Origin of the sequence: Saccharothrix sp. HUAS TT1, assembly GCF_040744945.1 — a bacterium.
Classification (GTDB): domain Bacteria; phylum Actinomycetota; class Actinomycetes; order Mycobacteriales; family Pseudonocardiaceae; genus Actinosynnema.
Genome location: NZ_CP160453.1, coordinates 799,579 through 909,545, shown reverse-complemented (window position 1 = coordinate 909,545; position 109,967 = coordinate 799,579). Strand labels below are relative to the sequence as shown.

The window sequence follows — 109,967 nt, the reverse complement described above, 5'->3', positions numbered from 1 at the left end:
AGTCGACCCTGGCCGCGATCGCCGGCCGGTCGATCAACGCCTACCACTCCGAGGGCGCGGGCGGCGGGCACGCGCCGGACATCATCCGGGTGGTGTCCGAGCCGAACGTGCTGCCGTCCTCGACCAACCCGACCCGCCCGCACACGGTGAACACGCTCGAAGAGCACCTGGACATGCTCATGGTGTGCCACCACCTCAACCCGTCGGTGCCCGAGGACCTGGCGTTCGCCGAGAGCCGCATCCGGCCGACCACGATCGCCGCCGAGGACGTGCTGCACGACCTGGGCGCGATCTCGATGATCAGCTCGGACTCGCAGGCCATGGGCCGGGTCGGCGAGGTGATCATCCGGACCTGGCAGACCGCGCACGTGATGCAGCGGCGGCACGGCGAGGTGGCGGACAACCTGCGGGCCCGCCGGTACGTGGCCAAGTACACGATCAACCCGGCCGTCGCGCACGGCATCGACCACGAGGTCGGGTCGGTGGAGGTCGGCAAGCTGGCCGACCTGGTGCTGTGGGAGCCGAAGTTCTTCGGCGTGCGGCCGTCGGTGGTGCTGAAGGGCGGGTTCATCGCGCACGCGGCGATGGGTGACGCGAACGCGTCCATCCCGACGCCGCAGCCGGTGTTCGCCCGGCCGATGTTCGGCGCGCACTCGGCGGCGCGGAGCAGCGTGCACTTCGTGTCGCAGCAGGCGGTCGACGCGGACCTGGCGGACGTGCTGCGGTTGGCGCGGCCGTTGGTGCCGATCCGGGACACGCGGGGCGTCACGAAGGCGGACATGGTGCTCAACGACGCGATGCCGCGGGTGGAGGTCGACCCGGACAGCTTCGCCGTGCGCATCGACGGCGAGCTGGTCGAGCCCGACCCGGTGGCGGAGCTGCCGATGGCCCAGCGCTACTTCCTGTTCTGATGAACCTCGCGGCGCTGATGCTCGCGGACTCCCGCTTCCCCGGCGGCGGTCACGCGCACTCGGGCGGGCTGGAGGAGGCCGTGGCGCGGCGGCTGGTGACCGACGAGCCGTCGCTGCGGTCGTTCCTGCTCGGCAGGCTGCGCACGGCGGGCGCGTTGGGCGCGGTGTTCGCCGCCGCCGCCACCCGCGGCCGGTGGGCGGAGCTGGACGCCGAGCTGGACGCCCGCACGCCGTCGCCCGCCCAGCGCGACGCGTCCCGCGTGCAGGGCCGCGGCGTCGCACGCGCGGCGAGGCGGGCGTGGCCGTCGGCGGCGTTGGACGAGCTGCTGCGCGTCACGCCCCGGCCGCACCACCCGATCATCGTCGGCGTGCTCGTCGGCGAGCCGTTCGAGGCCGCGCAGACCGTGGCCTACCACGCGGTGACCGGACCGGCGACCGGCGCGATCCGGCTGCTCGGCCTCGACCCGCTCGGGGTGAACGCGGTGCTGGCGCGGCTCGCGCCGGAGATCGACGCGGTGGCCGCGACGGCCGCCGACCACGCGGGCGCCCCGCCCGAAGACCTGCCCGCGCCGAGTGCGCCCGGCCTGGACCTGCTGGCCGAGTCGCACGACCGGCACCACTCGGAAGAGGTGCGTCTCTTTGTCAGCTGACCACGTGCACCCGGTGAACCTCGACCCGACCGACGCCGGTCACGACCCGCACCACCCGCACGACCACGGTCGTCGCGCGGTCCGGCTCGGCATCGGCGGACCGGTCGGCAGCGGCAAGACCGCGCTGACCGCCGCGCTGTGCCGCGCGCTCGGCGGCGAGGTGGACCTCGCCGTCGTCACCAACGACATCTACACGACCGAGGACGCCGACTTCCTGCGCGCCGCCGGGGTGCTCGACGTCGACCGGATCGAGGCGGTGCGGACCGGCGCGTGCCCGCACACCGCGATCCGCGACGACATCACCGCCAACCTGGACGCGGTCGAGCTGCTGGAGCACCGGTTCCCTGGCCTGGAGCTGGTGATCATCGAGAGCGGCGGCGACAACCTGACCGCCGTGTTCAGCCGCGGCCTGGTGGACCGGCAGGTGTTCGTGGTGGACGTGGCGGGCGGCGACAAGGTGCCGCGCAAGGGCGGCCCCGGTGTCACCACGGCGGACCTGCTGGTGATCAACAAGACCGACCTCGCGCCCATGGTGGGCGCCGACCTCGGTGTCATGACGGCCGACGCCCACCGGATGCGCGGTGAGCTACCGGTGATCTCGCAGTCCCTCGTGGACACACCGGGCGCGCCCGCGGTGGCCGAGTGGGTGCGCGCTCAGCTGCGCACGCTCGCGACGGTCAGCTGATGCCCGAACGGGCTGACGTCGCCCGCGCAGCCGTGCTGGTCGGTCATCGGCAGGTGCAGCGGCACGGTCGCGTCCGGCGGGTACACGCGGATGCCCCGCACGGCCGTCTTGCGGCACGCGTCCGGGTCGAAGTTGTCGACCCGGGCGAACCCGACGTCCGAGACCGCCCGACCGCCGGGCGCGAGGGTCAGCAGCGGCCCCCGCGCGCCGACCCGTTCGGCCGCCGCGCCCACCCGACGGCCCTGGTAGTCCACATAGGACACACCGGGGAAGCCGCGCAGCACGCACGCGCCCGGACCCCGGTTGGTGAGCACGACCTCCCGGTACACCGTGCCCGCCGCGCCTTCCACGCGGCCGAACGCGATGTCGAGGTCCGCCGACCCGCACGTGCCGACCTCGGCCGCCTGCGCGACGGCGGTTCCCCCGGTGACGAGCACGGCGGCTGTCACCGCGACTGTTGCGACAAATCTCCTCATCACGATCTCCCCCGAGATTCGCGGGTGGAAGTTCCACCCGATCCGGGGACGTGTCGGGGGTCACTGGGGTTGCCCCGATGAGGGCACGGGCTCACCTGGTCGTGGAACGCGACCCGAACGGGCGAACCGTGGTGCGCCAACTGAGGTCCATGGCGCCGCTGCGGCTCGTGCCGCGCCGGGGTGACGGCGGAACGGCGCTCGTGCACCTGGTGAGCGCGGTGACCGCGCCGCTGGGCGGTGACGACCTGGAGCTGCGGGTGGTGGTCGGCCCCGGCGCGTCGCTGGAGCTGCGCGGGGTGGCGGCGACGCTCGTGCTGCCCGGTCGGCACGCGGGCCCCGGCCGGGCGCTGGTTGAGGTGGAGCTGGGCGACGGCGCGTCGCTGGCGTACCTGCCGGAGCCGACCGTCGTCACCGCGCGGGCGTGCCACGAAGCGGTTTTCCGGGCTGTGCTGGGCGATGGCGCTCGGCTGCGGGTGCGGGAAGTCCTCGTGCTGGGTCGCTCGAACGAGCGGCCGGGCTCGCTCGCCTCGACGCTCGACGTCCGCCGGGGCGGGCCCCTGGTCAAGCAGACGACCCGGGTCGGAACGCCCGAAGTGGACGAAAGCCCCGCCGGGCTGGCCGGTCGCCGGGTGCTCGGGACGGAGCTGCTGTGCTGGGGCGAGGACCCGCCGGGAGCGGTTTCGGAGCCGTGGTGGTCGCTGGTCCCGCTGGCCCGCGGCGGCAGCCTGGCCACCGCGCTGGGTGACGACGCGGTGACCGTCGACCGGGCGCTGGCCGCCGCGCGGGCCAGGCACCCCGGGTTCAGCGCGTTCTGACTCGATCTCGTACTCGATTCCGAGACGGGGACCACACCGAAAGTCACGGATCGGGTGGCGGTCATCACCACGCAGGCGGTTTCGCCCTGGGCGCGAAACCCGTACGGTCGCGGGATCGCCAAAGCGCCACAAGCGCCTTGGCCAGGCCGAAAGCACGCTCCGGGAGGTCGGGATGTCGGAGACGACGAACATCGCGTTGCCGTCGATGCGGGTGTCCTACGAACACGGCTCGCTCACGGAGAGCGACCTCGCGGCCAGCTGGCACGAGCAGTTGCAGCTGTGGCTGGACCAGGCGGCCGGCGCCGGCCTGCCCGAGCCGAACGCGATGGTCCTCGCCACCTCCGACACCCAGGGCCGCCCGTCGTCCCGCACGGTGCTCGCCAAGGGCCTGGACGCGCGCGGCTTGGTGTTCTTCACCAACTACACGTCGACCAAGAGCCACGACCTGATGGCCACCCGGTACGCGTCGGCCACGTTCCCGTGGTTCGCGATGCAGCGGCAGGCGCACGTGCGCGGCACGGTCGAGAAAGTCGGTCCGGCCGAGACCGCCCACTACTGGGAGAGCCGCCCGCGCGGCTCGCAGCTCGGCGCGTGGGCGTCCCCGCAGTCCCGCGTCGTCGGCGGGCGCTCCACTTTGGAGAGCGCGCTGAACAAGGTCGAGCGCCAGTTCGCCGACGCCGACCGGGTGCCGGTGCCGCCGCACTGGGGCGGCTGGCGCATCCGCCCCGAAGAGGTCGAGTTCTGGCAGGGCCGCCGCGACCGCATGCACGACCGCCTCCGCTTCCGCCTCGGCCGCGACGGCTGGGAGCTCCAGCGCGTCGCCCCGTAGGTCTGCTGTGCCGGACGAGCCCCGTGGCGCCACACCGCCGCGGGGCTCGTTCGACGTCGGCGGCCGTGCTCGCCCCCGACCGCGTCAGAACTCCAGCGCCCAGCGCACGTACCGCATCGTCGGCGTGAAACCGGCCTCCTCGAACACGCCGGACGCCCCGGACGGCCCGCCGCGTCCACGCTCAGGCTCGCCCGGTCGTAACCCCGGTCGGCGGCGGCCCGCAGCGCGTGCCCGACCAGCGCCCCGGCGGCGGTGCTCCCTGAGCGTTCCGACGACCATGAAGCGCGCGTCGCGGACGCCGGTCGCCGCCGTGTCGGCCTCCCACCACATGGTCACCAGGACGCCCACCGCAGTCCCGCCCGGAAGTCCTCGTCAGCGCCCTCCGACCAGGGCTCGACCCGCAGCCCGTCGGGGATCGGCGCGTCGGGGATCGCGTCGCCGAGCGGGTGCTCCATGTGCCGGTAGTGGCGGACCGGCGTGAAGCCCCGGGAGCGCACGAGGTCGGCCAGGCCGGCGATGTGCTCGGGCTTGTGGACGTCGATCGCCAGCCTCAGCGCCGGGTGGTGCAGGGCGTGCGGGGCCTTCGCCGACTCCACCCCGGCCTCCAGGAGCTTCGCGCCGACGCCCCGGCGGCGGTGGTCGGGGTGGACGCCGCCGTCCAGGAAGACCCGGTGGACCTCTTCGGCGACCGGCTTGTAGCGGACCTTCACGTAGCCGACCATCACGTCGCCGTCGAAGGCGGCGAGGCTGTCGCGCTCCAGGTCCGCACAGGGGTCGACCAGCTCCTGGAGGGTGTCCGCCGCGGTGTAGTTCTCGCCGATCCGGTCCACGACCTCGATGGCGTTGAGGAGGTCGGCCGACGCCTCGGCGTCCGCGGTGGTCAGCGGGCGCCAGGTGAGTCCGTCCACCCGCCGGACGGTAGTGCCCGCACCTCCGGCTGTCGCTTCCTCTTACCTCACGCAGCGTGTTCGACATCTCGATAAAGAAGTTGTTAGTTGCCGTACGCTAACGACCGTGCGGAGAGTGCTCGGGAAGATTGCCATGGACACCCGACCGCTGAAGGTCGTGGCTTACCGGCGGCTGTGGCTCTCGACCATCGTCACGGCCATCGGCAGCCAGTTGACCGCGGTGGCGGTGCCCAAGCAGGTGTACGACCTGACCGGCTCGTCGGGCTGGGTCGGGGTGTCGGCGGGCGTGGCGCTGGTGCCGTTGCTGGTCTTCGGCCTGTACGGCGGCGCGATCGCGGACGTGGTGGACCGGCGCAAGCTGCTCGTCGTCACCAACACCGGCATCGCGGTGACGTCCGTGCTGCTGTGGCTCCAGGCGGCGTTCCACGCGGACTCGGTGTGGCTGGTGATCGCCCTGCTCGGCCTGCAACAGGTCTTCTTCGCCGCCAACGCCCCCGCCCGCACCGCGTCCATCCCCCGGCTCGTGCCCGCCGACCAGGTCCCGGCCGCCACCGCGCTCGGCGCGACGGTGATGATGTTCGGCGGCGTCTTCGGGCCCATGCTCGCGGGCGCGCTGATGCCGGTCGTCGGCCTCTCCACGCTGTACCTGGTCGACGCCATCGCGCTGACCCTGACCATCTGGGCGGTCTGGAAGCTCCCGCCGCTGCCGCCGCTGAGCGGGACGTCGCGGCGGGCCGGGCTGCGGGACGTGGTCGACGGGTTCCGGTACCTGGCCGTGCAGAAGATCCTGCTGGCGAGCTTCCTGCTGGACATCATCGCGATGGTGTTCGGGATGCCGCGCGCGCTGTTCCCGGAGATGGCCGAGAACACGTTCGGCGACCCGCCGGGCGGCGGGTTGGCGCTGGGCCTGCTGTTCGCCGCGATCCCGCTGGGCGCGATGCTGTGCGGCCTCACGTCGGGCTGGACGTCGCGCGTGACGCGGCAGGGCATGGGGGTGGTGCTCGCGATCGTGGCGTGGGGCGTGGCCATGATCGGCTTCGGCCTGTCGCACGCGCTCTGGCTGGCCGTGGTGTTCCTGGCGATCGGCGGCGCGGCGGACATGATCAGCATGGTGTTCCGCAGCGCCATCCTGCAGTCGGCGGCGACGGACGAGATGCGCGGCCGGATGCAGGGCGTGTTCATCGTGGTGGTCGCGGGCGGGCCGCGGTTGGCGGACCTGCTGCACGGCACCACGGGCGCCGTGATCGGCCCCGGCAACGCGACCGCGCTGGGCGGCGTGCTGGTCGTGGTGGCCACCGGGCTGGCCGTGGTGGCCATCCCGGCGATCAAGCGCTACCGGTTCACGCCTGAAGCCGTTGGAGGAACCGGGCCCACGAGTGCGCCGGAACGGTGATGGTCGGCGTGGGGTTCTTCGAGTCCCGCGCCGCCACCCGTGCCTCGACGTGCGCCACCTCGACGCAGTTGGCGGTGCTGTTGCTACGAGAACTCTTCCGCCACAGGGTCATGCGCCTATCTTGTCACGCGAGCCCCTTCAGGTAAGTCGCTGTTTCCTCGACGCTGAAGGCCACGTCGCGCAGGACGCCCCAGGTGTCCTCGTACAGCCTGATCTGGTCCGGCTCGTCCAGGAAGTGGCTGGCGATCTTGTTCTCCAGCAGCACCAGGCTGGGGTCGTCGTCGTACTTCAGGATCACGAACGCGCCGTTCAGGCCGGGGTGCAGGCCCGCCTCGGTCGGGATCACCTGGACCGTGATGTTCGGCATCGCCGCCATGTCCATGATGTGGCGGACCTGGCGGCCGTACGCGTGCGGGTCGCCGAACTGGCGTTCCAGGGCGCCCTGCTCGATGATCGCGTGCAGGCGGAGCGGGTTGGCGCGGGTGAGCAGGCCCTGGCGGGCCATCCGGCTGGAGATCAGCCGCTCGATCTGGTCGTCGTCCAGGGCGTGGCCCGTGGCGAAGATGATGTGCCGCGCGTACTCGGCGGTCTGGAGCAGGCCGGGGATCGTCAACGGCTCGTAGTTGAGCAGTCCGTTGGCCTCGTCCTCGAAGTCGGCCCAGGTCTGCCAGTCCTCGGGGAAGTGGGCGCTGCTCACCCGCAGCAGGCCGCGCTGCTCGGCGTGCCGGGCCAGGTCGAGCAGCTGCACCCGCTGCTTCTTGGTGACGTTGTAGAAGTCGAGCAGCTTCTCGACGTCGTCCAGGTAGATGCCGCTCTCGGCGCTCTCCACCCGGCTGATCTTGCTGGCGGACATCTCGACCGCCTTGGCGACGTCCGCCCCGGTCATGCCGGTGGCCCGGCGCAGCTTGCGCAGGGTGAACGCCAGGCGGCGCGAGCGGACGGACGCTTCGGAACGACGTGGCATGTGATCAACGGTAGGGATGTGCCGCCCCACTCGGAAGGGTGGTCACCCGATCGGGTAGTTGAGAGAAATATCGCAAGCTTGCATGATTCGGGCCATGGGTGAATCGATGATCAAGGTGACCGTGCCGAAGCGGGAGTGGCTGCTGCGGTGCTACTCCGACCACGAGGACGTGATGTCGCTGGAGGTGCAGGACGGCGGGATCGACCTGTTCCTGCCCACCGGCTCCGACACCGTCCGCCTGGAACCGGCTCAGATCGCGGCGCTGCGGGAGGCGTTGGACGAGGCCGTCTCACGTGTGGAGGCGGACCTGCGTCACGACTCGTGACCTGAAGTATCAAGACTTGCCCAAGCTGTGCGCGTTCGACTACCCGGCGCAATTGTGGTCCGGCACACTCACTCGGCATGGCGGAAGCGACGAGCGCACCGGCGCAACCGGAACTGAAGCGGGCCATCGGTCCGAAGTTGCTGTTGTTCTTCGTGGTCGGTGACATCCTCGGCACCGGCATCTACGCCCTCACGGGCAACGTCGCGGGCAAGATCGGCGGCGCGCTGTGGCTGCCGTTCCTGGTCGCGTTCGTGGTGGCGTTCCTGACCGCGTTCAGCTACCTGGAGCTCGTCGGCAAGTACCCGAGGGCGGCCGGCGCGGCGCTGTACGCCAACCGGGCTTTCAAGATCCAGTTCCTCACCTTCATGGTGGCGTTCGCGGTGATGAGCTCGGGCATCACGTCGGCGTCGTCCGCCGCGCTCGCGTTCGGGCGCACCTACCTGCAGTCGGTCATCAAGGAGTTCTTCTCGGACACGTTCACGGTGTCCGCGAGCCTGGTCGCGGTGCTGTTCATCATCGGCCTGGCCGCGATCAACTTCCGGGGCGTCTCGGAGTCGGTCAAGGCCAACGTCGTGCTGACCTGCATCGAGCTGTCCGGCCTGGTGATCATCATCGCGATCGGCGTCTACGCGGTGCTGGCGGGCGACGGCGACGCCTCGCGGCTCACGCAGGTCGACCCGGCGCCCGGCCAGAGCGCGCTGGTGGCCGTCACGTCCGCCACCGCGCTGGCGTTCTTCGCGATGGTCGGGTTCGAGGACTCGGTGAACATGGCCGAGGAGTGCCGCGACCCGGTCCGCATCTTCCCGCGCGCGATGCTGTGGGGCATGGTGATCGCGGCGTTGATCTACGTGCTGGTCGCGATCACGTCGTCGCTGCTCATCCCCGCCGACGAGCTGTCCAAGGCCGGGTCCTCGGCGCTGCTCAAGGTCGTCCAGGTGGGCGCGCCGGGCTTCCCGCTGTGGGTCTTCTCGCTGATCGGCCTGTTCGCGGTCATCAACTCGGCGCTGATCAACATGCTGATGGCCAGCCGGCTGCTCTACGGCATGTCGAACGAGCGGATCATCCCGAAGGCGTTCGGCACCGTGCACCCGTTCCGCCGCACGCCGTGGATCTCGATCGTCTTCACCTCGGGCGTCGCGATCATCCTGGTGCTCACCACCGACATCGCCAAGCTCGGCGGCACTACGGCGCTGCTGCTGCTCGTCGTCTTCACCATCGTCAACGTCGCCGTCCTGGTGCTGCGCAAGGACAAGGCCGACCACGAGCACTTCCGCGCGCCGACGTGGGTGCCGGTGCTCGGCGCGATCACGTGCGCGTACCTGGCCAGCCCGCTGTCGGGTCGGGCGTCGGCGGACTACGAGATCGCGCTCTACCTGCTCGCGGCCGGCGTGGTGCTGTGGGTCATCAACCGGCTGGTGCACGGCAAGGTCGAGTTCGACGCGGAGAAGCTGGCCAAGTAGCCACCCGGCCGGCGCGACGAGGTGGCGGCGCAGGGATTCCCGGCGCCGCCGCCCCCCGCCGACCCGATCGCCCCCCAACGGCGTCGGGTCAGGCCGCTTCCACCCGGTAGGGGTCGTGCTCGGCCAGCAGCTTCTCCAGCCGGGCCTGGTCCACGCGGCTCACCACGTAGGTCTCCTCCTGGCGGTCGCGGACGCACTTGGCCAGGGTGAAGGCCGACGTGACGGTGAACAGCAGGCCGAGCGCCAGGAACGCGCGCACCCAGCCGTCCACCGGCAGGTAGGCCACCCCGAGGCCGACGGCGGCCAGGGAGATGGCGAACGAGATCACCGCCTGCGCGTAGAAGGCGTTGGTGGTCGGCGAGTGCGGCTTCGCGGTCATGGGTGAAGAGTCCCCGCCGACCGGCCCCGGTGTCATGAGTACGACTACTCGATCAAGCGGTGACGCCCTGGTGTCGGCGCAGGTGGGTGGCGTCGTGCGCGTTGAACACGTCCACCACGTCACCGTGGTCGCGCACCAGTTCCCGCAACCGCTCCTGGTTCGCCAGGCGCAACGCCGGCGCGACCTCCATCCGCTTCTGCACGAACGCCAACGCGGGCGGGCAGTGCGGAGCCGCCTCCACCTCGCCGTGGAAGAAGTACGAGTCGCCCGCGTGCAGCAGCCATCGCTCACCGACGCGCACCGCCACCCCCGCGTGCCCGTGCGTGTGCCCGAACAACGGCACCAGCAGCACGTCCGGCCGGACCTCGCGCACGCCCGTGAAGCCGAACCACGCCTCACCGGTCGTCTCGTGCGGCACCCACCGCGGCCCGTGCTCCCACTGCCCGTCCGGGTACCGCACCCGGTCGTTGCCGGTCCTGCCCGGCCGCGTCGCCGCCGCCAGCTCCTCCGCCGACAGGTGCACCCGCGCGCCCGGGAAGTCGCGCAGACCGCCGCCGTGGTCGAGGTCCAGGTGGGTCAGCACGACGTCCCGCACGTCCGACGCGGCGAACCCCAGCGCCTCCACCTGCCGCACGGCCGTCTCCGACTCGTCCAGCACGGGCCGGGACACGACCCGCCAGCCCCGCGTCAGCGTCTCTGAGGGCCGCCGCACGTCGTCCACGCCCAGACCGCTGTCCACCAGCACCAAGCCGTCGTCGGTCTCCAGCAGCAGCACGTGGCAGACCAGCTCGGCGGCGCCGAACCAGGAACCGCCACCGCTCACCAGCCCCCCGCCGAACGGGCGCAGCGTGCCGCAGTTCAGGTGGTGCACCCTCATGGTCACGGCCTTCCCAGCAAGGCGCCCAGGCGGGCGCCGACGGCGTGCAGCGGGTCGAGCGAACGGCGGGTGCGGGCGAGCAGCAGCGCGCCCTCGATGGCGGCCAGCGCGACCGTGGCGAGGTCGTCGTCGCCCACGTGCTCGGCGATGACCTGGTGCCACGACCGGTAGACCTCGTCGCACGCGGCGCGGATCGGCTCGCTGTCCGACGCCGCGTCCAGCGCCACCGTGGCGATGGGGCAGCCGTTGCGGAAGTCCGAAGCCAGCAGCTGTCCGCCGAGCAGTTCCAAGGCTTGGGAAAGCGCTTTCGCCGGGTCCGGCTCGGCGGCGAGGACGGCGGTGAGCGCGGCGCGGAGGTCGTTGCCCGCCAACGCCACCGCCTCGACCGCCAGCTGCTCTTTCCCGCCCGGGAAGTGGAAGTAGAGCGACCCCTTGGGAGCACCGCCCTCGGCGAGGACCTGGTTCAGGCCCGTCGCGTGGTAGCCCTGCGACCGGAACAGCTCGGCCGCCGTGCGCACCACCCGCTGTCGGGTGTCGGTCCGTTTCGGCATGGTTTTACTATAGAGACCGGTCTAGTAACCAAGTCAAGCGCAGGTCCGCTCGGATACGCTCCTGACCCATGCTGGAGATCGCCCACGGCGCGGCGCGCGCCGTCATCGCACCCGAGGGTGCGGGACTGAAGTCCTACGAGGTCGGCGGCGTGCCGTACGTGGAGGCGTACGACGCGGACGAGCCGCCCATGGGCAGCGGCGCGGTGCTCGTGCCGTGGCCCAACCGCACGGCGGGTGGCAAGTGGACGCTCGACGGCGTCGAGCAGCAGCTGGAGATCGGCGAACCGGCCCGGGGCAACGCCATCCACGGCCTGGTGCGCCGGGCGATCTGGGGCACCGTCGAGCACACCGGGTCGCTGATCTCGCTGGAGACGCCGGTGGTGGGCTTCGGCTGGCCGGTCGAGCTGCGCACCACCATCACCTACGCGCTGGACGAGAACGGCCTGTCCGTCTCGCACGGCGTCACCAACGTGGGTGACAAGCGCACCCCGTTCGGGGTGGGGACGCACCCGTACCCGCGCGCCGGGGCGTCGGCGACCGACGAGACGTCCCTGTCGCTGGCCGCCTCGACCGTGCTGCCGGTGGACGCGCAGACCATGATCCCGAACGGCCCGGCCGTCCCGGTCGAGGGAACCGAGTACGACTTCCGGGTGGCACGGCTGCTCGAAGGGGTGAAGCTGGACACCGCGTTCGGCGGCTGCGAGCCCGTCGACGGGCTGGTGCGGCACGTGCTGAAGGGCCCGGCGGGCGGCGTCGAGGTGTGGGCGGACCCGGACTTCAAGTGGGTCCAGGTCTACACGCCGGACGACTTCCCAGGTCGGGGGCGTGCGGTGGCCATCGAGCCGATGACGTGCCCGCCGGACGCGTTGAACAGCGGGATCGACCTGCTGTGGCTGGAGCCGGGCGAGTCGTGGGCCGGCCGGTGGGGTTTGCGCCCGCTGTCGTAGGCCGTTAGCGTCGCTAACTATGAACGTCGCAATCACGGGTGGGCACGTCGTGCCGGTGGTCGGTGAGCCGATCGACGGCGGCACGGTCCTGGTCCAGGACGGGAAGATCGTCGCGGTCGGCGCCGACGTCGAGGTGCCGGCCGGCGTCCCGGTCGTGGACGCGGCGGGCTGCTGGGTGCTGCCCGGCTTCGTGGAGGCCCACGGCCACCTCGGCGTGCACGAGGAGGGCGAGGGCTGGGCCGGGCAGGACACCAACGAGATGACCGACCCCAACGGCGCCCGGCTGCGCGCGTTGGACGCGATCAACGCCGCCGACCAGGGCTTCGCCGACGCCCTGGCGGGCGGCGTCACGACGGCGGTGGTGAAGCCCGGTTCGGGCAACGTCATCGGCGGCCAGACCGTGGCGGTGAAGTGCTGGGGCCGCACGGCCGACGAGATGCTGCTGCGCAACCCCGTCAGCGTGAAGAGCGCGCTGGGCGAGAACCCGAAGCGCGTGTACGGGGACCAGAAGAAGCTGCCGTCCACCCGTCAGGGCGTGGCGGCGGTGATCCGCGACGCGTTCACCAAGGCGCAGGACTACGTGGCCAAGCGGGACGAGGCGGACGGGGCGTTCGAGCGGAACACCACGTCCGAGGTGCTGGCCGAGGTGCTGTCCGGCGAGTTGCCGTGGTGCCAGCACTGCCACCGCGCGGACGACATCGCGACGGCGTTGCGGCTGGCCGACGAGTTCGGCTACCGGCTGATCGTCAACCACGGGACCGAGGGTCACCTGATCGCGGACGTGCTGGCGGAGCGTGAGATCCCGGTGATCATCGGGCCGCTGTTCACGTCCCGCTCGAAGGTCGAGGTCCGCAACCGCTCGCTGCGCAACCCGGGCATCCTGGCGCGCGCCGGCGTGCAGATCGCGATCACCACGGACCACCCCGTCGTGCCGATCCACTTCCTGGTGCACCAGGTGACGCTGGCGGTGAAGGAAGGCCTGGACCCGAAGGTCGGCCTGGAGTCCATCACCACCAACCCGGCCCGGATCATGGGCCTGGACGACCGCGTCGGCTCCCTGCGCCCCGGCCTCGACGGCGACGTCGTCATCTGGTCGGGCGACCCCCTGGACGTGATGAGCCGCGCCCTGAAGGTCTACGTCGAAGGCCGCGAGGTCTACCGCTACTCCGACGGCGAGGAAATCGTCACCAACCCCTTCTACACCGAATAACCCCGCGAGAGTCCTACCTCCAGCCCGCGAGAGTCCTACGTCCAGAGCACCTGAGTTCAACGCTGAGCGTTGAACTCGGGTGTCGCGAACGTAAGACTCTCGCGGCGTGAAGGTAGGACTCTCGGGTCAGCGGAGGGAGCGGCCGATGACGAGGCGTTGGATCTGGTTGGTGCCCTCGAAGATCTGGAGCACCTTGGCCTCGCGCATGTAGCGCTCCACGGGGAAGTCGCGGGTGTAGCCGGCGCCGCCCAGCACCTGCACGGCGTCGGTGGTCACCTTCATCGCCGCGTCGGTGCAGACCAGCTTGGCGATCGCGGCCTGGCGGCGGAACGGGAGGCCGCGGTCGCGGCGGCGGGCGGCGTCCAGGTAGGTGGCGCGGGCCGACTCGACGGCGGCGGCCATGTCGGCCAGCAGGAACTCCAGGCCCTGGAAGTCGATGATCGCGCGGCCGAACTGGGTGCGCTGCTTGGCGTACGCCACCGCCTCGTCCAGCGCCGCCTGCGCCAGGCCCACGCCGCAGGCGGCGATCCCGAGCCGACCGGAGTCCAAAGCGGACAGCGCGATCTTCAGGCCGTCGCCCTCGGCGCCGATCAGGCGGTCGGCGTCCACCCGGACGTCCTCGAACGTCAGCTGCGCCGTCACCGAACCGGTCAGCCCCATCTTGCGCTCCGGCTTCGCGGCGGTCAGGCCGGGGACCCGGCCCGGGGCGAAGAAGCAGCTGACGCCCTTGCCGCCGTCGTCGGACGTGCGCGCCATCAACGTGTAGAAGTCGGCGACGCCCGCGTGCGTGATCCACGCCTTCGTCCCGTTCACCGCGTAGTGGTCACCCGACCGGACGGCCCGCGTCGACAACGCCCCCGCGTCCGACCCGGCGTGCGCCTCCGACAGCGCGTACCCGCCCAGCTGGTCGCCCGCCAGCGCGTCCGGCAGCCAGCGCGACTGCTGCTCCTCGGTGCCGAACGTCGCCAGCGCGTAGCTGGACATGACGTGCACCGACAGCCCGACCGCGACCGACATCCACGCCGAAGCGACCTCCTCCAACGCCTGCAGGTACACCTCGTACGGCTGCTCCCCGCCGCCGAACCGCTCCGGGTACGGCAGCCCGAGCAGCCCGGTCTTGCCGAGCAGCCGGAACTCGTCGCGCGGGAACCGCTCGTGCTCCTCGGCGTCGGCCGCGTGCGGCGCCAGCTCGTCGCGGGCGATCTCGCGCACGAGGGCGAGCAGGTCCTCGGCCTCGGTGGTGGGCAGCAGGCGTTCGGCGGGCATCGTCGACCTCCGGGTGCGGCGTCGGTGGCGTCCAGGTCGGGACGGTACTCTCGACAGTACTGCAGGACGTACGTCAGTACTGTCCCCCGGCACTGTGAAAGAGTTCCGCTCGTGACCTCGATCGCACGTCGACCGCCGACGCCCAGGCAGGTGGAGCTGCTGGGCAGGCTCGAGTCGCTGGTGCTCGCCGAGGGCTTCGCGCACTTCACCCTGGACGACCTCGCCGCGCGCCTGCACTGCTCCAAGTCCACCCTGTACGCGCTGGCCGCGAGCAAGGAGCAGCTGGCCGTCAAGGTCGTCGGCCGGTACTTCAAGGGCGCGGCCGAGCGGATCGAGCACCGCATCGCCGGCGTCACCGACGTGCGCGCCCGCGTCGGCACGTACCTGGCGGGCGCGGCGGAGGAGCTGCGACGCGCGTCGGCGCAGTTCATCACCGACGTGTCCGCGTTCGCGCCCACCCGCGCCACCTACGAGCGCAACGCCCGCGCCGCGGCCGAGCGGATCAGCGAGTTCATCCAGGAAGGCGTGCGCGACGGGGTGTTCCGGGACGTGCATGCGACCCTGATCGCCGAGATGGCCGGTCTGCTCATCGAGGGCATCCAGACCGGTGTGCTGACCAGGCGGGCGGGCGTCTCGGACGCCGAGGCGTTCACCGCGCTGGGCGAACTGCTGCTGGACGGGTTGCGCAGAGAACGGAGCCAGTCGTGATCGTCGTCGCAGGTGAGGCACTGGTCGACCTGGTGCCCACGGCGGAGGGCACCCTCGCGCCGCGGCTGGGTGGCGGGCCGTACAACGTGGCCGTGGCCGCCGGGCGGTTGGACGCGCCGGTGAGCTTCCTCTCCCGGGTGTCGTCCGACCTGTTCGGCGACCGGCTGGTCGAGCGGCTGCACGCCTCCGGCGCGCGCACGGACCTCGTGCAGCGCGGTGACCAGCCCACGACGCTGGCGGTGGTCGGCCTGGCCGACGACGGCTCGGCGCGCTACTCGTTCTACGTCGAGGGCACCGCGGACCGCCAGGTGACCGACCCGGGCCCGCTGCCCGCCGGCACCAGGGCGGTGTCGTTCGGCACGCTCTCGATGGTCCTGGAGCCCGGCGCGAGCACCTACGAGCGCGTGCTGTGGCGCGAGGCCGAGCGCGGCGCGCTCACCGTGCTGGACCCGAACATCCGTGCGAGCCTCATCCACGACCCGGTGGCCTACCGCGACCGGTACGACTCGTGGCTGCCGCACGTCGGTCTGCTCAAGGTGTCCGTGGAGGACGCGCGGTGGCTGGCGGACCTGCCGGAGGACGCGCCGGAGGACGACGTGCTGGACGTCGTGCGCGACTGGCAGGGCGCCGGACCGGCCGCCGTCGTGCTGACCCGGGGCGGTGACGGGCTGGCGGTGCTGACGGCCGCCGGTGACGTGATCCGCGTCCCACCGACGCCGGTGGACGTGGTCGACACGATCGGCGCGGGCGACACCGTGCAGGGCGCGCTGCTCGCCTGGCTGCACCACCACGACGCGCTGTCCGTCGAGGCCGTCCGGGGTCTCCCGGGCGAAACGTGGCGTGCGGCACTGTCCTACGCGGGCGCCGCCGCGGCCATCACGTGCTCCCGCGCCGGCGCCGAACCGCCGTTCAGCCGAGAGTTGGGGATGACCTAGCTCTCACCCCTCGTGAGGTGGAGGAACAGCCCCGAAGGGCTACGGTGGGGGATGCACGCTAGCCACCCATGCATCCGGATGTGATGCCGGTCCGGCCTCGCAGAATCGGTTCACACCGCGGCTGCGCGGCGGGTCGTCCTCTGACTAGCGTGGGAGAACTGACAGGACCCCAACGGGGTGGTGCTGCGGTGCGGGGCGGTCCGACGTCCGCGCGCCCGCGTGCGAGACCCGCATGAGCCACCCCGCCCTAGCGTGAGAGGGACTCTGCATGCCCGACGCGACGACTGCGCCGAACGACACCCGTACCGTCGCGCTGCGCCATCCGGGCGGAGAGCACGAGATGAAGGTCGTGCCGGCCACCGAGGGTGCGCCCGGTGTCGATCTCGGCAAGCTGCTGGCCAACACCGGTCTGGTCACGCTGGACAGCGGGTTCGTCAACACCGCTTCCTGCTCCTCCGAGATCACCTACATCGACGGTGACGCGGGCATCCTGCGCTACCGCGGCTACCCGATCGAGCAGCTCGCCGAGAAGTCGAACTTCAACGAGGTCAGCTACCTGCTGATCTACGGCGAGCTGCCGACCCAGGCCCAGCTGGAGGAGTTCTCCTCCAAGATCAACCGGCACACGCTGCTGCACGAGGACCTGAAGCGGTTCTTCGACGGCTTCCCGCGTGACGCCCACCCCATGCCCGTGCTGTCCTCGGCGGTGTCCGCGCTGTCGACGTTCTACCAGGACAGCCTCAGCCCGTTCGACGCCAACCAGGTCGAGATCTCCACGATCCGCCTGCTGGCCAAGGTGCCCACCATCGCGGCGTACGCCTACAAGAAGTCCGTGGGCCAGCCGTTCCTGTACCCGGACAACTCCCTGGGGCTGGTGGACAACTTCCTGCGCATGACGTTCGGCTTCCCGGCCGAGCCCTACGACGTCGACCCCGACCTGGTGCGGGCGCTCGACCTGCTGTTCGTGCTGCACGCCGACCACGAGCAGAACTGCTCCACGTCGACCGTTCGCCTGGTCGGCTCCTCGGAGGCGAACCTGTTCGCGTCCATCTCGGCCGGCATCAACGCGCTGTTCGGCCCGCTGCACGGCGGCGCGAACTCCGCGGTGCTGGAGATGCTGGAGAAGATCCGGCGCGAGGGCGGTGACGTCTCCTCGTTCGTGAAGAAGGTCAAGAACAAGGAGGACGGCGTCCGCCTGATGGGCTTCGGCCACCGGGTCTACAAGAACTACGACCCGCGCGCGGCGATCATCAAGAAGACCGCCGACGAGATCCTGGGCAAGCTGGGCGCGTCCGACGAGCTGCTGGACATCGCCAAGGCCCTGGAGGAGACGGCGCTCGCCGACGACTACTTCGTCGAGCGCAAGCTGTACCCGAACGTCGACTTCTACACCGGCCTGATCTACCGCGCGATGGGCTTCCCGACGAAGTTCTTCACCGTGCTGTTCGCCCTGGGCCGGCTGCCCGGCTGGATCGCGCACTGGCGCGAGATGATCTCCGACCCGGCCACCAAGATCGGCCGCCCGCGGCAGGTCTACGTCGGTTCGCCGGAGCGCGACTTCGTGCCGCTCGACCAGCGCTGACCCACCGCGCCCGGAGGCCCGCGCCGACACCCGTCGGTGCGGGCCTCTCCCGTCGGCGGGCACTGCTCGACGTCGGCGCTGCCCCGGGCGCGACCGGGCGGACCGTCCGCTGTGGACCGGCGAACTAGCGCAGCACGTCCCGCAGGCGCACCCGGGCGCCCGTGCGCAGCACGGCGTTCGCGTACACCTTGCCGCCCAGCCAGTTGATCGCCGCCGCCGCCGCGATGGCGAGCACGACCGCCAGCAGCACCTGCCACGTCGGCGCGACGCCCATCGCCATCCGGCCGGGCATCAGGATCGGCGCGAACGGCGGCAGCAGCGACAGCGCGGTCACCACCGGGCCGGTCGGGTCGTTGATCATCAGGTTGAAGCCGACCACGAACGCCAGCGCGACCGACGCGCTGATCGGCGTCAGCACCGACTGCAGCTCCTCCTGCCGCGACACCAGCGACGCCGCCGCCGCGAACACCGTGGCGTACAGGAAGAACCCGAGCAGGTACCACAGCACGCCGGTCGCCAGCGCGCCGCCGGCCACGCCCGTCACGTCGATCACCCCGGACACCGACGCCAGCACCAACCCGATGCCGCCGATCAGCACCAGCTGCAGCAGCCCCACCGCGCCCAGCCCGGCGACCTTGCCGAGCAGCAGCTGCCACGGCCGCAGCGTGGCCAGCAGGATCTCCACCACCCGGCTGGACTTCTCCTCCACCACGCCCTGCGCCACCATCGTCCCGTAGACCAGCAGCGAGTAGTACAGCAGCGCCGCGACGACCAGGCCGATCGCCAGCCGCTGGCCCTCCAGCGGATCGCTCGGCTCCAGCGCCACCACGTCCACGCCCGCGCGTTCGACGTCCTGCGCCACCGCCGCCGGGTCCAGGCCGGCCCGCGCGAACTCCGCGTCCAGCACCTGCTGCCGGACCAGCAGGTCGATCGAGTTGCGCAGCCCCTCGGCCAGCGACTCCTCCACCACCACGCGCAGGTCGTCCGACGCGCCGGTGACCAGGGCGTCCACCTCGCCCGAGCGCACCTGCTCCTCGGCCGCCGCCGGGTCGGTGACGTCGACCGTCTCCACCTCGCGGCCGAACGACCGGGCGGTCTCCTTCAACGGCTCGGCGAGCGCCGTGGCCTGCCCGCTCAGCGCGACCCGGTCGCGGTTCGAGTCGTCGAACAGCAGGCCCTGCAGCACCAGGTAGCCCGCCAGCACGGCGACGATCACCAGCGTCCCGAGCACGAACGACCGGGTGCGCACCTTGCCGAGGAACTCCCGGCGCGAGACCAGGAACACCGCCCGGCCGGGGGTGAGGTCGCTCATGCCGCGCTCTCCTCGGTCACCACGCTGCGGAACAGCTCGGCCAGCGACGGCCGCTGCCGGGCGAACTCGTGCACCGGGCCAGTGCCCAGGGCGGCGCGCAGCACCGCCTGGTCGTCCACGTCCGGCCCGACGTCCAGCACCGTGCGGCCGGCCGACGTGTGCGCCGACCGCACGCCCGGCAGGTGGTCGGCCCAGCCCTCCGGCGCCCCCGGCGCGTCCACCACCAGCTTCGACTCGCCGCCGGCGCGCAGCTCGTCCACCGGGCCGCACGCGACGAGCGTGCCGCTGCGCACGATGCCGACCCGGTCGCACAACCGCTCCACCAGGTCGAGCTGGTGGCTGGAGAACACCACCGGCACGCCCTTCGCGGCCTGCTCGCGCAGCACCTGGCTCATCACGTCCACCGCGACCGGGTCCAGGCCGGAGAACGGCTCGTCCAGCACCAGCACGTCCGGCTCGTGCGCCAGCGCCGCCGCCAGCTGCACCCGCTGCTGGTTGCCCAGGCTGAGCTTCTGCACCTCGTCGCCGCGGCGGTCGCGCAGGCCGAGCCGGGCGATCCAGTCCTCCGCCGAGCGGTGCGCCGCGTTGGTCGACATGCCGTGCAGCTCGGCCAGGTAGACGAGCTGGTCGAGCACCTTCATCTTCGGGTACAGGCCGCGCTCCTCGGGCATGTACCCGATCCGGCGACGGGTCCGGAAGGTGATCGGCTCGCCGTTCCAGCGCACCTCGCCCGAGTCCGCGGCCAGCACGCCGAGCACGATGCGCATCGCGGTGGTCTTGCCCGCGCCGTTGCTGCCGACGAAGCCGAACAGCTCGCCCGCGCGCACGTCGAAGGTCATCCCGTCGAGCGCGACGACCTCCCCGTAGCGCTTGGAGACCCGGTCGATCTCCAGCACTCCCTGTGCCACGCTGCTCCCCTCCTGTCGCGACGGCGGCCCGGCGTGCGGCCGGGCACCGCCCCGGCCGGTCCCGCTCTCGTCATACCCCGTTCCGGCCGGTGCGCCCCGGGTGAACAATTCACACAATAGGCCGAATGGCGGTATCGGCGGGCGGTGGTCCCGAAAATCACGATTCGGTGAAACGATACGTCGCCGGGAACCGAATCGAGGAGTCGACGGGTCGAATTGCGCAGTAGGGCCGCAAGCCCCGTTGCCGTGAGGGGTGAACATGGAGCCGGACCAGTGGCTCGCGCAGTACGGAGAGAAGATCGAACAGGCCAAGCGGAACGCCGCTCAGGCCGAGTCGCAGCTCGGGGGCGTCGGCGGCAGCGCCACGTCCCCGGACGGCCTGATCACGGTCACCGTCAACGCCTCGGGCGCGTTGACCGACCTGATCCTGCGCCCGCAACTGCGCGGTGAGGACCCCGAGCGGATCTCCGGCGCGATCATGACCGCCGTCGCGCAGGCGCAGCGCACCGCGGCGGGCCGGGTCGTCGAGATCATGACCGAGTTCGTCGGCGACAGCCCGGCGCTGGAGTTCGTGAAGGCGAAGATGCCCAACGGCTATTCGGGTGACGGCACGGACGCCGCGGAACCGGAGCCGGAGATCCAGCGTCGAGACACCAGGCCCGATGACGACTACTTCACCAACCCACCCGATGTCATGGCCTGAGCAGGGGGTAGATGACCATGTTCCAGTCGTTCAACGTGAACCCGGGGGAGATCCGGGCACACGCTGGCACGGTCGACCAGCTGACGCAGCGGATGCTCTCGGCCACGCAGACCGCCGACCCGTCGCTGTCCACCGACGCCTTCGGCGTGTTCGGCTCGTTCCTGGCGCAGTTCCTGCTCAAGACGGCCGGGTCGTCACAGGACATCCTCGGCCAGGCCACCGAGACGGTCGCCGACATGTGCCAGGGCCTGCGTGAGGTCGCCGACCTCTACGAGAACGTCGACCTCGACAACGCGTTCGGCTTCACCGGAAAGGCACGGGGATGAGCGGGCAAGCCACCACCACCCAGGGTCGTGACCCCTCGCACCTGATCGGCGACGTGCAGGGCACCGTCGCGGCGGTCGAGCGGGGCGACTGGGTCCAGGCCGGCCTCGGCATGGCCAACACCGCCATGGGCATCGTCGGCCTGGCGGCCAACCCGCTGTCGGGCTTCCTGTCCGCCGGGTTCAGCTGGGCGATGCAGCACGTCGACTTCCTCAAGGAGCCGTTCGACGCGCTGCTGGGCAACCCGCAGGCGATCCAGAAGATGTCCGACAGCTGGAGCTCGGCGGCCAAGCAGATCGAGGGCATCGTCGCGGACTACCGGCGCACGTCGGTGGAGGAGACGCGGACCTGGCACGGTCGTTCGGCCGACGGCTACCGCGCGGCGAGCAAGCAGCACGCCGCCGGGTTGGAGACGCTGTCGAAGGCGACGCAGGGCATCTCCCGCGCGGCCAAGGGCGCGGGCGAGCTGGTCGCGACCGTCCGCAAGACGATCATGGACCTGATCAGCCAGGCCGTGTCCGAGATGGTCATGAAGATCATCCAGTGGCTGGCGGCGTCGTTCCTGACGTTCGGCGCGGCCATCGGCGCGGCGATCGCGGACATCGTGCAGATGGCGTGCAACTACGCCAAGAAGCTCGCGGACTTCCTGCAGAAGCTCGCCGGCTCGCTCAAGAAGCTGATCGACCTGATCAAGTCGGTCGCGCAGATCGCTCAGACCGCCAAGCAGATCCTGCAGGCGATCACCGCGATGACGTCGTCCAACAAGGGCGCGGGCGGCGGTGGCTCCGGGCCCCGGTTGACGCAGGGCGGTGTCGGGCTCGACGCGGGCCGGCTGGACGGCGTGTCCCGGGACGCGGGGCAGCGGTTCACCAACAACCCCGGCGGGTCGACCAACCCGTCCGGCTCGGGCGGCGGCGGCACGGGTGGTCCCGTGGTGAGCCGGCCGCCGACGCTGAACGGTGACGGCGGCGCGACGGACCCCAGCCGGTACTACCCGGCGGTGCCGGGTGGCCAGGTGGTCAGCGGTCCGCCGACGCTGGGTGGCGGCTCCGGTGGTTCGGGCGGGACCGACCCGGGTCGCGCGTACCCCGGTGGTCCGGGTGGGCCGGTGGTGAGCCGTCCGCCGACGGTCGGCGGCGGTTCCGGCGGTTCGGGCTCCGGCGGCGCCGGTGGCCACTGGGAGCCGGGCCGGTGGGTGCCGGCCGGCGGCTCGACCGGTGGCCGGGTGCCCGAGGTGCCCTCGTTGCGCGACACGACGTACACGACGGGCGGTTCGGGCGGCACGCCGTCCGTGCCCCCGATGCCCACGGTCCGCCCCGTGTCGGCCGACCTGCCCCCCACGCCCGGTGGCGGCGGTGGCGGTGGCTTCGCCGGCGGTGGCGGTGGCGGCGGGTTCGCCGGTGGCGGCGGCGGTGGCGGCTTCGCGGGCGGGTCCGGTGGCGGTGGCGCCGGCGGCTCGACCCTCCAGGCCGGTGGCTCGTCCGGCGTGCTCGGCGGCGCGGGCGCGACCAGCGCCGCGGGTGCGCCCGGCGGTGCGGCCGGTGCGGCCGGCGGACGTCCCGGCGGGGCCGGCGGCATGGGCATGATGGGCGCGCCGATGGCGGGCGCCGGCGGCCAGGGCGGCGACGGCAAGGACCACCAGCGCAAGGTGCGGATCGAGGGCCAGCCCCTGATCGAGGACCCGCCGAAGGCGTCCAAGCCGGTCATCGGCGAGTGACCCGACCGAAGGGGGACCTCCACCAGGAGGTCCCCCTTCCGCATACCCGACCGTAGAACTCGGGGTACCTGAATGTTCGACTCGCGGCACGTGAGCGTTCGACTCGCGCGGGCTGAACGCAGGACTCTCGCGCGAGTCGTACGTTCAGGTCGCGAGAGTCGAACACTCGCGTACCCCGAGTTCTACGTTCAGGGGTGGGGGAGGGCGGCCAGTTCCTCGGCCACGGCGGTGGTGACGGCGGGTTCGGCGGCGGCGCGGTCGGTGGGGACCAGGCCGGTGCGGGTGCGGCGGTCCAGGACGTCGTCGGCGGACAGGGCGCCCTCGTGGCGGACGGCCCACGCGACCTCGCCGACCTCGGCCACGCGTGCCGCCTCGGAGCCGTAGCGGGCGACCAGTTCGGGTGGGCCGGCGGCCGGGCCCGCGCCGACCAGGGGCAGGTCGGCGGTGCGCGAGCGGGTGGTGGTGAGGCCGGTGGCGTCGACGGCGTCGGCGGCCATGCGGCGGTACGTGGTCAGCTTGCCGCCCACGACGGTGGTCACGCCGTCACGGGTCAGCACGGCGTGCCGGCGCGAGAGGTCGGCGCTGGGGCCGTCACCGGTGTCGAGGAGGGGGCGCAGGCCCGCGAAGCTGCCCAGCACGTCGGCGGCGGTCAGCCGGCGTTCGAGCACCGAGGACGTGGCGGCCAGCAGGAAGTCCACATCGGACTGCGGCACGGTCGGCACGTCGGGGATCGGCCCGGTCACCGGCTCGTCGGTCAGCCCCGCGTACACCCGGCCGTCGCGTTGCGGCAGCACGAGCGCGAAGCGGTTGCGGGAACCGGGGATCGGCACGGTGAGGGCCGTCCCGGCCAGGCCGACGGTCGCCGCCGACAGGACCAGGTGCGAGCCGCGGGACGGTCGCAGCGCGACGTCGTCCACCAGACCGCCCGCCCACACGCCCGCCGCGTTCACCACGGCCCGCGCCCGCACGTGCAGCGAAGCACCGGTGAGCACGTCCAGCACGTCCGCGCCGCGCCCGGTCAGCGAGGTCACCCGGGCCCGGGTGACGATCCGGGCGCCGAACCCGGCCGCGGTCCGGGCCAGCGCCACCACCAGCCGGGCGTCGTCCACCAGCTGGCCGTCGAAGCTCAGCAGCCCGCCGCGCAGGTCGGCCCGCCGCAGTCCGGGCGCCAGCGCCAGCGCCTCCACCGCCGACACGCGCCGCGGCCCCGGCAGCACGCGCGACGGCGTGCGGGCCAGCCGGCGCAGCGCGTCACCGGCCCGCAGCCCCGCCAGCACGACCGGGTCGTTCGACCTGCCGTGCAGCGGCACGAGCTGCGGCAGCGCCCGGACCAGGTGCGGCGCGGTGCGGGTCATCAGCACGCCCCGCTCCACCGCGCTCTCGTACGCCAGCCCGACCTCGCCCTGCGCCAGGTACCGCAGGCCGCCGTGGACCAGCTTGCTCGACCACCGCGACGTGCCGAACGCCAGGTCGTGCGCCTCCAGCAGGCACACCGACAGCCCGCGCGACGCGGCGTCCAGGGCGACACCCGCGCCGGTCACCCCACCGCCGACGACCAGCAGGTCCACCGACGACGACGCCAGGTGGTCGAGGTCCGCGCGCCGCCGGGCGGCGTTCAGCGAGGTGTTCGGCGAGGTGTTCGGCCAGGTGTTCGGCGAAGTGCCGGCAGGAGTGCTCGCGGGGGTGCTCACGACAGCGCCGCGTCGAGGTGGGCGGCCAGCTCGGCCAGCAGGTCCTCGAAGTCCAGGTCGGTGGTCGCGGGCCGGATCGAGAGCACCAGCGACTGCGTGGTCAGCAGCACGAGCCGGGCCTGGACGGCCGCCGAACCCGCCCGGATCGAGCCGTCCGCGTGACCGGCCTCGACCTGCGCCAGCAGGAACGCCTCGACCAGCCGCTGCGTGCTGCCCAGCCGCCGCACGAGGTAGGGCAGCATCAGCTCGGCGTCCAGGTCGAGCACGCGCCGCATCAGCGGGTCGGCGGCCAGCAGCCGGATGCCCGCGACGGCCTGCGCCACGAGCCGCTGCCTGGCGTTGTCGCCGGTCACCTCGATGCGCCGCAGCAGCGTGGTGAACTCCCTGGTCATCAGGGCGCGGACCAGCGTGCCGACGTCCGGGAACCGGCGGTAGAGGGTCATCCGGCTGACGCCGGCGCGCTTGGCGATGTCCGTCAGCGTGGTGCGGCGGACCCCGACCTCGACCACGCAGTCGCGGGCGGCGTCGAGGAGCGCGTCATCACTGTGACGTTGAGACGTCATGTGTCACACTGTAGCGGTGACCGAGCACATCGACCACACCCTCCGGGGCACCTGGACCGCGACCACGGGCGAACTGCCGCCGCACGCGCTGAAGTGGCTGCGCGGGCGAACCGGCCTGGGCCAGGTCCGCACCCCCGAACGGGCGCCCGCCGTGCCCGGGTCGGCGTTGAGCGACGCCGCCCGCACCGCGCTGGACGCCGTCGTCGGACCCGGTCACGTCCGGGTCGACCGGGACTCGCGCCTCGGCCGCGCCGGTGGTCTGTCCTACGTGGACCTGCTCAAGCGGCGCGGCGCCGGTGACCCGGCGGTGCCGGACGCGGTGGTGCTGCCCGCGTCACCGGAGCAGGTGGTCGAGGTGCTGAGGACGTGCGTCGAGCACGACGTGGCCGTGGTGCCGTTCGGCGGCGGCACGTCCGTGGTCGGCGGCGTGACCGCCCTGCGCGGCGACAAGGCCGCGGTGATCGCGCTGGACCTGCACCGGCTGGACCGGCTGGTGGAGGTCGACCCGGTGTCCCGGCTGGCCGTGCTCCAGGCCGGCCTGCCCGCGCCCGAGGCCGACCGGCTGCTCGCCGCGCACGGCCTGACCACCGGTCACGTGCCGCAGTCCTACGAGCGCGCCACCATCGGCGGGTTCGCCGCGACCAGGTCGGCCGGTCAGGCGTCCTCCGGCTACGGCCGGTTCGAGGACCTGGTCGAAGGCGTGCGGCTGGCCACCCCGGTCGGCGAGTGGCGGCTGGGCGGCGCGCCCGCGTCCGCCGCCGGGCCGGACCTCAAGCAGCTCGTCATCGGCAGCGAGGGCGCGTTCGGCGTCATCACGGAGGTCACGCTGCGCGTGCGGCCGCGGCCGGTGGTGGAGCGGTACGAGGGGTTCGTGGTGGACGGGTGGGAGCGCGGCTCGGCCCTGGTGCGGGACCTGGCGCAACGCCGTGCGCTGGCCGACGTCACCCGACTGTCCGATGTGGACGAGACCGAGGTGTCGCTGGCGCTCGCGGGTGGTTGGAAGATCAACGCGCTCAAGGCGTACCTGAGGGCGCGCGGCGTCCACGAACCGTGCCTGCTCGTCCTGGGCTGGCACGGCGCGTCGAAGGCCGAGGTCGGGCGCAGGCGCGCGGAGACGTTGCGCGGCGTGCGGGCGGTGTCCCTGGGCCGGGCGCTCGGCGAGACGTGGCGGCACGGCCGGTTCAACGGTCCGCGCCAGCGTGACGCGCTCATGGAGGTCGGCGTGTGCGTGGAGACGTTGGAGACCGCCACGCACTGGTCCAAGGTGTCCGAACTGCGTGCCGCCGTGCGCGGGGCGCTGGTCGACGCGCTCGGCGAGTGCGTGGTCATGTGCCACATCTCGCACGCCTACGAAACCGGCGCGTCCCTGTACTTCACCGCCCTGGCCGCCCGGGACGCGGCCGACCCGGTCGGCCAGTGGCAGGTGGCCAAGGCCGCCGCCAGCGAGGCCATCGCCGGGCTCGGCACGATCAGCCACCACCACGCGGTCGGCACGGACCACGCGCCGTACCTGGAGGCGGAGGTCGGCGGGCTCGGGCTGGAGGTGCTGGCCTCGGTCAAGCGCGCGCTCGACCCGACCGGCGTGCTCAACCCGGGCAAGCTCATCGCTGGCGACTTCACCCCGGCGGGGCTAGCGTCGCCTGGTGACCGGTGACCTGCTGATCCGATCCGTGCGGCCGTGGCCGAACGCCCCCGGCGCACCCCTGGTCGACGTGCTCTGCGAAGGCGGGCGCGTCGCGGCGCTCGCCCCGGACCTCGACCCGCCGGCCGCGGTGCCGGTGGTCGACGGCCGGGGAGGTGTGCTGCTGCCCGCGTTCACCGACGCGCACGCGCACCTCGACTCCACCCGGCTCGGCCTGCCGTTCCGCCCGCACAGCGCGGGTCCCGGGCTCGCCGAGCTGATCGACGACGACCGTCGCAACTGGCGCTCCGCGGAGGAGTCGGTGGCGTGGCGGGCCGCGCACACGCTCGGCCGGACCATCGCCTCCGGCGCGACGCACGTGCGCAGCCACGCCCAGGTCGACGTCGACTCCGGGTTGGACAAGCTGGAGGGCGTGCTCGCGGCGCGGGAGGAGCACGCCGGCCGGGCGCACGTCGAGGTGGTGGCGTTCCCGCAGTGCGGCATCCTGCGCGAGAAGGGCACCGCCGACCTGCTGGACGCGGCGCTGCGGGCCGGTGCGGACCTGGTCGGCGGGCTCGACCCGGCGGGCTACGACCGGGACCCGGTGCGGCACCTCGACGTCGTGTTCGGACTGGCCGAGAAGCACCAGCGCGGGGTGGACGTGCACCTGCACGACGCGGGCACGCTGGGCGCGTTCCAGGTGGAGCTGATCTGCGAGCGGGTCAACGCGCTCGGCATGCGGGGCCAGGTGACGATCAGCCACGCGTTCGCGCTGTCCACCGTGGACGGCGATCGCCGGCGGCAGCTGGTCGAAATGCTGGCCGAGCACGACGTCGCGGTGACCACGGTCGCGCCGGGCGCGCGCGACCCGCTGCCGCTGCGGGAGCTGCGGTGGGCCGGCGTGCGGGTCGGCCTCGGGCAGGACGGCATCCGCGACTACTGGTCGCCCTACGGCAACGGCGACATGCTCGACCGCGCCTGGCAGTTGGCCTACCGCAACGGTTTCCGGCGCGACGACCTGGTCGAGATGTGCGTGGACATCGCCACCCGCGGCGGCGCGGCGGTCATGGGGCGGGCCCTGGGCCTCACCGAGAGCGCACCCGCCGACCTGGTCGTCGTGCCGGGCGACACGGTGACCGCCGCCGTGATGGACCGCGCGCCGCGCACGCTGGTCGTGCACGAGGGCCGGGTCGTCGCCGCCGACGGCGAAGTCGTCTGAATTGTCGGTGGTCCTCGGTAACCTCCCCGCCATGGTTGACATGTGGCACGCGCTGGAGGCGACACCGCTCGCCGAGGTCCGCAGACGGGCCGCGATCGTCGACGAGATCACTGAGGTGGCGCCGGTGGCGGTCGAGGGCGCGGAGCGGTTCGCGTGGAACGACGGCGGTGGGCAGTCGGCGGTCTGGTACTTCACGCCGGACGGGCGCGCGCTGCTGCTGACGTTCGACCACGAGTCGGACCTGAACCTGTACGCCGAGGGCGACTACGCGCTCCAGGAGTCGCTGTACCGCGGTGTGCCGGAGGACCTGGTGCGGCTGGTGCGCGACCGCCCGGAGAACTACGAGTCGCTGAACCTCGTGGACGACGCGACCGGGCGGACGATCCACTACGCGGGCGGCGTGTTCTGGTTCGACGGCACGCGGTGGCAGGAGGCCGAGGGCTTCCTGGCGTACGCGGCGGCGGAGGGGTTGGACGCGGTGGCCGAGTCCGGTTTCGGCTACTGCACCGAGCCCTACCGGTTCGGCCACGAGTTCACCGCCGAGTCGGTGGTCGAGCGGCGTGCCGTGGACAGCTGGTACGCCGACGACACCGAGCGGGCGGCTGAGCTGGTCCGGATCAGGGGGATCTTCGCCAAGCACGCGGTTGGCGGTGGTGCTCATTGATCCACTTTGATGAGCGGGGAGATCCGGACGCGCGCTGTTGACGACGTTCGGGCGCGGGTTGCCGGGTCGCCGTGGGGCCGAGGTGTTGGGGATCGGGACACCGGGTGCCGGGTCGAGGGGAATCGGGACCGCGACGACGCGGCGCGTGACGTCGCGTCCGCCGCGATCCGGAGGTCTTCGCCCGGCACGCGTGGGAGCGGCGCTAGTCGCACAGGGCGAACAGCTCGGCCCACTGCGCGGCCGTGAGGTCGCGCGGCAGCGTGCGGTCGGTGACGCCGTGCCGCCGCAGCCACGCCGTGAGCCGCGCTGACGGGTGGGCGGCGCGCACGATAGCCGGCACGCCCCGGCCCCGGCCGGTGAACACGCGGTGCACGAACGACTGGTAGCGGCGGCGGTCGAGGTGGTCCACCAGCGGCGCGGGGCGGCGGGTGACCGTCATCAGGCCGCCGTCCACCGCGGGCCGCGGCCGGAACGCCGCCGCCGGCACCCGTCGGACCAGGGCGAACGAGTACCACGGCCACCACTGGGCGGTCATCATCGTCGCGCCGCCGACACCCGCGCGGCGGCGGGCGACCTCCCACTGGACCAGCAGCACCGCGTCCGTCCAGTGGTCGGCGTGCACGACCCGCCGCAGCAGCGCCGTGGTCAGGTGGAACGGCAGGTTGCCCACCAGCACGTGCGGCGCGCGTGGCAGGCGGTGGCGCAGGAAGTCCGCGTGCACGACCGAAGTGCCCGGCCCCACCCGGCGGCGCAGCTCGCGCACCCGGGCGAGGTCGACCTCCACCGCCGTCAGCGGTCGGCCGAGGGCCTGGAGGGGCAGGGTCAACGCGCCCGAACCCGGGCCGATCTCCAGGACCGGCCCGTCGGTGACGCGGACGAGGTCGACCACGGCGGTGATGACGCCCTGGTCGACGAGGAAGTTCTGGCCGTTCTCGTGCCGGCCGTCGTGGTGGGTGCGCACTGTGGGCTCCGCGGCTGCTGTGAGGCGAACCGGGCAGCACTGGGTGACCGCCCGGCGAGGACTCGCTGGAGCGGCGGGGCTTCGAACCGAAGGTCGCCGCCGCTAGACGCGGCGCAACCGGGTCACTGCCGGAGCGGCACACACACCTGCGCACATGCCGGCGACGCTAGCGCATCGCCGGCCGTGCCCCACAACGGTTTTTACAGGGTCACCAGGGCCTTGCCGGTGTTCTCGCCGCGCAGCATGCCGATGAACGCCTCCGGCGCGCGGTCCAGCCCCTCGGTGACGGTCTCGTGGTAGCGCAGCTCGCCGCCGGCGATCCAGCCGCCGACCTCGCGCACGAACTGCTCCTTCAGGTGCCCGTGGTCACCCACGATGAACCCGCGCAGGGACAGCCGCTTGCCGATGGCCAGGCCGGTGTTGCGCACGCCGGTCGGGTTCGTGGTGTTGTAGTTCGAGATCGCTCCGCACAGCGCGGCGCGGCCGTGCGCGGTGAACGAGTCGATCGCGGCCTCCAGGTGCTCGCCGCCGACGTTGTCGAAGTACACGTCGATGCCGTCCGGCGCGGCCTGCGCGAGCAGTTCGCCGACCGGGCCGTCCTTGTAGTTGAACGCCGCGTCGAAGCCGAGCTCGTCCAGCAGGTACTTCACCTTCGCGTCGCTGCCCGCGCTGCCGATCACCCGCTTCGCGCCGCGCAACCTGGCCACCTGGCCCGCGACCTGGCCGACCGCGCCCGCCGCGCCCGAGACGAACACGACGTCGCCCTCCTTGAAGGCGGCGACCTCCAGCAGCCCGGCGTAGGCGGTCATGCCGGGCATGCCGAGCACGCCCAGGTAGGCGCCCAGCGGCGCGACGTCGGGGTCGACCAGGGTCGCGCCGCTCGCGCTGACCGCGCTGTACTCGCGCCAGCCCAGGCCGTGCAGCACCTTGTCGCCGACCGCGAAGCCGGGCGCGTTCGACGCCACGACCTCGCCGACCGCGCCGCCGTCGAGCGGCTTGCCGAGCTGGAACGGCTCCACGTAGGACTTGCCGTCGTTCATCCGGCCGCGCATGTAGGGGTCGACGCTCATCACGACGTTGCGGACCAGCAGCTGCCCGTCGCCGATGGTCGGCACGGGCGCCTCGACCAAGTCGAAGTTGTCCGGGGTCGGGAAGCCCTCGGGGCGGGAAGCGAGGCGGATCTCGCGCGCGTTGTTCGGCAGCGTCATACCGCGTGCAACAAGCCGAACACGCACCGCTGTTCCGCCGTTCAGGTGTGAGCTGAGTCCCGCAGTGCCGTCACGCTTCGGTAGTCGAAGCCGAGCCGCCGGTAGACGGCGATGGCGGGGGCGTTCGACGCGTCCACCATCAACGCGCACGTGCCGAGCTCGGCCAGCAACGCGCTCACCAGGAACGCGCAGACCTGCCCGGCCCACGACCGGCCGCGGTGGTCGGGGTGGGTGGCGACGCCCCCGACGAACCCGACGTCCGTCGCGGACCACGCGTCCGCGCCCACCGCCACCAGCGCGCCGTCGACGTGCGCGCCCGCCCACCTCGTCGGGCCGGGCTCGCGCGGCCACGTCCACGAGTCCGGGTTCGCCTTGCGCAGCAACGCCTCCACGTCGTCCCACTCGTCCTCGCCCAGCCACCGCGCGCCCGTGGCGCCGTCGAGCGACCCGCCGCGCTGCATCCACCCGAACGTGCCGCGCTGCGGCCAGTCCAGCTCGTCGGCGACGGCGGTCGTCACCAGGGGGCGCAGGCCGGGCCGGACGTGCGCCCGCAGCAGCACCGCCACGTCGGCCGCCGGTCCGGTGAGGACCAGCCGGTCGAACCGGTTCAGCGACGGCGCCAGCACGGCCACCCCGTCGCCGTGCGCCCACGCCGCGCCGCCCCGACCGGGTGACAACGTTTGCGCGGCCCAGCGCGCGAGCGGATCGGCTCCGGCGGCTCCGGCGGTGGCGACGTCGGCGGGTGTCGGCAGAACGCGCATGACCGCATCATCACCCAGGAGCTACCCTCGCCCGCATGGACATCCGCCGGATCACATCGCTGGACGCGGTGGTCGCCGCGGGACACCTGTTCGACGACCCGCCGCGCGAGGACGCCACCCGCGCGTTCCTCGCCGATGACCGGCACCACCTGCTGATCGCCTACGTCGACGGTGAGCCGGCCGGGTTCGCGTCCGGTGTCGAGACCATCCACCCCGACAAGGGCGTGGAGATGTTCCTGTACGAGCTGGGTGTGGACGATGCTTACCGCCGCCGCGGCATCGCGACCGCTCTTGTACGGCAGCTGATCGAACTGGCCAGGGAACGCGGCTGCACCGGCGTGTGGACCGGCACCGAAAAGGACAACGCCGCCGCCCTGGCCACCTACCGCCGGGTCGACGCGGAACTGGACTTCGACACGGTGGCCGTGTCCTGGGGCTTCTGAGCCGCAGGCATCACTGCGCTAGTAATTCTAGCGCCGCTAGAAGAGCGGCCAACGCTAGCAAAGCGGCCAACGCTAGCAAGGCGGCCGGCGCTAGCTGGGTGGGTTGCGCAGGTAGGACGCGGTTGGCGCTGGTGGCGTGGTCATGCAGGCGGCGCGGGCTGCGCTAGCGATGCTAGAGGTACGGGCAGTGCTAGCGGCGCAGACAGCGCTGCGGTGCAGGCGGCAATGGCGGCGCAGGCGGCAATAGCGGCGCAGGCGGCACGGTCGGCGCGGGTGGCGATAGCGGCGCAGATGGCATGGTCAGTGCTGCTCAAGATAGCGGCGCAAGTGATTCTAGCGGCGCTAGGGGGACTGGCGGTGCTAGCGGAACAGGCTGCGCTTTTGGAGCGCTTCCTCCATCGCCCGGTAGGCCAGGTCCAGTGCGGTGTTGTACTCGCGCTGGTCGCGTGGGGGCACCGTCTCGTCCGGCGCGGGCACCGTTTTCATGGTGAACCACCGCTCGTCCCACAGCAGGCGGACCACGGCCTCCCAATGCTCCCCGACGACCTGCTTGACCAGCTTCTCCTGGTCGATCGCATCGGCCATCCGGTCCTGCGACTCGGCCAACCTGGCCAGCAGCCGACCGACCACCGCTCGATCGGCGGCGCGCATCCGCTCCACCGACTCACCGGCCAGCGCGACGACCTCCCGGTACCGCTCGATCGCCGAGACCGCCTCGACCTCCGCTGTCCCGTCCCCGCCACTGCGCTGCGCGGGCACGACTGAGGCGTGGCTGATCATGGTTCCTCCCCGGTGTCGAACGGGATGACGACCTGCGGGCGGGAGTGCTCGAACCGGTCGAAGAACAACGCCCGCCGCGGCCTCGGTGACCACGCCATGACCTGTTCCGGTCCGAACGACAGCAGCTCCTTGCCCTGGATGTCGAAGGCCACCCAAGCGCCGATGTCGTCGTAGACCCCCGGCGGCAGGCTGCTCTTGAGCCGCTGCGGGCCGCGCCACCAGCCCAGCACGTGGGTGCGGTTCTCCGGGCCGTGCTTGAGCACGGTGCGCAGGTGGTCGAGCCCGGAGACCCGCGTCTTCGGGTCCTTCGCCTCCAACAGGGTGTGCGCCGCGTCCACCGCGTAAACCACCACGTAGTGGGGTTCGGGCGGTGCGCCCGTCTCACCGGTCATGCTCGCGGTGATCCCGCCGGCCGTCCGCTCGACGAAGTCCTGCACGCCTTCCAGGCCGAACACCTCGACCGCGTGGCCCGCGTTGCCCAACTGCTTGGACAGCCGCTGCGCGTGCGGCCAGGCGTCCTCGGCCAGGCACGCCAGGGTGAACTTGGCGGCGCCCGGCTCGTGCTGGCGGGCCAGCGACAGCGCCGCGCCGCCCAGCACGTCGGCCGCGTCGTCGGCCAGCGAGCCGAGCACCGCGATGTTGCGCCCCGGCGTGCGGGCGAACCGCACCCGGGCCGCGCTGCCCGCCACGTCGATCACCTGGCCGAGCAGCACCGTGGGGCTGCCGCCGTCGCCCGGCCGCAGCGCCCGGAAGTCCGGCAGCGACCGCAGCGCGGGCACCTTGCTGCCGTCGAACAGGATCGGTTCGGCCAGGTCGGTCGGGCGCAACCGGTGCAGCTCGGACTGCAACGCGTCGAACGTGCCCCTGGCGGTGGCGTCCGGCACGCGCGCCACCTCGTTGCCCGGCCGGACGCCCGACTCGTGGTTGACCACCGCGTGCCAGCGCGGCAGCTCCACCGCGGCGTCGTTCAGCTCGGCCAGCACCCGCCGCGCCTTGGGCAGCGCGATCCTCACGGTGAACTGCTCGAAGATCGCCGACTTGCCCCAGAACCCCTCGATGCCGGACACGTCCTGGCTGGACAGCACCAGGTGGATGCCCTGCGACCGACCGCGCCTGGCCACGTCCTCCAGCAGCTGGGCCGCCTGCGCGGTCACCTGGTCGCGCTCGCCGAACAGGTACTGGAACTCGTCCACCACCGCCACGATCCGCGGCCAGTGGCCCCTCGGGTCCTCCTCGCGCAGCTGCTCCAGCTTGGTGACCTCGTGCCGCTTGGCCGCGTCCGCCCGCCGGCGCATCTCGTCGGCCAGGAACGCCAGCAGCGCCACGCCGAACTCGCGGTCGGTGTTGACGTTGACGCCGACCAGCCGGGCGTGCGGCAGCCACGTCGGGTCCTTGCGGCCCGGCGCGAACTGGGCGAACGACACGCCCTCCTTGAAGTCGAGCAGGTACAGCTCCAGCTCGTCCGGCGCGTACCGGGCGGCGAGGCTGCCGAGCATGGCGTAGAGGAAGTTCGTCTTGCCCGAGCCGCTGGGACCGCCGATCAGCGCGTGCGGCGACGTGTCGCCCAGCGCGACGTGCACCGGCTCGCCCTCCAGGAACCCCACCGGCGCGACCACGCCCGCCGCCGAGGACTCCCGCCACAGCCCGTCCGGCAGCAGGTCGGCGAACGTGCTGAGCCGGTTGCGGCGCTCCTCCCGCCGGTCCGCGATCGCCGCGCAGGCGCGGGGCACGGCGGCGCGCGGCAGCGGCGGGTCCAGCGCGACGACCACGTGCTTGCCGGTCATCGTGCAGGTCGCGGACTGGTCGGCGGCGATCGTCACGGTCTCGATCGGCGAGTTCACCGTGACCGGGATGTCGACGATGAACAGCTGGATGCCCGCGGCCAGGCCGTTGCGGGCCACCCGCTGCAACTGCTGCTGGTGCTCCTCGCGCAACGGCTGCCGGTTGCCGAACAGCACCGCCACCCGCCACGGCTCGGTGCGCCGCCCGCCCGCCGCCCGCACCGACTGGTGGCCCTCGGTCAGCACCCCGGTGTGCACCCGGCGGATGTGGTCGGACAGCTCGTCCAGCACCTCGTGCAGCCGGGCCGGGTCGTGCACGGTCAGCAGGCCCGCCCTGGTCAGCGGGTACAGGCCGGGCAGCGCGCCGGTCAGCTGGCCGACGTCCCACACGTGCACGTGCACCAGGCCGGGCTGGAAGTGGCTCAGCACCCGCAGCAGCAGCGTCTCCACCAGCGCCTCGGCCGTCGCGCGGCTCTCGTGGGTGGAGGACACGTGCAGGTGCGAGTGGTCGAGCAGCGGCACCGCGACCGGGAACCGCCGCGGCTCGGGCGCGCCGCGCACCACGCCGGTGCCGATGCGCCACAGCTCGGGCGCGCCGTCCGCGCCGTCGGCCGTGCCCGGTGTGCCCAGCCACGACTCGTGCGGCCACGACGCCGGACCGGCGGCGGCCGTGTCGACCAGCGCGGTCAGCTGGTCCGGCCCGCGCTCGGACCACTCGCGGAACGCCTCGATCCGGTCGATCAGCGCCCGCGCCACCTGCTGCTCGAACAGCGGGTTGGCCAGCGCGCCCGCCAGCAGCGGGTCGGCCAGCGCCCGGTCGACGCCGTCGCCGCGCAGCATCACCTCGAACATGTCGCGGGCGCGTTCGTCGGCGAGCAGGCGGTGCTCGCGCGAGGCGTTGCCCAGCGCGGCGGCGACCGCCGTGCGGAACTCCTCGAAGGAGTCCTCGATCCTCCTGCGGCGCTCGTCACGCCTGCTCACGTCACAGCTCCACGGCTAGGCGTTGGACCAGTTCCAGGCTGCCGACGATCAGCTCCAGCTCGTCGGCGAACCGCTCGCCGGCCGCCACGAACCCGGCGGGCACCAGGGACTCGTGGTGGTCGGCGCTCGCCTGCAGCAGGATGTCGACCGCCTCGTCCAACGCGTTCTTGGCCTCCCGGACGCTGCGGTAGGCGTCCCGGAGGAACTCGCAGCTCTGTTCGAGCGCGACCCTGACTTCGCCTACCGAGGCCACGTCACAACCTGGAATTGATGCTCTCGGCCTGGGAGATCCCGGCGCCGAGGTGCTGCTGCAGGTCGGAGACGCCGCTGACGACCTCGGCGAACCGCGCGTTCGCCTGCTCGACGTCGGCCTGGACGCTGCCCTGGGTCGCCGTGCTCAGCAGGGCCTGCGCGTCCTCGGCCAGGTCGGCCGCCTGTTGCAGCGCGTTGACGCTCTGGCCCGCCTTCTCGACGGCCTGTGCGATCGCGGCGCGGACCTCTTCGATGCTGGCCATGTCGGTTCCCGACCCCTCCGGTGAAGTGCCCTGAGTCCTGTAGTTGAAAGTAGTACCTAAAGTTTCACGATTCACAAGCAAGATCGGCTGACCGGGTGGCGTTCCGAATCCACTCGATCGGGCCAGCGATGTGGATCTCAGTCGGGCACCGTCCACACGAATGCCGAAGCCGGTGTCGCTGTCAGTTCCAGGGCGGCGATGCCCGTGGTCGGCGCGGGTGACGCTGACCAGCGCACCGATCCGGCGCCGGCCGACCACCCGATCTCGGACCACCCCGAACGGCCCAGCGCGGACACGGCGTCGTGTAGCGCGACCGTGGGGGAATTAACGCTTGAGCCCAGGTCGATGTGCACGCTCAGTAGGTGCCCGTGGGGAGCCACTCGGGTGATCTTGCCACTGCGGGAGACCCTGCTCGCTACCGCCCGCGCCTGCCACTCCGCGTTCGCCGACCGGTCCGCGACCACGTCGACGCGCAGCGACAGCCGCGAACCCGGGTCGGGATCGGCCGTTCGGCCGCCCGGCGCGCCGCCTTCCGGAGCCCCGGTCGGCGGGGTGTCGTCCTGCGGCGGGGTGTTCTGCCGCTGCGGGTTGTCCTGCGACGCGGTGCTCTGCTTCTGCGGGGTGCTCTGCCGCTGCGGGTTGTTCTGCTGGGGGTCGCCGCCGGACCACGCCTCGACCAGCAGCCGCTCCGCGCCCGGCACCAGGCCGTCGAGCAGCGCCGGGTCCTCCAGCACCGTCCACGCGGTCGGCGGCTCGCAGGCCACCCGCGGCGTCGGGAACTCGTCGCCCAGCCGCCGGACGAACGCGCGCACCGCCCTGGCCAGCGCGCCGGCCACGTTCTGCGTCGCGCGCTCGCCGCTGACCAGGCTGATCGTCACCGACCAGCAGCCCGGCTCCTCGTCGGAGCAGTCGGTCGCCCGCACCACCCGCCCGCCGACCTGGCGCACCAGCGCGGCGCAGGCGTCGTGCGCCTGCCGCTCGTCGTCGGCCGCCACCACCGCGGTGATCAGCAGCTCCAGGTCTTCTCCCACCATCGCAGCGGAATTGTCCACGACCCGCGTGTAGCGCGTGAGAGTGCCACTGATGTCACCCATAAGCAGGGGGTTGCGCCCACCCCTCGTGATGGCCCCTGATCAGGACGTTTTCGCTGGTTCAAACCACCGTCACACGATGCGGTCGGCGACGGTCGGTGCGGGGCTGTCCGAGGTAACGATGTGAACGCATGGCCCACTACGCCAAGGAGGTAACACCATGCGCAGCATCATCCGTCTGGTCGCCGCGAGCGCCGTCGCGTTCCCGGTCATGATCGGCGCCGCCGGCCTCGCCTCGGCCGACGTCGAGTACGACCAGACCCACGTGTCCGCGACGGCCGACGGCTCGACCGTCTACGACCAAGCCGCGGGCGCGGATGACTACGGCAACTCCTACGCCTACGAGCAGTTCCAGGCCGCCGGCCCGCAGGGCGCCGGTTCCTGGCTGGCGATCTCGTGGACATACGGCGACAGCGCCGGCCATTACGAGCACTACACCTGGTCCGACACCGAGGGCGCCTACGCCGGTTCCGTGTCCGCCACGGCCGACGGCCCGGACTACTACGACGATGACGCCGTCGAATACGAGGAGGACCTGGAAGGCGACCACGACGACCTCGATGACGACGACCTCTACGAGGACGACTCGGCGCTTGACGACTGACACGTGACGGGGGTGGGGCGGCACCGCGTCGGCCGCCCCACGTTCACGTCCGCGGCCGTGGCCGTGCCGTGCCGTGCACGGTGCCGGTGAGGGCCGTCAGGACAGGTCCAGCACCCGCCGGACGAACGCGACCACGTCGGCGATGACGTCGGCGGATTCGGTCTCGTTGAACACCTCGTGCCGCGCGCCGGGGTAGACGCGCTCCTCGAACAGCAGTCCGCGCAACCGGTCGGTGCCGGTCCGGGTGTCGGCGAGCGGCACCAGTTCGTCGGCGTCGCCGTGCAGCCAGAGGGTCGGCAGGTGCTCCAGCGCCGGGCCGTAGTTGACCTCGTCCAGCGCGCGTTCCAGCGCTTCCAGCGTTTCCCGCGGGTACGGCCCGTGCCACACCAGGGGGTCGGCGGCGTACCGCTTGCCGACCTCCGGGTCGCGCGACAGCAGCTCCGGGTCGACGGGCTCCCGGGTGGCCCCGGGGTCGCCGAGCTGGTCCAGGCCCTGCCACGTGCCGAGCACCGGCGCGGACAGCACCAACGCCGACAGCGGGTTCAGCTGCGCGTACCTGGCGGCGACCAGACCGCCCGTGTCGTGCCCGATGAGCACGGTCGGCAGGTCGGACGCCGCCGACGAGACCGTCGCGGCGACGTCGGCCACCACGCCGTCGAAGTCGGCGACCAGCGCCCGCTCGCCCTCCGAGCCGCCGTGCCCGACCTGGTCGGACGCCACCACCAGCGCACCGGCGTCGACCAGCGCCTCGGCGACGTGGTCGTACCTGCCGCTGTGCTCGCCGTGGCCGTGCACGATGACGGCGAGCCAGCGGGCATCCAGGTTGGGCCAGGTGCGGACGGCGAGCTCGCCGGCGTGGCCGGGAACGTTGGACTCGATCACCTAGGCAGCGTAGAACGCGCTGATCTCGATCTTCCCGCCGGCGCACACCGGGCCGAGGCCCCACTGCAGGTCGACCGGCTCCGTCTCGTCCGGCGGGATGGCCGCGGCCCGCGCCGCCTCCTCCTGGCACGGCTGGTCGACCGGCTCGTCACCGGTCGGCACGACGGTCCAGTGCAGGTTCGCCACCGCCGCCGAGCCCGGCGCGAGGACCACCGGAGACGGGCCGGGGTCCGGGGTGCGCTGGAGGTCGGTCGGCACCGGCTCGCCCGACGCGTCGAGCAGCTGCAGGCCGCTGTAGCCGTTGAGCGTGCACGGTCGCCCGCCGTTGTTGGTCACCACGAGCTTGCCGTACCGGTTGCCCGCGCCCGCGTCGCTCGGCTCGACCGAAGCCGCGAGCACGTCCGCGCCGCACCTGCCGGAGGCCGGGTCGACCGCTTGCGCGGGCGTCGTCAGCGGCGCCGACGACGGCGGTGGCGCCGCCGGCGTGGCTGTCGTCGACGACGGCGGCGGGTCGACCGCGATCGTCGACTGGTCGGCCACCGGCTGGGTGCTCCCGCACGCGGTGAGCGCGACCGCGAGGGCGCCGAGCGCCACGAGTCGCCTCATGTCCACCTCCTGGCTGGGAAGTTGTCCGTACCAGGAGGACGTACCCAGCCACCGGTCGGTTGGGTGGATAGGAGAGGAATTCACCGGATCGGGCGCATCATGGACGATTCCCGACCCAGCCCCGGGTGAGCACCGGCAGGTCGGTGACGGGGGCGGTCCACAGGTAGGTCCAGCAGACCTGGCCGTCCGGCAGCGTCACGCGGACGCGGCGGTACTCGTCGCCCTCGTACTCGTCCAGCACGGGGAGGGCGTCCTCGGGGCGTTCGAGGCGCAGCACGTGGCCGGGGACGCCAGGGGTGTCGGGGGCGTCGGGGGAGGCTTCCGGGGCGGTTCCCAGGGTGGGGGTGGCGGGGGCGGGGCGGAAGGCCGGGTAGCCGCGGCCCGTGTCGTGCAGGGTGCCGGGCAGCGAGGCCGGTTCCGGGGAGCCGGTGGTGAACGGCTCGACCAGGGGCCACGCGGCCATGCCCGGCTGGAGGGTGCCGTAGACGAAGAGGCGGTCGGGCCAGTCGTCCGGCGACGGGTCGCCGTGCACCGGGGTCACGTCCAGGCCGTCGCCGTCGGCGGGTCGGCCGCCGAGCCGCCGCGCGCCGCGCTGGTCCACGTCGGCGCAGCGCACCGGCCTGCCGTTGACCAGCATGGGCATCCGCCGGGTGCCCGCGCCGGTGTAGGCGAGCACGGAGTCCACCACGCCGCCGTTGAACAGCGTCACCCGACCGGTGTGCACCCGGACGAGCCGGTACCGCAGGCCGCGGCCCTCGCAGCGGTCGAGCACCCGCAGCTGCTCGGCGGTGGCGAACCACACCGCGTGCTCCTCCTCGACGCCCGGCGCGGCGGCCAGGGTCGCCGGTCGCTGGCCGTCGGTCTTGCGCAGGCCGGCGGCCCAGACGGCGGCCAGCCCGTCGCAGCGGGCCCTCAGCACGACCGCCGGGCCGGTCAGGCCGAGTTCTTCGCGCAGCCACGTCACCTTGGCGGGGTTGGCGTTGGAGCCGTAGGCCAGCACCGGCATCCGACCGGACAGCGGTGGTTCGCCGTGCTCGGCCAGCCACTCGTCCAGGTCCTTCCCGTCCGGGGCGACCCGCCACCCGGAGTCGGCGCCCGGGTCCGGCGTGACCGGCCAGCCGGAGGCGTCCAAGTGCACGAAGCAGTGTCCCGGCCGAGCTCCCGGATAGGGCTCGGCCGGGTGACTATCGTCGGTGAAGGGCTGCGTCATGGCGTCCATTCTGGCAAACCTCGACTGGAATTCACCCGGCGTTGAGTTCGGCTGGGGCGAAGAGGTCCGACCTGTCAGCCCTGTGGCAGCGTTCGCAGGCGAGACGGGTCCGAGCGGGATCGGTACAGGTCGGAGGTGTGAACGTGACCTGTCACACGTTCTCGGCTCGGCGGTCGTCGTACTCCCGCTGTGCCGCCAGGAAGTCCGGCAGGTTCTCCTCGATCCAGCTGAACAGCTCCTTGATCTGCTCACCTGCACGGGTTCCCAGCGGGGTCAGCGAGTAGTCCACGCGTGGCGGGATCACCGGGTGCGCTTCACGGCGCACCAGGCCGTCGCGCTCCAGCGACTGGAGCGTCTGGGCGAGCATCTTCTCGCTCACCCCGGTCACCGCCCGGCGCAGTTCGCTGAACCGCATCGTGCCGTCCAGGAGCTTGCCGAGCACCAGGCTGCCCCAGTGGCCCGTCGCGTGGTTCGCGATCGCGCGGGACGGGCAGTTGCGGTCGTATATGTCACCTCGCAGCACCATGGCGAGCAGCCTAGCTGCACGCTTTCTGACTGGTGAGTACCTGACGTTTGGGTAGGTACTTACGAATAGTTAGCTCTCGACCTAGCGTCGGCCGCATGACGACCTTGATAACCGGTGCGACCGGCCACCTCGGCTCCCTGATCCTCAAGCACGCGCTCGACCGGCTGCCGCACGAGCAGGTGGCGGTGTCCGTCCGCGACCCGAAGAAGGCTGAAGGGTTGGGGGTGGAGGTGCGGCCGGGCGACTTCGACGGCCCGTTGGCCGGGACGTTCGCCGGTGTGGAGACGCTGCTGCTGGTGTCGGTCGACGGCCCGGACGAGATCCGCGTCGGACGGCACCTCAGGGCGGTGGAGGCGGCGGTGGCCGCGGGTGTGCGGCACATCGCCTACACGTCGGTCTCCGACGCCGACACCTCGCCGCTCGCCCTGGCCGCGGTGCACAAGGCGACCGAAGACGCGATCCGCGCCACCGGCGTCCCGTTCACCTTCCTGCGCAACGGGATGTACCACGAGAACTACCTGCCGCACGGCCCCGGCCCGATCACCACGGCGGCGGGCGGCGGTCGGATCGCCAGCGCGTCGCGCGACGACCTGGCGCTGGCCGCCGCGGTCGTGCTGAGCACGCCGGGTCACGAGAACGCGGTCTACGAGCTGACCGGGCCCCGGGCGTGGAGCTTCGACGAGCTGGCCGCGTTGGCCGGCACGTCGCACGTGGCGGTGGGCGCGGCGGAGCGGGTGGCCGGGTTGAAGGGGTTCGGGCTGCCGGACTTCCTGGCCGAGCTGCTGGCCGACGTCGAGGTCAACATCGGTCGCGGTGCGCTGGCCGAGGTGCGGCCGGACCTGGAGAAGCTGATCGGCCGCCCGGCGACGACGATCGAGGACGCCGTTCGGGGCTGATCGGCGTCCTCGTCCGGGGTCTGGGGTCTGGGGTCAGTCCAGCAGCAGGGCGGCGTCGATCTCGCGGTGGGCTTCCGGGTGCTCCTCCCACCACCGCGCGTAGCCGGGGTTGCGGGGGAGCACCGCCCGGTACGCCCTGGCCGCGGCGGTGAACACGTCGTGGGCCCGCCCGGCGGCGGGCCCCTCCCGGCGGGTCGCCAGCATCAGGTCCACCATCAGCGGCGCGCCCCGCAGCGGCCGGATGACGATCCCCTCGCCGCTGCGGGACTGCGGCAGCGCGAAGGACACCGCGCCGTTGGCCACCAGGCTGCGCGCGGTGCTGGCCTCGTTCACGTGGTGGGTGAACCGGGGCGTGAACCCGGCCGCCGCGCACGCGGCGAAGATCTGCAGCCGGTTGCCGATGAACTCGTCCGGCGGCGCCACCCAGTCCCGGTCGGCGAGCTGCGCCAGGTCCACCTCGGCCCGCTCGGCCAGCGGGTCGGTCTCCGGCAGCGCCACGAACTGCGGTTCGCTGACCAGCCGGCGGATCTCCAGCCCGCGCAGCTCCCGCCGCTCCAGCCCCTCGAACCGGTCCAGCACGCCCAGCTGCACCTTGCCGGACACCAGCAGCTCCAGCAGGTCCGACGCGCCCGGCATGATCTCGGTGCGCACCTCCGAGCACGGGATCACCCGCCGCAGCTCCTCCACGAAGTGCCCGAAGAACAACGTCGGCACGCCACCGACGAGCAGCGGCCCGGCGGCGCCCGTCCCGGTCCGCTGCCGGGCCAGCGACACCAGCTGCTCGACCTCGTCCAGCACCAGCCGGGCCGTGCCGACGACCTGCTTGCCCAGCTCGGTGGGCAGGGAGCCGGAGGGTGTCCGGTCGAACAACCGGCCGCCGACGATCCGCTCGACGGTCCGCAGCTGGGCGCTCATCGCGGGTTGCGTGAGACCGAGGCGGGAGGCGGCCTTGGTCAGGCTGCCTTCTTCGGCGATCGCGCAGACCGCGCGCAGGTGGCGTAGCTCAAGCTCGGGCATAACGCTCTTCTATCCCCCTTTCGTATGAGCCGCCAGCCTTGCCGACCGTCATAGTTGCGGCAGTCGACCTCGCAGTGAGGAGAGCAGATGCGCCGCACGAGCCAGATCTACTGATCAAGGCCATGGCCGTCACCGTCCCACGCCACGTCTCGTGGCCGGGCGATCCGCACACCGCTTACGCGGGCGGTGCAGCGGGAGCGCCGGGGGAAGGTGCCGGGCCAGGGGGTGTGAGGAGGACGTCCCCACCCCGTTCGGGGCCGCCGGTCGCTGTTGCGGAGCAGCGACCGGCGGCCCCGCCGCGTTCTCGGTAGGTTCGAGGCCATGGCAGCTGTGGACAGCCCCGTCGACTGGGTGAACGAGCACATCCGCAAGTACGTCGAGTCGGGTGGCGCGGAAGGCCACGAGTGGCAGCCGGGCGTCTTCACGCTCCTGCTGACCACGGTCGGGCGCAAGTCCGGCCAACCCCGGCGGACGGCGTTGATCTACCAGCCCTACGGGGACGCGCACGTCGTCGTCGCGTCCTACGGCGGCGCGCCGGAGCACCCCGCCTGGTACCGGAACCTGTCGGAGCACAACTCGGCCGAGGTCCAGGTGCGGGCGGACGTGTTCACGGCCAAGGCCCGCACGGCGGTGGGTGAGGAGCGGGCCAGGTTGTGGAAGCTCATGACCGAGGTGTGGCCGGCCTACGACGACTACGCGAAGAAGACCGATCGCGAGATTCCCGTGGTGGTGTTGGAGCGGGTCCAGGGCTGATCGGGGCCGGGACCGGGGCGGGGGATCGGTTGAGCGGTGGTCAGCCGATCGGTGTTGCGGAGCCGGTGACGGTGACCCGCGGGTCGTCGGGGGAGACCTCGACGCGGAGCAGGCTCGGTCGGCCCATGTCGACGCCCTGGTGGATGGTGATCGAGCGAGGTCGGGTGACCTCGCCGATCGCCCGCAGGTAGCCGCCGAACGCGGCCGCGGCGGCGCCGGTGGCCGGGTCCTCCACCACGCCGCCGACCGGGAACGGGTTGCGGGAGTCGAAGACGTCCTCGGCCCGTTGGCGCACGAGTTGGGCGGTCACGGCGTCGTTGGCGCGGAGCAGGTCGCCCAGGGCGGTGAAGTCGTAGTCGAGGGACGCCAGCCGGGCGCGGTCGCGGACGGCCAGGACGAGGTGGCGGGCGCCGCCGAACGCCCAGTGCGCGGGGTAGCGGGGGTCCAGGTCCGAGGGTGACCAGCCGAGGGCGCGCAGGGCTTCGGCGACGTCGTGCGGCGGGGCGGGGGTGGCGGAGGTGGGGACGCTGGTCAGGGTGGCGGTGCCCGGTGTGGTGTCGACCTCGACCAGGCCCGCGCGGGTGTGGAAGGCGAGCTTGCCCGGTCGGTTCAGGGCGACCGCGGCGGCGACGGTGGCGTGGCCGCAGAACGGGACCTCCACGAGAGGGCTGAAGTACCGGACGTCGTAGGAGCCGGGGTTCTCGGGGCCCTTGGGGAAGATGAAGGCGGTCTCGGAGTAGTTCAGGTCGGCGGCGATCCGGAGCATCCGGGCGTCGTCCAGGCCGGTGGCGTCGAGGACGACACCGGCCGGGTTGCCGCCGGCCGGGTCGGTGGTGAAGGCGGAGTAGCGGAGCACCTGCGGGGTCCGGTCCGGGCTGGTCATGGTCGTAGCGTCCCCCAGCGGGGCGTATCGAGTCCAACGATTCTGCGTGATGGTGCTCATCGGTATTGTCGATGTGGTGGACACCCGCCTCCTGCGCACCCTCCTGGTGCTCGCGCGCACGGGCAGCTTCACCGCCACCGCGGCGGAGCTGCACCTCGTGCAATCCACGGTGACGAGCCAGGTCAAGGCCCTGGAGCGGAACCTCGGAGCCCGGCTGTTCGACCGGCTGCCCAGCGGGTCGCGGTTGACCGAGGCGGGGCGTCAGGCGGTCGAGCACGCGCGCGAGGTGCTGTCGGCCGAGCAGCGGCTGCGGGACGCGGTGCGCGGCAGCACGGCGGTGGAGGGCGACGTGCGGATGGCCGCGCCCGAATCGGTGTGCGCCTACCGGTTGCCGCAGCGGATCGCGGACGTGGTGATGCGGTGGCCGGGGATCTCGGTGCACCTGTCGCCGTCGGGGACCCGGCAGGGCATCGCCGGGGTGCGCAACGGCACGTTGGACCTGGCGCTGGTGCTGGAGGACTCGGTCGTCGCGCCCGGGTTGGAGGTGACCGCGATCGGGGCGGAGCCCATCGAGCTGGTGTCGGCGCCGGGCGTGGTGCTGGACGAGCGGTACTTCCTGCTGGAGGAGGGGTGCTCGTACAGCGACCGGTTCGTGCGGGAGCTGTCGGCGGCGCCCGACATCACGCGGTTCGGGAGCATCGAGGCGGTGCGGTCGTGCGTGGTGGCGGGGTTGGGGTGGACGGTGCTGCCCCGGGTCGCGGTGGCGGAGCAGTTGGACGCGGGGACGTTGCAGCGGGTGCGCGAACTGCCCGACAGCACGCTGTTCCTGGTCACCGACCCCCGCCGCACCCCCTCGGCCGCCGTCCGCGCCGTGACCGCCGCCCTGACCTGACCGCGTGTCCTACCTCCCAGCCGCGAGAGTCCTACGTCGGGGAGCCCTGAGTTCAACGTTCAGCGGCGCGAGTCGAACGCCGGCGTGCCGCGAGTCGAACGTTCAGGACCACCGAGTCGAACGCTCAGGTACCGCGAGTTCAACGCTCAAGTCCGGCTGGTGGGCGGCGGGTCCGTTGTCGGTCAGGGGGTGGCGAGGATTTCTTCGCAGCTGCGGATGACGATGGCGGCGGCGCGGCGTTGGGAGTGGTCGAGGGTGGGGTCGGTGGCGTGGTCGCGCCAGCGGCTCAGGGTGGTCTCGGCGGTTTCGCGCAGTTCGGTTTCGGTTGGTTCGTGGTCCAGGCCCAGGCGGACCACGGGGTTGGTGCCCAGGCCGCCCACCAGGCGGGCGGCTTCGGTGTCGAGGTCGGCGGGGAGCTTGGTGCGACCGCCCTGGAGGGCGGCGAGCAGGCGCAGCTCGCGGAAGTCGTGGGCGGAGGCGAGGATTCGTTCGACGGCGGCGGCCAGGGCGAGGGCGGTTGGCCTCGGTTCGGCGCGGAGGACGACGTCGAGGCCGAGGAGGGCGGAGCGGGCCTTGAGGACTTCGCGGCGTTCGGTGAAGTAGATGCCGATCGAGTCGCGCAGTTCGCCGAGGCCGCTGCGCTGGACGAGTTGGCCGGTCAGCTTGACCTGGGTGTCGAAGCCCTGGCGGATCAGGGTGGTGGTCAGGCGGACGCCGAAGATGCCGTAGCGGTCGACCAGGGTTCGGCGGGTGGCGGGTGGCAGGCGCACCGGGAAGTCGTCGGCGGTGAAGCGGTCGGTGGACAGCAGGTACTCGTCCAGCTCGGTGCGCGGCAGGGAGGCCAGGGCGGTCAGGGCGGCGAACTCGTCCGGGCGAGCGGTTCGGGCGGCGACCGCCAGGAGGCCGGCCACGGCGACGACGTTCTGGCACAGCGGGGTGACCGCCGCTTCACGGCGGTAGCGGCGGGCGATCTGCTTGGCGGAGGACAGGGCGTCGATCCGGCCGCCGCCGATCTCGTCGGCGCGGGCCAGCACCAGGACCGTGTTGACCGGTGCGATGCGGGTGACGGGGTGGTCGTGCGCGGTTTGCAGGTACTGCAGGTCGGTGGTGTGCAGGTGCCGGGTCAGGTAGAGGACGGCGTCCGCTTCGCCGTAGACCTGCTCGACGGGCGCGCCGGCGGGGGTGTCGATCAGGGTCAGGTCGCGCAGTGACCGGGACGGCCACTCGACCACCACGCGCTCGGCGTCCGGCGCGTCGACGTGGGCCTTGCCGTCACGGCGGACCAGGGGGACTTCGTACTGGCCCGCATAGGCTTTGGGCTGGGGGCCGTCCTGGTACCACGTGGTGGTCCCGGTGGGGGCGAACTCCTCGCCGACCAGGGCGCTGACGACGGTGGACTTGCCCGAACGGGGTGCGCCCGCGACGGCCACGCGGACGGGCTCGCCGAAGCGCGCCTGGTGGCTGCGCAACCAGCCGACGGCGCGGGGGCTGTCGCGGTAGACCGCCAGGGCGTCCTCCAGCAGCGCCCAGACCTCGTCCTCCAACGTCACGCGCTGATCCCCAGCGGCGGGGCCTGTCCGCCGGCCAGCGCCTGGACCCGTTGGTACAGGCCGACGAGCTGGTCCAGCTCGCGCTTGGCGTCACGGCTGCGCCGCTCGCGCTCCGTGTTGTCCTCCTGCACGGCGCGGCGGGCGCTGCGGGCCGATTCGAGCAGCGTCTCCTGCAGCTCCTCGGCCAGGGTGGCGAAGTGGGTGCGCAGGCTCCGCTGGATGTGCCGGGCGGCGTCGCGGCAGTCCTTGCTGAACTTGAGGAAGAAGTCGTCCACGTGCCGCGCGGCGGCGGCCTTGGCGGCGGCCTGGCGGCGGCGCAGGCGTTGGTCGCCCTCGTCCATGATGGACTTGCCGCCGAACAGCGCGCCCGCGCCGAGGGAGATGGCGTTGAGGAGCGGCATCCCGGCCAGGCTGGTGGCCAGGCCGAACATCAGGACGCCGCCGTAGGAGCCCTTGAGCCCGGTGAACGCCTTCTGCATCACGCTGAACTTCTCGATCACCGGCTTGTCCATCGGCGCGACGCGGTCCAGCACGTCGTCCGGGAAGACGGACTCGGGCAGCAGGTCGTCGCGGACGACCGGGAAGCTCTTGGCGACCTTCTCCGCCACCCACTCGGACCGGTCGAGCAGCCAGGCGAAGTTCGTCGTCGCGGCCTCGGTGAGGTTGTCCTCCAGCCACGCCTCGAACCGGTCCCAGCCCAGGGCCGGGTCGGCGGTCTCGAAGGTCTTCTCCACCTCGCGCAGGATCCGGCGGGTGCGGTCGCGCAGGTCGTACTCGATGTCGGAGACCAGGTCGGCCATCTCGTCGGCCAACACGGTCTGCCAGCGGGCCGAGCGGCGGCGCAGCTCGTCGATGCGGCGCTGCGCCTCGTTGAGCGCGGCGATGGTCTCCCCGGCGCCCTGGGCGGAGCGGGTCGCCAGCTCCTCGCGGACGGGGGTGACGAGCTGCTTGATCGCGGACGCGGTGGCGACGGCGACGGTGCGGCGGGCGAGGACGTCGGCGGCGGCGACGATGTCCTGCTGGACGCAGGTCAGCAGTTCCGGGAAGCCGGATTCGGCGTTGAGGGCCTTGTCGCCGGTCTTGGCCGCGCGCAGCCGGAGGGTCGCGGACACCGGGATGAGCTTGGCGGTGACGCCGGCGCGGGCCAGGTGGGCGCGGTTGCGCTCCAGCACGCGGCGCCACTGGGCGGCGATGTCGATCTTGGTGAGCACCACGGTGACGTTCGGGCAGGACGTCATGACCTGCTTGAGCAGTTCGAGCTCGGAGCCGGTCAGCTCGGCGGTGGCGTCGGAGACCATGAGCACGGCGTCCGCCTGGAGCAGCGCGGCGAACGTGCTCGCGGTGTGCGCGGGCCGCAGGTCGCCGACGCCGGGGGTGTCGATGAGCACCAGGCCGGAGTCGAGCAGCGCCCGGGGGATGCCGACCTCGGCGCGCACCACGTCGCCGCCGTGGCCCACCTCGGTGGCGAGCTGGTCGATCGGCACGGGGATGCGCTCGGTGGGGGTGTTGGCGATGGTCGCGCCGCGCACGAGCGCCGCCGACGGCGTCTCGGCGTGCTGCACGAACGTGGGAACGGTGGTGGTGGCGTCGTCGCCCACCGCGCACACGGGTGCGTTCACCATCGCGTTCACGAGCTGGCTCTTGCCCTGGCCGGGCTCGCCGATCACGAGCACCCGGAGCTTGGGGTCGAGCTGGCGGGCGCGCTTGTCGCGCAACCGTTCGGCCAGGTCGGGCCGGTTGTGCGCAGCGCAAGCCCGGATCGTGTCGTCGAGCACGTCGAGCCAAGGCGCGGACATCACGTCACAGAGTGTGCCGGTAAAACCCGTCTGGGTGAAAGTCTGTGAACGCGAGAGGGCCGGTCCTGTCCGGTGGACAGGACCGGCCCCCGCCGGTGTTCCGGTGCTCAGAAGAGCAGGTCGTCCACGTCGAGCTTGTCGACCACCGGGAGGTCGAGGCCGTCGACCGCGCCGGTGACGTTGCTCACCACGCCGCCGAGGCCCGCGGTGCTCGCGACGGTCTCGGTCACGCCGGACAGGGGGGCGGCGTCGAGGTCGGTCAGGCCGTTGGTGTCGCCGGACAGCTCGGGCAGGCCCGGGAGCTGCAGGTCGTGGCCGACGTTCACCGGCAGGGAGCCGGTGAGGCCACCGGTCACGTTGCCGAGCACGCCCTGGAGCGTGTCGACGGCGCCGAACGCGGTGCTGGTCAGGCCGTCCGCGTCCGGCAGCGAGCCGGTGACCCCACCCGCGGTGGCGAGGGCGCCGTCCAGCCCGCCCGTCGCCGTGGAGGCCAGGCCGGTGGCCTGACCGGCGGTGGACAGCGTGCCGTCCAGGGTGTCGGTCACGTCACCCACCGCGGAGAAGTCGCCCTCGACGTCGATCGCGGCAGCCCCGGACGCGTCGAGCAGGTCCCAGCTCGACACGCCCCCGAAGACGGACAGGCCGTCGGCGTCCGCGCTGAGCGTGCCCGCCACGGCGGCCTTCAGGTCGCCGGCGCCGGTGGCGCCCGACACGGCGAGCTGGTCGGTGACGGCCTTGAGGTGGAAGATCGCGCCGGCCTGACCCGCGTCGAGCAGGTCGAGCGGCAGGTCCTCGAGCACCGAGCCGTCGAGAGCGGGCAGGCTCCCGGTCGGCACGTAGTCGAGCACCAGCGGGATGACTTCCTGCACGTCCAGGGCGCTGATGTCGCTCAGGCCCGCCTTGGCCAGGGTGCCCTCGGCGTCGGCCTGGAAGTCGGCCAGCGCGGTCGGGTCGCTCAGCAGGTCGAGGACGAAGTCGTGCAGCGTGTTGGGGCTGGAGCCCATGATGGATTTCTCCTGGTAGGTAGGACGCGGGTAGCCGGCCCGGCAGGGGTAGGGCGGCTTGGTGATCAACGTACGACCGGGGGGACCCCCGGCCATCGGGGATTACTCCCAGTAGATGGCGCATCCACGATGGGGTGGTTCTCGTTCACTCCCTAGGGGATTAGGGGATGCGCTTGTGGCCCTCCCGCTCCCCGTGTAGGTATCGCCGTACTTCGATCAGGTGAGTGAGGGGGCCTCCGAGTTGCCGTACGTCCTCGGGGTCGACGTGGGCACCACGCGCACCGCCGCGGCCCTCTGCCGGCTGGGCGGGACGGGCCGGACCGAGCCCGAGGTGGTCGGCCTGGGCGGTCCGGGCGGGGGCGTGGCGACGACGCTCCAGCTCACGGCGGCCGGCGCGTTCGCGGTCGGCGAGCCGGGCGACCCCCGGTGGACGGCCACCGGCTTCAGCCGCCGCGTCGGCGACGCCGTGCCGGTGCTGCTCGGCTCGGACCCCACCGGCGGCCGGTGGTTCCCGGCCGAGGAGCTGACCGCGCTCGTGGTGATGTGGGTGGTCGACCAGGTCGCGGCCCGCGAGGGCGAACGGCCGGCGCACGTCGTGCTGGCCCACCCACCCGCCTGGGGCGCGCACGCCAAGGGCTTGACGCACCGCGCGCTGCGGGCGGTCGGCGTGGAGGCGTCGCTGGTGCCGGAACCGGTGGCGGCGGCCGAGAGCCACGCGTTCAGCCGGTCGTCCGCCGGGTCCCTCGGCGTGTTCAGCCTGGGCAGCCACGCGTTCAGCGCGTCCGTGGTCGGCCGCGGTTTCGAGCTGGTGCACGCCGTCGAGGGCGTCGACCACGCGGCGGGCGTCGACTTCGACGACACGGTGTTCGCCCACGTCCGCGCGTCGCTCGGCCGGGAGCTGGCCGAGCTGGACGCCGACGACCCGCGCACCCGCGGCCTGTTCGCCCGGCTGCGCCGCGACTGCGAGGCGGCCAAGCGGATGCTGTCCGGCGCGGTGGAGACCTCGATCCCGGTGCACCTGCCGTCCGGGCGGGTGGACGTGCCGATCACCAGGGCGCGGTTCGAGGACCTGATCCGGGCCGACGTCGAGCAGGCCGCCGCGGTGTTCGGCCGGGTCGCGGCCGGGGTGGAGGTGACCGTGCTGGTCGGCGGCAGCGCCCGCATCCCGCTGGTGGCGGCGGCCGTGCCCGGCCGGGTGGTGCTGGAGGCCGCGCCCGAGACCTCGGTGGTGAAGGGCGCGGCGCTGGCGGCCCGGCGGCTCGTGGTCGGGCCGGACGCCGAGCCGGAGCCGATCGAGACGTCGGTCATGGTGCGCGACGACGACCCGCTGCTGAGGTTCCCCGTGGGCGGCCTGGAGGCGCCGGAAGCGGAGTTCACCGCCCCGCCGCCCCGACCGCCCGTCGACATCACACCGCTGGAGCTGCCCGAGCGGCGCACGGTCAAGCGCGTCGTGCGCGGGCTCGCGGTGACCGGTGGGCAGCGCCGTGCCCGTGACCCCGAGGATGGCCGTTGAGCCCGGTGTTGCCCCAGCAGGTCGTGCGGGTGCTGGAGGCCGTGGCGGCCGGGTCCGTGGTGCGGCTCGGCGTCGTCGGGCCCGGCGGGCACGGCAAGACGACGGTGCTGCGGGAGATCAGGCGGGCGTTCGAGGACGCCGGCGCGCGGGCGTCGGTGGTCGACGACGCGCACCTGCTGCCGGACTCGGAACTGCTGGCGCTGCGCGCCCTCGTGGAACGCGGGGACGAGAACGTGGTGGTCGCCTACCGCCCCTGGCCCCGGTCGCGGGCGCTGGCGGCGCTGGCCGGGTCGCTGCGGCCGTCGCTGACGCTGGAGCCGTTCACCCGGGAGCAGGTGCGGGCGGTGCTGCCCGCGTCCGCGCGGGGGCTGGTCGACCACGTGCACCAGCAGACCGGTGGCGTGCCGCGGTTCGTGCGGCGGCTGGCCGGGTCGACCTCCGCCGAGGCGCCGCCCGAGGTGCTGGCGTCGTTCCGGCCCGACCTGGACTGGCTGGACGCCGACGTGCAGAAGTACCTGCTGGCCGCCGAGGCGGGCGCGGCGCTGCGGCTGGACCTGCTCGGCGGGCTGCTCGGGCTCGACGCGGACGCGGTCGGCGACGTGATCGAGGCCGCCCGCGCCACCGGCCTGGTCGCGGCCGACGGCACGCTGCCGCCGGTGGTGCGGCAGGCGGTGGCCGCGCTGAGCCGCGCCGACCGGCGGATCGCGGTGCGGCAGGAGCTGGCCGAGCTGCAGCTGCGGTCCGGCGGCCCGGTGCTCGACCTGGTCCGGCCGCTGGTCGACGCGGGCGGCGTCGGGCCGGGGCTGGCGGAGGTGTTCCGGGCGGCGGCGGACGAGGCGCTGGCGACCGACCCGGCGCTGGCGGCCCGGCTGCTCGCCGCGATCGGCACGCCGAACGCCGACGTGGCCGTGCGGCGGGCGGTGGCGTCGGCCATGGCGGGCGACCTCGACGCGGCGCTGCGGCTGGCCGACCGGGTGATCACCGGCGGCGACCAGGCGCACCGCGGCCCGGCGGCCGAGGTGGCCGCCATCGCGCTGGCGCACCGGGGGCAGCTGGCCCGCAGCACCGAGCTGCACCGGTGGTCGCCCAGCTCGACCTCGGCGGCGTTCGCGGTGATCGGGCAGGTCGGCACGGGCCGGCTGCCGGCGGCGGAGCTGCCGGTCGCGCCGCCGACCATGCTGGCGGGCGGCGCCTCGCTGATGGCGCGGGGCGTGGTCGAGTCGGTGACGTCGCCCGCCACCACCGCGCTGTCCACCCTGGTGCGCGCGGCGGGGTTGCTGGAACCGGCCGGTCGTGCGGTGCTGCTGCCGGACACGCCCGCCGCGCTGGCCGCGCTGGTGGCGCTGCACAGCGGTGAGCCCGGGGTCGCCGAGTCGGTGCTGGACCGGGCGGTGGCGACGTCGTCGGGCGGCGCGCTGATGGCCGTGCGGCACCGGTTGCTGCGCGGCTGGATCGCGATGCAGCGCGGCAACCTCGCGCAGGCGCGGGAGGTGCTGGTGGCGCTGCGCAAGGCCGGTCGGCCGCTGGAGCCGCGCGACTGGCTGTTCGCGGTGGCGCTGGAGATCGGCGTGGCGCGGCGCAACAGCGACCTGGCCACGTTGAAGCGCACGTGGGAGCAGGCGTGCGAAGCGGTGCTGCGGCACCCCGTCGACCTGTTCACGTTCCTGCCGCTGGGCGAGTTCGCCACCGCCGCCGCCCGGCTGCGCGACCAGCACCGGCTCGCGCCGCACCTCGCGGCGGCCCGGAACCTGTTGCGCGACCTGGGGGACCCGTGCCTGTGGGCCGTGCCGCTGCACTGGAGCGCGCTGCACGCGGCGATCATCGCCGAGGAGACGTCCGCGGCGGAGGAGCACGCGGCGTCGCTGGCGGCGTGCCGCGACCGGAGCCGGTACGCGGGCATCGTGTCGACGGCGGCGGAGAGCTGGCTGGACGTGCTGGCGGGCAAGGTGGACGCCGACCAGGTCGAGGAGTCCGCGCGGGCGCTGCAGTCGGTCGGCCAGTGGTGGGACGCCGCCCGGCTGGCCGGTCAGGCCGCGATCCGCACGTCGGACCGGCAGGCCATGGTGCGGCTGCTGGACTGCGCCCGGCTGCTGCAGGGGCGCACCGCCGCGACGGCCCGCAAGCAGCCGGAACCCGCGGTGGAGGCCGACGCGGGCAAGCTCAGCGACCGCGAGCGCGAGGTGGCCGAGCTGGTGGTCGGCGGGTTGACCTACAAGCAGGTCGGCGACCGGCTGTTCATCTCGGCGAAGACCGTCGAGCACCACGTGGCCCGCATCCGGCAGCGGCTGGGCTGCGGCAGCCGGGCCGAGCTGCTGGACCAGCTGCGCCAGATCGTCGGCTAGCGGGACCGGGGCCGCGCGGCTCCCGGCCCCGCGTGCGGACGGGGGTCAGTCGCGCTTGCTCGCGTGCAGCAGGACGAGGCCCAGGGCCGCGATCACGAAGTTCTGGAACGCCGCCGACAGCCCGTTCCAGTCCTGGGACTGCCACATGAGGAACCACTCACCGCCGATCGCGATGAACCCGCCGCCGAACAGCAGCACCTGCATCACCCACCCCGCGGACGACAGCCGGCGCGCCACCTCCTCCCGCCGCCGCAGCCAGGCCACCAACCCGGCCAGCAGCACCAGGGCGGTGACCGCCTCCCACAGGATGATCAGCACGTACACGACGGTCACGGCGGTCGGGCTGGTGATCGCGCGCCACACCGTGTTCTCCGAGCCGAACGTGGTGTCCATCGCCAGCACGTGCTGGACGAACGCGTGGTTCGTCCCGTAGTCGGTGACGTTGCCGAACACCACCAAACCCATGTAGAGCGCGGTGATCCCGGTCAGCGCCGTGATCGCCGCCTGCGGGCTCCCCACCCGGGCAAGTAAACGCATGATCTGTAGAACCTAGTCACGACCCACCGGAAACCACGAGGAGAAGTTCCATGACCAGGCCCGCCATCGACCCCGCGCTCGGCCTGGAACTGGCCCGCGAGCGCACCCTGAGCCCCAGGTCAGCGACCGTGACGGTGCTCGTGCCCGCGCACGACGAGGCCGCGACCGTCGCCGAGGTCGTCGCCGCCGCCCGATGCGGTCTGGACCACCTGGAGGTTCGGGGTGAGGTGCTGGTGAGCGCCAGCGGCTGCACCGACGACACCGCGGCCGTGTCCCGCCGGGCGGGCGCCGCGGTGGTCGAGTCGCCCGCCGGCAAGGGCAACGCGATCGTCCACGGCCTGCGCGCCGCGACCGGCGACGTGGTCTGCCTGGTCGACGGCGACCTGAGCTACTTCGGCGAGCAGACCCTGGTCGAACTGCTGGTGCGGCCGATCCTGGCCGGGCTGGCCGACGTGACCGTGTCCGACCTGCACTGGCGGCCCGTCTACCCGCAGCTGTGGCTCAACGGGTTCTTCGCGCCGCTCGCGGGCAGGCTGTTCCCGGAGATCCTGCCGAAGGTCGGCGCCACCCCGTGGTCCGGCCAGCGGGCGGCGCTGCGCGAGCTGTGGCCGGCCGAGCTGCCCGGCGGCTTCACCGCGGACCTGGCCCTGCTGCTGCACTGGAACCGGCACGCGACCCGGATGCGGCCGGTGCTGGCCGACGACTGGACGAACCCGCAGCGGCCGAAGCCGGAGCTGCTGCGGGAGGAGTTCGAGCTGCTGCTCGCGCACGCCGTCGCGGAGGGGCGGCCGGCGGACGTGCCGCGGCTGCGGGCGTGGTTCGACCGCGCCCACGACCTGATGGCCGAGTACCGGCCGGGCGTCGACGACCCGCGGCGGTTCGAGCTGGACCTGCTGGACCGCTCGCTGGCCGCCCTCGATCAGGCCACCCCCGATCAGGGGCAGGGCGGTTCGTAGTCCAGCTGCGGCAGGTGCTCGCGCCACCGCTCCTCCGGCAGCACGCCCTCGGTCTTCACGCAGATCCGGTCGACCACGTGCTCCAGGTCGAGGTCCCACACCCGCACCGTGCTGTCGGAGCTGCTGGAGGCCAGGCGCTTGCCGTCCGGGCTGAACGCGAGGTCGCGCAGCGCGCCGTCGTGCCCGGTCAGCACCTGGCCGAGCGCGGCCGGGTCGGGCAGGTCGTGCACGTCCCACAGCCGGATCGCGCGGTCCTCGCCGCCGCTGGCCAGCGTCCGCCCGTCCGGGCTGAACGCCACCGCCACCACGTTCTCCACGTGCCCGGTCAGCGGCTCGCCGATCGAACTGACCCGGTTGGGCGTGGTCAGGTCCCACAGCCGGACCGTCTTGTCGTCGCCCGCGGTGGCCAGGGTGCGGCCGTCGGGGCTGATGGCGCCCGCCCGGACGGCGGCGGTGTGCCCCTCCAGCGGCTGCCCGAGCGGCTGGGCGGCGGTCGGGTCGGCGACGTTCCACAGCCGCACGGTCGTGTCCGCGCTCACCGTGACCAGCGTCCGGCCGTCCGGGGTGAACTCGGCGTGGTGCACGTAGCCGTCGTGGCCGACGAGCGCGCCCCCCAGCTTCACCGGGCGCTCGCGGTCGCCGATGTCCCACAGCTGGACGGACTTGTCGTCGTGCCCGGTGACCAGGACCCGGCCGTCGGGCCGGATCGCCACCGGCGAGCTGTACCGGGTGCCCAGCTCGATCGGCCCGCCCAGCTGGGCGGGGTGGTGCGGGTCGGACAGGTCCCACAGCCGCACCACCTTGTCGCTGACGCTGACCAGCGTCCGCCCGTCGGCGCTCAGCGCCAGCGACCACACGCCCCCGTCGTGCGAGAGCACCGCGGCGGGTCTCGGCTCGTCCGGGTCGCCGGTGTCCCACACCCGGATCGACCGGTCCTCGCTGGCCGACACCAGGTAGTTCCCGTCCGGGGTGAAGCGGGGGCCGATCGTGCGCATCGAGTGCCCGGCCAGCACGCCGGCGGGCAGCGACCACAGCCGCACCACCGAGTCGTGGCTGCCGGTGGCCAGCGTGCCGCCGTCCGGGCTGAACGCGACCGCGTACACCGTGCCGTTGCGCCCGGCCAGGGGGTGGCCGATCGGCAGCGGGTGCGCCGGGTCGTTGACGTTCCACATCCGGGTGGTGCCGTCGCCGCCGGACGAGGCGAGCACCCGGCCGTCCGGGTTGAACGCCACCGACCAGACGCCCTCGGTGTGGTCGGTCAGCGGGCGGCCGAGCAGCCGCGGCGCGGCCGGGTCGGTCACGTCGAGCAGTCGCACGGAGTGGTCCTCGCTGCCCGCCGCCAGCAGCCGGCCGTCCGGGCTGAACGCCAGCGCGCGCACGGTGTTGTCGAAGCCGGTGATCGGCCCGCCGAGCTGCTGGGGCGCGGCCGGGTCGCGCACGTCGAACACCACGGCGGTCCGGTCGTCGCCGCCGGTGGCGAGCAGCGCGCCGTCCGGGCTGAACGCCACCGCGCGCACCTGCCCGGTGTGCCCGCCCAGCGGCGCGCCCAGCGGTCGCGGCGCGGCCGGGTCGGCGACGTCCCACAGCCGGGCGGTGTGGTCGGCGTTGGCGGTGGCCAGCGTGCGCGAGTCGGGGGTGAACGCCAGCAGGTACACGGTGCCGTTGTGGCCCCTCAGCGGCTCGCCGAGGGAGCGCGGGCGGGCCGGGTCGGTGACGTCCCACAGCCGCACGGTCTCGTCGTCGCCCGCCGTGGCCAGCGTGCGGCCGTCCGGGCTGAACACCGCCGACGTCACCCAGCTGCTGTGCCCCGGCAGCGGCGAGCCGACCGGTTCCGGGTGGTCCCGGTCGGTGACGTCCCACAGCCGCACCGTCTCGTCGAAGCTGGCGGTGGCCAGGAACCGGCCGTCGGGGGAGAACGAGGTCAGGTACACCGGCCCGGTGTGCCCGAACATCGGCATCGCCAGCGGCGAGGACTGGGTGGCCAGCAGCCGGGTCCGCGCGTCCCGGTCGTCCGGCCGCATCCGGTGCGCGACCAGCGCCAACTGCGCCGACACCGACGGGTCGACCTCCCGCAACCGCTCCGCCTCCGCCACCACCTGCCGGAACACCGCGTCGTCGCGCTGCCGCACGGCCAGCACCGCGGCGGTGGCGGCGATGAGCGCCAGCACGACCACGCAGACCACCGCCGCCCGCATGGCCCACGCGGCGCGCCTGCGGTGCTGCGTCGACACGGCCAGGAAGTCCTGCGCGGTGCCGGTCAGGACCTCCGGCCCGGCCGCGTCCGCCCAGTGCCGCGCGGTCTCCAGCCGGGCGCCCCGGTAGAGCAGCGACGAGTCGCGGTCCTGGCCCGCCCACGTGGCCGCGTCCTCCTCCAGCCGCTGCCGCAGCAGCTGGCCCTCCCGGTCCTGGTCGATCCAGCTGCGCAGCCGCGGCCACGCCTGCAGCAGCGCCTCGTGGGTGATCTCCACCGAGCCCGCGTCGAGGGTGACCAGCCGGGCCCGCGCCAGCACCTCCAGCGCCTCCTCGCCCGCGGCCCGGTTCACCGCCTGCTCGACCAGCTCGTGCCTGGTCGAGCGGCGGCGGGTGTCCTGGGTGTCCTCGCCGACGCGCACCAGGCGCAGCAGCAGCGGTCGCGCGGCCTGCTGCGCCGCCGGCGCCAGGTCGGCCCACGCCCGTTCGGCGGTGGCCGCGACCGCGCCCTGGATGCCGCCCGCCGAGCGGTACCCCGCGATGGTCAGCTTGCCCGCCTGCCGGCGCTGCCAGGTGGCCAGCAGGGCGTGCGACAGCAGCGGCAGCGCGCCCGCGTCGTACGCGCCCTGACCGGCCCTGGTCTGCGCCCGCCCGCTGCGCACGCCCAGGTCGCGCAGCATCAGCTCGATCAGCCCCGGCTCCAGCTGCAGGCCCGCCGCCCTCGCGGGCCGCGACACCGCCTCGCGCAGCTCGGCCGACGTCATCGGGCCCAGCACCATCTGGCGGTCCTGCAGCGCGTCGGCCAGCTCGGGGAACGCCAGGCAGCGGCCGTAGAAGTCGGCCCGCACGCCCACCAGCACCACCGCGGGCGCGGTGCCGCCCGGGATCGACGGCGTGCACGCCACGTGCAGCGCCTGCACGAACACCTGCACCCGGTTCTCGTCCGAGGACAGCGTGAACGCCTCCTCGAACTGGTCGACCACGACCACCACCCGCTCGCCGCCGTGCCGGGCCGCGTGCGCCGCGAACGCCGCCCGGATCTGCGCGGCGAACCGCAGCACGCCCATCAGCGTCTGCCCGAGGAAGGTGTCCGGACCCTGCCCGGACGCCACCAGGTCCTGGTCCATCCCGTCCAGGCTGAGCGCCATGTCCAGCACGCCGGCCAATTCCGGGACCTGCCGCACCAATTCCCCCACCGGGTCGACGCCGGGTGTGATGACGACCGCCGGCCAATTCGTCGAACCGGGCAGGTCCAACGCGCCGTCGCGAATGGACGGAATGACGCCGGCGCGCACCAGCGACGATTTACCGGCGCCCGAAGCGCCGACCAGCATCACGATTCCGCCGGTGTCCGCGGCACTGCCGAGGCGGGCCACCAGGGCGGCCGTGCTGCGTTCCCGGCCGAAGAACCAACTGGAATCCTCCGGCTGGAACGCGGCCAATCCGCGATAGGGGCACACACCGATCTCGTCGGAGCTCGGCGGGTCCTCGTCCTCGGCCGTCGACACCGGGCTGGCCAACGCCTCCTCCCACAGCGCGCGCCACGCGTCCAGGTCGTACAACCCGGGCGCGGGCGGCTGCGGGCGGGACTTGCGCGCCTCCCCGATCAGGACTTCCAGGACTACCGAGAGTGCCGAGAAGCGGGCCGGGACGTTGCGCCCGCGACGCCAGTCGCTGACCCGCTGGGCGGTCGCGCGCACCGGCCGGCCGCGCTCGTCGGTGCGCCTGGCCCGGCCGACCGACTCGGTCACCCTCTTCAGGGGAGGATCGCCGGCTTCCGCGTAGAGCAGCGCGAACCGCTCGGCGAACACGGCACGGGGACCCGACCCCTGACCGGAACCAGCCATCCGCGGCGTGCCTCCTAGAGGTCCGGCGTTCCGGACCGGAAAACCGGATGTGAGCGCGTGAACAGGTCGTTTGCCGACCGGTGTGGCCCTTCTCGGTCCACCCTAACGACTTGCGCTGACAAGCTGACCAGGACGTTCCGCTGACGTCGTCAGGTTGTGCGAAGGGACCGGTCAAAGTGGTTTCGCAGGCAACTACCGCGAGTGGCAGCTCATTCGTCGCTGAGGGGTCCTGGGGGTCTTCTCAGCGATGCGCGCCGAACCGGCCAGGTCGGTGGAACGGTGCGGCGACCTGCCATGCCGACCGGGGTTGAGCGGGTGCGGACGGGCGGGTCGCCGGTCACGGCCCGTGAGGACCGGGGCCTCCCCGGTGAAGCACGGGTCTGCCCGATCCTGAGAACGGTGCTCGACGCGAACGGCCGCGACCGGGCCGAGGTGGGGCTGGACCAGCTGGCCCGGCTCGCCACCCCGGCGCGCGGCTGACCGGTGCTCGTCCCGGGGGCGTCGCGAACCCCCGCGAGCGCGGCACAGCGCGGTGCCGCGCGACCGGTCGGGCACACTTTCCAGCCATGTCGCATTTCCGCCGGCGAACGGCCGGCCCGGTGACCGATGCTGGTGCCGTGCACGAAGACGTGGAACGTTGTGCCCAGGCCGTCCGGTCGAAAGACGCCCGGTTCGACGGGTGGTTCTTCACCGGTGTCCTGACCACCCGCATCTATTGCCGGCCGAGTTGTCCGGTGACATCGGCCAAGCCCGGGAACACGCGGTTCTACCCGAGTGCGGCGGCGGCGCAACAAGCGGGATTCCGGGCCTGCAAGAGGTGCCGGCCCGACGCCTCGCCGGGATCGCCGCTGTGGAACCACCGCGCGGACGCCGTGGCCAAGGCGATGCGGTTGATCGCCGACGGCGTGGTCGACCGCGAGGGCGTGCCCGGCCTGGCCGCCCGCCTCGGCTACAGCGTGCGGCAGGTCGAGCGGACGCTGCTCGCCGAACTCGGCGCGGGACCCCTGGCGCTGGCCAGGGCGCAGCGCGCGCAGACCGCCCGGCTGCTCATCGAGACCACCTCGCTGCCCATGGCGGAGGTCGCCCTGGCGGCCGGGTTCGCCAGCGTCCGCGCGTTCAACGAGACGGTGCGCGAGGTGTTCGCGCTGTCGCCCACCGACCTGCGCGCCCGGCGGCGGCCCGCCCCGGACGCGCCCGGCGTGCTGTCGCTGCGGCTGCCGTTCCGCGCCCCGCTGCACCCCGACAACCTGTTCGGCCACCTCGTGGCGACCGGCGTGCCCGGCGTGGAGGAGTGGCGCGACGGCGCGTACCGGCGGACCCTGCGGCTGCCGCGCGGGCACGGCGTGGTGTCGCTGACGCCGCACGCCGACCACGTAGCGTGCAAGCTCTCGCTGACCGACCTGCGCGACCTGTCGATCGCCATCGCCCGCTGCCGCCGGATGCTCGACCTCGACGCCGACCCGGTCGCGGTGGACGAGCAGCTGCGCTCGGACCCGCTGCTCGCGCCGCTGGTCGACGCGGCGCCGGGACGCCGCGTGCCGGGCACGGTGGACGCCGCCGAGTTCGCGGTGCGCGCCGTGCTCGGGCAGCAGGTGTCCACCGCCGCCGCCCGCACCCACGCCGCCCGGCTGGTGCTCGCGGTGGGCGACCCGATCACCGACGACGGGCTGACGCACCTGTTCCCGACGCCGGCGGCGCTCGCCGAGCTGGACCCCGCCGTGCTGGCCATGCCGCGGGCCCGGCGGACGGCGTTCCGCGCGGTGGTGGAGGCGCTGGCCGACGGCTCGCTCGACCTCGGCGTCGGCGCGGACTGGGCCGAGGCGCGGGCCGACCTGCTCGCGCTGCCCGGGTTCGGGCCGTGGACGGTGGAGGTGATCGCGATGCGGGCGCTGGGCGACCCCGACGCGTTCATCCCCACCGACCTGGGCATCCGGCTCGCCGCCCGCGCCCTCGGCCTGCCCGACACGCCCGCCGCCCTCGTGCGGCGGGCGCAGGCGTGGCGACCGTGGCGCGCGTACGCCGTCCAACACCTCTGGGCCACCGGCGACCACGCGGTCAACCGGCTGCCCGCCTGAAAGGAGCGTCCGACGATGAGCCACACCACGGTCGACAGCCCCGTCGGGCCGCTCACGCTCGTCGCGCGCGACGGCGTGCTGTCCGGGCTGTACATGACGCGGCAGCTGTACCGGCCGGCGGACTCGACGTTCGGCCCCGAGGACCCCTCGCCCTTCGGGGACGTGGTCGTGCAGCTGGCCGAGTACTTCGACGGCTCGCGGACGGCGTTCGACCTGCCGCTCGACCTGATCGGCACGCCGTTCCAGCAGACCGTGTGGCGGGCGTTGGGCGAGATCCCGTACGGCGAGACCGTGACGTACGGGGAGCTCGCCGAACGGCTCGGCCGACCCTCGGCCGCGCGGGCCGTCGGGCTGGCCAACGGCCACAACCCGATCGCGATCATCGTGCCGTGCCACCGGGTGGTCGGCACGAACGGCAGCCTGACCGGGTACGGCGGCGGGCTGGCGCGCAAGCGGCACCTGCTCGACTTCGAGCAGGGCTCAGACGCCTACCGGCTGCCGTTCTGACCCCGTCGTCCGGCGGCGGTCCCGGCGGTCCCGGCGCTTGCGGGCGTCACCGCGCTCCAGCCACCACTCGGCGATCAGCAGGGGCACGACCCAGCCCAGCCACGCCGACAGGCCCGAGACCGCCTGGACCAGCGCGACGCCACTGCCGCCGAACGTGGTGCCCAGCTGCGGTGACAGCGCGGCCGCCGTGAGGGCCGTCCAGACCCGGTTGCTCATGATCGAGGCGGTGAGCGCGAAGCTGCGGACCATCCACCGGCGGTGGTCGGCGTGCCTGCGCTGCCGGGCCATCCGGTAGCCGGCGACGGTGAACGCCAGCCACAGCGCGCCCATCAGCACGTTGCTCGCCTGGCTGACCGGCCCGAACGGCGAGAACGCGCCGATCGCGATCGCCGTCACCCCGCCCGGCAGCACGCCGCCGAACACGTAGACCCGGCCGACCCACCGGTGCGCCGCCGGGTACCGCCGCCGCAACCACGGCCACACCTGCGCGACCGACGTGAGGATGGCGATCGAGCCGAACACCACGTGCGCCACCAGCACCGGGAAGTGCCAGGCGTGCCCCTCGGGCTGCGGCACCCGCGACAGCGCCGGGTCCAGCGCCAGGTACCGCGGCGCCGAGAACGCCACGAACACCACCACCACGAACGCGAACGGCGCCACCCACGGCCGCCGGTACCACTCCGTCTTCCCCATGCCCCGACCCCACCTCCCCCCGCTGACCAACCACTGACCACCCCCGCACCACCCCGAGAGTCCAACGCCCAGCCCGCGAGAGTCCTACGTTCGCGCACCCTGAGTTCAACGCTCACGCCTAACGCCGTTAGGGCTGAGCGTTGAACTCAGGTGCCCTGAACGTTGGACTCTCGCGCGGTGGAGGTAGGACTCTCGCGGGGTGGACAAGGAAAGTTGTCTTGACAGGGGGAGTTGTCGGTGGGAGGGTTTCGGCATGCACGACGTGGAAGTGATCGAGGACCCGGCCGTGGCCGAGGTGTCGTTGGACCCGGTGCGGGCGCGGTTGTTGGCCGAACTGGTCGAGCCGGGCTCGGCGACCTCGCTGGCGGCCAAGGTGGGGCTGCCCCGGCAGAAGGTCAACTACCACCTGCGCACGCTGGAGCAGCACGGGCTGGTCGAGCTGACCGAGGAGCGCCGCAAGGGCAACATGACCGAACGGGTCATGCGCGCCACCGCCGCGTCCTACGTCATCTCGCCCACCGCGCTGGCCGCCGTGCAGCCGGACCCCGGGCGCGCGCCCGACCGCCTGTCGGCCCGCTGGCTGCTGGCCCTCGCCGCACGGCTGGTCCGCGACGTCGGCAACCTCCTCACCGGCGCCGCCAAGGCGGACAAGAAGGTCGCCACCTTCGCGCTCGACGGCGAGGTCCGCTTCGCCACCGCGGCCGACCGCGCCGCGTTCGCCGAGGAGCTGGCCGCCGCCGTCACCGGCCTGGTCGCCAAGTACCACCACGAGACCGCGCCCGGCGGTCGAGCGCACCGCGTCGTCGTGGCCGTCCACCCCAGCATCCCGGAGGAGTGACGATGGGTCACGCGTTCGAAGGCGTCAACGAGGTCGAGCTGGCCGGCGTCACGCCGGAGCAGGTCTGGGAGGCCATCGCCACCGGCCCCGGCATCGACTCGTGGTTCATGGGCGTCAACGAGGTCGAGCCGGGCGAGGTCGTCCGGCAGGCGTTCGGCGGCTACGCGCCCGCCCACCGGGTCACCGCCTGGGAACCCGGCAAGCACCTGGCGTACGGCGGCGACGAGGAGCCCGACGGCCGGTTCGTCGCCTACGAGTTCCTGGTCGAGGGCCGCGAGCGGGGCAGCACCGTGCTGCGCATGGTCGCGAGCGGCTTCCTGCCCGGTGACGACTGGGAGGACGAGTTCGAGGCCATGACGGCGGGCGGCGAGATGTTCTGGCAGACCCTCGTCACCTACCTGCGCCACTTCGCCGGCCGCACCGCCCGACCGCTCACCGCGATGGGCCCGGCGGTGTCCGACTGGCCCGCCCTGTGGGCCGGGTTGGGCCGCAAGCTCGGCCTCGACGCCGCGCCGGCCACCGGCGACCACGTCGAGCTGGACGGCGAGCGCGGCGTGGTCTACTTCGCCAACGCCCAGACCGCCGGCATCCGCACGGCCGACGCGGTGTACCGCTTCTTCCAGGGGCGTCCCGGTGTCCTGATCGCCATGCACCACGTGTTCGCCGACGACCACCGCGACGAGCACGCCTGGTCGACCTGGATGGGAGACCTGGCATGACCACCCTCCGCACGGCCACCACGGCCACCGGCGCCCGCGCCGACACCACGAGGCTGCTGCTCGGCTGCGGCGTCCTGGCCGGTCCGCTCTACCTCGTCACCGGGTTCGCCCAGGCGTTCACCCGGGAGGGCTTCGACCTCACCCGGCACCCGTTCAGCTTCCTCTCCCTGGGTGACGGGGGTTGGCTGCAGATCGCCAACTTCGTCCTCACCGGACTGCTGTTCCTGGCGGCGGCGGTCGGCGCGCGCCGCACCGGCGAGGTCGGCCGGTGGGTCCCCGCGCTGCTCGGCGTCTTCGCGGTCGGCATGATCGGCGGCGGGGTGTTCGTGGCCGACCCGGCGTTCGGCTTCCCGGTCGGCGCGCCGGAGGGCCAGGCGCCGGTGCTGTCCTGGCACGGGAGCCTGCACGGCGTGGCGTTCTTCGTCGCGTTCCCGGCGCTGGTGGCGTCGTTCTTCGTGCTGGCGAAGAAGTGGTCCGGGCCGTGGGCGCGGGCGAGCGCCGTCGCGGGCGTGCTGTCGTTGGCGCCGGTGCCCTTCCTGGGCACGGGCTTCGGCACCCTCCTGCTGTACGGCGGTGCTGTGGTCGGTTGGCTGTGGGCGTCCGCCGCAGCGGCGAAGCTGCGCTCCGAGATCTGAGGGACTGGGCACGATGGGACAGGTTTTCTCCAAGGACGGCACCGCGATCGCCTTCACGCGCACCGGTTCCGGACCGGCGTTGATCATCGTGGACGGCGCGCTGTGCTACCGCGCCTTCGGGCCGTCCAAGGCCCTGGCCGAGGCGCTGGCCGAGCACTTCACCGTCTACACCTACGACCGGCGCGGCCGGGGTGAGAGCGGCGCGGGCACGGCGCCCGACGTCGAGCGCGAGGTCGAGGACGTCGCCGCGCTGATCGAGGAGGCGGGCGGGTCGGCGCACCTGTTTGGCATGTCCTCCGGCGGCACGCTGGTCGCCGAGGCGGCGCACCGGGGCGTCGCGGCCGAGCGGATCGCGATCTACGAGTCGCCGATGACGATCGACGACACCCGCCCGCCGATGGACCCCGATCTCGTCGAACGGGTGGAGCGCGCGATCGCCGAGGGCCGCCCTGGCGACGCGGTGACGCTGTTCATGCGCTACGTCGGCACGCCCGGCTTCTTCATCGCGATGATGCGGGTCATGCCGGTGTGGAAGAAGCTCAAGGGCGTCGCGCACACGCTGCCGAACGACTTCGCGCTGGTCGGCGAGTTCCAGCACGGCACGAAGCCGCCGGCCGACCGCTGGTCCGGCGCCGGGTCGCCCGCGCTGGTCATCGCCGGCGGCAAGAGCCCGGCGTACCTGCGCAACGCGCAGCGGCACCTGGCCGACGCCCTGCCGCACGGCGAGCTGGTCGTCCTGCCCGGCCAGACCCACCTGGTCAAGGCCGCGGTGACGGCGCCGGTGCTGGTCGAGTTCTACCGGCGCTGAGCACGGGGGAACCCCGGTGGCGGACGACGTCCGCCACCGGGGTGTCCACTCGGGACGGTCGGGGTCAGGGCTTGCGGCCCACCGCGCCCGCGATGCAGTAGCTGACCGCGTCCAGCTCCTTGAGCCGCGGCCCGTCCGGCCACCAGTCGGCGCAGATGACCACGCCCGGCTCGACCAGCTCCAGGCCGGTGAACAGGTCGAGCATCGAGCGCATCGTGATGAACCGCCCGCTGCCCATGGGGGAGTGCAGGAACGTCTCCTCCATGCGCCGCGCGATGGCCGAGTGCTCCTCGGTCTCCGGGTCGAGGAAGTGCGAGATCGCCACGTACGAGCCGGACGGCAGCGCCTCGATGTACTCGGCCATGATCTCGGCCGACGTGGGCGACGTGCCGTTGTAGTGGTGCAGCGTGCCCATCTGGAACAGCGCCAGCGGCTCGTCGAAGTCGATGTGCTTGCGCACGACCGGGTCGTTCAGGATCTCCTGCGGCTTGAAGATGTCCGCCGCGGAGAAGTGCGTCCGGTCGTTCTCCTCCAGCAACGCCCGGCCGTGGGCGAGCACGACGGGGTCGTTGTCGACGTAGACGACCCGGATGTCCGGGTTGATCCGCTGGGCGACCTGGTGCGTGTTCTCGGCGGTGGGCAGGCCGGAACCGCAGTCGAGGAACTGGGTGATGCCGGTCTGGCCGGCGACGAACCTGGTGGCGCGGATGAGGAAGTTGCGGTTGTCCACGGCCAGCGTGGCGGCTTCGGGGGCCACGTCCTGCACCCGGCGCAGCACCTCGCGGTCGATCTCGTAGTTGTCCTTGCCGTTGAGGAAGGCGTCGTAGACCCTGGCGATGCTGGCCTTGGTGGTGTCGATGTAGACGGGGGCGGCGGCGTCCGACGACGTACCCGGCATTGTGGTGACCTCGCATTACGGGGATGGGGGATGATCTCTTGTGCACCGCGTCACAGTCCGGTCAGCGTAAGAGTATGGGCCCATCGCGTCGGTGGGTCGCATGCGGCTGATCGGGCAAGGTCTTGGGTGTACGTTCAGTGACGATGCGAGTTGGCCCTCCTCGGGCGCAACCGCTGTTCGGGTGGGACGGTCACGACGGTCGGGAGGAACGTGATGGCGGCTCACGGATCCACGCCGGAGCGGGAAAGCGGCCCCACCGCGCTGCGCATCGTGCTCGGGGCCCAGTTGCGCAGGCTGCGCGAGGCCGCCGAGATCACCCGGGCGGACGCGGGTTACGCCATCCGCGGCTCCGAGTCGAAGATCAGCCGGATGGAGCTGGGTCGCGTCGGCCTGAAGGAACGCGACGTGAACGACCTGCTGACCATGTACGGGGTCGACGACGCGGAGGCCAGGGCGAAGTTCCTCGACATGGTCCGCCGGTCCAACTCGCCCGGTTGGTGGCACCGGTACACGGACCTGATGCCCGACTGGTTCCAGGACTACGTGGGCCTGGAGGAGGCGGCGTCCCGCATCCTGATCTACGAGACGCAGTTCGTGCCGGGCCTGCTCCAGACCGAGGACTACGCGACGGCGATCGCCAGCCACGGCCGGCCGGACCTGGTGACGCCCGACGTGCGGCGGCGGGTGTCGCTGCGGATGCAGCGGCAGAAGGTGCTGGCCCGGCCGGGCGCGCCGCGGGTGTGGGCGGTGATCGACGAATCGGTGCTGTTCCGGCCGATCGGCGGCCGCGAGGTGCTGGCCGACCAGCTGGACCACTTGCTCAGCGTGACCAAGGACGGCCCGGTGACGCTCCAGGTCGTGCCCTTCCCGCTGGCCGGCTACGCGGCCAAGGGTCCCTTCGCGATGCTCCGCTTCGGCGAGCCCGACCTGCCGGACATCGTCTACCTCGAACACCTCGCCGGGGCGCTCTACCTGGACAAACTCGAAGAGCTGGAGATCTACAGCCGGGTGTTCGACCGGCTCACGGTCGACGCCGAGACGCCCGATCGCAGCCGGCAGATGGTGGCCAAGAGGCGAGCGGAGCTCTGACCTTCATCCCTTCGGGGGAGATTCACGCTCCGCATCTGCACGTGCATTTACCCGTGCACCCGGCCGGTGCTACGGTCCGTGCACAACCGGATGCACGTGCAGATGCATCACTGGCTTGAAAGGTGATGTCGATGGCCACCGAGGTTCACAACGGCATGCCCGCGGCCGACCTGATCGGCGTCACGTGGGCCAAGAGCTCCTACAGCGATGCGATCGGCAACTGCGTCGAGTTCGCGGTGCTCGACGGCGGCGACGTCGCGATGCGCAACTCCCGGTTCCCCGAAGGCCCCGCGCTCGTCTACACCCGTGCCGAGATGGCCGCCTTCGTGGCCGGCGCCCGGGACGGGGAGTTCGATGACCTCGTCGACTGACCACTCCTCCCGGACGACGTTCCAGCTGCGCGAGCTGATCGCGCGCGGGTTCCAGTTCCTCCACCCGCGGGACGCCAGGGGCGAACTGGCCGCCGTGGTCGGGGTGCGCGCCCACGACGCCGTGATCGACGTCGTGCGGCTGCACACCGAGGACGACGCGGTCGCGATGCGGATGCCCGCCGACGAGGTGAACGTGCTGTCCCCCAGCCGGTTCTCCTGGCGTCGGCACGGCCGGGCCACGCTCGTGCTGGAGGAGCTGCTGGACCTCCCGGACGACGACAGCGCCGCATGAGACTTCCCGTCCGCGCCGCGGTGGCGGACGGGGCGAGGGGGCAGGCGATGCCCCTTCACCGGCGAACCTGACCTGGAGACGCAGCGGGAACCGGCGCCGCGCCACGTCGCCGACTCCACGCTTGGAGCGCAACTCCGTGTTCGTCGCGTTTCGGCGCGGAGGCCGAGGTCGGCTTCGGCCTCCGCGCCGGCCACAAACCCGCTGCGGCACGACCCGGTGCGGCACGAAATCCGTGTGGCACGAATCCGTGCGGCACGAGATCCGGTTCGGCACGAGCCCGTGCAGCACGAGATCCGCGTGAAATCCGTTGTGGCACAACTGGTCCGCGGCCCCGGGTCGCGGGCGGGTGATCAGGGGCGGCGCAGGCCGCTCAGCACGACGTCCAACCCGAGGCGGAACTCGACGTCCGGCGGGATCCTCTTCGCGACGCCCGCGGTCTCGGCCATCAGCGGGTAGTCCTCGCCCAGCTTCGCCATCGCCTCGGTGCCGGGGCCGGGCAGCGGGCTCCGGTGCTCGATCTCGGTCGCGCCGATGAGGTAGCCGAGCAGCGCTCGCAACGCGATCACCCGCTGCTCCCCGGTGAAACCGGCCCGGGTCAGCACGTCGAGCACGGCCTCGCCCCAGCGCAGCAGGCTCGGGCACCGGTGCCGGTGCGCCATCGTGAGCGGCACGGCGTTGGGGTGCCTGGCGATCGCCTCGCGGACCCGTTCGACCAGGACGGCGATCTGCTTGTCCCACAACGCCCGCGGCGGCTTCAGGTCCACCCGCGACATCATCTGCTCGACCGCCAGCGCCTCCAGCTCGTCCCGGTCGGCGACGTAGCGGTACAGCGACATCGTGCCCACGCCCAGTTCGGCGGCGACGGCGCGCATGGACAGCGCCGCCAGGCCGTCGCGGTCGAGCACCGCGAGCGTGGCGGTGGCGAGTGCCGACGTGGTCAGGGACTTCGGGCGTGGCATGGCGCTTGACAGCGTACAAGATACGCGCATACGTTGTTGGCGTACACCGCACGCTTACGATCCGAGGGGGAGCACGTGAAGGTCGACGCACGGGAGTGGGAAGCCGTCGGCGGCGGCGCGGTCCGGGTGCCGGACCCGGACCGCCTGGTGCACCTGCAGTTCCGCCGGTTCGCCGGCTGCCCGGTGTGCAACCTGCACCTGCGGTCGATCGTCCAGCGGCACGACGAGATCACCGCGCACGGCATCGCGGAGGTCGCCGTGTTCCACTCCTCGGCGGCCGAACTCGCCCCGTACGCGGCCGACCTGCCGTTCGCGGTCGTGGGCGACCCGCGCAAGCGGCTGTACGCCGAGTTCGGCGTGGGGTCCGCGGCCCGGTCGGTGCTCGACCCGCGCGCCTGGGGCGCGATGGCGCGCGGCGTGCTCCGCGACCTCGGGCCGGTGCTGCGCGGCCGGCGTCCGCTGCCCCGGGCCGAGGGCGGGCGGCTCGGCCTGCCCGCCGACTTCCTCATCGCGCCGGACGGCGAGGTCGTCGCGGAGAAGCGTGGACAACACGCGTCCGACCAGTGGTCGGTGGACGAACTGCTCGCTCGTGCACAGGCCCTGACCAGCAAGGACTGAGTTGTCCACAGGGTTGTCCCCAGCTGTGGACGGGTCGAACAGGCGTTCGACCGAGCGGGGCCCCCGTCCGGGAGTCGGACGGGGTCCCCGGGCTCACCGGACCGGTCAGCCGACCGGCGGCGACATCCAGAACCAGTTGAAGCCCTCGACCAGCTGACGGGTCTCGCCGACGTACTGCGGGCCGGTCAGCTCCCAGCGCTCGACCGTGCGGTAGGTGCCGGGCTGCAGGCTCTCGTCCACCGGCGTGGCCTCGTCGTCCTTCACCGGCAGGTACTCCCACACCGACCGGCGCACCAGCGTGACGTCCAGGCTCTGGTACGCGGACTGGGTGCCCAGGTAGTCGCCCTGGCCGTGGTCGCCCGCCCGACCGGGGTCGGCCAGCTTGAGCTGCACGACGTCGCCGCCGAACGAGCCCTTGGCCGAGACGACCGTGACGATGTGCCCGCCGCCGCGCACCAGGCTGCTCTGCGGTCCGGTGGAGTAGCGGCCGTACCACATCTGCACCGGGCCCTGGTTGAGCTTCTTGGCCAGCTCACCCGCGAAGTCCGAGCCCGCCGTGGTGCCCACGACGCCGGTCGCGGTCTCCCAGCGCAGGTCCCGCGCCGGCTTGGTGGCGACGGTGAACGCGGTCCGCAGGTTGCCGGACTTGGTGCCGTCCTCCACGTTCCACAGCGAGTCGGTGGCGATCCGGCCGATCGAGTTGGTGACGATGTTGTAGTCGGCGGGGTCCTTCGGGTCGATGTTGCCGACCCTGGTGGTGAGCCAGCCGACCGGCGCCTTCTTCACGTGCGCCCAGTAGTGCAGCACGTTGTAGAGCGAGGCCGGGCCGCAGTGCGTGCCGCCGTTCGCGGCCATGCCCTCGCGGTGCTGGTCGACGTCGCTGACGCCGCACTGCTTGACCTCGAAGTCGGGGCCGGTGACGTCGGACAGCTTCACGCAGGGCGTCGGGATGCCGAGGACGGGGTCCGCGACGGCGAGGCCCGGCAGGGCGAGGGTGCTGACGGCGGTGGTGGCGAGTGCGGCGAGAAGAGCCTTGCGCAACATGGTTCCCTACCTCCTGTGGAGGGGGCCGCCTCCCTGCGGCCCCTTCGGTAGGACTAGCTTGACCTGCGGGAACGTCGAGGGCATGAGGGTCGATCCCTCAACCCGGGAGGCCGCGAAGTTGGGTGTATCAGGACCACCCCCACCCGCCTCCTGCTCTTAATCGGCCTCCCTCAGGCCAGCACCCGGGCCAGGTCGCGCCGCCCGCTGATGCCGAGCTTGGTGTAGATGCGGCCGAGGTGGTTCTCCACCGTCTTGGGCGTCACGAACAGCTCCTGCGCGATCTCCCGGTTGCCGCGCCCGGTGGCGGCGAGGTCGGCGACCCGGCGCTCGCTGGCGGTCAACGCCTCCGCGCCCGCGAGCGACGCCCGCCGCGGCCGGTCGCCCAACGCCTCCAGCGCCTCGGACGCCCGCGTCCGCAGCACCGCCGACCCGCACTCGGCGGCCAGGTCGACGGCCCGGTGCAGCGGTTCCCGCGCGTCCGAGCGCCGCCGCGCCACCCGCAGCGCCTCGCCGAGGTCCACCAGCGACCGCGCCAGGTTCAGCCGGGACGGCGACCGCTCCAGCACCCGCACCGACTCGACCAGCAGCTCCAGCCGCCGCCCCGGGTCGACGTGCGCCAGCAGCCGCAGCGCCACGCCGACCTCCGTGGCCGCGCCCCACTTCGTGGCCAGCGCCACCTGCTCCTCCGCCAGCGCCAGCGCCCCGGCCTCGTCGCCGAGCTGCAGCGCCGCGCGTGCCGCCGGGTCGCGCCACGGGATGCTCGGCGGGTCGATCCCGGCGGCCAGGGTGGCGTCGCGCTGCAGGTGCGCCTCGGCCCGCGCCCGCCTCGGGTCGCCCTGCGCCAGGGCCAGCAGCGCCTTCGGCTCGTGCAGCCAGATCGTCGGCATGATCTGCGGCGACTCGGTGTGCTCGGCGTCGAACCCGGCCAGCAGCGCCGCCGCCTCGGCCAGGTCGCCGCGCTCGAACGCCTCGTAGACCAGGAAGTGCGTGGCCGTGGCCCGGGACGCGACCACGTGCGGCACCGGGTCCTCGTGCCGCACGGCGGCCAGCGCGCCGTCCGACTCGGCGGCCACCGCGCGCATCGACCCGGTCCGCCAGTGCAGGAACGCGGCCGCGTTGGCGACCATGGCGAACTCGACCGGCGACCCGTGCGCCCGCACCCGCAGCCGGGCCCGCTCGATCTCCGGCCGGGCCGCGTCCACGCCGTCCGCGGCCACCAGGGCGATCAACGCCACCAGCCACGCCACCATCGCGTCCGTGCTGCCGGTGGCGTCGTCGAAGTACGCGCCGCTCGCCAGCGCGCGCATCGAGGTGGCGGCCACCTCGGTCGACGGCCACACCTCGTACCGGCCGGTCTGGGCGAGCAGGCCGAGCAGGGTCCGCTCGTCCGGGGTGCGGCCGGCCAGCGCCGCGTGCCCGCGCAGGTGCTCGGACGCGACCTGCCGGTGCCGCGGCGAGAACGACCGGACGACCGCCAGCCTGGCCTCCAGGTGCAGCCGCCCGGCGTCCGGCGCGCGGGCCGCGATGGCCGCGTCCAGCTCGGCGATGGCCGCGTCCAACCCGTCGACGGTGGCGGTCGCGGACGCGGCGGCGGCCAGCAGCTCCGCGTCCGGCACCTCGGCGGCGGCGATCCGCAGCTCGCGGCGGGCCGCGGCGGCGTCACCGCCGCGCAGCAGCGCCCGACCGAGTTCCGCGCGCAGCCCCGGGTCGTCGGGCCGCTCGTCCACCGCGCGCCGCAGGTGCGCCGCCGCGGTCCGCGGGTCGCCCGCCGCGAGCAGCGCGCCCGCCGCCGCCCGCAGCACGTCCACCGCCTGCGGCAGGCTGCCCCTCGGCGCGTGCGCGAGGTGCGCGGCGACCCGGTCGGCCGGCGACTTCGCCTCCCACAGCCGGGTGGCGGCGCGGGCGTGCAGGGCGGCGCGGGCCACCGGGCCCAGGTCGGCCAGCACCGCCTCGCGCACCACCGGGTGCACGAACTTGAGCTGTTCGCCGGTCAGCACGTGCGCCGAGACCAGCGCCTCCACGGCGGGCCGCAACCGGTCGGCGTCCAGCTCGGCGATCGCGCCCGCCAGCCACGGGTCGCTGCCGGTGCCGAGCACCGCCGCCGCGCCCGCCAACCGCACCGAGTCGGCGGGCAACCTGCCGAGCGCGGCGCGGAACACCGTGCTGGGGCCGAGCTTGGCGACCTCGGCCGCCGTGCCCGGCACGTCCAGCGGCAGCGCCAGCGCCTCCAGCTCGTCCACCAGCACGCCGGTCAGGAACGGGTTGCCCGCGCCCGCCGCGTGCAGCGCCGCCACCACCTCGGGCGACGGCCGCGCGCCGCGGGCGGCGACCAGCTCGGCCAGCGCGGCGGGGGTGAGCGGGCGCGGCAGCAGCCGCTCGGCCTGCCGCGACACGCTCAGCTGCGCCAGCGGCCCGTCGTTGTCCGCCGGCGGCCGGGCCGCCACGACCAGCGCGATCGGCAGGTCGGCGATCCGCCGGGACAGGTAGGCCAGGAACCGCGCCGACGACAGGTCCGCCCAGTGCGCGTCGTCCACGGTGATCAGCAGCGGCCGGGTCGCGGACAGGTCGACCGCCACCCACCACAGCGCGTGCAGCGTGCGGGCCAGCTCGGCCTCGCTCGGGTCGGCCGCCGCGCCGTCGAGCGCCCGCAGGGCGTCACCCGACGGCCCGGCCAGGATCCTCTCCCGCACCTCGCCCCGGTACCGGGAGATCGACCGCTCGACCAGCTGCCGCACCACGCCCCAGGCCATCGCGCTCTCCAGCGCGTCGCCGACGGCCTGCAACCGGCCGAAGCCGCGTTCCTTGGCCAGCGCCCTGGTGTCCTGCACGAGCCGGGTCTTGCCGATGCCCGCGCGGCCCTCGATCACCACCACCCGGCCGTCGCCCGCCGCCGCCGAGTCCAGCGCCGCGGTGATCCGCGCCAGCTCCCGACCCCGTTCGAGGGTGTTCATCCGACCAGGCGCAGCAGGCGGTCCGGGTCGCGCAGCGGGCGGCCGTGGCCGAACAGCACCAGCTTCGGCCGCAGCTCGGCCAGCCTGCGCATCGACTCCCGGTTGCGCTCGTCGTCGTGGGTCAGGAAGCTCGGCGGCGCGCTGGGCCGCAGCAGGTTGAAGAACACGTCACCGCAGATCAGCACGCCGTCGTGGTCGCGCCACAGGGCGATGTGGCCCGGCGAGTGGCCGGGCGCGTCCAGCACGGTGAACCCGGCGACCTCGTCGCCCTCGGCCAGGCCGCGGGCCACCGGGTGCGCCGGCGGCATCTTCGTGCGGGCCAGCAGGGAGCCGATCAGGCCGGGCGCGGGCACGGGGGTGGCCGTGACGATCGCCTCGGCGTCCTTCGCGCCCGTCCACAGCGGCACGTCGTACCGCTCGCACACGGCGTGGCTGGAGCCGAAGTGGTCCGGGTGCGCGTGCGTCACCACGTGGGCGGCGATCGTGCGGCCGTCGAGCTGGCGGGTGATCCGCTTGCGTGCCGCCGGCGTGCCGGCGTCGACGAGCACGTCCTCCACGAGGTAGGCGTTCACCATGTGTGGGGGACGGCCGAGCAGTTGGTGGACTCCTGGAGCCAGCGGGCGCACCGGGTGATCGTAACGTCAGCGCAGCTCAGCGGGAGGGGTTGCGGCCGAATGGACGCCGACTGCCCGGCGCCCGCCCGGCCGCCCCGCCGGCCCGGTCCCCGCCCGGTCCACTGCCAGGTCCACAGAGGACGGTCCGGTGGGCTCCCACCTAGTCGGTGAGCAGCGGCAGGCTCCGCACCCCGGTCAGGTTCGGCGAGGGCATGAACACCGGCCGCCGGTCGGGATCGGCGCGCAGCCGCGGGAAGCGGTCCAGCAGCACGTTCAGCGCGATCCGGCCCTCCAACCGGGCCAGCGGCGCGCCGAGGCAGAAGTGCACGCCGCGGCCGAAGCCCAGGTGCGGGCCGGGGTCGCGGGCGAGGTCGAAGGCGTCCGGGTCGGCGAACCGGCGCGGGTCGCGGTTGGCCGCGCCAATCCACAGCAGCAGCATCTGGTCGGCGGGGACCTCGACGCCGCCGAGCACCTGCGGCCCGTTCGTCACCCGCGCGACCGCGGCGAACGGGGTGAGCAACCGCAGCGACTCCTCGATGGCCGCCGGCACCAGCGAGCGGTCCGCGCGCACCGCGGCGAGCTGGTCCGGGTGCGCGTCCAGGCACAGCACGGTGTTGCCCAGCAGCATCGTGGTGGTGATGTGACCGGCCACCAGCAGGACGGCGGCGAAGTTGACCACCTCCGCGTCGGTCAGCCGCCGGCCGTCCACCTCGGCGTGCACGAGGTCGTTGAGCAGGCCGGGGCGCGGTGTGCGGCGGCACTGCGCGGCGTGCTCGCCCAGGTAGTCCAACATCGGCTGGAAGGTCTCGACGCGCTCGCGCAGCTCTTCCCGCTGCTTCGCCTGGTCGTCCTTCAGCGAGAGCTGGTTGGTGCTCTCGAAGAACTTGTCGACCCACAGCTCGAACAGGTCGCGGTCGCTGCTCGGCACCCCGAGCAGTTCGGCGATCACGATCACCGGCAGCGGGTAGGCGAGGTCGCGGACCAGCTCGAAGTCGTCCCCGGCGACGTGGTCGAGCAGGTCACCGGTCAGCTCGGCGATGCGCGGTTCGAGGTCCGCCACCACCTTCGGCGTGAACGCGTGGCTGACCAGGCGCCGCAGCTCGCGGTGCTCGGGCGGGTCCTGCTGGATCAGGTTGCCGCTGGTCAGCGTGTCGTCCATGGCCGGGATCAGCCGGGCGCTGTCGGACGAGAACCGGGCCCAGTCGCCCAGCACCTCGGTGCTCTCGGCGTGCCCGTAGACGTTCCAGACGCCTAATGCCTCGTCGTAGCCGACGACGTGCTCCGGTCGTTCGCCGCGCAGCCAGAACTGCTGCGGGTTGGTGTCCCACACGGTGTTCCCCCAAGTTTTCGTCGCGCCCTACGCGCGGTGGATGACGATGTCGCCCAACGAGGTGCGACCGCGCACCTCGACCTTCTCGTCGGTCTCGGCGGGCGCGTCGGCGCTCGCCAGGTCGGTGCGCACGCGGCCGGCCGCCGAGTGCACGTCCAGCCACGCGGCCGTGCCCTCCCGGACGCCGATCTCCACCCGACCGGTCTGCGTCTGCGCGACCACGGAGCCGCGCACGACCTCGTTCAGGCGGATGTGGCCGTTCGCGGTCCTGGCCCGCACGTCGCCACCGGCGTGCCCGACGAGGATGTCGCCGTTGGCGGCGCTCACCTGGACGTCGCCGGTGACCTCGCCGATCCGGGTCGCCCCGTTGGAGTTCTTGACCGTGCCGGAGCCGTCGAGCCTGCCCACCCGCAGCTCGCCGGAACCGGTCGACAGCTCGGCCCGGCCGGTGACGAGGTCGACCGCCACGTCGCCGGAGGAGGTGGTCGCCTTGAGCGCGGCCGTGCCCTCCAGCCGGATGTGCCCGGCGGACGTGGTGAAGCGGCACTCGCCCAGCGTGCCCTCGGCGCGGAAGTCGGCCAGCGAGCCGCGGGCCGTCACCTGCGAGCCGGTGGGCAGGCGCACGACGACGTCGACCGAGCCCACCCGGCCGAACAGGCCGCGCGACCGGGGCGTCCGGACCGTCAGCCGGCCCGCGGCGAAGTCCACCTCGGTGCCCTCGGCCGCCTTGACGTCCCTGGCGCTGTCGGGGTCGTTCGGCTCGACGCCGACCTCGACGTCGTCGCGGTCCGAGGCGACGACCAGGGCGCCGCCGGCGACGACGTCGAGGGTGAGCGCGATGGGCCCGGAAGTGCTGAAAGAAGGCATGGCTGTCCCCTGTGTTCGGTGTTCGCGCGGCTAGCGGACCCAGCCGGTGTAGTGCTGGGCGCCCGAGCCGCGCCCGGTCGCCCGGTCGCCGTGCCCGCCCAGCCCGGCCGCGGCGGCCCGCACCAGCCAGGTGTTGACCGAGACGCCCTCCCGGCCGGCGGCCTCCTCGACCCGGGCCTTCAGGTGCTCGGGCAGCCGCAGGTTGATCCGCGCCACCGGGCCCTCGTCCGGGACCACCGGTGGCACCTCGGTGGCACCACCGTGGCTCACCTCTGCGGGCACGGCGACGACGAACTCCGGGTCACGGCCGCGCAGCCGCACGTCCACCGATCCCGGCGCCAGGTCCCTGGTGATCTCGTCCGCAGCGGCCGAAAGGGCTTCCAGCAGCGTCAACCGGACCGCCGACTCCAGCGGGGCGGCGAGTCGTTCGGCCAGCGCCCGGGCCTCCGCGCCACCGGCCTCCGCAGCGGTGGCCAGCTCCCGGCGGAGGTTGTCGACGTACGGCGTCAAGTCCATGGCACCACTATGGCATCACCGTGGCACCACGGCAAGCGGTCGTGGTGCCACGGTGCTGTGGCGGCTGAGGGTGTCCGGCGTTCGGTCGAATGCCACCCGTTCGGCTGAAATCGTGGATCGTTGAGACCAGCGGTCATTCCGGACCGTGACCTGGAGGCGTGGCCGGCGCTCTCGCGGTCCGTCCCAGGTGGAATAAACCGATCTTCGGCGCAAGCAGGGGAGGGGTGTTGATTGTGATTGGTAGTGTGTGCCTGACCTGGGCAGATGTTCGATCGGCAACGTTGCCCGTAATTTTGCGGGCCGTTGTTGCCCGAACGGCCTAACAGAGTATCTGTGACGATGTGTAGTGAAGTGGGGTCCTGCTTCACATCGAAACCAATGCTTGCTAAAACTTCCACTTCCGTGGAAGCTTCGCCGCATGAGTTTTCGCCCTCTACCGGCGGGGCAGTGGTCGCCGGTGCCGGAACTGCCCGGCATCCCCGAAGAGCTCCGGCGCGAAGGCGCCTACCTGCCACCGCCGCTGCCCTCGGACCTGGAACTGCCCGTGGCCACCTACCGCCGGTGCGCCGAGGCCGAGCACGCGCTCGGCAGGCTGGACGAGGCGGCGGGCCGGCTGGGCGTGCGGTCCGCCCTGGTCCGGACGACGCAGGTCCGCGACGCGAACAGCTCGGCCGGGCTGTCCGGGGTGTTCGTGGGCCTGCGCGAGACGTTCGCGGCCGACCTGCTGGCGTCCCAGGACGGCCCGCCGCCGACGGACAGCGCCGCGCCGTCCCAGCTGGTCGCGCCGTTCCTGCGGGCGTGCGACCACGGCCTGGCCCGGGTCCGCGCCGGCGCGCCGGTCGACGCCGGGCTGGTCGGCGAGGTCGCCGCGATCATGACCGGCGACCACCCCGCGGGCCGCCTCCAGGACCTGCTGCGCCGCGCGCCCGGCAGGCTGGGCGTCAGCGACGAGCGGGCCTACCTGCTGACCGCCACCGGCGCGCACCTCGTCGCGCTGGTGGAGCAGTGGTCGACCTGGGTGCGCGAGGAGGACGAGCAGCCGCGGCTGGCCAAGATCGCGCTCGCGCACTACCAGCTGGAGGTGCTGCAACCGTTCCCCACCGCCAACGGGCACGTCGCGCGCACGTTCTCGGTGCTGGAGATGGTGCGGTGCGGGCTGGTCCGCGACCCGGTGCTGCCGCTGTCGGAGTGGCTGGACAGCGCGCTGGACCGGTACCAGTGGCTGATCCGCGAGGTGGTCGACACCGGTCGGGTGGACCTGTGGGTGGAGTTCTTCGCCACCGCCGTCCGCGACCAGGCCCTGGCCCAGCTGCGGCTGATCGGCCGGCTGGAGGCGCTGGCCGCCGACTACGCCGCCCGGCTGCCGCGCAAGGGCAGGCTGCCGGCGGTGGCGGCGGAGCTGATCGGGTTCCCGGTGGTCGACCACCGGTCCCTGCGCACCCGGTACGGCATAACCGCGAAGGCCGCCACCGACCTCACCGCCCGGCTGGTCGAGCTGGAGGTGCTGGTGCCGTGGGAACACCTCGGCTACCGGCGGGTGTTCCTGTGCCGGGACGTGCTGCGCCTGCTGGCCGACGACCCGGACACGACCGCGTGACCGGGCCTCAGGGCGCCGGGTCCCCGGCCTCCAGCTCGGCGACCAGGTCGCGCACCCGTTGCGCGGCGTCGTCGTCGGCGCCGATGAGCAGGGCCAGCGCGCGGTTGAACCGCCGGTGCGCCACCGGCCGGTTGCCCGAGCGCCACAGCGCGCGCCCCAGCAGGGTCAGGCACTCGGCGCGCTCAGTGGGGCCGGCGTGCTCGGCGGGGTCTGCGGAGTCGGCGGGGTCGGGCAGCTCCTCGAACAGCCGGTCGGCCCGGGACAGGTACTTGACCGCCGAGTCGAACCGGCCGACCTCGACCATCAGCTCGCCGAGGTGGGCCAGCGCGCGGGCCGCGCCGGGCCGGTCGTCGTGCAGCAGGCGCAGTTCCAGCACCTCGTCGGCGCACCCGATGACCTTGTGCAGCCTGCCCTGGGCGCGGTAGGTGGCGGCGAGGTCGTGCAGCGCCCCGGCGGCGGCGTCCGGGTCGTCGTCGCGGAGGCGGTGGACGGCAAGCTCGCGCATGCCCGCGACGGCGGCCAGGCGCAGCGAGCCCCGCGCCCGCAGGGACACCGCGGCGCGGCGGAAGCCGGTGGCCAGCAGGAGGGACGTCGGCAGCGCGGCGGCGAGGTCGGCCCCGACGTCGAGCAGGGCGCGCGACCACTCCTCGTCGGCGTCGGGCGGGACCACCGGCCACACGTCGGCGAACAGCGCGACCGCCACCTCAGGCTCGCCGACCGCGTCCCGCAGCGCGGCCGGCACGTCGTCGCGGTGCGCGTTGAACCAGGCGTTCCCGGGGGTCCGCAGCGCGGCCGGTAAGTCCCGGCGCAGCCGCGCCGCCGTGTGCCGTGGCTCGTCGCTCACCTGGCGCCATCCTCTCGCGGTCCCACCACTGGTCTTCATCGCTCTGCGACGTCACTTGATCACGAGTGTCAACCAAACGGGTGAGTCCGCACACCGCTGAAGTGGCGGTCTCTCGGCGAGTCCGATCACACGTGCGCGGGACCGGGACGCCACGGACCGTCATCACCGCTGGATGGGGACGACCTCGAACAGGTCGTGGAACTGCAGCGGCGCGAGCGCCGTCAACGCCCCGCCGATGAACGCCGGACCGGGCTGCAGCTCGCCGCTGAGGACGCGCGCGACCGTCGAGCGGTTGACGTCCATCGCCTTGGCCAGCGCGTAGTCCGACCGGTACCCGGCCAGCCGGGCGGCTTTGGTGAAGAAATCGGTGCGGAGCTTGATCGTGTTCGGCATGGCCAGCCTCGTGTTGTGCGCGCCAAACTCATGTTCTGTGGTCACAACGCTAGCAGTGTGCTGTGTGGACGCAACCAACGTTGTGCTTGCACAACAAGGGTTTCCGGGCGTACCTGGGGGGAGTGCGCACCGAACGTTGTGCGCGCGCACGTAACATGGAGGGGTGACCGCAGACGAGAGCGTGGACTCGCCCTGGTGGGACTTCGTCCAGCGGCAGCTGGACGACCGGGGGATGTCCACAGCGGACCTGGCCGCGCGGACCGGTTTGGACCGGAGCCGGTTCACCGAGTGGCGCAAGGGCAAGGGGCCGACGCTGGACACCGCCCGGCTGGTCGCCAAGGCGTTCGGCATGAGCCCGCTGGAGGTCATGGTGAAGGCCCAGCTGCTCACCGCCCAGGAGGTGGCCCTCCGCGACGCCGCCCCCGACCCCGCCGTGCTGACGAACCAGCAGCTGCTGGCCGAGCTGGGTCGCCGCCTCGGCCGGCCGTCCCCGGGACAGTCCTAACGCGACACACCGAGGATGAGCCCGGCGCCGCGCTCGGCGCCCCCGCCGGCGCGCACGGCCTCCCGCATCCGGTCGAGGTTGCGGCGGATCGAGCGGTCGGCGGCGACCCGTTCGACCGCGGCCCGCAGGTCGCCGCCGTGCTCCAGGCGCTCGCCGAGGCCCAGCTCCTGGACGCGGTCGGCGTTGGCGGCCTGCTCCGGCGTCCGCGGCGCCGCGACGAGCGGGACGCCCGCGTGCAGCGCCTCCATCGTCGAGTTCATCCCGGCGTGCGTGACGAACGCCCGCGCGTGCCGCAGCACCGAGGGTTGCGGGAACCAGTCCCGGACGTCCGCGTTCGCCGGGGCGTCGGCCCGGGCGGGCGCGTTCAGGGCGACCTGCCAGGCGCCGTCGGCGAAGGCGTCGAGGCAGGCCCGGTGGAACGCCGGGTCGGTCATGATCGAGCCGAGCGAGACGTAGAGCAGCGGCAGGTCGGGGTGCTTCGGCGTCCAGGGCTCGGTGGCCCGGCGGCCGAGCAGGGGCCCGATGAAGTGGAACGTCGCGTCGAAGGTCTCCCCGGCGGGCTGGAACTCGCGCGGCAGGAACACCAGGTTCAGCCGCTCGGGCGCGTCGACCGTGCCGACCACGTCCAGCTCGACCCCGTGCTCCTCGGCGAACCGCGCGCAGTCGTCCGCGACGACGTGCGCCTCGTCCGGCATTGGCAAGGTGAACGAGTCGTTGGACGCGAGGTGCGGCAGGCAGCGGACCGCCGGCACCCCCAGCTCCCGCGCGACGAGCCGCGCGGGCCAGTTGGTCGCGTCGTAGCAGATGACGTCGGGCCGCCGCGCCAGGCAGTGCTCCCGCAGCACGGGGTAGACCGCCCGCATGGCCTCGAAGTAGTGCCGGAACCACTCCGCCACCGCCCGGTCCCCCGTTCCGACCGGCCGGAACGGCGGCAACCCCGGCAACCCCACCCACCGCGCCCCCGCCGCCACGACCGCCCGCGCGTTCTCGCCACCCGTCGCGTACCGAACCCGACAACCCCGCCCGACCAACTCTTCGACCAGCGCCAACGTGGGCGTGACGTGACCGTGACCGGTGAGGGTGACGAAGAGAACGTCCACGGGCCTCCTTCCGCCGGACGGAGCTTCCCGACCCACAACGCCGTCGCGCAACCGATTTACTGCCAGTCCCTTGGTGGCACCGGACCGTCGTGTGTCCATAATGGATTTTGGTGACCGGGGTTGTCCCGGTCCGGCGCTCACGTGCCGCTGCTGACGAGGTGCGGTGAACGTTGCCGGCGTTTGGTGCGCGACTCGTCAACGCCCGACGGCAGCGTGGGGGCCATGAGCGAACTCGTCACCGTGACCAGTGCCCGCAACGACTCCCCGACCACTCGACAGCCGGACTCCAGGGGCGACCGCGCCTCGATCGGCACGGCACTGCTCGACCAGCCCCGGACCACCACCGGATGACCACCGACCAGGCTCGCCCCCGCGGCCAACCGCCCGTGTCGGACGTGGCTCGGGCACAACCAGTCCCAGCCCGCTCGTGAAGGACGGCCGGGCGCCCTTCGGCACGCCGCAGTCCCGACCACGATCGACCGCGGCGCGGCGGCGATCGAGGTCGACGGACCACGAGGGCGGAGCCCAGGGCGTTCGGCCGTTCGGCGGTGGTTCCGCGGAGGGCGGCGCACGGGGCGGATTCCGGCTGACGGCGACTGCCGGAAAAGATCAAGCCCCGGCCGCGTTTCCGCTGGCCAGGGCCTGATTCACCCGGCGAAAGGTGAGTGCCCCCGGCAGGATTCGAACCTGCGACACACGGTTTAGGAAGGCTCGTGGGGCAAGCGGTCTCTCGTACCTCATGACCTGCGCAAACACTGCCCTGAACTCCAGCACCTCGCCGACCCGGTCCGCGAGGAGTCCGCAGTCCTCGCGCTGTCACTCTCCAGCGCCTTGGTCCTCGCCAACCTCATGGCCCGTTGGCAAGACGGCGAAGCCGTCGCGGCAGCCGATCGCCGTGCCCGGCCCACCGTAGCTGCGTGACCGCGCGATCGTCCCGACTGGCGAACCTCGGGACTCCTCGGCCTCCAGCTCGCCACCACCTCGCGCGCCGCCTCCGGACCACGTGCACCGACTCCGCGCACGGCCGACGGGCGGAGCGAAGCGGGAGCCCGGCGTGCCGTGATGCGGGGAGTCGGTGCCAACGTGCGTCCTGCCCAGCCGCGCGCTGCCGCAGGTGGCGCGGGTCTTGATCCCGTAGAGCCCAATTCGGCAACATCTGCACTGCTCGACAATGGCGGTGTTAGTTCTGAGGCGCTACGGTTGCTGCGTGCCGAGAGTGTTCATGAGCTACGCCCACGAGAGCAGTGCTGTCGTACAACGTATAGCCGCATTGCTGACGCAGGCCGGAATCGATGTTACAACTGACGTAGGCGAAGTCTCTACTGGGCAGAATTGGAACACCAGTATAGGTCAATTCGTTAGGGCTAGCGATGTCGTTGTATTGCTATACCCTCCTGAATCTCTGGCTTCGTCTCAGCAGTTTATCGAAATCGAAGCTGCTTTGTCGCGTGATCTTGAAAAGCGTGGAGCTGAACTGATACCGGTACTTGCTGAAGCAACTGAAGTGCCGCCCAGTCTGCGTGGCAGGGCCTGGATCGATCTGAGTGGGAACTTTGTCTCCGGGGTTCAGGTGCTGGTAGGACAGATTCAGGCACTTTCTGCAGTCGACTTTTCCAAGATCGGACCACGGGAATTCGAGAATCTTGTTGCCGATTTGCTGCGGGCACTGGACTTCGAACTGGAGGACGTCAGGCATCGGGTTGATCCCGAAGTGGACATCCGGGCAACATATAAACGTGTTGACCCTTTCGGGCAGCTTGAAACTGAGTCGTGGGTCGTAGATACCAAGCTGTATGCACATCAGCGCGTTAACGTGCCCGCTATTAGACAGTTGGCCGCGTATGTTTCACTGGCACGAGGGCGAACGCGTGGATTGTTTGTCACCAACGCTCATCTTACGTCGGTGGCAAAGGAGTATCTTCTGGAGTTGGAAGGTACTCGAAACCTCAGTTTGACTGTCCTCGACGGAATTTTGCTAAGACGACTACTTCGTCAGTTCCCCAGTATTGTGATGCGATACTTCGGTGGCGATGCAAAGGCTACAGTCTGATGGCGAGCGCCGAGGAGATCCTGCGAAATCGCCTCGACGCCGTTCCGCCGGGTGTGACGGGGTGGAAGCTGTTTGAAGAGGTGGCTACAGAGGCTCTGTGTCATCTACTAGTGCCCCCACTGACTAGTCCGACCATTCAGGCGCGATCGTACTCTGGAATCGACCGCCGAGATGCAATCTTTCCGAATCGGAATCACGACAGCTCGAACCATTGGGGAATGCTTTACCGTGAGCTAGATGCTCGCATGATTCTTGTCGAGTTCAAGAACTACGACAATTCCGAGGTGGGGAAGGGGAGGTAAACCAAACCCGAAATTACCTCACTATGACCATGGGTCGACTCGCGTTGATGGTTGTGAGTAAGGAGCCGAACGAAGCAGCGCACATTAAGAGGAACAGTATATATAGTGAAGATAGGAAGGTAATCATATTCTTGACCGTAGACCACCTCAAGGAGATGTTGCACATGAAGGAGCGTGGTGAGGATCCTACAGACCTCATTGTCGATGCAGTCGAACGGTTCTATATCGAATGGGAATAGTCGACCTCGGTCGATGTCCTTTGTGCTGGTAACGGAGTATGCGGTTATGGCTGGACGCGAAAATCTCTATGGTAGCGCCTATGGCATCGCGGAAAGTATGTTGGTTTCGCTACCTCGTAGATGGAAGCACGTTCTTGGCGTGGCCCGTCGCGCGAGATCGGTGCGCCAGGTGTTTTCCGATGAGGACGCTGATGTCCTGGCTTCGGCGGCCATCCTTCATGACATTGGCTATTCGGACCAGGTGAAAGTGACTGGGTTTCATCCGCTCGACGGCGCGAAGTTTCTTCGGAATCAACAAATCGCGCCACGTGTCTGTGCCCTTGTTGCCCATCATTCGTGCGCATATCGAGAAGCTGAACTGCGGGGCTTGTCATCCGAACTGTACGCTTGGCCTGACGAAGGTACGTCGGTTCGTGATGCGTTGTGGTGGGCGGATATGACTACTTCGCCTGATGGTGATTCGACTAATGTGCACGATCGAATAGAGGAAATCCAGAAAAGGTATGGCACGCAGAATCTGGTAAGCGTGTTCATCAATCAGGCGAAAGACGAACTGATAGGTGCTGTCGAGCGGACTGAGGAGCGGTTGCGGACCGCTGGAATGGGTCACTTGGCGAAGTAGGGGGTATTTCGCGGTTCGAAGCCGTGTTCGATCCGGAGGCGGATTGAGGGGTGGATGTTGAGGGCTTCGAGGTCTTCGCGGGCTATCCAGTGGACTTCGCTGGACTCGTTGCTTGTGCGCAGCTCGCCTCCGATGGGTTGAGCGCGGAAGCAGATGGAGAACTCTTGGCGGACTTCGCCGTCCGTGTAGGAGATGACGTGGGCCGGGTTGGAGTAGACGCCGATGATGTCGGTGGGGTCTACGTCGATGCCGGTCTCTTCCTTGACCTCTCGGATGACGGTGTGGCCGATGGTCTCGCCTACGTCTTGGGCTCCGCCGGGGATGGAGTAGAGGTCGTTGTCGGTGCGGCGGATCATGAGTAGGCGGCCTTGGTCGTCCTGGACGAACGCGGTTACGGCTACGACGATGTTGGTCGCCTTGGGGGCGTTGGGGTCGTTGTAGTGGTCGGTGCGCGCCATGTCCCCTGCCTACCACTTGGGTGGCTTGGCGTCGTCCCAGACGCCCTGGAAGCTCTCGGCGTAGGTCTCAAAGAGGTCGCCTCCGGAGAGGCGTCGCAGGTGCAGGACCGGGGCGTGAGCTGCCATGAAGCCGTGGACGTGGGTGTTGACCAGCATCTCGTCATCGAAGCGGTAGATCGAGTTGTAGAGCGTCGTGCGGTGGCAGCGGACCTCGGCGTGGCCGGTGTCGGCGAGTGGCTTGAAGAACGCGAGGGCGTTGCGGACCTTGGCGGCGAGGGTGCCCTTGCCGATGCCTTCTTCCTCACTGCGGCGGGCTACCTCGCGGCTGGCGGGGTCGCCCAGGAGTAGGCGGATCTTGACGCCTGCCTCGGCCTTCTGGCGGAAGGTCTTGATCAGACTCGGGTTGTCGGTCAGGAACATGCCCGAATAGATCAAGATCGAGATGTTCAGACGGGCCTGGTCTACCAGGTGGGTCCACTGCTCCTGGGGGACGGAGTGGCGGTGTGGGTAGACCTGCACGACCTCCGATTGAGTGATCTCCTTCTTGGTATCCGGGGCGAGTGCGTTGGGCCAGAGGTAGGTCTCGGCCTCGCGGACCATGGCCGCGATGGTGCGCCGGTGACGGGGGTACGGGGTGCGATCGAGGTTGATCCAGCGTTCGACCGTCTTGGGGTCTACACCGGTGGCTTTGGCCACCTGGTTGAGGTCGAAACCGTTGCGCAGCAACGAGTCTCGTAGGCGTTGGTTCGGCACGGTTCCCCCTGTGGAACGAGTCGGGACGTCTTCAAGGTATCAAGGACGTCTTTAGATGTCCCGCCCTGCGGTGCTGGCGTCCCTGATTTCTGTCGAAAGTGGTCGGTGTCAAGGTGCTGGACCAGAGGTCCAGCCGACGCTGACGACAGGAGAACGGCTGTGGCGATTTCAGGTGGGAGCAGGCTCCCCACGTCGCACGACTTCGTGTTTCCCCGTGGCGCGCTGGTGATGGGTGTGGAACCGGTGCTCAGGTTCCAGCCGGCGGAGGAGCGGGCGAAGGGGCTGCCGGTTGCGCAGGAGACGGACAAGGAGTCCGGGCTGTTGGTGTGGTCGGTGTTGGTGATCGACCAGGCGGCGGAGCGGAAGTCGGACGCCGTGGTGACGGTGAAGATCGCGGCTCCTCATCAGCCGGTGCCGCCGGAGGCGATCGCGGGGACGGATGTGCGGCCGGTGGTGTTCGAGGGGTTGACGGTGACGCCGTGGATTGACGACAAGGCGTGTCGGGGGAGCCATGGGGGTGAGCGGCATCGGTGTCGGGCGAAGCTGGGGTACAGCCTGCGGGCCTCGGGCATGAAGCCGGTTGTCGTCAAGACCGCGTCCAAGGCGGCGTGACGATGGCTGGGGACATGGTCCGGCTTCACGTGACCGACGACCTGCCCATCCGGGCCCTTCCGATGACGTTCGCGGATCGGGTGGAGCTGCGCTTCGGCAACGCCTTCCCGGCCGTGGTGGTGATCGACCGGGATTCGATCAACAGGATGCGGTCGGCGTTGTCCCAGGCGGCGGAGGCGATGGGCATCGTGGGGGATGAGTGGGAGTGAACCCCTCGGAGGAGTTGTGGTCGGCTGTGCGCTCGGCGACGACGCTTCGGCAGGCCCATGACACGTTGGTGAAGGTGTTGCCCTCGCCTGAGGCGGCTCAGGTGCAGTGGCTGGATTTCCATCGGCGGTCGTCGGAGGTGTACCGGCGGATCGCGGAAGTGGATCGGGGGCGGCGGCGGGAGGCGCGGTTCCTCGCCGAGCTGCATCGGGAGAAGGCGGAGAAGGTCGCGCATGCGCTCGCGTCCGGGGTCACTGCTCGTGCCGCGAGCCGGCAGGCGGCTGTGGTGGCCGAGTTCAACCAGGGGATCAGGCTGCGTGAGGACATGTTCGCCAAGGCCATGCGGTTGGCGGCGTTCCGCTCGGACTACGCGTTGGCGAAGGCGATGGGACTTCACCGGTCCACGCTGAAGCGGGTGCGTGCCGGTGAGCTGCGGCCTGGTGGGCGGTTCATCAGCGGCGCGTTGAAGGCTCTCGCGCCATTCGACTTCGAGGACCTGTTCGAGGTCGAGACCCAGGAGTGACGGTGCGGCCGGTGGAGTCGGGCTCGCACGGCAAGTGATCAGAATTGCTGGTTGGTGGGGTCGCGCGGGAAACAGGTTCGAGTCTTGGTGGGCTGAAGCTGTTTCCCGGCGACGCACCGACCGGATCTTTCGCGTGCTTTCGTTACCACACAAGGGATTCCGGTCATGTCGAGGCTATCGGTACGTGGGGTGCGTGCGTCAAGTCGGCGCGATGCCCCGTCCGTGTGGAAGTTGTCCAACGGTCGCCCCTGTGGGGCGTGCAAGCGGTTCGGTGTCTATGCCCCGAACCAGCTCGTGTGCTGTGCGTGTCTGGGTTGGTTGCCGCTGATCTTCGCCCCGGTGGGGCGTGCGTGATGGGCGGCGGGAAGTGGGTTGATCCGGCTCCGTTCGAGGGTGTCCGGCCTCGGGTGCCGTGGTGGGTGTTGGTGCCGGGCAGGGCGAAGTGGATCACGGCCCTGGTGGCGCTGGTGTGGCTGGTGGTGGTCGGCGTCGTGCGCCTGGTGCTCGTCGTGGTCCGGTACCCGGTGGTCACGGTGGTGCCGGTGTCGGCGGCCTGGTGCTGGTGGCGGTTCGGGCTCTCGCCATTGGTGCTGGCGGTGTCGTCGCTGGTGGCGGCGTTGACCATCTGGGCTGGTCTGGATCGGCGGTCGTTCCTGCGGCACGGCTGGTACCGGCTGGTGATCGAGTGGCGGCGGGCGACGGTCTACGTCCCGAAGTGGCGGTCGGTGATGCGGCTCGCCGACCTGGCCAAGCGGGATCGTGGACGTGAGTACCGGCCGAAGCTGTGGCGGGTGCGGTCGGAGGGGTGGCGGGACCGGGTTCGGGTGCGGATGGTTCCGGCCCAGTCGCCGGAGGCGTGGGAGCTGCGGCGGGAGGGCTTGGCGCACTCGTTCGGTGCTCGCTCGTGTCGGGTGCGGGTGTTGCGACCTCGGGTGATCGAGTTGGACTTCGTTCACCGTGACCCGTTGGCGCGTCCGCTGCCTGTGCCTGTGCTGGTGGACGCTGAGGTGGATCTCAAGCGCGTGGTCGTGGGTCGGACGGAGACCGGTAGGCCCTGGCGGCTGCGGTTGCTCGGGTCTCAGGTGCTCGTGGTCGGGGTGCCCGGTGCGGGTAAGGGCTCGGTGTTGTGGTCGATCGTCTGGCAGCTTGCTCCGGCAGTCCGTGCGGGCGTGGTGCGCCTGGTGGGCATCGACCCGAAGGGCGGGATGGAGCTGGGCCAATGCCCGGATGCCTTCGACCGTGTCGTGTACGACAACGGGCCGGAAGCCGTTGCGCTGCTTGAGGAAGTGGCCGCTGAGGTCAAGGAGCGGGCGACGCGGTATCGGGGTGTGCGGCGGTTGTGGGCGCGGTCGACGGGGGAGCCGTTCACGGTCCTGGTGGTGGACGAGCTGGCGGACCTGATCGCCTACCAGCCGGACAAGCAGCTCCGGGAGCGCGCGGCTCGGGCTGTCCAGACCATCACCTCACAGGGGCGAGCACCTGGGTACGCCGTCGTCGGCTTGGTCCAGGACCCGCGCAAGGAGGTCGTCGGGTTCCGGCACCTGTTCAGCACCCGCGTGGCGTTGCGGCTGGATGAGCCGCAACAGGTGGACATGGTCCTTGGGGACGGTGTCTGTCAGCGCGGCGCGGCGGCCCATGAGATCAGCGAGAACACGCCTGGGGTGGCATGGGTCAAGGAGGACGGGCAGCGGGAGCCGGAGCGGGCTCGGGCCTTCCACGTCACCGACGCAGACCTGGTGGAGCTGGGTGTGTTCCTGGCCGATGCGAAGGTGCACGACTTCCCGACTCGGCCGGACGGCTCGGGGGAGGTGGCGGCGTGAGCGAGTACCTGACTCGGGCGGACCGGATGAAGCAACCGGCGGCGCTCGACGTGGCTCGGGCGGTGGCTGAGGAGCACGGCGTCTGTGTCCGGCCGTTGGCCAAGGAGCGGGTCGACCTGGACACCGGGCGAGTGGACATCGTGCCCGTTCCGTGTGGGTCGACGGTGGCGAGTGTGTGCCCCACCTGCGCGGAGAAGAACCGCAGGTTGCGCATGGCGCAGTGCCGCGAGGGATGGCACCTGACCGAGGAACCCGACTTCACGCCGGACCTTCCCGGTGACGATCAGAGGGCGCTGGCCGTGTACCGAGCCGACCTGGTGAAGGTGTACCGGCAGGCCGTCGAAGAGGGCGATGAGATCGGTGCTGAGGAGGTGCGGGAGGAGGTCGCCGGGGTTGACGCGGAACTTCGGCAGCTCGGAGTCCGCGGTTCGCTCCCGGCGCTGGAGGCCCGTCCACGGATCACCCGGAAGCGGTCGACCAGGCGGCGGCAGGATGCGCCGAACCTGCCTCGGCGGCCGGTCCAGAAGCGCACGGTCGGGCGGGTGTTCGGGGGCAAGTACCAGCCCTCGACGTTCCTCACGCTGACGCTCGACAGCTACGGCAAGGTGCGGTCGGACGGCACTCCGGTTGACCCGGCCCGGTACGACTACCGGCGGGCGGCTCGGGACGCGGTGCACTTCGCGGCCTTGCTGGACCGGTTCGTGCAGAACCTGCGGCGGTGCGTCGGGTGGGATGTGCAGTACTTCTCCACCGTCGAGCCGCAAAGGCGACTGGCGCCGCACTGGCACGCGGCTGTTCGAGGTTCGATCTCGCGGGCGGAGCTGCGGGCGGTCGCGGAGGCCACCTATCACCAGGTGTGGTGGCCCGCCCATGACGAGATCAAGTACGGCGGGGACAACCGGCCGGTCTGGGATGCGCGGGCGAAGGGGTTCGTAGACCCGGCCACGCGTGAACCGCTGCCAACGTGGGACGAAGCGCTGGACCGGGTGGAGCGTCCGGCGCACGTGGCGCGATTCGGGGTGCAAGTGCACTCCAAGGGCATCCTCGGCGGCACCGAAGAGGCCGGGCGGCACATCGGCTACCTGACGAAGTACCTGACCAAGAGCATCAGCGAGTGCTATCAAGCCCAGACCAGCCGCCAGGAGGATCACGCCGAACGGCTCTGCGCGGAGCTGGCTGTGACGCCGTGCTCGCCGCAGTGCCCTGTGTGGCTGCTCTACGGCGTCCAACCGAAGGGCGCTCGGCTGTCGATGGAGCCTGGCCGCTGCAAGGGCAAGGCGCACAAGCGCTCAACCCTCGGCGTGGCCGGTCGGCGGGTGCTGGTGTCGCGGAAGTGGTCCGGGAAGTCGCTCGCCGACCACAAGCACGACCGGCTCAAGTTCGTTCGGCAACTGCTCGCCGACGTGGGGATCACCGGGGATGACCGGCCGAAACGGGTCGTCTGGAACAACGTGCGGCCCGGTAACCCGAACGTGCCCCCAAGACCTCACCTGCTGCTGCGGGCGGTCGCGGAGCGGCGTCGATGGAAGGCCGAGTACACGGCGGCGCTGCTCGCCTCGGCCAGTCCGCCAGATCATTCGGCAACTGCTCAAGCTGCGTAAACGGGGGTTCGGGGATGAGTGGCAAGGTGCGTGAGCTGGCTCAGTTGATGTCTGTTCCGGAGATGCTGGAGGACCTGGGCGGGGAGGTCTCGCGGGACACGTTCTACAAGTGGCGGCAGACGGGGAAGGGGCCTCGGTGCTTCACGCTGCCCAACGGTGAGCTGCGGTGCAAGCGGGTGGACTTCCTCGCTTGGCTCGATGACCTGTACCGGGCGGCGGCATGACCACCACGTTCAAGGTCAAGTTCTGGGAGATCAAGAAGCGGGCGGGGAGGAAGCGGCCGTATCCAGTCCGGTGGCGGACGGACACGCGGGAGCACTCCGAGTGGTACGCGACCAAGGCCCTGGCTACCAGCCGCTTGTCCGAGCTGAGCCAGGCGGCGCGCAACGGTGAACCGTTCGATGTGGAGACCGGGTTGCCGGTGTCGGAGCTTCGCCGACGGAATTCGTTGTCGTTCCTGGAGTTCTCACAGTCCTACATGGACATGAAGTGGCCGGACGCTGCCGCAACGACTCGGGGTAGCACTGTGGAGGCTCTGGCGACTGCTGGTGCGGTGTTCGTGCGGGACGGGGTTGGTCGACCGCAGGCGGCGGAGCTGCGAAGTGTGTTGTCGAGGAGCCTGCTGCCTCCGACTACCCGTGACGCGGAGCTGTCGGCCGAAGATCGGGGAGTCGTGGACTGGCTCGCGCGGAACTCTCGTCCGCTGCACGACGTCACGGACGCCGTCGCTGTTCGAGGGCTCTTGGATGCGCTTGCGTCCAAGCTCGACGGCAAGGCGGCGGCGGCCACGGTCTACCAGCGGAAACGGGCCGTGCTGTTCAACCTGCTCGCCTACGCGGTTGAGCGGGAGCTGATCCCAGACAACCCGCTGACCAGGGTGAAGCGCAAGGTCGTGAAGGTGGTCGAGCAGGTTGACCCTCGTGTGGTGGCCAACCCTGGCCAGGTGGGCAGGCTGCTGACGGCGGTGACGTACGTCGGGCGGCGGAACCTGGATCGGGGCGCGCACCTGGCTGCGTTCTTCGCCACCGGCTACTACGCCGCTGCTCGCCCTGCTGAGGGCCTGGCGCTCCGCGAGGACGATTGCACCCTGCCAGAGGAGGGCTGGGGCCTCCTGGTGCTCGGTGAGTCGCGGCCTGCGGCGGGGAAGCGGTGGACGGACTCGGGGGAGGTGCACGACCGGCGCGGGCTCAAGCATCGGGGCCGGAAGGAGGTTCGGTCGGTCCCCATCCCTCCGGTCCTCGTCACCGCGCTCCGCGAACACCTCGACCGGTTCGGGACCGGGCCGGATGGTCGCCTGTTCCGCTCGCCCGGCGGAGGGGTGGTGTCGTCGTCCACCTACTACCGGGTGTGGGAAGAGGCGCGTCAGTACGCCCTGACGCCCGCGCAGGCGGCCTCTCCGCTGGCTGGACGGCCGTACGACCTTCGGCACGCCGCAGTCTCGCTCTGGCTGAACGGGGGCGTTCCGGCTCCGGAGGTGGCTGAACGTGCAGGTCACTCGGTGGACGTCCTCCTGAAGGTCTACGCCAAGTGCGTCGACGGGCAGCGGGAGACCGTGAACAAGACCATCGAGGGTCTGTTCGACACGTGATCGACAGCCGGTGTGCCAGGCCCTCGGACGATCGTTCGAGGGCCTTCGGCTTGGGCAGGCATTGGGTAGATCCAGTCCGTCACCAGTCCGTGAACCCCGGCAGACGGGGGCAGATTCCGGCTGATGGCGACTGCCGGAAAAGATCAAGCCCCGGCCGCGTTTCCGCTGGCCAGGGCCTGATTCACCCGGCGAAAGGTGAGTGCCCCCGGCAGGATTCGAACCTGCGACACACGGTTTAGGAAACCGATGCTCTATCCCCTGAGCTACGAGGGCGCGGGGGTGAGCCTACCCGGTGGGTCGGCGGGCACGTGGTGGTGGGGTTGTCACTCGGTGGGCCTAGGCACGTGCACCTTCGGTTAGGGGTTGGGCCTCCCGGGGTCGGCTGTACGGGCGAAGTGGCCGACCTCATCTGTTCCGCACCGGTCCGGTGAGGTACAGAAGGCACGTATCCCCCTCCGACGAAAGCCATCCCATGAGCAGCCGACCCTGGCCCGACTTCCGTCCCGGCCCACTGGGCTCCCTCGGCGCCTGGTGGCGGCGGCTCCGGGCCCGCCCCAACGCCGAGCAGTACACCTTCGTGCCCGCCTCGACGTCGCACGAGCACGCCTTCTCGTCACCGCTCCCCAGCGCCGTCTACGGGCTCGACTTCCACGTCCGCATGACGATCCACTGGCGCGTGGACCTCACGACGGGCGTGCGGCACAACGCGCCGCGCAGCGCGGCGGTCAACGACATCGTCCACCGGGCCAAGGCCCTGACCGAACGGGCGATGCTGGTGCACCACGCGCCGCTCCAGCACCAGCTCGGCGCCGAGCTGGCCGCCGAGCGGCAGGTCGAGGGCACGCACGTCTGGGCGCGCGCGGACGCGGTCGAGTTGACGGTGGAGGACTCCGACCTGGCGATGGCCCGCAAGCACATCGAACTCCTGCAGACCACCACGATGCGGCAGGCCGAGCGGGACGCCGAGCGGGCCGAGATCAAGTACCTGCGGGACGAGGTGCTGACCGACCTGTCCAGCGCCACGATCTGGTGGCTGGTCCGCAACGGCTACCAGGTGGAGCAGGCGGTCGCCCTGAGCAGGCACCTCGCGGAGCTCGTCGGCATCGCCTCGCAGCGCCGCGACCAGCACTGGGCCGACACCCTGGTCACCTCCTTCGAGAGCGCCCTGCCCCGCCTGGAGGACGGGCACCGCGCGGACGTGCGCCTGCACCTGGCCAAGGCCCTCGGCATCTACGGCGGGTCGACGGTGGCCGCCGAGTTCGCCGAGCAGGTCGGCCTGCCGCAGCAACTGCCGCCGTCCCCCCACCACCAGAACGGCGCCAAGCCGCTGACGTGATTGCCTAACCTGATCGTGTGACCCACAACCTGTCCGAGGTGCGCGGCGCGGCGGTGGCCGGCGCGCTGCGCGTCCTCGCCCGGCTCACGCCGTTCGTCGAACCCGAGCTGATCGGCCTGCGCGACGTGATCCGCCCCGGTGACGTGTGCGTCGACATCGGCGCCTCGCTCGGCCTGTACACCGTCTCCCTGTCCCGCCTCGTCGGTCCACAGGGGACGGTGCACAGCGTCGAGCCGCTGGTGTTCGCCCACCCCGCCCTGTCCTACCTGCTCCGACCGCGGGAAGCGCGCAACGTGGTGCGGCACTCCGTCGCGCTGGGGGTGAGCGAGGGCCGCGACGTGATGAGCGTCCCGGTCCGCCACGGCACACCCGTCACCGGCCGCTCGTTCCTCACCGCGGGCGCGGACGGCCTCGGTTCCAACGCCGAGTTCGCCGACCACGTCGAGGTCCTGGTCCGCACGGACACGCTGGACCGGTTCTGCGCGGCCAACGCGATCGACCGGCTGGACTTCGTCAAGGCCGACGTCGAGGGCGCGGAGCTGCGCGTGCTGCAGGGCGGGGCGGCGACCATCGAGAGGTTCCGACCGCGGCTGCTGCTGGAGGTCGAGGAGCGGCACGTGCTGCGCTTCGGCTACCGCGCCCGCGACGTCCAGGAGTGGCTGGCCGAGCGCGGCTACCGGATGCGCGCCTGGCGCCGCAACGCCTGGCTGCCGGTGGACCGGATCGACGACCGGGTGCGCAACTACCTGTTCGAGCCGGCTTCCTGAACCGCCCGAAAAGGCGGAAGACCCCGGTCCCTGGGGGTGGACCGGGGTCTTCCTGCGGACCGGTCTACGAGACGTAGACCTCAAGTTCGTAAATCGAGTATCCGTAACCGGTGGCCCGTTGGATACCCGTCATTCGTACGAATCGTGCCGCATTGGGTGCGAACGACGCAAGGTCCCGACCGCCATCTCCTGCAGAAGTCGTGTGAACCGTGCGCCAAGTGCTGCCGTCGGTGGACAGTTCTATGCGATACGCCTTGGCATAAGCGTCCTGCCACGACAGCACGACCCGGCCGACGGTGCGCGTCGCGCCCAGGTCGACCTGCAGCCACTGGTCGTCCGACCAGTCGCTGGCCCACCTGGTGCCCGGCTTGCCGTCCACCGCGTTCGACGGCGGCGAGTGGTACCAGCCGCGCTCGTGGCTGCTGGCGGTGGCCGTCGCGCCGGCGGCCAGGTTCGCCAGGCTCGTCCCGCGGCGGGACGGGAACTGGACGACCTGCTGGTAGGTGGGCCGGTTCTGCCAGCTCACCTTGTCGTGCGCGATGCCGCCCATGGCCCGGTGGATGATGGTGTCGGCGCACCACTGGTCACCCGCGGCGCACGAGTCGTCGCCCGGGTAGACCGAGGTCGCCGGCGTCGCCGCCGCGGCGCGCAGGCTGTCCAGCAGCACCTGGCGGCACGCCGCCACCGCGCCACCGCCGCAGTAGCGGGCGCCCAGCGCGCCGTCGACGCGCTCGCCGAGCACGGCGCGCAGGTCCTTGTCGACGTAGCTCCACCAGCCGTTCTGGAACGACGAGCCCTTGTGCGGGGCCGAGCCGTGGGTGTCCGAGGGTGGTTCGTCGACCTGGAGGGCGCGGGTCAGCTGCCCGTACAGCGCGTCGCCGAGACCGGGCTTGAACTGCGCCTCGACCAGCAGCGGCCACCACGCGTCGAGCACCCGGATCGCTTCGGCGTGCCCGTACGCCCCGCTGCCGCGCGAGGTCTCCTTGCGCAGCGAACCGGACCGCTGCCAGTCGCGCAGCCGCCCGACCACCGCCGCCAGCGCCGGGTCGGTCACCGCCGCTGTGTCGATCACCCGCAGCAGGTCCGGCAGCACCTGCTCGGCCCGCAGGTCGGCGACACCGGCCTCGGCCGTCGCCCGGGTCAGCGACGCCCGGCTGACCGGACCGCTCGCGATCAGCGCCCGCACCCGGTCGTCCAGCAGGTCGCCGCGGTGCACCGAGCCCATGCCGTAGCCGGACGCCGAGAAGTCGCGCGCCTGCCGGTTGTTCCAGCTGATGTAGTAGTCCTGGTTGGTGGAATTCGGGTGCTGCGCGAACGGCGTGTAGGCGGCCGTGTTGCGGTCGGCGTTCCAGCCCTCCCACTCGTAGGCGGGTTCGGCCTTCACCGGCAGGTGCGGGTCGACGGTCGCCTTGCGCACCGGGTTCGCGCCGGAGTTGAAGTACGCGGTGTCGCGCGAATCGACGTAGAACCAGTTGAACGCGTAGCCGACGTGCTCGGCGGCGCGTTGGAAGGCGGCTGCCGACGTGATCGCGTCGGGGTCGTTGAACTCCTGGAACCCGATGATCGAGTCGACCTCGTGGAGGTAGGTCGAGCGGAGGGAGGTGTAGGCGACGAACTTGCCGTCGACCTTGGCTCGGCTCTGGACGAGGCCGTACTTGGTGCGGTGCATGACCAGGGTGTAAGAGCCGGCGGGGGTGGGGTCGGCGACCGTGGGCTTCCAGGAGTTCTTGCGCTCCAGGCGTTCCATCGGCAGGCACGCGCCGTGGTAGCGGTAGTGCAGCGACCGGGCGTTGGCGGGCGCGCCGTTCGGCTCGCACAGCTCGACGGCGTAGGTGTCGGTGATGTCCTGGCCGGCGGACGTCGCGCTCCACGAGTAGTCGACGCCGCGGCCGAGCTGCACGTACATCGAGACGCCGGCGAACGAGACGCCGCGGGAGCGCAGGCCCGGGCCGTTCAGCTCCTGGAGCATGAGGAGCTGCGGGGCGAAGTAGCCGGTCTGCGGTCCCCAGACGGCGATCGGGTTGCCGGTGTCGGTGTGCGGGGCCGACACGACCAGGGCGTTGGACATGCCGTGCTTCTTGTTCAGCAGGTCGCGGGGCAGGACGCCGTCGGCGAAGATGCCCTCGACGGCCTTGAGATCGGCTGGCACGTCCACTGTGGATGGTGTTTGGGCGGTGCTTTCGTTGAACACCACCGGTTCCGGGGTCACGACGCCGCCGTCGGGCAGTGCGACGCCTTGGGGGGAAGCGGGGGTCGTGCCGTACGGGAAGCGCTGGCCGTCGTGCAGGGTGAGGACGGCCTCCGGGTCGTTCTGCTCCCGGAACGACCGCCAGACCTGGTCGCCGACCTCGGCGCCGTAGCGGTTCTGCGCGGCCAGCTTCACCAGCGCGTTCTGCACCTCGCCGCCGCCGCCCGCGCCGAACAGCCCGCCGACGACGGCGGCGATGGCGACCAGGTCGGTCGGCTGGAACGGCTTGATGTCGTTCCAGTTGGTGATCGCGTCGGCGTGCCCGGTCAGCACGTACTCGCCGGGGAAGGTCCGGTTGTTCACCGAGGCGGTGATGTAGGCGTTGATGCCCGCGACGTAGTCCTTCACGTCCTGGAACGCCTGCGCGCCGCGCGGCCCCTTGGCCGCCACCGAGTCGATCTGCGCCTGGAGGTCGGCCTCGGTGTACGGGATCTGGTTGTAGAAGCTCTGCTCCAGCGCCCGGTTGCCCTCGGCGCCGCCGGCGAACCCGGACAGCTGGCCGCGACCGAGGTGGCGGAACAGGTCCATCAGCCAGAGGCGGTCCTGGGCGGCGGCGTAACCCGCGCCGAACTCGGTGCCGGACCGGGTGGTGCCGTAGATGTGCGGCATCCCGATGGCCTTGTCGCGCACGATCGTGACGTCCGCGCGGGGCTTGATGGTGCTCTCGACCTGGTCGGCGGGGACGCCGAAGGAGGCGTCGTTGAAGAACGCGCCCAGCTGGTCGTTGGTCAGGCCGGTGTAGCCGGAGGCGAGGGAGTCGTAGCGGCCGAGCTGGTCGGCCGAGTGCGCGGGGCGGGTGCCGAGGACCTGGTGGGCCAGGATGTCGGTGAGGGTCGCGTTGCCGTTCTGGCCGGGCGGGAGGATGTCGTGGCACTGGCCGAGGCAGTGGTCGTCCGGGGTGAAAGCGGTGGTTCGCGGTTCTGCGGCGGTTCGCGGTTCTGCGGCGGTGGGGGTGGGCGTGGGGGTGTCGGCGGTGGCGTTGGCGGTGGTTGGTGCGGTGACGGTCGCTAAAGAGAGGAGGGCGACCACGGCTAGCGATCGGGCGGCTCTCCGCATGACGCGAAGCTCCTTCCAGGCAGGGATCGTGTGACGCACGTTACTGGTGGGTCAGGATTCGCGAAAGGTCTTCGCATTTGGGTTCGGCTGATCGGGTGTGGACGCTTGACCAGCTGATTTGATGTTGGGTGAATAGTTCACATGGTGCGACGTCGATCGTTGCTGACCGGGGTGGTCGGGGCCGGGCTGGTCGGTTCTGGGCCGGCCGGGCTGGGGGTGTCGCCCGCGCTGGCGTCGCCCGTGCTGCCGATCAGGAGTTGCGCGGACTGGGGCGCGCGGCCCCCGGCGCAGCCGACGAGCGTGGTGCGCGAGCGGCCGGTGCGCATCCTGATCCACCACACGGCCTCGCCCAACGTCACCGACTACTCGCAGGCGGCGGCGTACGCCAACGCGCACTGGATCCAGGACCTGCACATGGACGTCAACGGCTGGATCGACTCCGGCCAGCACTTCACCAACAGTCGCGGCGGGTTCCTGATGGAGGGCAGGCACGGCAGCCTGGCCGCCCTGCGCGCCGGTGATCGGGTGGTGGTCGGAGCGCACTGCCCCGGGCAGAACACCGCCGCCATCGGGATCGAGAACGAGGGTCTCTACATGGACGTCGAGCCGCCGGCGCTGCAGTGGGACTCGCTGGTCTCGTTCTGCGTCTACGCGTGCGAGCAGTACGGCATCCCACCTGCATCAATCCAGGGCCACCGCGATTACCGCGACACCCTGTGCCCCGGTGACAAGCTCTACGCCCTGCTGCCCCGGTTACGGCGTGAAGTCGCCGGGGTGTTGGGCTGACGCCGGGCATCTCCTGGCAACTGTGAACAGGCTGAGCCTGTGTCCTTCCGTGGTGAGATAACGGTGAATTAACGTCAGCTTGCGTGTTCGTGCGCGGGGGCTGAGCGGGTACGAGCACGAAACGCCAACGCGGGGAGGCGTCGTGATCAAGGTGATGCTGGCCGATGACGAAGACCTCGTCCGGTCCGGCCTTCGCATGATCCTCAGCAGCGCCGGCGACATCGAGGTCGTGGCCGAGTGCGACGACGGGCACCTGGTGGCCGACCTGGCCCGCCGGCACCGCCCGCACGTCGTGCTGCTGGACATCAGGATGCGGTCGTCCGACGGGTTGATGGCGCTGCGCAGGCTGCGCGCCGTTCCCGACCCGCCGAAGATCGCCATGTTGACCACGTTCGACGTGGACGAGTACGTGTCGGAGGCGCTGCGGTTGGGCGCGTCCGGGTTCCTGCTCAAGGACACCGAGCCCGAGCAGCTGGTGCGGGCGGTGCGCGACCTCGCGGTGGGTGGCGCGGTGCTGGACCCGGGCGTGGCGGCCCGGGTGCTGGCGGCGGTGGCGGACGGGGAGCGGGCGGCCGAACCGGCGCGGCGGTTGCTGGCCTCGCTGTCCGAACGGGAGCGTGAGGTGCTCGTCCTCATCGGACAGGGGATGTCGAACGCCGAGATCGGTGGGACGTTGCACCTGTCCGAGGCGACGGTGAAGGGGTACGTGTCGTCGGTGCTGGGCAAGATCGGGGCGGTGAACCGGGTGCAGGCCGCGCTGGTGGCCTTCCGCGGCGGCCTGATCGCCTGACCCTCGCGCGTGTCCTGCGTTCCAGCCGCGCGAGTCGAACACTCGGGTCGCGCGAGTCGAACGTTCAGGACCCCTGAGTTCTACGTTCAGGGCGCGAGAGTCCAACGTTGGGAGCGCGAGAGTCCTACGTTCAGGGCGCGAGAGTCCAACGTTGGGAGCGCGAGAGTCCTACGTTCGGAGTGCGAGAGTCCTACGTTGGGGATGGGTGAGTTCAGCGTTCAGGGCGGTGGGCTCTTCCGGTTCGATTTGACATGGGGCCCTTACGGGCACCCTATGCAGGCCAAAGCCGGCAGGCCCGGCGGGGAAGAGCGTCCCGCCAGGCCTGCCGGCTTCGACCAGCCTATGGCACCCGAACCCATGTCAAATCGAACCTCTGCGGGTTGGCGGCGGGTCCGTTGTGGGTCCGTTGTGGGGGTTAGTTGCCGGAGATCGTTTCCGGGATGACGAGGTGGGGTTCGACTTCGACGCGGTTGCGGCCCTGGCGTTTGGCGCGGTAGAGGGCCATGTCGGCGGCGGCGAAGAGTTGGTCCAGTTTGGCGGGGCCGGCGGCTACGCCGATGCTCACGGTGGGGCGGCGGGTGGTGCCCAGGGCGACGGTCCAGTCGTGGTTGTCCACGGCGGCGCGGATGCGTTCGGCGACGGTCGGGCCCACTTCGGGGGAGTTGGCGCCGGTGTCGCCGAGGAGGACGACGAACTCGTCGCCGGCCCAGCGGGCCACCAGGTCGGCGGCGCGGCACTCGCGGCGGAGGAGTTGGGCGATCTCGCGCAGGGTGGCGTCGCCGGCGGCGTGGCCGGCGGCGTCGTTCACGCCCTTGAACTGGTCCACGTCGACGAGGACGAGCCAGGGGACCCGGCCGCGGGCGGCGGTGGTTTCGAGGAGGCCCGCGGCGGCGCGTTCGAGGCCGAGGCGGTTCGCCAGGCCCGTGAGGGGGTCGCGGGCGGCGGCTTCCTGGGCGGCGACGGCGAGGCGTTGGGCCTGGACGGCGACGCGGCGTTGTTCGAGGGCCTGGCCCAGTCCTTCCTGGAGGGTTTCGGTGGCGGTCTTGCCGGCGGCGACGGAGCAGCGCAGGGCCGTCGCCTCACCGACGTGGTCGCCCATCTCGGCGCAGATGTCGGCCAGGTCCTGGGAGAAGCGCAGCAGGAGCGACGGGTCGTTGATGGACTCCGAGGCGGCGACGGCGCGGCTGGCCAGGGTGCGGGCCCCGACGAGGTCGCCCCGTTCGCGGCGGACGACGGCCAGCACCCAGTTGGCCACGGCCATGGTCCACTTGTCGTCCGCCGCACGGGCTTGGCGCAGGGCTTCGCGGGCGTTGTCCTCGGCCTGCTCCAGCTCGCCGACGCCGGCCAGCGAACGGCTGTAGGCGGCGAGCAGGGCCCGCCGCATGTGCTCCTCCGTGGCCAGGGCAAGACCCTCTTTGAGGTAGCCGCGAGCCTCTTCGAAGATCTCCGGGGCGCGTTCGGGGGCGGACGAGATGGCGCGGAAGTTCAGGGTGCCGCCCAGGCCCTGCAGGCAGTGGCCCAGGATCTCGACGCCGGCTTCGGACGTCGCCGCCGCGCGGCGGGCCACCTGGACGGACAGCCGGAGCATGTCCACCGCCGCCCGGCGGTTGCCGATGCCTTCGAGCAGGTACGCGAGCGCGTGCATGGCCTGCGCGGCGGCCGGGTTGTCGCTGTGCTCGCCGTCCAGGTCGGTCCAGCCCTCGGCGGCGAGTTCCAGGGCGAGCGGGATGCGGCCGAGGCGCCAGGCGAGCTTCGCCCGGTTGACGAGCACGGCCGAGCGCTGCCAGCGGTCCGCGCCGGGTGGGACCCGGCTCACGACCTGGTCGAACAGGGTGTTGGCCTCGGGCAGGCGGCCAGCGTTCAGCAACGCCTTGACCTCGACGTCGAGTTGCGGGACCTGCCCGGCTGCCGGTCGCTCTCGCTGCTCCACTCGTGCTGACACTCCATTCCGACTCGGCGATGCGGTACGCGGGTCCGCTCGCCGCCGGCACGGCTACCACAGGCTACCGGCCCGAACGCCGGGTGTACCGCTCCTCGTGCAGCACTTCCTCCAGCGGCAGCCGGTTGCGCCAGCCGTGGCGCTCCAGGTCGGGGGCGCCGGGCAGGTGGGCGACCGGCCCGAGGCACAGCCAGGCGACCGGGCGGAGGGGTTGGGGGACGTCGAGCAGCCTGCGCAGCACGTCCTCGCGGTAGAAGCTGACCCAGCCGACGCCCAGGCCCTCGGCGGTGGCGGCCAGCCACAGGTTCTGGATGGCCAGGCACACCGAGTACAGGCCCGCGTCGGCGATGGCGTGCCTGCCGAGCACGGCCGGCGAGCCGCGGTCGGGGTCGTAGGTGACGACCACGCCCACGGTGGATTCGAGGATGCCCTCGACCTTGATCCGGGCGAACAGCTCGGCCTGCCGGGCGTCCAGCTCGGCGGCGAAGACGCTGCGCTCGGCCTGGACGTGGTCGCGGAACGCGCGGCGGGTGTGCTCGTCGCGCACGACGATGAAGTCCCACGGCTGGGACAGGCCCACGCTGGGCGCGGCGTGCGCGGCGGTGAGCACCCGGCGCAGCACCTCGGGCCGGATCGGGGCGCCGGTGAACTCGCCCCGGGTGTCCCTCCGGCGGTGCAGGACGTCGTAGAAGCTCATTCGGACGATCGTGCCTCACGCGATCCGGTGAACCTGGTCCGCGGGAGGTGGCGTCCGTCTCAACCGGGCGTTGAATGGCCCGTCATGGTCGGAACAGTGCACGGGTCCGCGCTCGGCTTCGCGGGCGGCGTCGTGGTGACCGCGCTGGCGGGGAGCTGGCCGGTGTTCGCGCTGCTCCTGCTGGTGGTGGTCGTGGTGGTCGTGTCGTGGTGGACGACGGTGGCCGGCGCGGCGCTCACCGCGCTGCAGTGCTGGGGCCTGTACGGGAGCTTCGTGGTCGGCGACGAGGGGCGGCTGGTGGCCGACTGGCCCGCGCTGGCGGTGCTGGTGGTGGCCGGCACCGCCTCGCTCAGCGGCCTCGTGAGGGACAGGGCGGCGGCGCCGTCTCCCGCGCGTTCTTGACGGCGGCGGCGATCCGGCGCTGCTTCCGGTCCACAGTGGTCACGCCTGCGTGTCGGTGCGCCTGAGTGGTGGCGCTCGCGTGGCGGTTCCTCATTGAAACGACAATCGTTGTCGTTTAGGGTGGCTGTGTGGAAACCGTTGTCGTTATGGTGGCCGGGATGGGTGCCCACGGCGTCGCCGAGGAGGTCTGGCGCGCCTCGCCGGGGTCGGTGCTCGTGCGGCACGACCTGTCGGGGCTGGAGTCCGGGCTCGTGCGCCGGTGGGTCGACGGCGTGCCGACCGAGCTGGCGCTCGCGCACGGGTGCGTGTCGTGCACGCTGCGGCAGGACCTGCTGCCGCTGCTGGCGTCGCTGGGCGGCCGGGTGGTGCTCGACCTCGACCCGGCGCTGGAACCGGAGGCGGTGTGCCTGGCGCTGCGGCCGGAGGGGGTGCGGGTCGAGTCGGTGGTGGCGGTGGTCGACCGGGCCACGTGGCTGGCCGACGCGACCGGCGAGGTGACGCTGGGCGAGCGGGGCATCGGGTTGCCGTCCGACGAGCGGACCGTGGCGCAGGTCGTGGTCGGACAGGTGGAGTTCGCCGACGCGCTGGTGCTGACCGGGCCGGGCGGCGACGACGTGCTGACCGCCGTGCTGGACCGGGTCGCGCCCGGCACGCCGAGGTTCGAACTGTCCTCTTTGGATGCACGCGCCCTGTTGGCGGTGCCCGTGGGACGGCGGTTCACGCCCGTGTTCGGGTCGCTGCTGCACGGCGCGCCCCTGGAACCGGCGGCGGGCGTGTCGGTGGTGCGGTTCACCGCGCGGCGGCCGTTCCACCCGATGCGGCTGCACGACGCCCTGGACGCGCTGCTGGACGGTGTCGTGCGCTCGCGCGGCCGGATCTGGTTGATCAGCCAGCCGTCCCGGGTGATGTGGCTGGAGTCGGCGGGCGGCGGGCTGGGCGTCGGCGCGGTCGGCACGTGGCTGGCCGACGTGGACGACTGGTCCGAGGAGGACCCGGAACGGCGGGCGTTCGCGTCGCTGGAGTGGGACCCGGAGTTCGGCGACCGGGGGCAGGAAGTCGTCGCGGTCTGCGTGCGGGACTGCGGCGAGTCCGTGCTGGCGGCCCTGGAGGGCGCGTTGGCGACGGACGAGGAGTTGGCGTTGGGGCCCGAACTGGAGTTCGCGGACCCGTTCTCGGAGTGGCACGAGATGGAGGAGCTGTGAAGCGCGGTGCCCACCCCGCGGTGTCGAGGACGCCCCGCGACCAGGGTTGACCTTCACCCCGGGGGAAGCCGCACGGTGGTCCCAGCCGGGCGGGGCGCCCGGTCGAGGAAGGGGGTGGGGACGTGGAGCTGCTGACCACCGGGGCGTTCGCGCGGGCCTCCCGGCTGGTGGCGTGGCTGCGCCGGCTCGGCATGCCGCCGGCCCGCATCCGGTTGGTGTGCGAGCTCGACCCGGCGGAGGCCGCGGCCGAGGTGCGCGCCTGCTGGGCGCGGGTCGGGGCGGACACCGCCGCCCGGCGCGGCCTCGCCGACTTCCTCGTGGAGCAGCTGTCCGGGGAGGGCACCACCATGACCGTGCGGCGGCCGGATGTTCCGGATCACGCACGACCACACGGCGGTGCGGTAGGGGGCGACGGCGCGGCTGGTCGACCTGGCCAACGCGCGCGGCGGCCCGGACAACGTGGTGTGCGTGGTCGCGGACGTCGTCCCGGCCTGAGCGCTAGGCCAGCGGTCCCTGGGTCTCGCCGTCCGGGGACGCCCGCCACTGGTCGAACGGCCGGTCCAGCCGCCACGTCGTGCCGTCGTGGGTGAGGACGCGGTCCTCGCACGTCTCCAGGTTGGACAGCGACTCGAACAGCTCGATGCTCCAGCCGAGCAGCCGGCGGCACAGCAGCCGGATGGTGAGGCCGTGCGACACCACCAGCGCCGTGCCGGGGTGGGCCGGGTCGAGCATCCGGTGCTCCAGGTCGGTCAGGAACGCGGCCAGCCGGTCGTCCACGTCCGCGCCGGACTCGCCGTTCGGCAACCGGAAGAAGAAGTGCCCGAACGCGTGGCGCTGGTGCTTCAGCACCTCCTGCTGGACGGGGTCCTGGAGGTTGCCCCAGTCCTGCTCGCGCAGCCGCGGCTCGGCGACCGTGCGCTCGACCAGGTCGCCGAGGTCGAGGCCGCGCAGGGTGGCCCTGGTCCGCACGTAGGGGCTGACGTAGACGGCCGCCGGGTCGCCGTTGAGCATGGCCCTGACCCGCGGCCCGGCGTCCTCGGCCTGCTGTTCGCCCAGCTCGGTCAGCGGCAGCGCGTGGTCGGGGACGCGGCAGTACGCCAGCTCGTCGACGTTGCCCAGGCTCTGCCCGTGGCGCAGCAGGATGATCCGCACCCGTCCATGGTGCCGGTGTTACATTCGCAGACGAAACGGGACGGAAGGTGTCACATGATCAAGTACATCGCGCTGTACCGGAAACCCGCCGACGTCGAGGCGTTCGACGAGGCGTACTTCACCTCCCACCTGCCGCTGGTCGAGCGCACGCCGGGCCTGGTGCGGGCCGAGGTCGCGAAGGTCTCGCGGGTGTTCGCGCCCGGTTTCCTCGGCGAGCACGAGCCGCACATCGTGGCCGAGATGCACTTCGAGTCCGCCGACGCCATGAAGGCCGCGTTCCAGACGCCGGAGTGGCAGGCCGCCGGCGCGAACCTCTCCGAGATCGGCGGGGTCGAGCTGGTCGCCATGTTCGCCGCGGAGGTCGTGGTCCCGTGATCTCAGTGGTGATCGGCGGCGGCACGATGGGCGCCGGCGTGGCCCACCTGCTGCTCGCGGGCGGGCACGACGTGGTGCTGGTCGAGGCGGGAGCGGATCGGGCTGCGGCAGCGCGGCGCGCGGTCGAGGCGTCGCTGGCCAAGGCCGCCGAGCGCGGCAAGCTGGCCGTGCCGCCGGGCGGGCTGCTCGACCGGCTCACCGTGGTCGGGAAGCTGGACACGCAGGTCGGGCGCGGCGCCGCGCTGGTGGTCGAGGCCGTGCCCGAGGACATCGGGCTGAAGCGGCAGGTGCTCCTGGCCGCCGCCGAGGCGTGCCCGGACGCCGTGCTGGCGTCCAACACGTCGTCGCTGTCGATCTCGGCGCTGGCCGAGGGGCTGCCCGGCGAGCGCGTGCTCGGCATGCACTTCTTCAACCCCGTGCCGGTCCAGCAGCTGGTCGAGCTGGTGCGCCACGACGGGGTGGCCGCCGACGTGGTCGCCCGGGTCCGCCGCTGGGCCGAGGAGCTGGGCAAGACCGTGATCGAGGTGCGGGACGCGCCCGGGTTCGCCACCTCGCGGCTCGGCGTCGCGGTCGGCATGGAGGCGATCAGGATGCTCGAAGAGGGCGTCGCGAGCGCCGAGGACGTCGACACCGGCATGCGGTTGGGCTACGGGTGGCCGATGGGACCGCTGCGGCTGACCGACCTCGTCGGGCTGGACGTGCGGCTGGCCATCGCCGAGCACCTGGCCGCCGAGCTGGGGCCGCGGTTCGCGCCGCCGGCGCTGCTGCGGGAGAAGGTCGCCGCGGGTCACCTCGGCCGGAAGACCGGTCAGGGCTTCTTCACCTGGTAAGCAGGGTGTCGTGCGGATTCGCGAGCTGACCGAGGACGACGTCGAGCAGGTGGACCGGCTGCGCCGGGTGGCGTTCGGGAGGGTCGGCGAGCCGTCGCTGCGGCCCGGTCGGCGGGGGTTGACCGCCGAGCTGGACGGGCGGCTCGCCGGCGTGCTCGCGGTCAAGGAGTTCCACCAGTTCTGGGGTGGTTCGACGGTGCCCATGGGCGGTGTCTGCGGGGTGGCCGTCGACCCCTACGCGCGGGGGCGCGGGGTGGCGGGGGCGCTGCTCGACGCGGCGTTGCCGGACATGCGGGAGCGGGGTCAGGCGCTGTCCGCGCTGTTCGCCACCGTGCCCGCGGTGTACCGGTCGCGCGGGTGGGAGCGGGCCGGGGTGTTCGAGTGGCTGGACCTGCCGCTGGACCGGGTGCCGCGGGGTGAGCGGGTCGTCGCCCGGCCCGCGGTCGAGGGCGACCTCGCGGCGTTGCACGCCTGCTACTGCGACGTGGCGTCCACGGTGGACGGGATGGTCGACCGCAGCGCGCCGACGTTCGACGTGGCGGACGTGCTGCAGCTGGACGTGGTGTCCGTGGTGCCCGGCCACGACGGCGAGGTGCGCGGGTACCTGACGGCGTCGCGCGAAGCCGACCGGCTGCGGGTGTTCGACCTGGTCGGGCGGGACGCGGCGACCCAGGCCGGGCTGCTGCGGGAGCTGGGCAGCTGGGCCGGCGTGCTGGACCGGGCGGCCGTCCGGGTGACCGACCCCGCCGTCACCGGGCTGCTGACGAACCAGGCGATCGAGTACGGCGTCACCGCGTCCGGGTGGCTGCTGCGGGTGGTGGACCTGGCGGCGGCCGTGGCGGCGCGGGGATGGCCCGCGGCGGCGTGGCTGAAGCCCGCGGCGGTGGACCTCGACGTGGTCGACCCGCACGCGCCGTGGCACGCGGGACGGCGGCGGCTGGTCGTCGAGGACGGCCGGGTGCGCGTCGAGGCCGGCGGCAGCGGGGCCGTGCGGCTGCACGCGCGGGCGCTGGGACCGTGGTTCAGCGGGATGCAGGACAGCCACGCGCTGCGCCGGGCCGGGCTGCTGGACGGCGACGGCGCCCTGCTCGACCGGCTGGTCGGCGCACCCGGCGTCCCGCGCCTGGCGGACAACTTCTAGCCTGGTCAGCCGTGCTGCTCACCGCGTTGGAACTGGTCGGCATCGCCGCGTTCGCCGCCTCCGGCGCGGTGGCGGCGGTGCACGCGCGGCTGGACGTGTTCGGCGTCATCGTGCTGGCGCTGACCACCGCGCTGGGCGGCGGGATCATCCGGGACGTGCTGCTCGGCGTGCACCCGCCGGCGGCGCTGGTGAGCTGGCCCTACCTCGCCGTGGCGGGTGTCACCGGACTGGTGGTGTTCTGGTTTCACCCGACCGTGGCCAGGCTGCGGCGGGCCGTGCTGCTGCTCGACGCCGTCGGGCTCGGCCTGTTCGTCACCGCGGGCACCACGACGGCGCTCGGGCTCGGCGCGCCGCCGTACGCGGCGTGCCTGGTCGGGATGACCACCGGCATCGGCGGCGGCGCGCTGCGGGACGTGCTGCTGCGGGAGATCCCGCTGGTCCTGCGCCGGGAGATCTACGCGGTGGCGGCGCTGTGCGGCGCGGTCGTGGTGGCGTTCGGCGACTACCTGGGCCTGCCCGCGGTGCCCGTGACGCTGGTCGGCTCGGCGGTCATCGTCGGCCTGCGGCTGCTCGCGCTGTGGCGCCGGTGGAACGCCCCCGTGGCCCGGAAACTTGACGGCTAGCTCACACTCGCTTCTCAGGCGACTCTCAGGACCAGGAGCAAGACTGACCCCATGCGCATCCTCGTTGTCGACGACGACCGGGCCGTGCGTGAGTCGCTTCGCCGCTCACTGCAGTTCAACGGCTACCAGGTCGACCTTGCCGGCGACGGCCAGCAGGCCCTCGAGTCCGTCGTCTCCCAGCGCCCCGACGCCATGGTGCTGGACGTGATGATGCCGCGGCTCGACGGGCTGGAGGTGTGCCGCCGGCTGCGCAGCACCGGCGACGACCTGCCGATCCTCGTGCTCACCGCCCGGGACGCGGTGTCCGACCGGGTGTCCGGGCTGGACGCGGGCGCGGACGACTACCTGCCCAAGCCGTTCGCGCTGGAGGAGCTGCTGGCCAGGCTGCGCGCGCTGCTGCGGCGGGCGGCGTCCGACGCCGACGAGCCGGCGGGCGCGGTGCTGCGGTTCGCCGACCTGGAGCTGGACCCCGGCACCAGGGACGTGCGGCGCGGCGACCGGCCGATCAGCCTCACCCGGACCGAGTTCGCGCTGCTGGAGCTGTTCCTGGCGCACCCCAAGCAGGTGCTGACCCGCGGTCGCATCCTGGAGGACGTCTGGGGCTACGACTTCCCGACCTCCGGCAACGCGCTGGAGGTCTACGTCGGCTACCTGCGCCGCAAGACCGAGGCCGAGGGCGAGCCCCGGCTGCTGCACACCGTGCGCGGCGTCGGCTACGTGCTGCGGGAGACCCCTCCGTGATCGGTGCCGCCAACGGGCGGCTCCAGCGGGTGTCGCTGCGGGCCCGGGTGACCCTGCTCGCCGCGTTCTGCGTCGCCGGCGCCGTCGCCGTCGTGTCGCTCGGCGCGTACATGACGGTGAGCCGGAACCTGCACGACCAGATGGACGCGAACCTGCGCCAGCGGGCGGGCGCCGCGGTCACCGCGCCGAAGGTCAACAACGACGTGTCCGAGATACCGGGCGCGTTCCTCGCGGCCGGTGACATCCGGATCGGCGTGCTCGACGTGAGCGGGCTGATCCAGTACCCGAAGGGGACGGTCGCGCCGCCGACCCAGCCCGCCGACCTCGACGTGGCGCGCGGGTCGCGGCTGGAGAACATCTGGACCGACCTGCGCACCGACTTCCGGGTGATCGCGGTGCCGTACGGCGACGGGCAGGCGATGCTGATCGCCCAGTCCACCAAGCCGTTGAACACCACGCTGGGCAAGCTGTCCGTGGTGCTGTTCGTGATCAGCGGGCTGGGCGTGCTGGTCGCGGCGCTGGCGGGGACGGCGGTGGCGCGGACCGGGCTGCGGCCCGTGCAGCGGCTGACCGAGGCCACCGAGCGGGTGGCGATGACCGGCGACCTGCGGCCCATCCCGGTGTCCGGCGACGACGAGCTGGCGGTGCTGTCGCAGCGGTTCAACGCGATGCTCGGCGCGGTGGCGGACTCGCAGGAGCGGCAGCGGCGGCTGGTCGCGGACGCCGGGCACGAGCTGCGGACGCCGCTGACGTCCATGCGGACGAACCTGGAGCTGCTGCTGGCGTCCGAGCGGCCGGACGCGCCGACGCTGTCCGACGAGGACAAGGCGGAGATCAACGCCGACGTGCGGGCGCAGCTGGACGAGCTGACCACGTTGATCGGGGACCTGGTGGAGCTGGCGCGCGAGGACGCGCCCCAGGTCGTGCACGAGCCGGTGGACCTGGTCGAGGTGGTGGAGCGCGCGCTGGACCGCGCTCGCCGCCGCGCGTCCGACGTGCAGTTCGTCGTGGAGCTGGCCCCGTGGTCCCTGCTGGGCGACTCCAGCGCTCTTGAGCGGGCGGTGCTGAACCTGCTCGACAACGCCGTGAAGTTCAGCCCGGCGCGGGGCGTCGTCCGGCTGAGCCTGCGGCAGCTGGGCGACGGCAGCGCCGTGGTGGAGGTGGCCGACTCCGGTCCGGGCATCGCCGACGCCGACCTGCCCCACGTCTTCGAGCGCTTCTACCGCTCCTCCGAGGCCCGCACCCTCCCGGGCTCGGGCCTCGGCCTCGCCATCGTCAAGCAGGTCGCCGAGCGCCACGGCGGCATGGCCTACGTGGGCCGGGCGCCCGAGGGCGGCGCCATGTTCACCCTGCGCCTCCCCGGCCGCCCGGCGCTCGCGCCGCACGCCTAGGAGCCGCTAGGACACCGCGCCGAAGGTCATCGGCCGGGTCGACACCGGCTTGTACTGGTCGGTCACGTTCTCGTTCACGCCCCACCAGTGGCCGGTCGGGACGTCGGCCGCGGTGGTGCTGATGAAGATCCAGCCCCGGCCGACCCCGCTGTACTCGGTGGCGCCGACCGCGCGGGTGTCCGGGAACTGCTGGTACGGCGACGAGGAGTTGGTGCTGGCGACGCCGTGGGGGTTGCTGGTGCTGTCGATCACCGGCACGGCCCACTCGCGGGTCGAGGCGTTGCCGTCCCGGTTGTGCTGCTGCGGCGCGCCCGCGACGACCAGGACGTGCCCGG

The 109,967-nt window shown here is 72.2% G+C and carries 113 protein-coding genes and 1 tRNA gene (2 of these 114 only partly in view); 62 read left to right on the top strand and 52 right to left on the bottom strand.

All coding sequences use genetic code 11. The features are described from left to right. The 3 genes in view from AB0F89_RS04445 to ureG are tightly spaced (at most 13 nt apart) and all read left to right on the top strand, a layout consistent with a single transcriptional unit that may run on beyond the window. A protein-coding gene (locus AB0F89_RS04445) for an urease subunit alpha (RefSeq protein ID WP_367132803.1) crosses the window boundary here: on the top strand, window positions 1-911 show its 3' portion. 787 nt of this gene lie to the left of the window's left edge; the window shows 911 of its 1,698 coding nt (coding positions 788-1,698); its start codon lies off the left edge, out of view; its stop codon occupies window positions 909-911. Next, window positions 911-1,561, top strand: coding sequence for an urease accessory protein UreF (locus AB0F89_RS04440; RefSeq protein ID WP_367132801.1), 651 nt, complete (start codon window positions 911-913; stop codon window positions 1,559-1,561). Before AB0F89_RS04445 ends, AB0F89_RS04440 begins: the two co-directional genes overlap by 1 nt. Before the next feature lie 13 nt (window positions 1,562-1,574). Further along, window positions 1,575-2,246, top strand: a complete 672-nt coding sequence (gene ureG / locus AB0F89_RS04435; RefSeq protein WP_367138705.1) for an urease accessory protein UreG — start codon at window positions 1,575-1,577, stop codon at window positions 2,244-2,246. Here the strand turns inward: ureG and AB0F89_RS04430 are convergent. Further along, window positions 2,216-2,695 (bottom strand): DUF4232 domain-containing protein, encoded by a 480-nt coding sequence (locus tag AB0F89_RS04430; protein WP_367132799.1) that lies wholly within the window; start codon window positions 2,693-2,695, stop codon window positions 2,216-2,218. The two genes, ureG and AB0F89_RS04430, sit on opposite strands and share 31 nt — an antisense overlap. Window positions 2,696-2,799: 104 nt before the next feature. Between AB0F89_RS04430 and AB0F89_RS04425 the strand changes: the two genes are divergently transcribed. Beyond that, complete coding sequence (locus tag AB0F89_RS04425) at window positions 2,800-3,537, top strand: urease accessory protein UreD (RefSeq protein ID WP_367132797.1); 738 nt, start codon at window positions 2,800-2,802, stop codon at window positions 3,535-3,537. A gap of 172 nt (window positions 3,538-3,709) precedes the next feature. Next, window positions 3,710-4,366, top strand: a complete 657-nt coding sequence (gene pdxH / locus AB0F89_RS04420; protein WP_367132795.1) for a pyridoxamine 5'-phosphate oxidase — start codon at window positions 3,710-3,712, stop codon at window positions 4,364-4,366. An 84-nt stretch (window positions 4,367-4,450) separates the two neighbouring features. On the opposite strand, the gene AB0F89_RS04415 is transcribed toward pdxH, so the two are convergent. After that, a complete protein-coding gene (locus tag AB0F89_RS04415; RefSeq protein ID WP_367132793.1) occupies window positions 4,451-4,714 on the bottom strand; it encodes a hypothetical protein in 264 nt (87 codons plus the stop codon). Further along, the gene (locus tag AB0F89_RS04410; protein WP_367132791.1) at window positions 4,699-5,274 is read right to left on the bottom strand and encodes a GNAT family N-acetyltransferase; all 576 of its coding nucleotides are present in this window, start codon (window positions 5,272-5,274) and stop codon (window positions 4,699-4,701) included. The genes AB0F89_RS04415 and AB0F89_RS04410 overlap by 16 nt, the downstream gene beginning before the upstream one ends. A 133-nt stretch (window positions 5,275-5,407) precedes the next feature. On the opposite strand from AB0F89_RS04410, the gene AB0F89_RS04405 reads away from it, so the two are divergent. After that, complete coding sequence (locus tag AB0F89_RS04405) at window positions 5,408-6,667, top strand: MFS transporter (RefSeq protein WP_367138703.1); 1,260 nt, start codon at window positions 5,408-5,410, stop codon at window positions 6,665-6,667. Here the strand turns inward: AB0F89_RS04405 and AB0F89_RS04400 are convergent. Together AB0F89_RS04400 and AB0F89_RS04395 are read right to left on the bottom strand one after the other, a co-directional pair. Further along, window positions 6,615-6,779, bottom strand: coding sequence for a DUF397 domain-containing protein (locus tag AB0F89_RS04400; protein ID WP_367132789.1), 165 nt, complete (start codon window positions 6,777-6,779; stop codon window positions 6,615-6,617). The two genes, AB0F89_RS04405 and AB0F89_RS04400, sit on opposite strands and share 53 nt — an antisense overlap. A gap of 12 nt (window positions 6,780-6,791) precedes the next feature. Further along, a complete protein-coding gene (locus AB0F89_RS04395) occupies window positions 6,792-7,631 on the bottom strand; it encodes a helix-turn-helix domain-containing protein (RefSeq protein ID WP_367132787.1) in 840 nt (279 codons plus the stop codon). Between the two features lie 94 nt (window positions 7,632-7,725). Between AB0F89_RS04395 and AB0F89_RS04390 the strand changes: the two genes are divergently transcribed. After that, the gene (locus AB0F89_RS04390) at window positions 7,726-7,956 is read left to right on the top strand and encodes a hypothetical protein (RefSeq protein WP_367132785.1); all 231 of its coding nucleotides are present in this window, start codon (window positions 7,726-7,728) and stop codon (window positions 7,954-7,956) included. A 77-nt stretch (window positions 7,957-8,033) separates the two neighbouring features. Continuing rightward, window positions 8,034-9,416, top strand: coding sequence for an APC family permease (locus AB0F89_RS04385; protein ID WP_367132783.1), 1,383 nt, complete (start codon window positions 8,034-8,036; stop codon window positions 9,414-9,416). 88 nt (window positions 9,417-9,504) lie between these two features. Here AB0F89_RS04385 and AB0F89_RS04380 read toward each other — a convergent pair whose 3' ends face one another. From AB0F89_RS04380 to AB0F89_RS04370, 3 genes are read right to left on the bottom strand one after another with little or no spacing between them, the layout of a single operon-like run. Further along, window positions 9,505-9,795 (bottom strand): YiaA/YiaB family inner membrane protein, encoded by a 291-nt coding sequence (locus AB0F89_RS04380; RefSeq protein ID WP_367132781.1) that lies wholly within the window; start codon window positions 9,793-9,795, stop codon window positions 9,505-9,507. A gap of 52 nt (window positions 9,796-9,847) precedes the next feature. Further along, window positions 9,848-10,672 carry an MBL fold metallo-hydrolase gene (locus AB0F89_RS04375; protein WP_367132779.1) on the bottom strand — a complete coding sequence of 275 codons (825 nt, stop codon included), beginning with the start codon at window positions 10,670-10,672 and terminating at the stop codon, window positions 9,848-9,850. Between the two features lie 2 nt (window positions 10,673-10,674). Further along, window positions 10,675-11,223 carry a TetR/AcrR family transcriptional regulator gene (locus AB0F89_RS04370; RefSeq protein WP_367132777.1) on the bottom strand — a complete coding sequence of 183 codons (549 nt, stop codon included), beginning with the start codon at window positions 11,221-11,223 and terminating at the stop codon, window positions 10,675-10,677. A 68-nt stretch (window positions 11,224-11,291) separates the two neighbouring features. Here AB0F89_RS04370 and AB0F89_RS04365 point away from each other — a divergent pair, with 68 nt between their 5' ends. Then, window positions 11,292-12,170 carry an aldose 1-epimerase family protein gene (locus AB0F89_RS04365; protein WP_367132775.1) on the top strand — a complete coding sequence of 293 codons (879 nt, stop codon included), beginning with the start codon at window positions 11,292-11,294 and terminating at the stop codon, window positions 12,168-12,170. A 19-nt stretch (window positions 12,171-12,189) separates the two neighbouring features. Further along, entirely contained in the window at window positions 12,190-13,380 is a 1,191-nt protein-coding gene (locus AB0F89_RS04360; protein ID WP_367132773.1) for an amidohydrolase, read from the top strand. 126 nt (window positions 13,381-13,506) lie between these two features. On the opposite strand, the gene AB0F89_RS04355 is transcribed toward AB0F89_RS04360, so the two are convergent. Further along, window positions 13,507-14,646, bottom strand: a complete 1,140-nt coding sequence (locus AB0F89_RS04355; protein ID WP_367132771.1) for an acyl-CoA dehydrogenase family protein — start codon at window positions 14,644-14,646, stop codon at window positions 13,507-13,509. A gap of 111 nt (window positions 14,647-14,757) precedes the next feature. On the opposite strand from AB0F89_RS04355, the gene AB0F89_RS04350 reads away from it, so the two are divergent. The 3 genes from AB0F89_RS04350 to AB0F89_RS04340 all read left to right on the top strand — a co-directional run bounded on the left by AB0F89_RS04350 (window position 14,758) and on the right by AB0F89_RS04340 (window position 17,871). Further along, window positions 14,758-15,354 carry a TetR/AcrR family transcriptional regulator gene (locus AB0F89_RS04350; RefSeq protein WP_367132769.1) on the top strand — a complete coding sequence of 199 codons (597 nt, stop codon included), beginning with the start codon at window positions 14,758-14,760 and terminating at the stop codon, window positions 15,352-15,354. Further along, window positions 15,351-16,289 (top strand): carbohydrate kinase, encoded by a 939-nt coding sequence (locus tag AB0F89_RS04345; protein WP_367132767.1) that lies wholly within the window; start codon window positions 15,351-15,353, stop codon window positions 16,287-16,289. The genes AB0F89_RS04350 and AB0F89_RS04345 overlap by 4 nt, the downstream gene beginning before the upstream one ends. 268 nt (window positions 16,290-16,557) lie before the next feature. Beyond that, window positions 16,558-17,871: a citrate synthase gene (locus tag AB0F89_RS04340; protein ID WP_367132765.1), complete on the top strand. Its 1,314-nt coding sequence runs from the start codon at window positions 16,558-16,560 to the stop codon at window positions 17,869-17,871. Between the two features lie 124 nt (window positions 17,872-17,995). Here the strand turns inward: AB0F89_RS04340 and AB0F89_RS04335 are convergent, their stop codons facing one another. Together AB0F89_RS04335 and AB0F89_RS04330 are read right to left on the bottom strand one after the other, a co-directional pair. Continuing rightward, on the bottom strand, window positions 17,996-19,183 hold the full coding sequence (locus AB0F89_RS04335) for an ABC transporter permease (protein ID WP_367132763.1): 1,188 nt from the start codon (window positions 19,181-19,183) through the stop codon (window positions 17,996-17,998). Further along, window positions 19,180-20,091 carry an ABC transporter ATP-binding protein gene (locus tag AB0F89_RS04330; protein WP_367132761.1) on the bottom strand — a complete coding sequence of 304 codons (912 nt, stop codon included), beginning with the start codon at window positions 20,089-20,091 and terminating at the stop codon, window positions 19,180-19,182. The genes AB0F89_RS04335 and AB0F89_RS04330 overlap by 4 nt, the downstream gene beginning before the upstream one ends. 259 nt (window positions 20,092-20,350) lie before the next feature. Between AB0F89_RS04330 and AB0F89_RS04325 the strand changes: the two genes are divergently transcribed. From AB0F89_RS04325 to AB0F89_RS04315, 3 genes are read left to right on the top strand one after another with little or no spacing between them, the layout of a single operon-like run. Beyond that, window positions 20,351-20,794 carry a YbaB/EbfC family nucleoid-associated protein gene (locus AB0F89_RS04325; RefSeq protein WP_367132759.1) on the top strand — a complete coding sequence of 148 codons (444 nt, stop codon included), beginning with the start codon at window positions 20,351-20,353 and terminating at the stop codon, window positions 20,792-20,794. 11 nt (window positions 20,795-20,805) lie between these two features. Continuing rightward, window positions 20,806-21,120: a type VII secretion target gene (locus tag AB0F89_RS04320; protein ID WP_367132757.1), complete on the top strand. Its 315-nt coding sequence runs from the start codon at window positions 20,806-20,808 to the stop codon at window positions 21,118-21,120. Beyond that, complete coding sequence (locus AB0F89_RS04315) at window positions 21,117-22,835, top strand: WXG100 family type VII secretion target (protein WP_367132755.1); 1,719 nt, start codon at window positions 21,117-21,119, stop codon at window positions 22,833-22,835. The genes AB0F89_RS04320 and AB0F89_RS04315 overlap by 4 nt, the downstream gene beginning before the upstream one ends. Before the next feature lie 188 nt (window positions 22,836-23,023). On the opposite strand, the gene AB0F89_RS04310 is transcribed toward AB0F89_RS04315, so the two are convergent. Next, the gene (locus AB0F89_RS04310) at window positions 23,024-24,418 is read right to left on the bottom strand and encodes a glycerol-3-phosphate dehydrogenase/oxidase (protein ID WP_367138701.1); all 1,395 of its coding nucleotides are present in this window, start codon (window positions 24,416-24,418) and stop codon (window positions 23,024-23,026) included. 104 nt (window positions 24,419-24,522) lie between these two features. Then, on the bottom strand, window positions 24,523-25,089 hold the full coding sequence (locus AB0F89_RS04305; RefSeq protein ID WP_367132753.1) for a TetR/AcrR family transcriptional regulator: 567 nt from the start codon (window positions 25,087-25,089) through the stop codon (window positions 24,523-24,525). Window positions 25,090-25,105: 16 nt separating this feature from the next. Here AB0F89_RS04305 and AB0F89_RS04300 point away from each other — a divergent pair, with 16 nt between their 5' ends. Genes AB0F89_RS04300 through AB0F89_RS04290 form a run of 3 tightly spaced genes read left to right on the top strand, consistent with a single transcriptional unit; the run spans window position 25,106 to window position 28,593 of the window. Continuing rightward, window positions 25,106-26,743 carry an FAD-binding oxidoreductase gene (locus AB0F89_RS04300; protein ID WP_367132751.1) on the top strand — a complete coding sequence of 546 codons (1,638 nt, stop codon included), beginning with the start codon at window positions 25,106-25,108 and terminating at the stop codon, window positions 26,741-26,743. Beyond that, window positions 26,733-27,929, top strand: a complete 1,197-nt coding sequence (locus AB0F89_RS04295; protein WP_367132749.1) for an amidohydrolase — start codon at window positions 26,733-26,735, stop codon at window positions 27,927-27,929. The genes AB0F89_RS04300 and AB0F89_RS04295 overlap by 11 nt, the downstream gene beginning before the upstream one ends. 31 nt (window positions 27,930-27,960) lie before the next feature. Continuing rightward, on the top strand, window positions 27,961-28,593 hold the full coding sequence (locus tag AB0F89_RS04290) for a hypothetical protein (RefSeq protein ID WP_367132747.1): 633 nt from the start codon (window positions 27,961-27,963) through the stop codon (window positions 28,591-28,593). 202 nt (window positions 28,594-28,795) lie between these two features. Here AB0F89_RS04290 and erm read toward each other — a convergent pair whose 3' ends face one another. From erm to AB0F89_RS04275, 3 genes are all read right to left on the bottom strand, one after another. Beyond that, entirely contained in the window at window positions 28,796-29,554 is a 759-nt protein-coding gene (erm, locus tag AB0F89_RS04285; RefSeq protein WP_367132745.1) for a 23S ribosomal RNA methyltransferase Erm, read from the bottom strand. A gap of 200 nt (window positions 29,555-29,754) precedes the next feature. Continuing rightward, window positions 29,755-30,762 carry an NADP-dependent oxidoreductase gene (locus tag AB0F89_RS04280; RefSeq protein WP_367132743.1) on the bottom strand — a complete coding sequence of 336 codons (1,008 nt, stop codon included), beginning with the start codon at window positions 30,760-30,762 and terminating at the stop codon, window positions 29,755-29,757. 41 nt (window positions 30,763-30,803) lie between these two features. Further along, complete coding sequence (locus tag AB0F89_RS04275; RefSeq protein ID WP_367132741.1) at window positions 30,804-31,523, bottom strand: GNAT family N-acetyltransferase; 720 nt, start codon at window positions 31,521-31,523, stop codon at window positions 30,804-30,806. A gap of 35 nt (window positions 31,524-31,558) precedes the next feature. Between AB0F89_RS04275 and AB0F89_RS04270 the strand changes: the two genes are divergently transcribed. Further along, window positions 31,559-31,966, top strand: coding sequence for a GNAT family N-acetyltransferase (locus AB0F89_RS04270; RefSeq protein WP_367132739.1), 408 nt, complete (start codon window positions 31,559-31,561; stop codon window positions 31,964-31,966). Window positions 31,967-32,326: 360 nt separating this feature from the next. On the opposite strand, the gene AB0F89_RS04265 is transcribed toward AB0F89_RS04270, so the two are convergent. The 5 genes from AB0F89_RS04265 to AB0F89_RS04245 all read right to left on the bottom strand — a co-directional run bounded on the left by AB0F89_RS04265 (window position 32,327) and on the right by AB0F89_RS04245 (window position 37,075). Continuing rightward, complete coding sequence (locus AB0F89_RS04265) at window positions 32,327-32,746, bottom strand: hypothetical protein (RefSeq protein WP_367132737.1); 420 nt, start codon at window positions 32,744-32,746, stop codon at window positions 32,327-32,329. Continuing rightward, complete coding sequence (locus AB0F89_RS04260; RefSeq protein WP_367132735.1) at window positions 32,743-35,508, bottom strand: FtsK/SpoIIIE domain-containing protein; 2,766 nt, start codon at window positions 35,506-35,508, stop codon at window positions 32,743-32,745. The genes AB0F89_RS04265 and AB0F89_RS04260 overlap by 4 nt, the downstream gene beginning before the upstream one ends. Before the next feature lies 1 nt (window position 35,509). Further along, window positions 35,510-35,761, bottom strand: coding sequence for a hypothetical protein (locus AB0F89_RS04255; protein WP_367132733.1), 252 nt, complete (start codon window positions 35,759-35,761; stop codon window positions 35,510-35,512). 1 nt (window position 35,762) lies between these two features. Continuing rightward, entirely contained in the window at window positions 35,763-36,023 is a 261-nt protein-coding gene (locus AB0F89_RS04250; RefSeq protein WP_033441123.1) for a hypothetical protein, read from the bottom strand. A gap of 137 nt (window positions 36,024-36,160) precedes the next feature. Then, window positions 36,161-37,075, bottom strand: a complete 915-nt coding sequence (locus AB0F89_RS04245) for a hypothetical protein (RefSeq protein ID WP_367132731.1) — start codon at window positions 37,073-37,075, stop codon at window positions 36,161-36,163. Window positions 37,076-37,274: 199 nt separating this feature from the next. Here AB0F89_RS04245 and AB0F89_RS04240 point away from each other — a divergent pair, with 199 nt between their 5' ends. After that, window positions 37,275-37,718, top strand: coding sequence for a hypothetical protein (locus tag AB0F89_RS04240; RefSeq protein WP_367132729.1), 444 nt, complete (start codon window positions 37,275-37,277; stop codon window positions 37,716-37,718). 96 nt (window positions 37,719-37,814) lie between these two features. On the opposite strand, the gene AB0F89_RS04235 is transcribed toward AB0F89_RS04240, so the two are convergent. The 4 genes from AB0F89_RS04235 to AB0F89_RS04220 all read right to left on the bottom strand — a co-directional run bounded on the left by AB0F89_RS04235 (window position 37,815) and on the right by AB0F89_RS04220 (window position 40,942). Beyond that, window positions 37,815-38,600, bottom strand: coding sequence for an alpha/beta fold hydrolase (locus AB0F89_RS04235; protein WP_367132727.1), 786 nt, complete (start codon window positions 38,598-38,600; stop codon window positions 37,815-37,817). Continuing rightward, the gene (locus tag AB0F89_RS04230; RefSeq protein WP_367132725.1) at window positions 38,601-39,206 is read right to left on the bottom strand and encodes a DUF4232 domain-containing protein; all 606 of its coding nucleotides are present in this window, start codon (window positions 39,204-39,206) and stop codon (window positions 38,601-38,603) included. It abuts the gene before it with no gap. A 97-nt stretch (window positions 39,207-39,303) separates the two neighbouring features. Then, window positions 39,304-40,344 carry a gamma-glutamylcyclotransferase gene (locus AB0F89_RS04225; protein ID WP_367132723.1) on the bottom strand — a complete coding sequence of 347 codons (1,041 nt, stop codon included), beginning with the start codon at window positions 40,342-40,344 and terminating at the stop codon, window positions 39,304-39,306. A gap of 223 nt (window positions 40,345-40,567) precedes the next feature. Further along, a complete protein-coding gene (locus AB0F89_RS04220) occupies window positions 40,568-40,942 on the bottom strand; it encodes a winged helix-turn-helix transcriptional regulator (RefSeq protein ID WP_367132721.1) in 375 nt (124 codons plus the stop codon). A 95-nt stretch (window positions 40,943-41,037) separates the two neighbouring features. Between AB0F89_RS04220 and AB0F89_RS04215 the strand changes: the two genes are divergently transcribed. Beyond that, on the top strand, window positions 41,038-41,838 hold the full coding sequence (locus AB0F89_RS04215; protein ID WP_367132719.1) for an NAD(P)H-binding protein: 801 nt from the start codon (window positions 41,038-41,040) through the stop codon (window positions 41,836-41,838). 33 nt (window positions 41,839-41,871) lie between these two features. Here AB0F89_RS04215 and AB0F89_RS04210 read toward each other — a convergent pair whose 3' ends face one another. After that, window positions 41,872-42,855 carry a LysR family transcriptional regulator gene (locus AB0F89_RS04210; RefSeq protein WP_367132717.1) on the bottom strand — a complete coding sequence of 328 codons (984 nt, stop codon included), beginning with the start codon at window positions 42,853-42,855 and terminating at the stop codon, window positions 41,872-41,874. A gap of 321 nt (window positions 42,856-43,176) precedes the next feature. On the opposite strand from AB0F89_RS04210, the gene AB0F89_RS04205 reads away from it, so the two are divergent. Further along, window positions 43,177-43,608, top strand: coding sequence for a nitroreductase family deazaflavin-dependent oxidoreductase (locus AB0F89_RS04205; RefSeq protein ID WP_367132715.1), 432 nt, complete (start codon window positions 43,177-43,179; stop codon window positions 43,606-43,608). Window positions 43,609-43,648: 40 nt separating this feature from the next. Here AB0F89_RS04205 and AB0F89_RS04200 read toward each other — a convergent pair whose 3' ends face one another. Continuing rightward, window positions 43,649-44,491 carry a PhzF family phenazine biosynthesis protein gene (locus tag AB0F89_RS04200; RefSeq protein ID WP_367132713.1) on the bottom strand — a complete coding sequence of 281 codons (843 nt, stop codon included), beginning with the start codon at window positions 44,489-44,491 and terminating at the stop codon, window positions 43,649-43,651. Between the two features lie 76 nt (window positions 44,492-44,567). Here AB0F89_RS04200 and AB0F89_RS04195 point away from each other — a divergent pair, with 76 nt between their 5' ends. Further along, complete coding sequence (locus tag AB0F89_RS04195) at window positions 44,568-45,383, top strand: LysR family transcriptional regulator (RefSeq protein ID WP_367132711.1); 816 nt, start codon at window positions 44,568-44,570, stop codon at window positions 45,381-45,383. 182 nt (window positions 45,384-45,565) lie between these two features. On the opposite strand, the gene AB0F89_RS04190 is transcribed toward AB0F89_RS04195, so the two are convergent. The 3 genes from AB0F89_RS04190 to AB0F89_RS04180 all read right to left on the bottom strand — a co-directional run bounded on the left by AB0F89_RS04190 (window position 45,566) and on the right by AB0F89_RS04180 (window position 49,733). Further along, window positions 45,566-46,933: a GTPase domain-containing protein gene (locus tag AB0F89_RS04190; RefSeq protein ID WP_367132709.1), complete on the bottom strand. Its 1,368-nt coding sequence runs from the start codon at window positions 46,931-46,933 to the stop codon at window positions 45,566-45,568. Continuing rightward, complete coding sequence (locus AB0F89_RS04185; protein ID WP_367132707.1) at window positions 46,930-48,729, bottom strand: dynamin family protein; 1,800 nt, start codon at window positions 48,727-48,729, stop codon at window positions 46,930-46,932. Before AB0F89_RS04185 ends, AB0F89_RS04190 begins: the two co-directional genes overlap by 4 nt. Window positions 48,730-48,836: 107 nt before the next feature. Beyond that, window positions 48,837-49,733: an IniB N-terminal domain-containing protein gene (locus AB0F89_RS04180; RefSeq protein ID WP_367132705.1), complete on the bottom strand. Its 897-nt coding sequence runs from the start codon at window positions 49,731-49,733 to the stop codon at window positions 48,837-48,839. Between the two features lie 220 nt (window positions 49,734-49,953). Here AB0F89_RS04180 and AB0F89_RS04175 point away from each other — a divergent pair, with 220 nt between their 5' ends. Together AB0F89_RS04175 and AB0F89_RS04170 are read left to right on the top strand one after the other, a co-directional pair. Next, complete coding sequence (locus tag AB0F89_RS04175) at window positions 49,954-51,246, top strand: Hsp70 family protein (protein ID WP_367132703.1); 1,293 nt, start codon at window positions 49,954-49,956, stop codon at window positions 51,244-51,246. Window positions 51,247-51,251: 5 nt separating this feature from the next. After that, complete coding sequence (locus AB0F89_RS04170; RefSeq protein WP_367138699.1) at window positions 51,252-53,588, top strand: LuxR C-terminal-related transcriptional regulator; 2,337 nt, start codon at window positions 51,252-51,254, stop codon at window positions 53,586-53,588. A gap of 45 nt (window positions 53,589-53,633) precedes the next feature. Here the strand turns inward: AB0F89_RS04170 and AB0F89_RS04165 are convergent, their stop codons facing one another. Continuing rightward, window positions 53,634-54,107: a DUF2165 domain-containing protein gene (locus AB0F89_RS04165; RefSeq protein ID WP_367132701.1), complete on the bottom strand. Its 474-nt coding sequence runs from the start codon at window positions 54,105-54,107 to the stop codon at window positions 53,634-53,636. Between the two features lie 68 nt (window positions 54,108-54,175). Here AB0F89_RS04165 and AB0F89_RS04160 point away from each other — a divergent pair, with 68 nt between their 5' ends. After that, window positions 54,176-55,081 carry a glycosyltransferase gene (locus tag AB0F89_RS04160; RefSeq protein ID WP_367132699.1) on the top strand — a complete coding sequence of 302 codons (906 nt, stop codon included), beginning with the start codon at window positions 54,176-54,178 and terminating at the stop codon, window positions 55,079-55,081. Here the strand turns inward: AB0F89_RS04160 and AB0F89_RS04155 are convergent. Continuing rightward, a complete protein-coding gene (locus tag AB0F89_RS04155; RefSeq protein ID WP_367132697.1) occupies window positions 55,060-59,118 on the bottom strand; it encodes an AAA family ATPase in 4,059 nt (1,352 codons plus the stop codon). The genes AB0F89_RS04160 and AB0F89_RS04155 overlap by 22 nt on opposite strands. 294 nt (window positions 59,119-59,412) lie before the next feature. Here AB0F89_RS04155 and AB0F89_RS04150 point away from each other — a divergent pair, with 294 nt between their 5' ends. The 3 genes from AB0F89_RS04150 to AB0F89_RS04140 all read left to right on the top strand — a co-directional run bounded on the left by AB0F89_RS04150 (window position 59,413) and on the right by AB0F89_RS04140 (window position 61,700). Next, window positions 59,413-59,598 (top strand): hypothetical protein, encoded by a 186-nt coding sequence (locus AB0F89_RS04150; RefSeq protein WP_367132695.1) that lies wholly within the window; start codon window positions 59,413-59,415, stop codon window positions 59,596-59,598. A 137-nt stretch (window positions 59,599-59,735) separates the two neighbouring features. Continuing rightward, entirely contained in the window at window positions 59,736-61,193 is a 1,458-nt protein-coding gene (locus AB0F89_RS04145) for a DNA-3-methyladenine glycosylase 2 family protein (RefSeq protein WP_367132693.1), read from the top strand. Between the two features lie 15 nt (window positions 61,194-61,208). Continuing rightward, on the top strand, window positions 61,209-61,700 hold the full coding sequence (locus tag AB0F89_RS04140; protein WP_367132691.1) for a methylated-DNA--[protein]-cysteine S-methyltransferase: 492 nt from the start codon (window positions 61,209-61,211) through the stop codon (window positions 61,698-61,700). Here AB0F89_RS04140 and AB0F89_RS04135 read toward each other — a convergent pair. After that, window positions 61,674-62,393, bottom strand: coding sequence for a DUF2306 domain-containing protein (locus AB0F89_RS04135; RefSeq protein ID WP_367132689.1), 720 nt, complete (start codon window positions 62,391-62,393; stop codon window positions 61,674-61,676). The genes AB0F89_RS04140 and AB0F89_RS04135 overlap by 27 nt on opposite strands. A gap of 253 nt (window positions 62,394-62,646) precedes the next feature. Here AB0F89_RS04135 and AB0F89_RS04130 point away from each other — a divergent pair, with 253 nt between their 5' ends. From AB0F89_RS04130 to AB0F89_RS04115, 4 genes are read left to right on the top strand one after another with little or no spacing between them, the layout of a single operon-like run. Beyond that, complete coding sequence (locus tag AB0F89_RS04130; protein WP_367132687.1) at window positions 62,647-63,231, top strand: ArsR/SmtB family transcription factor; 585 nt, start codon at window positions 62,647-62,649, stop codon at window positions 63,229-63,231. 2 nt (window positions 63,232-63,233) lie between these two features. Beyond that, on the top strand, window positions 63,234-63,950 hold the full coding sequence (locus AB0F89_RS04125) for an SRPBCC domain-containing protein (RefSeq protein ID WP_367132685.1): 717 nt from the start codon (window positions 63,234-63,236) through the stop codon (window positions 63,948-63,950). Beyond that, on the top strand, window positions 63,947-64,585 hold the full coding sequence (locus AB0F89_RS04120) for a DUF998 domain-containing protein (RefSeq protein ID WP_367132683.1): 639 nt from the start codon (window positions 63,947-63,949) through the stop codon (window positions 64,583-64,585). Before AB0F89_RS04125 ends, AB0F89_RS04120 begins: the two co-directional genes overlap by 4 nt. 13 nt (window positions 64,586-64,598) lie before the next feature. Beyond that, the gene (locus AB0F89_RS04115; RefSeq protein ID WP_367132681.1) at window positions 64,599-65,393 is read left to right on the top strand and encodes an alpha/beta fold hydrolase; all 795 of its coding nucleotides are present in this window, start codon (window positions 64,599-64,601) and stop codon (window positions 65,391-65,393) included. A 64-nt stretch (window positions 65,394-65,457) separates the two neighbouring features. Here the strand turns inward: AB0F89_RS04115 and AB0F89_RS04110 are convergent, their stop codons facing one another. Then, on the bottom strand, window positions 65,458-66,291 hold the full coding sequence (locus AB0F89_RS04110; protein ID WP_367132679.1) for an SAM-dependent methyltransferase: 834 nt from the start codon (window positions 66,289-66,291) through the stop codon (window positions 65,458-65,460). A gap of 213 nt (window positions 66,292-66,504) precedes the next feature. Here AB0F89_RS04110 and AB0F89_RS04105 point away from each other — a divergent pair, with 213 nt between their 5' ends. The 3 genes from AB0F89_RS04105 to AB0F89_RS04095 all read left to right on the top strand — a co-directional run bounded on the left by AB0F89_RS04105 (window position 66,505) and on the right by AB0F89_RS04095 (window position 68,043). Then, on the top strand, window positions 66,505-67,380 hold the full coding sequence (locus AB0F89_RS04105; RefSeq protein ID WP_367132677.1) for a helix-turn-helix domain-containing protein: 876 nt from the start codon (window positions 66,505-66,507) through the stop codon (window positions 67,378-67,380). 131 nt (window positions 67,381-67,511) lie between these two features. Beyond that, window positions 67,512-67,751 carry a DUF397 domain-containing protein gene (locus AB0F89_RS04100; RefSeq protein WP_367132675.1) on the top strand — a complete coding sequence of 80 codons (240 nt, stop codon included), beginning with the start codon at window positions 67,512-67,514 and terminating at the stop codon, window positions 67,749-67,751. Further along, entirely contained in the window at window positions 67,735-68,043 is a 309-nt protein-coding gene (locus tag AB0F89_RS04095) for a hypothetical protein (RefSeq protein ID WP_367132673.1), read from the top strand. Before AB0F89_RS04100 ends, AB0F89_RS04095 begins: the two co-directional genes overlap by 17 nt. Before the next feature lie 350 nt (window positions 68,044-68,393). Here AB0F89_RS04095 and AB0F89_RS04090 read toward each other — a convergent pair whose 3' ends face one another. Next, complete coding sequence (locus AB0F89_RS04090; RefSeq protein ID WP_367132671.1) at window positions 68,394-69,002, bottom strand: TetR/AcrR family transcriptional regulator; 609 nt, start codon at window positions 69,000-69,002, stop codon at window positions 68,394-68,396. A 75-nt stretch (window positions 69,003-69,077) separates the two neighbouring features. Between AB0F89_RS04090 and AB0F89_RS04085 the strand changes: the two genes are divergently transcribed. Continuing rightward, the gene (locus tag AB0F89_RS04085; RefSeq protein ID WP_367132669.1) at window positions 69,078-69,620 is read left to right on the top strand and encodes a peroxiredoxin-like family protein; all 543 of its coding nucleotides are present in this window, start codon (window positions 69,078-69,080) and stop codon (window positions 69,618-69,620) included. Window positions 69,621-69,725: 105 nt separating this feature from the next. Here AB0F89_RS04085 and AB0F89_RS04080 read toward each other — a convergent pair whose 3' ends face one another. The 6 genes from AB0F89_RS04080 to AB0F89_RS04055 form a co-directional block, all read right to left on the bottom strand. Further along, a complete protein-coding gene (locus AB0F89_RS04080) occupies window positions 69,726-70,664 on the bottom strand; it encodes a hypothetical protein (protein WP_367132667.1) in 939 nt (312 codons plus the stop codon). A gap of 170 nt (window positions 70,665-70,834) precedes the next feature. Continuing rightward, complete coding sequence (locus AB0F89_RS04075; RefSeq protein WP_367132665.1) at window positions 70,835-73,615, bottom strand: AAA family ATPase; 2,781 nt, start codon at window positions 73,613-73,615, stop codon at window positions 70,835-70,837. Further along, complete coding sequence (locus AB0F89_RS04070; protein ID WP_367132663.1) at window positions 73,612-74,241, bottom strand: MBL fold metallo-hydrolase; 630 nt, start codon at window positions 74,239-74,241, stop codon at window positions 73,612-73,614. The genes AB0F89_RS04075 and AB0F89_RS04070 overlap by 4 nt, the downstream gene beginning before the upstream one ends. Window positions 74,242-74,389: 148 nt before the next feature. After that, complete coding sequence (locus tag AB0F89_RS04065; protein WP_367132661.1) at window positions 74,390-75,559, bottom strand: cytochrome P450; 1,170 nt, start codon at window positions 75,557-75,559, stop codon at window positions 74,390-74,392. A gap of 27 nt (window positions 75,560-75,586) precedes the next feature. Beyond that, complete coding sequence (locus AB0F89_RS04060; protein ID WP_367132659.1) at window positions 75,587-76,426, bottom strand: DUF4097 domain-containing protein; 840 nt, start codon at window positions 76,424-76,426, stop codon at window positions 75,587-75,589. Window positions 76,427-76,456: 30 nt separating this feature from the next. Beyond that, window positions 76,457-76,942 (bottom strand): toxin-antitoxin system HicB family antitoxin, encoded by a 486-nt coding sequence (locus tag AB0F89_RS04055; protein WP_367132657.1) that lies wholly within the window; start codon window positions 76,940-76,942, stop codon window positions 76,457-76,459. A 418-nt stretch (window positions 76,943-77,360) separates the two neighbouring features. Here AB0F89_RS04055 and AB0F89_RS04050 point away from each other — a divergent pair, with 418 nt between their 5' ends. Continuing rightward, window positions 77,361-78,539, top strand: coding sequence for a Fic family protein (locus AB0F89_RS04050; protein ID WP_367132656.1), 1,179 nt, complete (start codon window positions 77,361-77,363; stop codon window positions 78,537-78,539). Between the two features lie 7 nt (window positions 78,540-78,546). Here the strand turns inward: AB0F89_RS04050 and AB0F89_RS04045 are convergent, their stop codons facing one another. Together AB0F89_RS04045 and AB0F89_RS04040 are read right to left on the bottom strand one after the other, a co-directional pair. Next, entirely contained in the window at window positions 78,547-79,383 is an 837-nt protein-coding gene (locus AB0F89_RS04045) for a tetratricopeptide repeat protein (RefSeq protein ID WP_367132655.1), read from the bottom strand. Window positions 79,384-79,545: 162 nt separating this feature from the next. Continuing rightward, window positions 79,546-79,776 (bottom strand): transcriptional regulator, encoded by a 231-nt coding sequence (locus tag AB0F89_RS04040; RefSeq protein WP_367132654.1) that lies wholly within the window; start codon window positions 79,774-79,776, stop codon window positions 79,546-79,548. A 163-nt stretch (window positions 79,777-79,939) separates the two neighbouring features. Here AB0F89_RS04040 and AB0F89_RS04035 point away from each other — a divergent pair, with 163 nt between their 5' ends. Continuing rightward, entirely contained in the window at window positions 79,940-80,281 is a 342-nt protein-coding gene (locus AB0F89_RS04035) for a helix-turn-helix domain-containing protein (protein ID WP_367132653.1), read from the top strand. Here the strand turns inward: AB0F89_RS04035 and AB0F89_RS04030 are convergent. Next, window positions 80,278-81,381: a macrolide family glycosyltransferase gene (locus tag AB0F89_RS04030; protein ID WP_367132652.1), complete on the bottom strand. Its 1,104-nt coding sequence runs from the start codon at window positions 81,379-81,381 to the stop codon at window positions 80,278-80,280. The two genes, AB0F89_RS04035 and AB0F89_RS04030, sit on opposite strands and share 4 nt — an antisense overlap. Before the next feature lie 222 nt (window positions 81,382-81,603). On the opposite strand from AB0F89_RS04030, the gene AB0F89_RS04025 reads away from it, so the two are divergent. The 3 genes from AB0F89_RS04025 to AB0F89_RS04015 all read left to right on the top strand — a co-directional run bounded on the left by AB0F89_RS04025 (window position 81,604) and on the right by AB0F89_RS04015 (window position 84,594). Next, window positions 81,604-81,732, top strand: coding sequence for a hypothetical protein (locus AB0F89_RS04025; protein WP_367132650.1), 129 nt, complete (start codon window positions 81,604-81,606; stop codon window positions 81,730-81,732). Between the two features lie 856 nt (window positions 81,733-82,588). Further along, window positions 82,589-83,431: a TIR domain-containing protein gene (locus AB0F89_RS04020; protein ID WP_367132648.1), complete on the top strand. Its 843-nt coding sequence runs from the start codon at window positions 82,589-82,591 to the stop codon at window positions 83,429-83,431. A gap of 554 nt (window positions 83,432-83,985) precedes the next feature. Beyond that, window positions 83,986-84,594, top strand: coding sequence for an HD domain-containing protein (locus AB0F89_RS04015; RefSeq protein WP_367132646.1), 609 nt, complete (start codon window positions 83,986-83,988; stop codon window positions 84,592-84,594). Here the strand turns inward: AB0F89_RS04015 and AB0F89_RS04010 are convergent. After that, window positions 84,579-85,052, bottom strand: coding sequence for an NUDIX hydrolase (locus tag AB0F89_RS04010; protein WP_367132644.1), 474 nt, complete (start codon window positions 85,050-85,052; stop codon window positions 84,579-84,581). The genes AB0F89_RS04015 and AB0F89_RS04010 overlap by 16 nt on opposite strands. 9 nt (window positions 85,053-85,061) lie before the next feature. Further along, entirely contained in the window at window positions 85,062-85,805 is a 744-nt protein-coding gene (locus tag AB0F89_RS04005) for a DUF5919 domain-containing protein (protein ID WP_367132642.1), read from the bottom strand. Window positions 85,806-86,033: 228 nt separating this feature from the next. On the opposite strand from AB0F89_RS04005, the gene AB0F89_RS04000 reads away from it, so the two are divergent. The 7 genes from AB0F89_RS04000 (at window position 86,034) to AB0F89_RS03970 (ending at window position 92,156) form a co-directional block, all read left to right on the top strand. Then, a complete protein-coding gene (locus tag AB0F89_RS04000; RefSeq protein ID WP_367138697.1) occupies window positions 86,034-86,417 on the top strand; it encodes a plasmid replication, integration and excision activator in 384 nt (127 codons plus the stop codon). Window positions 86,418-86,431: 14 nt separating this feature from the next. Beyond that, the gene (locus tag AB0F89_RS03995; RefSeq protein ID WP_367132640.1) at window positions 86,432-86,626 is read left to right on the top strand and encodes a hypothetical protein; all 195 of its coding nucleotides are present in this window, start codon (window positions 86,432-86,434) and stop codon (window positions 86,624-86,626) included. Next, window positions 86,623-87,147, top strand: coding sequence for an AMED_5909 family protein (locus tag AB0F89_RS03990; RefSeq protein WP_367132638.1), 525 nt, complete (start codon window positions 86,623-86,625; stop codon window positions 87,145-87,147). Before AB0F89_RS03995 ends, AB0F89_RS03990 begins: the two co-directional genes overlap by 4 nt. Window positions 87,148-87,572: 425 nt before the next feature. Then, window positions 87,573-88,967 (top strand): FtsK/SpoIIIE domain-containing protein, encoded by a 1,395-nt coding sequence (locus AB0F89_RS03985; RefSeq protein WP_367132636.1) that lies wholly within the window; start codon window positions 87,573-87,575, stop codon window positions 88,965-88,967. Between the two features lie 26 nt (window positions 88,968-88,993). Beyond that, window positions 88,994-90,568 carry a replication initiator gene (locus AB0F89_RS03980; protein ID WP_367138695.1) on the top strand — a complete coding sequence of 525 codons (1,575 nt, stop codon included), beginning with the start codon at window positions 88,994-88,996 and terminating at the stop codon, window positions 90,566-90,568. A gap of 47 nt (window positions 90,569-90,615) precedes the next feature. Further along, entirely contained in the window at window positions 90,616-90,792 is a 177-nt protein-coding gene (locus AB0F89_RS03975) for a helix-turn-helix transcriptional regulator (RefSeq protein WP_367132634.1), read from the top strand. Next, complete coding sequence (locus tag AB0F89_RS03970) at window positions 90,789-92,156, top strand: tyrosine-type recombinase/integrase (protein WP_367132632.1); 1,368 nt, start codon at window positions 90,789-90,791, stop codon at window positions 92,154-92,156. The genes AB0F89_RS03975 and AB0F89_RS03970 overlap by 4 nt, the downstream gene beginning before the upstream one ends. A gap of 200 nt (window positions 92,157-92,356) precedes the next feature. Here the strand turns inward: AB0F89_RS03970 and AB0F89_RS03965 are convergent. Then, window positions 92,357-92,429 (bottom strand) — tRNA-Arg (locus tag AB0F89_RS03965). Window positions 92,430-92,628: 199 nt separating this feature from the next. On the opposite strand from AB0F89_RS03965, the gene AB0F89_RS03960 reads away from it, so the two are divergent. Both AB0F89_RS03960 and AB0F89_RS03955 read left to right on the top strand, forming a co-directional pair. Then, on the top strand, window positions 92,629-93,492 hold the full coding sequence (locus AB0F89_RS03960; RefSeq protein WP_367132630.1) for a hypothetical protein: 864 nt from the start codon (window positions 92,629-92,631) through the stop codon (window positions 93,490-93,492). Window positions 93,493-93,509: 17 nt separating this feature from the next. Beyond that, a complete protein-coding gene (locus AB0F89_RS03955; RefSeq protein ID WP_367132628.1) occupies window positions 93,510-94,259 on the top strand; it encodes an FkbM family methyltransferase in 750 nt (249 codons plus the stop codon). A gap of 64 nt (window positions 94,260-94,323) precedes the next feature. Here AB0F89_RS03955 and AB0F89_RS03950 read toward each other — a convergent pair whose 3' ends face one another. Continuing rightward, on the bottom strand, window positions 94,324-97,563 hold the full coding sequence (locus tag AB0F89_RS03950; RefSeq protein ID WP_367132626.1) for a penicillin acylase family protein: 3,240 nt from the start codon (window positions 97,561-97,563) through the stop codon (window positions 94,324-94,326). A gap of 141 nt (window positions 97,564-97,704) precedes the next feature. Between AB0F89_RS03950 and AB0F89_RS03945 the strand changes: the two genes are divergently transcribed. Beyond that, window positions 97,705-98,349, top strand: coding sequence for a peptidoglycan recognition family protein (locus AB0F89_RS03945; RefSeq protein ID WP_367132624.1), 645 nt, complete (start codon window positions 97,705-97,707; stop codon window positions 98,347-98,349). Between the two features lie 142 nt (window positions 98,350-98,491). After that, window positions 98,492-99,139, top strand: coding sequence for a response regulator (locus AB0F89_RS03940; RefSeq protein ID WP_367132622.1), 648 nt, complete (start codon window positions 98,492-98,494; stop codon window positions 99,137-99,139). Between the two features lie 415 nt (window positions 99,140-99,554). On the opposite strand, the gene AB0F89_RS03935 is transcribed toward AB0F89_RS03940, so the two are convergent. Next, window positions 99,555-101,069 carry a GGDEF domain-containing protein gene (locus tag AB0F89_RS03935; protein WP_367132620.1) on the bottom strand — a complete coding sequence of 505 codons (1,515 nt, stop codon included), beginning with the start codon at window positions 101,067-101,069 and terminating at the stop codon, window positions 99,555-99,557. Between the two features lie 73 nt (window positions 101,070-101,142). Beyond that, window positions 101,143-101,775, bottom strand: a complete 633-nt coding sequence (bluB, locus tag AB0F89_RS03930; protein WP_367132618.1) for a 5,6-dimethylbenzimidazole synthase — start codon at window positions 101,773-101,775, stop codon at window positions 101,143-101,145. An 84-nt stretch (window positions 101,776-101,859) separates the two neighbouring features. On the opposite strand from bluB, the gene AB0F89_RS03925 reads away from it, so the two are divergent. Continuing rightward, window positions 101,860-102,177 (top strand): hypothetical protein, encoded by a 318-nt coding sequence (locus tag AB0F89_RS03925; RefSeq protein ID WP_367132616.1) that lies wholly within the window; start codon window positions 101,860-101,862, stop codon window positions 102,175-102,177. 158 nt (window positions 102,178-102,335) lie between these two features. Further along, a complete protein-coding gene (locus tag AB0F89_RS03920) occupies window positions 102,336-103,379 on the top strand; it encodes a GTP-binding protein (protein ID WP_367132614.1) in 1,044 nt (347 codons plus the stop codon). A 498-nt stretch (window positions 103,380-103,877) separates the two neighbouring features. On the opposite strand, the gene AB0F89_RS03915 is transcribed toward AB0F89_RS03920, so the two are convergent. Then, entirely contained in the window at window positions 103,878-104,531 is a 654-nt protein-coding gene (locus tag AB0F89_RS03915; RefSeq protein WP_367132612.1) for a histidine phosphatase family protein, read from the bottom strand. Window positions 104,532-104,585: 54 nt separating this feature from the next. On the opposite strand from AB0F89_RS03915, the gene AB0F89_RS03910 reads away from it, so the two are divergent. Genes AB0F89_RS03910 through AB0F89_RS03885 form a run of 6 tightly spaced genes read left to right on the top strand, consistent with a single transcriptional unit; the run spans window position 104,586 to window position 109,632 of the window. Further along, window positions 104,586-104,906, top strand: coding sequence for an EthD family reductase (locus AB0F89_RS03910; protein ID WP_367132610.1), 321 nt, complete (start codon window positions 104,586-104,588; stop codon window positions 104,904-104,906). Then, window positions 104,903-105,736, top strand: a complete 834-nt coding sequence (locus tag AB0F89_RS03905; protein WP_367132608.1) for a 3-hydroxyacyl-CoA dehydrogenase family protein — start codon at window positions 104,903-104,905, stop codon at window positions 105,734-105,736. The genes AB0F89_RS03910 and AB0F89_RS03905 overlap by 4 nt, the downstream gene beginning before the upstream one ends. Window positions 105,737-105,746: 10 nt before the next feature. After that, window positions 105,747-106,877 carry an enhanced intracellular survival protein Eis gene (gene eis, locus AB0F89_RS03900; RefSeq protein WP_367132606.1) on the top strand — a complete coding sequence of 377 codons (1,131 nt, stop codon included), beginning with the start codon at window positions 105,747-105,749 and terminating at the stop codon, window positions 106,875-106,877. 11 nt (window positions 106,878-106,888) lie between these two features. Further along, window positions 106,889-107,500, top strand: a complete 612-nt coding sequence (locus AB0F89_RS03895) for a trimeric intracellular cation channel family protein (RefSeq protein ID WP_367132604.1) — start codon at window positions 106,889-106,891, stop codon at window positions 107,498-107,500. Window positions 107,501-107,551: 51 nt separating this feature from the next. Further along, complete coding sequence (locus AB0F89_RS03890; RefSeq protein WP_367132602.1) at window positions 107,552-108,241, top strand: response regulator transcription factor; 690 nt, start codon at window positions 107,552-107,554, stop codon at window positions 108,239-108,241. After that, window positions 108,238-109,632, top strand: a complete 1,395-nt coding sequence (locus AB0F89_RS03885) for a sensor histidine kinase (protein ID WP_367132600.1) — start codon at window positions 108,238-108,240, stop codon at window positions 109,630-109,632. The genes AB0F89_RS03890 and AB0F89_RS03885 overlap by 4 nt, the downstream gene beginning before the upstream one ends. A 6-nt stretch (window positions 109,633-109,638) precedes the next feature. Here AB0F89_RS03885 and AB0F89_RS03880 read toward each other — a convergent pair whose 3' ends face one another. Then, window positions 109,639-109,967 carry the 3' end of a hypothetical protein gene (locus tag AB0F89_RS03880; RefSeq protein WP_367132598.1) on the bottom strand. It continues 481 nt past the right edge of the window, so the window shows 329 of its 810 coding nt (coding positions 482-810); its start codon lies off the right edge, out of view; it ends in the stop codon at window positions 109,639-109,641.

Excerpts from the sequence above, each read along its gene's own strand:
- AB0F89_RS04440 (WP_367132801.1), top strand. The coding sequence starts at position 911 with ATGAACCTCGCGGCGCTGATGCTCGCGGACTCCCGCTTCCCCGGCGGC.
- AB0F89_RS04425 (WP_367132797.1), top strand. The coding sequence starts at position 2,800 with ATGAGGGCACGGGCTCACCTGGTCGTGGAACGCGACCCGAACGGGCGA.
- pdxH (WP_367132795.1), top strand. The coding sequence starts at position 3,710 with ATGTCGGAGACGACGAACATCGCGTTGCCGTCGATGCGGGTGTCCTAC.
- AB0F89_RS04405 (WP_367138703.1), top strand. The coding sequence starts at position 5,408 with ATGGACACCCGACCGCTGAAGGTCGTGGCTTACCGGCGGCTGTGGCTC.
- AB0F89_RS04400 (WP_367132789.1), bottom strand. The coding sequence starts at position 6,779 with ATGACCCTGTGGCGGAAGAGTTCTCGTAGCAACAGCACCGCCAACTGC.
- AB0F89_RS04395 (WP_367132787.1), bottom strand. The coding sequence starts at position 7,631 with ATGCCACGTCGTTCCGAAGCGTCCGTCCGCTCGCGCCGCCTGGCGTTC.
- AB0F89_RS04390 (WP_367132785.1), top strand. The coding sequence starts at position 7,726 with ATGGGTGAATCGATGATCAAGGTGACCGTGCCGAAGCGGGAGTGGCTG.
- AB0F89_RS04385 (WP_367132783.1), top strand. The coding sequence starts at position 8,034 with ATGGCGGAAGCGACGAGCGCACCGGCGCAACCGGAACTGAAGCGGGCC.
- AB0F89_RS04380 (WP_367132781.1), bottom strand. The coding sequence starts at position 9,795 with ATGACCGCGAAGCCGCACTCGCCGACCACCAACGCCTTCTACGCGCAG.
- AB0F89_RS04375 (WP_367132779.1), bottom strand. The coding sequence starts at position 10,672 with ATGAGGGTGCACCACCTGAACTGCGGCACGCTGCGCCCGTTCGGCGGG.
- AB0F89_RS04370 (WP_367132777.1), bottom strand. The coding sequence starts at position 11,223 with ATGCCGAAACGGACCGACACCCGACAGCGGGTGGTGCGCACGGCGGCC.
- AB0F89_RS04365 (WP_367132775.1), top strand. The coding sequence starts at position 11,292 with ATGCTGGAGATCGCCCACGGCGCGGCGCGCGCCGTCATCGCACCCGAG.
- AB0F89_RS04360 (WP_367132773.1), top strand. The coding sequence starts at position 12,190 with ATGAACGTCGCAATCACGGGTGGGCACGTCGTGCCGGTGGTCGGTGAG.
- AB0F89_RS04355 (WP_367132771.1), bottom strand. The coding sequence starts at position 14,646 with ATGCCCGCCGAACGCCTGCTGCCCACCACCGAGGCCGAGGACCTGCTC.
- AB0F89_RS04340 (WP_367132765.1), top strand. The coding sequence starts at position 16,558 with ATGCCCGACGCGACGACTGCGCCGAACGACACCCGTACCGTCGCGCTG.
- AB0F89_RS04335 (WP_367132763.1), bottom strand. The coding sequence starts at position 19,183 with ATGAGCGACCTCACCCCCGGCCGGGCGGTGTTCCTGGTCTCGCGCCGG.
- AB0F89_RS04325 (WP_367132759.1), top strand. The coding sequence starts at position 20,351 with ATGGAGCCGGACCAGTGGCTCGCGCAGTACGGAGAGAAGATCGAACAG.
- AB0F89_RS04320 (WP_367132757.1), top strand. The coding sequence starts at position 20,806 with ATGACCATGTTCCAGTCGTTCAACGTGAACCCGGGGGAGATCCGGGCA.
- AB0F89_RS04315 (WP_367132755.1), top strand. The coding sequence starts at position 21,117 with ATGAGCGGGCAAGCCACCACCACCCAGGGTCGTGACCCCTCGCACCTG.
- AB0F89_RS04305 (WP_367132753.1), bottom strand. The coding sequence starts at position 25,089 with ATGACGTCTCAACGTCACAGTGATGACGCGCTCCTCGACGCCGCCCGC.
- AB0F89_RS04290 (WP_367132747.1), top strand. The coding sequence starts at position 27,961 with ATGGTTGACATGTGGCACGCGCTGGAGGCGACACCGCTCGCCGAGGTC.
- AB0F89_RS04280 (WP_367132743.1), bottom strand. The coding sequence starts at position 30,762 with ATGACGCTGCCGAACAACGCGCGCGAGATCCGCCTCGCTTCCCGCCCC.
- AB0F89_RS04275 (WP_367132741.1), bottom strand. The coding sequence starts at position 31,523 with ATGCGCGTTCTGCCGACACCCGCCGACGTCGCCACCGCCGGAGCCGCC.
- AB0F89_RS04270 (WP_367132739.1), top strand. The coding sequence starts at position 31,559 with ATGGACATCCGCCGGATCACATCGCTGGACGCGGTGGTCGCCGCGGGA.
- AB0F89_RS04265 (WP_367132737.1), bottom strand. The coding sequence starts at position 32,746 with ATGATCAGCCACGCCTCAGTCGTGCCCGCGCAGCGCAGTGGCGGGGAC.
- AB0F89_RS04250 (WP_033441123.1), bottom strand. The coding sequence starts at position 36,023 with ATGGCCAGCATCGAAGAGGTCCGCGCCGCGATCGCACAGGCCGTCGAG.
- AB0F89_RS04240 (WP_367132729.1), top strand. The coding sequence starts at position 37,275 with ATGCGCAGCATCATCCGTCTGGTCGCCGCGAGCGCCGTCGCGTTCCCG.
- AB0F89_RS04230 (WP_367132725.1), bottom strand. The coding sequence starts at position 39,206 with ATGAGGCGACTCGTGGCGCTCGGCGCCCTCGCGGTCGCGCTCACCGCG.
- AB0F89_RS04220 (WP_367132721.1), bottom strand. The coding sequence starts at position 40,942 with ATGGTGCTGCGAGGTGACATATACGACCGCAACTGCCCGTCCCGCGCG.
- AB0F89_RS04215 (WP_367132719.1), top strand. The coding sequence starts at position 41,038 with ATGACGACCTTGATAACCGGTGCGACCGGCCACCTCGGCTCCCTGATC.
- AB0F89_RS04210 (WP_367132717.1), bottom strand. The coding sequence starts at position 42,855 with ATGCCCGAGCTTGAGCTACGCCACCTGCGCGCGGTCTGCGCGATCGCC.
- AB0F89_RS04205 (WP_367132715.1), top strand. The coding sequence starts at position 43,177 with ATGGCAGCTGTGGACAGCCCCGTCGACTGGGTGAACGAGCACATCCGC.
- AB0F89_RS04200 (WP_367132713.1), bottom strand. The coding sequence starts at position 44,491 with ATGACCAGCCCGGACCGGACCCCGCAGGTGCTCCGCTACTCCGCCTTC.
- AB0F89_RS04185 (WP_367132707.1), bottom strand. The coding sequence starts at position 48,729 with ATGTCCGCGCCTTGGCTCGACGTGCTCGACGACACGATCCGGGCTTGC.
- AB0F89_RS04180 (WP_367132705.1), bottom strand. The coding sequence starts at position 49,733 with ATGGGCTCCAGCCCCAACACGCTGCACGACTTCGTCCTCGACCTGCTG.
- AB0F89_RS04160 (WP_367132699.1), top strand. The coding sequence starts at position 54,176 with ATGACCAGGCCCGCCATCGACCCCGCGCTCGGCCTGGAACTGGCCCGC.
- AB0F89_RS04155 (WP_367132697.1), bottom strand. The coding sequence starts at position 59,118 with ATGGCTGGTTCCGGTCAGGGGTCGGGTCCCCGTGCCGTGTTCGCCGAG.
- AB0F89_RS04150 (WP_367132695.1), top strand. The coding sequence starts at position 59,413 with ATGCCGACCGGGGTTGAGCGGGTGCGGACGGGCGGGTCGCCGGTCACG.
- AB0F89_RS04140 (WP_367132691.1), top strand. The coding sequence starts at position 61,209 with ATGAGCCACACCACGGTCGACAGCCCCGTCGGGCCGCTCACGCTCGTC.
- AB0F89_RS04135 (WP_367132689.1), bottom strand. The coding sequence starts at position 62,393 with ATGGGGAAGACGGAGTGGTACCGGCGGCCGTGGGTGGCGCCGTTCGCG.
- AB0F89_RS04130 (WP_367132687.1), top strand. The coding sequence starts at position 62,647 with ATGCACGACGTGGAAGTGATCGAGGACCCGGCCGTGGCCGAGGTGTCG.
- AB0F89_RS04125 (WP_367132685.1), top strand. The coding sequence starts at position 63,234 with ATGGGTCACGCGTTCGAAGGCGTCAACGAGGTCGAGCTGGCCGGCGTC.
- AB0F89_RS04120 (WP_367132683.1), top strand. The coding sequence starts at position 63,947 with ATGACCACCCTCCGCACGGCCACCACGGCCACCGGCGCCCGCGCCGAC.
- AB0F89_RS04115 (WP_367132681.1), top strand. The coding sequence starts at position 64,599 with ATGGGACAGGTTTTCTCCAAGGACGGCACCGCGATCGCCTTCACGCGC.
- AB0F89_RS04110 (WP_367132679.1), bottom strand. The coding sequence starts at position 66,291 with ATGCCGGGTACGTCGTCGGACGCCGCCGCCCCCGTCTACATCGACACC.
- AB0F89_RS04105 (WP_367132677.1), top strand. The coding sequence starts at position 66,505 with ATGGCGGCTCACGGATCCACGCCGGAGCGGGAAAGCGGCCCCACCGCG.
- AB0F89_RS04100 (WP_367132675.1), top strand. The coding sequence starts at position 67,512 with ATGGCCACCGAGGTTCACAACGGCATGCCCGCGGCCGACCTGATCGGC.
- AB0F89_RS04095 (WP_367132673.1), top strand. The coding sequence starts at position 67,735 with ATGACCTCGTCGACTGACCACTCCTCCCGGACGACGTTCCAGCTGCGC.
- AB0F89_RS04090 (WP_367132671.1), bottom strand. The coding sequence starts at position 69,002 with ATGCCACGCCCGAAGTCCCTGACCACGTCGGCACTCGCCACCGCCACG.
- AB0F89_RS04080 (WP_367132667.1), bottom strand. The coding sequence starts at position 70,664 with ATGTTGCGCAAGGCTCTTCTCGCCGCACTCGCCACCACCGCCGTCAGC.
- AB0F89_RS04075 (WP_367132665.1), bottom strand. The coding sequence starts at position 73,615 with ATGAACACCCTCGAACGGGGTCGGGAGCTGGCGCGGATCACCGCGGCG.
- AB0F89_RS04060 (WP_367132659.1), bottom strand. The coding sequence starts at position 76,426 with ATGCCTTCTTTCAGCACTTCCGGGCCCATCGCGCTCACCCTCGACGTC.
- AB0F89_RS04055 (WP_367132657.1), bottom strand. The coding sequence starts at position 76,942 with ATGGACTTGACGCCGTACGTCGACAACCTCCGCCGGGAGCTGGCCACC.
- AB0F89_RS04050 (WP_367132656.1), top strand. The coding sequence starts at position 77,361 with ATGAGTTTTCGCCCTCTACCGGCGGGGCAGTGGTCGCCGGTGCCGGAA.
- AB0F89_RS04040 (WP_367132654.1), bottom strand. The coding sequence starts at position 79,776 with ATGCCGAACACGATCAAGCTCCGCACCGATTTCTTCACCAAAGCCGCC.
- AB0F89_RS04025 (WP_367132650.1), top strand. The coding sequence starts at position 81,604 with ATGAGCGAACTCGTCACCGTGACCAGTGCCCGCAACGACTCCCCGACC.
- AB0F89_RS04015 (WP_367132646.1), top strand. The coding sequence starts at position 83,986 with ATGTCCTTTGTGCTGGTAACGGAGTATGCGGTTATGGCTGGACGCGAA.
- AB0F89_RS04010 (WP_367132644.1), bottom strand. The coding sequence starts at position 85,052 with ATGGCGCGCACCGACCACTACAACGACCCCAACGCCCCCAAGGCGACC.
- AB0F89_RS04000 (WP_367138697.1), top strand. The coding sequence starts at position 86,034 with ATGGGTGTGGAACCGGTGCTCAGGTTCCAGCCGGCGGAGGAGCGGGCG.
- AB0F89_RS03995 (WP_367132640.1), top strand. The coding sequence starts at position 86,432 with ATGGTCCGGCTTCACGTGACCGACGACCTGCCCATCCGGGCCCTTCCG.
- AB0F89_RS03980 (WP_367138695.1), top strand. The coding sequence starts at position 88,994 with ATGAAGCAACCGGCGGCGCTCGACGTGGCTCGGGCGGTGGCTGAGGAG.
- AB0F89_RS03975 (WP_367132634.1), top strand. The coding sequence starts at position 90,616 with ATGTCTGTTCCGGAGATGCTGGAGGACCTGGGCGGGGAGGTCTCGCGG.
- AB0F89_RS03970 (WP_367132632.1), top strand. The coding sequence starts at position 90,789 with ATGACCACCACGTTCAAGGTCAAGTTCTGGGAGATCAAGAAGCGGGCG.
- AB0F89_RS03960 (WP_367132630.1), top strand. The coding sequence starts at position 92,629 with ATGAGCAGCCGACCCTGGCCCGACTTCCGTCCCGGCCCACTGGGCTCC.
- AB0F89_RS03950 (WP_367132626.1), bottom strand. The coding sequence starts at position 97,563 with ATGCGGAGAGCCGCCCGATCGCTAGCCGTGGTCGCCCTCCTCTCTTTA.
- AB0F89_RS03945 (WP_367132624.1), top strand. The coding sequence starts at position 97,705 with ATGGTGCGACGTCGATCGTTGCTGACCGGGGTGGTCGGGGCCGGGCTG.
- bluB (WP_367132618.1), bottom strand. The coding sequence starts at position 101,775 with ATGAGCTTCTACGACGTCCTGCACCGCCGGAGGGACACCCGGGGCGAG.
- AB0F89_RS03925 (WP_367132616.1), top strand. The coding sequence starts at position 101,860 with ATGGTCGGAACAGTGCACGGGTCCGCGCTCGGCTTCGCGGGCGGCGTC.
- AB0F89_RS03920 (WP_367132614.1), top strand. The coding sequence starts at position 102,336 with ATGGGTGCCCACGGCGTCGCCGAGGAGGTCTGGCGCGCCTCGCCGGGG.
- AB0F89_RS03910 (WP_367132610.1), top strand. The coding sequence starts at position 104,586 with ATGATCAAGTACATCGCGCTGTACCGGAAACCCGCCGACGTCGAGGCG.
- AB0F89_RS03890 (WP_367132602.1), top strand. The coding sequence starts at position 107,552 with ATGCGCATCCTCGTTGTCGACGACGACCGGGCCGTGCGTGAGTCGCTT.